Source organism: Vogesella aquatica (assembly GCF_028548455.1).
In the GTDB taxonomy this organism is placed as follows: domain Bacteria; phylum Pseudomonadota; class Gammaproteobacteria; order Burkholderiales; family Chromobacteriaceae; genus Vogesella; species Vogesella aquatica.
The window spans coordinates 57345-153967 of the sequence record NZ_JAQQLF010000011.1 but is presented as its reverse complement, the minus strand read 5'-3'; the positions used below and the strand labels follow the sequence as shown (position 1 = coordinate 153967).

Here is a 96623-nt window from a genome sequence, read left to right as displayed (position 1 = left end):
AGTGGACCATGCCGATTCGGGATTGGAAGGCGGCGCTGACTCGCTTTACCATTCAGTTCGAGGAACGCATTCCACAGGCGTAACCCAAACCCCGTTTACACAAAAATTCGGACAGGCCCTCAATACCATGCTGTTGGTTGGAGTCAAGTATTTGGCATGCTTTTTCCTTTGAAATCAACGAAGTGGTCACCTGTTGCAAGCGGATAAAAAAACAGGGCAGCTCAATGAGCCGCCCTGTTTTGGTGCAGTTTTCAGTTTTATGTGCTGAAGTTTCAGTAACTATGAGTTCCTACATATGTGCTGTCAGGCATCTTCGAAGCGCAGTGCTACCGAATTGATGCAATAGCGTTCGCCAGTGGGCGGCGGGCCGTCGTCAAATACATGGCCCAAATGGGCATCGCAGCGCTGGCAGCGCACTTCGGTGCGGACCATGCCGTGGCTGGTGTCACGAATACGCTGGATGCTGCCGGGGACGGCCTCTTCCCAGAAGCTGGGCCAGCCGCAGCCCGCATCGAACTTGGTGGCAGACTCAAACAGCAGACTGTCGCAGCACAGGCAGTAATAGCGGCCAACCCGGTTGTGGAAGTAGTGCTCGCCGCTAAACGGGCGCTCGGTGCCGGCTTCACGCGTGACGTAATACTGCTCCGGCGTGAGCTGGGCACGCCATTGTTGCGGGGTTTTCAGGATTTTATCGGTCATGGTGTGTACTCCTTGCGGCCAGGCTTGGCCGTGTCAGATTTCGTCCAGAGCGGTTTCACCCAGGTGGCGGGTGTCGGCCCACAAGTCCACTTGCCAGCCTTGGCCGTCATGGCTCAGCCAGTTCAGCGAAGCGTTAGGTACCACGATCATGCGCTGGCCTTGTAGTGGCTGGCCGCTGGCCAGGCGGTAGATCATGTCCAGTACGCCGCCATGCGCCACCAGCAGGATACGTTGGCCGCAGTGTTGGCGGGCCAGCTGGTTGACCGCTGCGTGAATGCGGTCGGCAAAAGCCTGGATGCTTTCGCCGCCGTACAGGTCGTGGTGCAAGCTGCGCTCGGCGTAGGCGGCCCAGGCTTGCGGGTGGGTCTGGGCGGCATCATCCAGCCGTGCGCCCTGCATGGCGCCAAAGTGGCGCTCCATCAGCGTGGGCAGGGTAGTGACGCCTAGTCCGACGGCGTGGGCCAGTGGCACGGCAGTATCGTAGGCACGGCTTAGCGGGCTACTGTACAGCGCATCAAAGCGGTGGCCGGCTGCCGCGACGGTGTCGGCCAGCTGCCGTGCCTGGTGCTGGCCTTGGGCATTAAGCGGGATGTCGAGCTGGCCTTGCAGCCGGCGCTCGGCGTTCCAGTCGGTTTCGCCGTGGCGAACCAGGCAAAAGCGGGTAAGGGCGCGATTGGGCATGGCGGGCTCCAGAATGCTATGCCGGCAGTGTAATGGATTTCCGGCCTCAGCCTAGCGCCAGCACCAGGCCCAGCGGCACAAACAGCAGGCTGGCCAGGTTGCCGATGAGTACGATGGAGGCCATGCTTTCTGGTTCCTGCTGGTAGAGCTCGGCCATCAGGAAGTTGAGCACCGCCGGCGGCAGGGCGCCAAACAAGATCAGCAGCGCGTGCTGGCTGCTATCCAGCTGCAGCAGCGGGCTGGCCAGCAGGGCGGCTGCCAGGCCGGTAAGCGGGCACAGCACGGCGCCCAGCAGGCCAATGCGCCAGCCAGACAGGCTGACGTCCACCATGCGTACGCCCAGGGCAAACAGCATCAGCGGGATGGTCATATCGCCCAGCATCTTCATGCCCAGCATCAGCCAGTCTGGCAGGTGCCAGCCGGCCAGGCCAAACAGCAGGCCTAGCAAGGTGGCGATGACGATGGGGTTGCGGCTCAGGCCGCGCAGGCTGGTATGGCGGCTGAAAATGAAGGCACCCAGGGTAAAATGCAGCAGGTTGGACACCACAAACAGCACCACAAAGGCGTTGAAGCCATCGCGGCCAAAAGCCAGCAAGGCCAGCGGTAGCCCCATATTGCCGCAGTTGTTGAACATCACCGGCGGTAGCAGGGTGCGCGGGCTGGCACCGGCCAGGCGGGCGATGGGCCAGGCGAGCAGGCCGGAGATCACTACCACGATTGCGGCGGCGGGCATCAGCTTCCATTGCGCTACCAGTTGAAAGTCTTTTGCGGACAGGGCGCTGAAAACCAGCAGCGGTACGCAGACATCCATATTGAGCTTGTTGGCCGCGCGCATATCGGGGCGCACCCGGCGGGCATACGCCCAGCCTATCAATACGATGATAAGCACGGGCAGGATAATGGTAACGATGCGTTCTATCATGATGGCCTGCCGGGTGGGGGAACTGGCATTGTCGCTGTGGGGTGGCGTGGTGCGCCCAGGGGTTTACCCTTGCTTGCTACGCATGGTGGAAAACAGGCTGTTCGGCAAACAGCCTGTTGTGGCTACAGAATGCCGACGCCGGAAATCTCGCGTGCCAGGTTGGCCGCATAGTTGTCGGTCATCGCGCCAATATAGTCCAGCACGCCCATATAGGCTTGATACAAAGTCTGGTTTTCTGGCAGCGGCTGCGGCAGCAAGCCCAAAGCCAAGGCCTGGCGTGCATTCAGCGCCTCGTCCCCTTGCGTGATGCGGGTGTGCACGGCGGGTGCCAGAATGTCCAGCACCGTGCCGATGCAGGGGTAGGAAGCCAGCTCGGTCACCAGCTTGGTGCGGTGGCGGTATACCTTCTGGCTGGCCAGTGCCTTGGCATTGAGCAGGGTATGCTTGATCTCGGGGGCGCATACGTCGATCAGGTCTTTACCGGGGAAGGTGCCGGCCAGCAGGGTGTCCTGATGCAGCATGAATTTCTCGGCCACCTCGGCCACGCAGCGGCCCACGGCAATGCCGCGCAGCATGGCGCATTTCTGGCTGATGTCGTGGGTTTGCCAGATGCGCTCGGTTTCGCCGAAGTGGCTGAACAGCATTTCGAATTCGCGTACGTCCAGAATGCCGATTTCTACCGCGTCTTCCAGGTCCAGAATGGCGTAGCAGATATCGTCTGCGGCTTCCATCAGGTAGGACAGCGGGTGTCGCGCCCATTCATTGTTACCTTTGCGCAGCAAGCCCAGCTCGGCAGCGACGTGCTCGAAATACGGCAGCTCGGTGCAGTAGATATTGAATTTCCCGCGCGCCTGGGCTCTGGGGGCATCCGATGTCCACGGGTACTTGATCAGCGCGCCCAGCGCGGCACTGGTAAGCCGCATGCCGCCTTCGCCGCGGTACATCTCCAGGCTGGCCACCATGCGCAGGCTGTGGGCGTTGCCTTCGTAAGTCTGGATGTCTTGCCGCTCGGCTGCGCTCAGGCCGGCTAGCAGGTGCTGGTGCTGCGGGTGGCGAAACCACTCGCGCAATGCATCCTCGCCGGTGTGGCCAAAAGGCGGGTTGCCGATATCGTGCGCCAGGCAGGCTACCTGTACAGCACCACCGATATCGAACGGCGTGTAGCCTTCCGGCAGCAGGCCCTGCGCCTGCATCATGGCGCCCACGCGGTTGCCCAGGCTGCGGCCAACGCTGGCCACTTCTACGCTGTGGGTCAGGCGGTTGTGGGTGTGGTCGTTGTGGGCCAGCGGGTGCACTTGTGTCTTGCGCCCCAGGCGCCGAAAGGCGCTGGAGAACACCACGCGGTCGTGGTCGATGTGAAAGTCGCTACGCAGGCCCGCAGCCCCTTCCAGGGTGGCTGGCGTGCGGGTCTGGCGTACTTCCTGGTCGATCAGCTTGAAGCGGCGTGTGGACAACAACTGCTGCCACTGCATGCGGGGTGGTTTCATGGCAATTACCGTAAGGGGGTTGCCGCTATCATGCCAGAAACCCGCTGTCTTGCTGCCGTCGGCTTTTATATAAACTAAAAAGTTTACAAAATTGCTCGCGTGTTCTAGCCTGTGTGTTTCGACAAGACTGGCAGCAGCGCTGCAGGAAGGCATGGCATGACGGTTGCCCATCCCAAACTGATTTTATTGGCGGTTTGCCTGGTGGCCTTGATGAGTACGGCCGGGGTGGCCATGCCTTACCCGATACTGGCGCCCATTTTTGTGGATGCACCGGCTGACGCTTTCAATCATTTTGCCGGCCTGCCGCCCAAACTGCTGCTGGGTATCTCACTTGCGGCCAACCCGCTGGGTATTTTGCTGGGCAGTACCTTCATCGGTGCCCTGTCCGACCGCCTGGGGCGCCGGCGTGTCTTGCTGTCTACGCTCACCTTGACCCTGCTGGGCTACCTGCTGACCGCCTGGTCGCTGGATATGCGCAGCTACCTGCTGTTTGTATTTGCCCGTTTCCTTACCGGTGTTACTGAAGGCAACGTGGCGGTGGCGCGGGCGATTGTGGCAGATCTCCACCCGCAGCTGGACCGTACGCGCAGCTTTGCCACGCTGAATGCCGTGCTTTATATGGGCTGGTTGGTGGGGCCAATGATTGGTGGTTTTACCTTGCCATTTGGGGAGCCGGTGCCGTTCCTGATTGGTGCGTTTACCTTGCTGCCATGTTTGGCCATTTTGCTGTGGGTGTTGCCGGAAACCGGTGAAGCCAAGGGCTTGCAGGGCATGAGCATGCTGGCGGCTGTGCGCGAGCAGCATGCATTCCGGCTGCTGCGGCAGGATCGTGTACTGGCCGCGCTGTTCTGGATGCAGCTGACTTTTGCCTTGGGGGTGAACGCGTTTTACGAGTTTTATCCGCTATGGCTGGTGGAATATGCCCGCCTGGGCAGTAGCGGCATTGCCTGGGTGACTGCTGGCTTGTGTCTGATCATGGCGCTGACCAGTACCCTGGTGGGCAAGCTGGGCCTGGGGGTGGATCCGCTACGCCGTGCCAGGCAGCAGGCGGTGCTGGTCGGCGCTGGTTTATTGTTGCTGGCCGTGCTGCCGGCGATGCCAGGCCTGCTGCTGCTGGTGGTGCTGGGTTTGCCGCTATCCATCTATAACGCGGTGCTGCCAAGCTGGTGTGCCGAGCGTTTTGCTGATTATGGACAGGGGAGCATCATGGGGTTGCTTAGTACCATTTTTTGTATCAGCAACGTACTGATTGCCATCTTCGGCAGCTTGCTGACGCTACTGGATACCCGCTTTACCATCGCGCTGGGTGGTTTGATGTGTTTGTTGGCGGTGGTCATGCTCAATCGCCTGCTGCGTGCCGGTGCTGCCGCGGCCAAGGGGGTGTGATGCGTAGCCAGGAACAGATATTGTATCTGCTGAAAACGCAGGGGGCGCTGACGGCGCAGGCAGTGGCAGAGGCTATGGCGTTGACCAGCATGGGTGCGCGCAAGCATCTGCAGCAGCTGCAGCAGCGTGGTTTGGTGGTGGTAGAAGACCGGCCGGCAGGCAAGGGGCGCCCGGCACGATTCTGGCTGCTGAGCGATGCGGGTCACGCGCGTTTTCCCGATCGCCATGGCGAGCTTACTGCGCAGCTTATTAGCCTGCTGCGCAGCAGCCTGGGGGATGCTGCGCTCGATACGCTGGTATCTGCGCGCGAGCAGCAGGCCTTGGTGGTGTATCAGCAAAAGCTGGCGACGGCGAAAGCACTTGACCAGCGTCTGGCACTGCTAGTGCAGGCGCGCACTGATGAAGGCTATATGGCTGAGCTGCTGTGCCAGGAGTCAGGCTGGCTTTTGGTAGAGAATCACTGCCCGATTTGTGCTGCGGCACAGGCCTGCCAAAGCTTTTGTCGATCAGAGTTGCAGCAGTTTCAACAGCTTTTTCCAGATGCAATAATCAGTCGAGCGGAGCATCTGCTGGGTGGCGAGCGTCGCTGTGCATACCGAATAATGCCGTTGATCGTGTCATGAAAACACCCCGCTTAAGCGGGGTGTTTAACCGGGAAGTGTCAGATGGTGACCGTTACGCGTGCTTGGCTTTTGCCCGGGCTGCTGGTGGGGATTTCATAGCCCAGCATGAACATGGCCGATTCGAACTTGCGTAGTGCATCAGGCTGCTGACACCAGCTGGCTGTGGACTGCGCCAGTGCAGCATTGACGACCCAGCCGGCGCGGATTTTCCACTCGGCGTGAAAGCGGCTACGATTGGCCAGTTGCTTGAAATGCAGCAGTTCGGTGCTGGGGTTGCGGTTCATGGTGGACGCGCCGGGTGCCCATGGAAAGCAAAGCTCTTCCGGTAGGAGTATGCGGCGGCTTTCGCAGAACTGTCGTACCAGGTAACCCATGGCTGCGCCAGTACGCCCGTCATAGATCATGATATTGTCGGCAGCCAGCGCGTAAACCTTGGTAAAGCCGGCATTCATGCGTAGCTCGCCGTCAAAGCATGTCACGTCAGGCTCGTCAGACTGCAGGATGGCCAATGCCTGTCTGATTTTGCTTACCAGTTGGTGCTGGTTGTGTCTGGCCCAGTCGCGGTTTAGCGTATAGAGCTTGATGACTTTGCCGCCTGATCCCCAGAGAAGAATGTCATCGATGACTGCAACGAGTGCTGCGGCATCGTCATTGGCCAGCGCATGGCGCAAACGGGTGCGCATGCTGCTTAGGTGAGCCTGATTTTCCTTGAAATAGTGGCCATTCCAGTAAAAACGGGAAAATGCTTGCTCCAGAGTGTTGGCAAAAAAATCCCGGTCGTAATTGGCCGGCAGTATCTTGTCACGCACCTTGAATGCATGTTCCCCGAAAGTTTCACCGTCTATCCAGCAAGTGAGCTGTCCGATGAAATCCCGGACAGGCTGACGCTGAAGATATTCTGTTTTGCTTGCTAAATTCATATATCTGAACAGGACCCTAGTAGCAGAGAGCGGTAAGTTGTGCTTAGGCATTACGTGTTTTGGCCCGCATTCTGTATTAAGGCGTCCGTGCGTGGCTCAATTTATATTCTCTCACATTGAATTCTTTTCACAACCCTACGATATGCCATAGAATTTTCATAATAAAATCAAAATGACATTTGCATTTAATATTAAACCAAATGGTTTAAAAACTTTTCGACATGCTTTTAAGTTTAACTTTTCTCGATAAAAATTTCGCTAAATTTTTTTTGTGCATTTTGTTGCTTTTTGGCAACCGGGCGTACAATTGCGCCCGGTATGGTGATGAAAGGCGGGAAGATGAAGTTTGAGCACCTGGTAAAAATGTTTGATGAGCGTGCGACGCAGCCGCTGATTTCGCGCCGCCAGCTGTGGCTGGGCTTGGTTCTGCGGGCGGAAGATCCCTGCCGCTTTGACGAGAACATCAGCGAGGCCCGCATCTTGTTCTACGATCAGCAGGAAATGCAGCGCGAGGTGGTGTTTGGCAGCTTGGTTGTGAAAGAGTTTGTGCGCTTTGTGGCAGATTCTCAGGTGGTTTACGAGACGCTGCCTAGCGAGCATTACACCGCCAGCAAACTGGCGATGTGCATTGAAGAGCCTCAGCCTGGCCATTTGTTCATCCGCTTTGTGTACGAGAACGAGTTACCCGATGGGCCGGTCACAAGCGATACCAATGATCCGGGTTACTATGTGCCCTATCTGAAATCGGCTTACCAGCAGGCGGATACCCTGACAGCACAAACCATTCTGACGCTAGCTCGGGAGGGTGTGCTCGGGTCGCCCTGACGGCATGGTGCAGGGTCGGGTGGCCAAGTTGGCCGTATTTTTGTCAAACGGGTTTGGGTAATGATGAAGAAATTAACGATGGCCGCACTACTGGCGGTTGTAGGGATGCACGCGATGGCCGGCGCTGGTGAAGACCGGCAGAAGAGTTTCAAAAAAATGCTGCTGAGTTACGAGCCTATAGGTGTCATGCTGCGTGATGGTCCTTTTCGCAAAGATCAATTTATCAAGCATGCTGATGCATTGAAATTGGCTGCACCTTTGCCTTTTGCCCAGTTTGCACCGGGCAGTATTGATGATGTTAGCCGCGCCAAGCCGGAAATCTGGCAGCAGCCAGCCCGCTGGAAGCAAGAGGAAGTCCGCTTCTTGCAGGCCGTATCGGCTTTGCAAGCTGGTGCTGCCAGTGACGATCTGGCCACGGTGCGCAACAAGTACAATGCCATCAGTCAGAGCTGTAAAAGCTGCCACGATGCTTTCCGTGGTCCAAAAAAGTAAGCGGCTGAAGATGAAACGGCCCGCCTGGGCGGATCTTTCATTGAAAAACCCTGCTGGCTTGCGCGAGCAGGGTTTGTTTTTCGGGCTGCTGACAGTGTCGCGACGCGGGCTTAGTCGGCGCGGAAACTATCGTGACAGGTTTTACAGGTTTTCATCACGGCACCAAATTGCGGCTTGATGTCATCCAGTGTCTTGGCGGCAGCGGCGGTCTGTTTCAGCTTGGCAACCTCAGTTTTGTGGCTATCCACGGCAGCTTTGAATTCTGCGGGTTTGGACCAGATTTCTGCCTTGGCATCGGTTTTGCCTTTGTCGCTGCCGGGTGTGAAGTACTGCCATGGTTGCTGGGCCAGTTCATCCAGATGGGCTGCCATTTTGGCAAACTCGTCCTTGTTGAACGGGTTCTCGCCTTTGACGACTTTGGACATCGGGCCGACAGTTTTTTTGTACTGCTCGAACACATCCTTACGCGCCTTGATCGGGTCGGCAGCCAGTGCTGGGGTCAGGATGGCGCAGGACAATAAAGCCAGAAGCAGTTTTTTCATCTTTCACCTCGCGGTTACGCGTTAACAAGTCAATTTTAGCGAAGCATAGCACAGCATGCCCATGTTCTGGCTTAAGCAGGTATTAAGTCTTGTTAAGTTGCTTGTTATAAAGTAACATTTGAGAACTCCTATTGTTTGGGTGTCTACGTCTTATGGAAATCGCCTGTTTTATCGAGGCGGCTGATCGCCACTGCCAGCAGCAGGGCGTCAAGCTGACCGCGCTGCGCCGTCAGGTGCTGGAGCTGGTGTTGGGTTACCCCGGTGTGGTCAAGGCTTACCAGGTGCTGGCTGATCTGCAAAAGCAGCGTGGCATTGCCGCGCCACCCACGGTGTATCGGGCGCTGGATTTTCTGGTGGCCGCTGGCTTGTTGCACAAGGTGGACGCCTTGAATGGCTATATTGTTTGCCACCATGTGGGTTGTAATCATGAAGGCCTGATACTGGTGTGCGGAGATTGTGGTCGAGTAGAGGAGCTGGATGCGACGCCCGTGCTGGATGTGTTGCGTCAGCAAGCAGGTGGCGCAGGTTTTGCCATCAGCCAGCAAAATCTGATGCTGACCGGGCGCTGCAAGGAGTGTGCAGTATGAAAAAGACATTGGTCAATGTGCTGACCGGCTTTCTGGGGGTGGGCAAGACAACGGCGTTGCGCCACATGATTGCCCACCGCCCGGCTCATGAAAAGTGGGCCATCATCGTTAATGAGTTTGGCGAGATCGGCATTGATGGTGCCGTGCTGGACAATGGTGAGTTGCCGGTGGCCGAGATTGCCGGCGGTTGCCTGTGCTGCGTGGCCGGCCCGCAAATGACGGTGACGGTGGCTAACCTGGTGCGCCGCGAACGGCCGGACCGGCTGATCATCGAGGCCAGTGGCCTGGCGCATGCTGCCGGTCTGATCGACGAGCTGCGTGCGGAGCCTTTGGGTAATGCGCTGGAGGTCGGTGCCGTGATGACGCTGGTCGACCCGCGCCAGTTCGCCAATAACGACTATTTCCGCCAGCCCTTGTACCGCGACCAGGTGATGATTGCCGATGTGTTGCTGGCTACCAAGGCCGACCTGTGCGATGCCGATACGCTGGAAGCGTACCGCCAGAAAGCCGCGGGCTTGTTTCCGCCCAAGTCACTGATAGCGGAAATACAGGAAGGTGCGGCCAACCCTGCCTGGCTGGATGCGGCAGTCCAGCCCAAATCACGCTATCGCCCGGCCGTAAAAGGCGATGAACAGGCTGGCTGGCAGTCACAGGGCTGGACTTTGCCGCCGGATACCGAGTTTTCCGGTGAGGCGCTGACAGCTTTCTTTGACGCCTTGCCCGATATGGTATCGGGTCTGGTGCGCGCCAAAGGTGTGTTCCGTGTGCTGGATACCTGGCTGTGGCTGAACTGGACAGAGGGGCGCTGGGCGGCCAATCAGGTGGCATGGCGTCGGGATAACCGCTTTGAGCTGATTGCCGGCCAGATCGATGTGGCCCGCGTCGAGGCGGCGCTGCAGGCTTGTGTTTTGCCAAAACAATAAAGATCGTATTGCATGCCCCATCAACATAATCACACCCACCATGCCCATTCGCACCCGCATCCGCACGGCGCTGGTGAGGAAAACCACCTGCCGCGCTGGCGTTTGCTGGCCATGTCTGCACAGCAGCGCCTGCTGCTGGCTGCCGTACCACTATGCCTGCTTTGGCTGCTGGTTATCTGGGCGCGGGGAGGGGAGGCATGATAGCGCTGGATAACCTGACCGTTTCCTATCAGCGCCACCCGGCGGTTCACCATGTCAGCGGCCATTTTGCCGCTGCTACCGCTACCGCCATTTTTGGTCCGAATGGTGCTGGTAAAAGCACACTGCTGAAAACCATCATGGGTGCGTTGAAGCCCGATAGCGGCCAGGTGACATTCAACGGCATTAGCCGGCGTGATCTGGCGTACCTGCCGCAGCAATCCGAGATCGACCGCTCGCTGCCTGTTTCGGTCATCGACCTGGTCAGTAGCGGCCACTGGCGTCAGAGTGGCTTGTTTGGCAAGGTTGGCCGCCATCATGACGAGGCGAGCTGGAATGCCCTGGTGTCGGTCGGTCTGGAAGATTTTGCGACGCGGCCGGTGTCTGCCTTGTCTAGCGGGCAATTCCAGCGTGTGCTGTTTGCCCGGATCCTGGTGCAGGATGCACGGCTGATCATGCTGGACGAGCCATTCAATGCGGTGGATGCCCGTACCACGCAAGACTTGTTGCAGCTGGTGGCGCGCTGGCAGAAGGAAGGGCGCACGGTCATTGCCGTGCTGCACGATATGGCCCAGGTGCACAGCCACTTTCCCCAGACATTGCTGATGGCGCGCGAGGTCATCGCCTGGGGCGATACCGCCAGTGTGCTTACGCAAGAGCGCTTGCGCCAGGCCAGTGAAACGGCAGCGCACTGGCTGGCCAGGGCACCACTTTGCCAGGTAGACGGGGAGGGGGCGTAATGAGCTGGATACAAGACATGCTGATTTCCCCCTTTGCCGATTTTGCCTTCATGCGCCGTGCGCTGGTGGGCTGCCTGGCGCTGGCGCTGGGCAGTGCGCCGGTAGGTCTTTTCCTGGTGATGCGCCGCATGAGTCTGATGGGTGATGCCATGAGTCATGCCGTGTTGCCCGGGGCTGCGGTGGCGTACTTGCTGGCCGGGCTCAGCCTGCCGGCCATGAGCCTGGGCGGTTTCGTGGCAGGTGTGCTGGTGGCGATACTGGCGGGTCTGGCCACGCGCTATACCGAGGTAAAAGAAGATGCCAGCTTTGCGGCATTCTATTTGCTGTCGTTGTCTCTGGGCGTGCTGCTGGTCTCGAAATCCGGCAGCAATGTCGACCTGATGCACCTGCTGTTCGGCTCTGTGCTGGCCGTGGACGATGCCGCGCTGCTATTGGTCGCTGGCGTGGCAACATTTACCTTGCTGGTGCTGGCCGTTATCTACCGGCCCTTGCTGCTGGAAAGCCTGGACCCGGTGTTCATGCGGGCGATTGGTGCCCGCGGCGGTGTGTGGCACCTGCTGTTCCTGCTATTGGTGGTACTGAATCTGGTTGCCGGTTTTCAGGCGCTGGGCACACTGATGTCGGTGGGGCTGATGATGCTGCCCGCCATTGCCTCGCGGCTATGGGCTGCCTCGGTTGGTGGCATGTTGCTGACCTCGTTTGCCATCGCCGCCTTGTCTGGCGTGGGCGGCCTGCTGCTGTCTTACCACTACGAGCTGCCATCGGGGCCGGCCATCATTCTGCTGGCGGGGCTGGTCTACCTGCTATCGCTTTTGTTTGCACCCCAGGGTGGTTTACTGCCACGACTGGTGCGTGCCCGTCATTTCACCAATTAGGAACAGTCATGCGTAAACTATTTGCCATCACCCTGGCGATGACCCCCTTGCTGGCGTGCGCCAAACTGCCCGTCGTTGCCAGTTTCAGTATCGTGGCCGATGTGGCGCGCGAGGTGGGCGGTGAGCGGGTGGATGTCGTGTCGCTGGTGGCGCCCGATCAGGATGCGCACGTATTTCAGCCATCGCCGGCCGATGTGCGCAAGTTGGCCGCAGCCAAGGTATTTGTGGTGAATGGTCTGGGTTTTGAGGGCTGGTTGGCACGCTTGAGCAAATCTGCTGCGTTCAAGGGGCTGACGGTAACCGCGGCAGCCAAGGTAAAGCCGCTGGCGATGGCCGAGCATGAGGAGCACGACGATCATCATGGCCACGATCACGATCACGGCAAGCAAGATCCGCATGCGTGGCATAACCCGCAGAACGTTGCGCTGTATGCCGAGGCAATGGCCGCCGGTTTTGCCAAGGCCGACCCGGAAGGTGCTGCTTACTATCGCCAGCGCGCGCAAGCTTACAAAGCACAGCTGCTGGAGCTGGATGGCTGGGCCGCAAAGAGCTTCGCTGCCATTCCGGCTGAGCGCCGCAAAGTGCTGACCTCGCACGACGCTTTTGCCTATCTGGCTGCGCGCTACAAGCTGCGCTTCATGGCGCCGCAAGGTGTCAGCACCGATGCCGAGGCCTCGGCCAAAGGTGTGGCTGCCCTGATTCGCCAGGTGCGCAAGGAAAAGGTAAGTGCCGTGTTCTTCGAGAACATGGCGGATCGCCGCCTGCTGGATCAGCTCAGCCGCGAGGCAGGTGTGAAAGTAGGGGGCAAGTTGTACTCCGATGCCCTGTCGGCTGCACCCGATGCGGCCACGTATGTGCAGCTGTTCAAGACCAATGTCGGTGCTTTGGTTGCTGCTATGAAATAATCAGGTTGGCTAGGTGCCATAACCCGATAGCGCAGACGGTCAGCCCGGCAAATAGCCGGACTGGCCGTTTTTGCTTTAGCTGCTGCAGCTTTGCGGCAAAAGCACCCATCAGTAGCAGGTTGGGTAGGGTGCCCAGGCCGAAACTCAGCATGGCCAGGGCGCCGCCGCTAGCCGATTGCGTGGCTAGCGCCGCCAGGCTGGCGGTGTACACGAGACCGCAGGGTACCCAGCCCCAGATGGCCCCTACCATGATGCTGTGCCAAGGGTGGCGTACCGGCAGAAAACGCCGCGCTAGCGGCTGCAAATGCTGCCACAGTGGCGACCCCAGCTTCTCTATGCGGCCAACCATGGCTGAAAAGCCTGCCAGGTACAGGCCGAGCAAGACCAGCAGAACGTTTGCCAGGGCAAACAGGCCGACTTGCAACGGGCGATAGCTGGCTTGTGCCATACCCCATTCACTCAGGCCGCCGAGCAGCGCGCCCATCAGCGTATAGCTGGCAAGCCGCCCCAGGTTGTAGCCCACTTGCAATAGCGGTTTCTGGCCAGTGCCGCTAACGGAGATGGCCGTGACAATGCCGCCGCACATGCCCAGGCAGTGCACGCCGCCCAGCAGGCCGGTAATGAAGAGGGAAAGCAGGCTGATTTCCAGCATTTCGTTGAAAACAGTTCTAAAACTAAAAAAAGATTGTAGCAGTGATATTCATGAAAACTGCTATTTTTTTGACTAAATACGACTATGGTTTATTTCAAGTGACTATTAATGACATTGGTGTTATCTAGTTGGAAATACTTGAAAAATCATGGTGATAGTCCATTTTTAGTACTAGAAAATATCGACATTTCGTCACAAAATGGTCGCCTTTCCGTGAATGGGGTGGTTTCAATGTCTAGACGTACAGGCACGGTGGAAAAGTCGAATAGCCGTGTAGCACAGGTGGGGAGGTAACGAATGAGCAAGTATATTGTGGTTGAACGATTGGGTCAGTCGGCCATTGTTACCATCAACAACCCACCAGCCAATGCCTGGACGCTGGAGTCGTTGAAGGCACTTACCTTGGCAATGGAGGCGTTGGACGCCGACCCCGGGGTGCGTAGTGTCGTGCTGACCGGTGCTGGCGAGCGCTTCTTCTCGGCAGGTGCCGATTTGGGGCTGTTTGCCGATGCGGACCGTGATTCGGCAGCCCGCCTGATTGACGCCTTTGCTGCAGCCTTCAATAGTGTGCGTCAGTTCCGGGGTGTTACTGTTGCTGCGGTGAATGGTTTTGCGCTGGGCGGTGGGCTGGAGTGTGCGCTGGCTTGTGATTGCATTGTGATCGAGCGTGGGGCCAAGCTGGGTTTGCCGGAAGCCTCGGTGGGCCTGATTCCCGGGGCGGGCGGGAGCAAGGCGTTGACCGAGCGTGTGGGGGTGCCCTGGGCCAAGCGCATCATTCTGGGGGGCGAGCTGGTGAATGCCGATACGGCACTCAGGATCGGCTTGGCCGAAGAGGTCGTGGATGCCGGGCTGGCAAAAATCGTGGCCGTTAGCCTGGCAGGAAAGGTAGCCAATCAGTCTCGCAGTGCCGTTCTGGCGGCGCGTCGCCTGATTGAAGTAAGTGCGCACAACACTCTGGAGCGGCAGCTGCTGCTGGAGAAGGCGGCACTCCTGGAGTTGGTCGGCGGTGATGAGCAGCGCGAGGGCGTGGCTGCGTTTCTGGAGAAGCGCCCGCCTTCATGGCAAGACGACGACTGACACCTGTCAGTCAATAAAAAAGCCAGCGTTCGCGCTGGCTTTTTTGTTTCGCATGGCCGCTAGTACGGCCCTGTGGCTTACTGTTGTACCTTGGCCTTGGCCTTCAGGTCCTTGATCAGCGCTTCGATGCGCTGGGACTGGATGCGTTGTTCCAGTTGCGGGCGTAGTGCATCCACCGGCGGTGCGGCTTCTACCTTCACGTCATCCAGCTTGATGATGTGAAAGCCAAACTGGGTTTTCACTGGTGTGGCGCTCACTTGGCCTTTGGCCAGTTTGATCATGGCTTCGGAGAATGGGGCCACGAAAGTGGCAGGCTCATTCCAGCCCAGATCGCCGCCGTTTACCTTGCTGCCCGGGTCGATCGATTTTTCTTTGGCCAGCTGGTCAAACGGTTTGCCTTTTTTCAGGGCAGACAATACTGCCTGGGCTTCGGCTTCGGTTTTTACCAGAATATGGCGGGCGCGGTAGCTTTTCTTCTCGGGGAACTCGGCTTTAACCTTGTCGTACTCGGCCTTGATCTGGGCGTCAGTAATCGGGTTGGTGCGTACGTGCTCCTTGATGAAGCGGTTTGCCAGTGCCATGGCTTGGGCATTTTCCATCTCGGCCTGGAAATCGGCAGATTTATCCATGCCTTTTTTCACGGCTTCCTGGCGCAGAATCTCGGCAGTGATCAGCTGGTCGGTGATCATCTCTTTCATCTGCGGGTTGGCAGGCTGGCCCTGGGCTTCCATCATGCGGGCGATAGCATCGATGCGTTGTTGGCTGATGGCTACGCCGTTGACAGATGGGGCTGCCATGGCGGCAGAGCCGGCGAGCAGCAGGGTGGCAGCAATCAGGGAGTGCTTGAAGCGAGTATTCATCGTTCTGTTCCGTTCGGGTTATTGGATGTTGGCCTTCTGGCGCAGCTCGAGTACAGCGTCGCGGACGGCTTTTTCCTGCAGGTCCTGGCCAATGCGTGCCTTGATGCTGTCAAATGGCAGCGGCTGGGCATTGCGGATGTCTTCTACTTTGAAAATGTGCCAGCCCATTTGCGATTGCAGTGGTTTGGCGCTGATCTGGCCCTTGCCAATGGCTTTCAGTGCTTCGGCCAGGGGTGGCTCCATGGCGGCCAGGTTGCCCCAGCCCAGGTCGCCGCCGCGTTCTTTGCTGGCGGTGTCCAGTGATTGAGCCTTGGCCATCTGGTCGAACTTGGCGCCTTTCTTCAGTGCGGCGATGGCTTTGTTGGCCGCAGTTTCGTCCGCCAGGATGATCTGGCGTACCTGAACCTCTTTGGCGTCTTTGAACTGGCTGGCGTAGCGGTCGTATTCAGCCTTGATGTCGGCATCGCTCACCGGGTGGTTCTTGCTGGCCGCGTCAAAGAACGCCTGCTGTAGCAGATCGTTGCGGGCCTCATCCAGGCGGGTAAGAAACTCCGGGTTTTTATCCAGGCCCGACTTGGTGGCGGCTTGCAGCACCAGCTCGCGGTTGATCAGGCGCTGGCGCACGTCTTCGCGCAGCGCAGGGCTGTCTTGTACCCGGCCGGCATTGGCGTTGATGATCTGGCCCACGGCCCGGTCCAGTACGGTCTGGTCGATGACGGTGCCGTTGACGGTGGCAATAGGGGCTGCCGTGGCAAGGTTGGCCGCGAAGCAGAGCAGGCTGATGCTCAGCGCTTTATTCAGTGTGGTCATGTCAGAGTTCTTCTGGGGTAAGGGTGCGCATGGCTAGGGCGTGGATGCCGTTTTGCATCAGGTCGCCCAGTGCCTGGTAAACCAGGCGTTGGCGCTGTACACGATTCTTGCCGTTGAAAGCGGCCGATACGATCAGCAGGTCGTAGTGCCCGCCCGAGCTGGCACCGGCGTGGCCGGCGTGCGCTGCGCTGTCGTCCTGGATATCCAGGTGGCTTGGTGCCAATACGGCAAGCCGGGTTTGCATGGTGTTGATGATGCTCATGCCGGCAGTACTTTGCGGAACGGCTTGACACTAACCGAGGCATAGACGCCCGCGGCAACGTACGGGTCGGCTTCTGCCCAGCTTTGTGCTGCCTGCAGGCTGGCAAACTCGGCTACGATGAGGCTGCCACTGAAGCCTGCGGCGCCAGGGTCGTTGCTGTCGACGGCCGGGAAAGGGCCGGCCAGTATCAGCCTGCCTTCAGCCTGTAGTGCTTGCAGGCGTTCCAGATGGGCCGGGCGCGCAGCCAGGCGTTGTGCCAGCGAGTCGGCAACGTCCTGGCCGGTAATGGCGTACAGCATCAAGGTGTCTCCTCAATATATTTCGACAGGTACAAGCTTTGGGCAATCACAAAGGCAATCATCAGGCCGAAGCCGCCAAACAGCTTGAAGCTCACCCAGGTTTCTTCGCTGAAGTTAAAGGCAACAAACAGGTTGACGCCGCCTAATGCCAGAAAGAAAGCAGCCCAGGCCAGATTCAGCTTTTTCCAGACTGCGTCAGGCAGCTGCAATTGGCCGCCCATCAGACTCTTCATGCCGAAGCGGCCGGTAAACTGGCCGACCAGCAAGCCACCACCCATCAGCCAGTACAGCACGGTGGGCTTCCACATGATGAAATGCTTGTCGTGCAGCAAGAGCGTGGCACCACCCATGACAACGATCAGCCCCAGGCTGATCCACTGCATGGTTTCCACTTTCTTGTGTTTAAGCCAGGTCAGCGCCACCATGATAGTGGTGGCAGCAATAGCGATGCCGGTAGCCAGGAACATGTCCTTGGTCAGCCAGTAGCAGCCAAAGAACAGAATGACTGGGAACAGGTCGGAGAGAAATTTCATGTGCAGGATTATGGGGGCAGGCCAAATGCAAAACAAGTGTGACAAAGGGGCAGGCTTTTCGTTCATTTGCTGCCAATCGTCGTCGCTGCATAGGCTGCAGCCCAAGTGTGCATCATTTAGGTTACAGCTATCGTATCTGTGCCGTACCGCGTGGTGCTGCGAAGTGAATGAATGACAAGGAGATTTTGTGCTGGTGGCTGTGGCAGTGCTATGGATAGGTCGATTTCCTGCGCGCAAAATGCAGCCGGCACGCTATCATGGGCTGTTCGCCTGATTAATACGGCTTCAAGCTGGAGATCCATTATGGCCTATGAAAAGTATCGTTTGGTAACCCGCAGTGACTTTGACGGTTTGGTCTGTGCAGTTCTGCTGAATGAGCTGGACCTGATAGACGAGATCAAGTTTGTCCACCCCAAAGATATGCAGGACGGCAAGGTGGAGATCACCGGCCGTGATATCACCACCAACCTGCCTTATGTGCCGGGCGCTTACTTGGCGTTCGACCACCATTTTTCCGAGACTTTGCGTAACACGGGTGAAATCACCAACCATGTGATCGACCCGGATGCGCCATCTGCGGCCCGCGTCGTGTATGACTACTATGGTGGCAAAGCGCGTTTTACCGGCATTAGCGACGATATGATGGAGGCGGTGGACAAGGCTGACGCCGCGCAATTCAGCCGTGACGAAATCCTGGCACCCAGGGACTGGGTGTTGCTGAACTATTTGATGGATGCGCGCACGGGTCTGGGGCGCTTTCGCGAGTTCCGTATCAGTAACTACGCGCTGATGATGGACCTGATCCAGTACTGCCGTAACCACACCATCGAAGAAATTCTGGCTTTGCCTGATGTAAAAGAGCGGGTTGAGCTGTATTTCGAGCACGAGGCCAAGGCACGGGAGCAGATTGAACGCTGCGCAACGGTGCACGGTAATCTGGTAGTGCTCGACCTGCGTGAGGAAGACCTGATCCACCCGATCAACCGCTTTGCCATCTACGCCATGTACCCGCAGTGCAATATTTCCATTCACGTATTGTGGGGGCTGAACAAGCAAAACACGGTATTTGCCACTGGAAAATCCATTCTGGATCGCAGTAGCAAAACCAATGTTGGTGCCTTGATGCTGGAGTACGGCGGCGGCGGCCACGAGGCAGCCGGCACCTGCCAGGTTGAAAACGAAGAAGCGGTTGCTGTGCTGAACGTGCTGATCAAGCGCATCAATGCCGATGGTTAAACCAGCCGGGCCAACACGGCTTGGGCGGCATGCAGGTCCTGGCATACGGCCAGGGCCTGTTTTGCTATATGGGCTGGTGGCGGCACCAGGTCTGGAATGACGATGACGCGCATATCGGCAGCCAGTGCAGCCTGGGCGCCGTGCGGTGAGTCTTCGAGCACAATGCAATCCGCTGGCGAGACGCCCAGCAGTCTGGCCGCTTGCAGGTAGACATCTGGCGCTGGCTTGCTGTGTGCTACTTCGTCACCGGCGACGGTGTGGGTGAAGTAGCGCTGCAAGCCAGTGCGCGTGAGCTTGAGATCCGCCAGGGTGCGCTGGGTGGCGGTGGCCACGGCGCGTGGCAGGTTTTCCTGCAGGCACCAGTCCAGCAGGGGGAGTATGCCGGGTTTAAGCGGTATGTCTGCCTGGTGTAGCATGCGGTGGTAGCGTTGCCGTGCAAGCTGGCCAAAGGTCTGCACATCATGTCCGTCAGGCAAGGTGTCCGCCAGGTACTGCAGGCAGCGTTCGGTGGATAGCCCCACCATCATCTGCAGTTGCTGCTGGCTAAGCGGAATGCCTTGTTCCTGTGCTGTTTGTCGCCAGACTTGGCCGGACAGGGCTTCGGTATCGATCATCAGGCCGTCCAGGTCAAATAGCAGGGCGGTGAAGGGGCGGTTGGGCGTAGGCATGGCAAACTCGGCGTCAGGCTGGGCATGGCAGAATAAACCAGCAGGTGGCACCTTGCACGCAGTGCGGGAGTGGGCAGCCTGCTTTGCAGAAAGTACTTATGGCGTATTCGATACTGGTGGCCAACCCCAAGGGGGGGAGTGGCAAATCGACCTTGTCTACCAACCTGGCCGGCTTTTATGCCGCGCAGGGCACGCACATCATGCTGGGCGATGTGGATCGCCAGCAGTCTTCCCTGGCCTGGCTGGCTTGCAGGGATAAGGCATTGCCGCCGATTGATGGCTGGAAGGTGACCGCAGGTGAGCCGGCGCGCCCGCCAAAGGGTACGCAAGTTATTGTGCTGGATAGCCCTGCAGGTTTGCATGGTAAAAAGTTGGCCGCACTGGTGGCCAAGGTGGATCGCGTAATTGTGCCCATTCAGCCATCGCCGTTTGATATGTGGGCCAGCCGTGATTTTTTTGAGGTGCTGCTGCAAGAGAAGGCAGTGCGCAAGCAGAAGGCCTTTGTCGGCGTGGTGGGGATGCGTATCGATTCACGCACCAAGTCTGCGCGCGATCTGCAGCAATTTCTGGATGGGCTGGGGGTGCCGGTGATCGGCTATTTGCGCAATACCCAGCTATACGTGCAAGCCGTTGCCATGGGCCAGACGTTATTCGACCTGCCTCCCGCTCGCGCCAGCAAGGAGCGTGAAGCCTGGCAAAGCATTATCGACTGGCTGGATAACTGAGCATGACGGCTGGCGGCAAGAAAATGTTTCTTGTGGTTGACACCAGTGGGCTTGGGCTGTAAATTTGAAATGTTTGTGCGCGCCCTCTGCGGAGGCAAGCGCAGGGATAAATGCAAGCGGAAGCCATTGGCTTCCGCTTTTATTTTTGGGGCCCCCATATTTATGTCGCTATCCGGAACGGCGGCATGTCACCCCAAATAGATGGAGCGCATCATGCACAAGACCGAATTGAACTATGGCGATGTTTACCTGGTACCACGGAAAACTGTCGTGGATAGCCGTAAAGAATGTGATACCTCGGTACAGTTTGGCCCGCGGCGTTTTGATATGCCGCTATATGCCTCGAATATGAAAAGTGTTGTCGATGCTGAAACGTGTGAATATTTCGCTCGGCACGGCTGGTTTTACACCATGCATCGATTTAATGTAGATACCGTTGCATTCGTGGCGGGTATGCAGCAAAAAGGTTTGTTTGCTTCGATCAGTGTCGGTGTGAATGACGATACTATCGAGCAGCTGCAGGCCCTGAAAGATGCAGGCCTTACCCCGGAATATATCACCCTGGATATTGCCAATGCGTGGTGCGTCAAGGCCGAGCGCATGATCAAGCTGGTCAAGCAGATGTTTCCTGCCAGCTTCCTGATCGGTGGCAATATCGCGACGGCAGAGGCGGCGCGAGACTTGCAGGCGTGGGGTTGCGATGCCATCAAGGCAGGTATTGCCGGCGGGCGGGTGTGCATTACCAAGAACAAGACCGGCTTCCATCGCCCGATGATTTCCACGGTGCAGGATTGTGCAGCAGCAGTGACCATACCGGTGATTGCCGATGGTGGCATTGTGGAGCACGGCGATGTGGCCAAGGCGCTGGCCTGCGGTGCCACCATGGTGATGGCGGGTTCGCTATTTGCTGGTTATGACGAATCGGCAGGCGAGATTGTGGAAATAAACGGCAAGCACTACAAAGAATATTTTGGTAGTGCCTCGCAATTCAACAAGGGTGAATACAAAAACGTAGAAGGTAAAAAAATCCTGGTTGAATATAAAGGCCGAATGGGGCGTGTGCTGGTAGAGTTAAAAGAAGATTTGCAATCGTCTATCAGCTATGCGGGCGGTAAAGATATTGCAGCACTCCGTCAGGTTGATATGATCGTCGTGGCACGATAAGCCATGCGGCCAACCTGCAAAGGTTGGCCGCCATATTTTCAGGCACGTGTGTTGATGAATTCGGGTCTGAATAAGTAACCCTGTACGTAATCCACTTTCAATTGCCTGGCAATGGCCAGGTCGTTTTCGGTTTCAATTCCTTCCAGAACGGTTTTCTTGTTTTCTTCTTTTGCATAGCGCAGCAGCATGGCCAGCATGCGCCGTTGTGCCGGCTGATGGATGGCTTGCAGCCAGTGGCGGTCGAACTTGAATATGTCCACGCTGCACAAGATAGGTAGCGATAGCATGGTGCCGATGCCGCCTATGTCGTCCAGTGCGGTCTGTATCCCGCGCGCCGCCAGGCACTCGGCTAGCCACATGCTGCGGTCTGCATCCTGGATGCTGGCGTTTTCGATGATTTCCACCACAATCCGGTCCGGCTCACCCAGTAGCTGCAGCATGGGGTGCTGGTCTGGCGCCGAGCTGCTGACGGTAAAGGCATCCGGGTCCAGGTTCAGGAATAGCAAGCCTTCTGCCGGGGCGCTTTCAGTTTGCCAGCGCTTGCTCATCAGCTCGGCTTGTACCAGGGTGACGGGTGAGTGGTGCAGGGTGGCAAACACGCTTTGCGGTGGTATCGGCTGGCCGTTGCGTCTATAGAAGCGTGCCAGTGCCTCGTGACCTATAGTGTCAAGGGTGCGGGTATGCTTGATGGGCTGGAACTCGGCGCCAATGCGCTGATGCTCAATGATGTCCAGCAGCGTTTCGGTGTCCAGGCCTTGGGTAACTGACAGGTGCGGCATGTTTTATGATATTAATTATCGTTACGATAATGTACTGTGTTCTATGCGCGCTGAGAAGTGTTTTGCATTGCAATAGATGTATATTTGATTAGTGTTCACTTATAAATGATAGAATTCTGCGACCACACACAGAAGAATCAGCCATGAAGATCAATGCCCCTGTAACGGCCAATGAGTTGTTCCTCGACCCGCAGCGCCCCATCGTTACCAAGACTGACCTGAAAGGGGCGATCACCTATGCCAACCGGGCCTTCATCGAAATCAGTGGTTTCGAGGAGCGCGAGCTGTTGGGGGTGAACCACAATATCGTCCGTCATCCGGATATGCCACCGGAGGCGTTTGCCGATTTGTGGGAGACGGTAAAGACGGGCAAGCCTTGGCGCGGCATTGTGAAAAACCGTGCCAAGAGTGGTGATTTCTACTGGGTGGAGGCCTATGTCACGCCCATTACCGTGAGTGGCCAAGTGCAGGGTTATATCTCGGTACGCAGTACGCCCAGCCGGCAAGATGTTGCCGCCGCCGAAGCGTTATACCAGCAGGTGCGCAACAAGCAAGCGGTGTTGGGTTCTACCCTGAAGGCTTACGCTGGCCGCAAAGATAGTGGCAAGATCGGCTTCGGGCTTACCGGGCTGTTCGTCAGCATGCTGTTTGCTGCCGGTGCGGTGCCCGGTCTGCAGGATATGCCGCGGTTGGGCCTGGCGCTGGTGGGGGTCGTGGGCTTGAGTGCTACCTCGCTATGGTGGCGTCGCAGCGAAGCCCAGGCGATGGCGGTGATTCATCGCGGCCTGCGGGCGCTGGGGGAGGGCCGCCTTGAACAGCCATTGCATGCCAACCTGGGCGGGCAGATCGGCCGCATGACCGACAGCCTGGAAACCCTGCGCCTCAGCCTGCGTGCCATGGTGGCGGATACGCTGGCGACCAGCAGCCTCACGCACAAGCAGGCTGCGCAGCTGGGTAGTGAAATGTCAGCCCTGGTAGACCGCGCCCGCGAGCAAGGGGGCGGGCTGAACCATATCAGTGATTCGATGATGGTTATCACCGAGTCGGTGGGGAGGATTGCCGGCATGACCGAAGAAAGCGTACGCGGTGCCGAAGCGACGCGTCGTGCCGCTACCGACGGCCAGGCTGTGATGAAGCTGGCCGAGGTCACGGCAGGCCAGGCGGTCGCGGTGGTTAACCAGTCCAAAGCCGAGCTGGGCGAGCTGGAGTCTGCTATTGCCAAGATCAAAGGCATGACTGACCTGATTCACGAGATCGCCGACCAGACCAACTTGCTGGCGCTCAATGCCGCCATTGAATCAGCCAGGGCGGGTGAGTCCGGACGCGGCTTTGCCGTGGTGGCTGACGAGGTGCGCAAGTTGGCCGAGCGCACGGCACAAACCACGGAAAGCATTACCCGGCTGGTGCAGCATATTGTCACCATTACTGATGGGGTGGCCGGCAAAATGGACTTGTCTGCTGCAGAGGTTGGACGCGTCAGCGACGAGATTCGCCAGTCTGCCGGCCATTTGCAAAGCCTGCTGCAGGTAGCGGATGAGGCGCGTGATTTCTCGCTGAGTCTGTCTGCCCAGATGGCTAGCCAGTCGGCGTCGGTACATCAGGTGGCTGCTTCGGTGGAGCAGTTGGCCGCACTGTGCGAGCAAAATGTGAATACGGCGCAGGTAGTGTGTGACAGCTCGCAGCGGCTGGAGCTGGCGGCCAGTGATATGGAAAAGCTCACGCGGGATTTCCGTCGCGAAGCCTGATGCCTGCGCACCTATCGCGCGCACGAGGCTGAAAGCCCCCGCAGATGTGGTCTGCCGGGGCTTTTTCTATGTTGTCAGCCAGGGCTGGCGCTGCCGCTAGACGCGCAATGCTTCGATCAGGTCGGCTTCCAGTGCCAGCAGGGCCTTGTCATCGGTCAGGCGGGGCGAGGAAAGCAGAAACGAGTCTTCCACCCGGCCGCCCAGCGTCATGATCTTGGCGGAATCTACGCTGACCTGGTAGCCGGACAGTACCTTGGCAATGCGCGCCAGCAGTCCCTGGTTGTCTCCGGCCACAATGGACAGTACAAAGTGCCGGCCTTTGTCGTCCGGGCGGATCAGCACCTGCGGTTTGACGGGGAAATTCTTCTGGTGCCGGTTCAGCCGCCCTTTGGCTGGCAGGCTGATGGGGTCTTGCCGCAGCAGGGTGGCGGCCAGTTCGAATTCCACGAAATTGATCAGGTCGCGATAGTTGCCTTCGTGGTGTTCCGGCAAGAATACGTGGAAAGTATCCAGTGCATAGCCATGGCGCGTGGTGTAAATCTTGGCGTCGGCAATGCTGTAGTTGTGGCGGCCCAGAAAAGCGCATAGCCGGGCAAACAGGTCGGGCTGGTCCGGGGTGTAAACCAGCAGTTGCAAGCCTTCTTTGTCTTCGGATAGCCGCGCCCGCACTACGGGCTCTTTGGTGTCCACCAGCCGCCCCAGCATGCGGGTGTGCCAGGCAATTTCCTTGGCTTCGTGCCGCAGGAAATACACGGTTTCCAGTTTTTGCCAGAAGCGGGTCTCGGCGCCTTCGGGCATGATATTCAGGCGCATCAGGCGCAGCGCGGCCTGTTTGCGTTCTTCCAGCTCAGAGTCGATGTCCACATGGCCGCCGCGTTGCAGTGCGCGCCGGGTGGCGTAGAACAGGTCTTCCAGCAGCTTGGCTTTCCAGGCGTTCCATACCTTGGGGCTGGTGCCGCGTATGTCGGCTACGGTCAGGATGTACAGTGCGGCCAACCTTCTGGGGGTGATCACCAGCTCGGCAAATTGCTGGATGGTGTCCGGGTCGTAGATGTCCTGCTTTTGCGCCACGCTGGACATGGTGAGGTGCTGTTGTACCAGCCACACCACCAGGTCTCGGTCTTCACCGTCGATGCCGTGGCTCTGGCAAAACTGTGCCGCGTCTACCATGCCCAGCTCGGAGTGGTCGCCGCCACGGCCTTTGGCAATGTCGTGCAGCAGGCCGGCTACGTACAGCAGCTCGGGGCGGTCGAACTCGTGGATCAGGCGCGACAGCAGCGGGTACTCGTGGTTGAAGGCTGGTATGGCAAAGCGGCGCAGGTTGCGTACTACCATCAGGATATGTTCGTCCACGGTGTAAACGTGGAACAGGTCGTGCTGCATCTGGCCCATGATGCGGCCGAAGGCCGGCAAATACTTGCCCAGTACGCCGTACAGGTTCATGCGGCGCAAGGTGCGGGTAAGCCCGCCGCCGGCGCGGAATAGCTGGATGAACAGCTGGCGGTTTTCCGGGTCGCGGCGGAAGCGGTCGTTGATCTGGCGCCGCGCGTGCCACAAGCCACGCAGGGTGCGCGGCGCCATGCCGCCCAGCTCGTGCTGCTGCAGGTGCAAGAAGGCGCGCAGGATGGTGGACGGCTCTCGCTCGAATACCTGGCTGTCGTAAATGCCCAGCAGGCCGTTCACGCTGTAGAAGTGCTGGTCCAGCTGCTGGGTGATGCGTGGCACGTCGCATAGCAGGCGGGCGCGCAGGTTGGGTAGCAGGATGCCGTTAAGCTGGCTGACGTTCTTGGCGGACTTATAAAAGCGCTGCATCAGCTGCTCGCTGGCGCGCTTGGCCTTGTCGTCCGCCAGGCCGCTCATGCTGGCTACTTGCTGCTGCAGGTCGAAAATCAGCCGGTCCTCGCGGCGGCGCGCGGCCAGGTGCAGGTCGATGCGGATCTGCTCCAGCTGCCGTTCGCTGTAATGAATCAGCCGTGCCTCGGAGGTGGTCAGTATCTCGTTGCGCGCCAGGCTATCCCAGTTCTGCCCCAGGCCGATGGCTTTGCTGATCCACAGGATGGTGTGCAGGTCGCGCAGGCCGCCCGGGCTTTCCTTGACGTTGGGCTCCAGGTTGCTGGTGACGCCGAAGTGCTTGTTGTGGCGCTGTTGTTGCTCCAGCAGCTTGCCCTCCAGGAAGCGCATCGGGTCACGGTGCTTTTCTACCGCCTGGTTCAGCTGGTGATACAGCGTGATATTGCCGGCCAGCAGGCGGTTTTCCAGCAGGGTGGTTTCTACCGTGATGTCGAGCTGCGACTCGCTCAGGCATTCGCTGATGGTGCGTACGCTGTGGCCTACCTCCAGGCCGATATCCCACATGGCACTGACAAAGGTTTCCACAAAGCCGGACAAATGGTGCGAGGTGGTTTCCGGGAGCAGTAATAGCAGATCGATGTCGGAGTGGGGGAAGAGTTGGCCGCGGCCATAGCCACCCACCGCCAGCAAGGCGGCACGCTGGCCCATGCCCAGCACCTCCCATGCCGAGCGGATGATGCCGTCTACCAGCAGCCCGTGCCGGACCAGATACTGCCGCGCATTACGTGTTTCGCGGTATTCCGCCGCCAGCGCTTCGCGGCCTTGCTGCAGTGCCTGGCGCCAGCGGCGGTATTGTTGTGTCTGGTCCGGTGTACTCATCGTCTCTCCTGTCGTGCCAGGGCTGTCAGGCCTGCCAGCAGGAAGAGCAGGGTGGGTAGCGTGGCAGAGGCTATAGGGTTCCAGTTATACAGCAGGCCTAGGTGGCCGAATAAGCGGTTGCTAAAGTGGAAGGCAATGCCCAGGCAGATGCCGGAAAACAGCTTGATGCCCAGGTCGTTGTGGCGGCCGGATACCGGCGTGAAAGCCAGGGCCACCATTACCATCGAGATACACGCCAGCGGGTAGAACAGCTTGCCCCACAGCGCAATTTCGTAGCGTTGTGTTTTCTGGTTGTTGGTACGCAGGTGTTCAATATAAGTCATCAGGTCCATGGCGGACATCTGCTCTGGCACCACCAGCAGCACAGACAGGATGTCCGGCTGGATGACCGAGCGCCAGGTCTGCTCGGCCATGCGGCCAACCTTGATCCGGTCGGGCAGGATTTCGGACTGGCGTACCTGGCTGAGCAGCCAGGTTTTGCTGGCCGGCTGGTACTGGGCGCGCTCGGCGTGGCGTGTCATCACCAAGCGGTAGTCCTGGTCGTAGGTGTAGATGCGTAGGCCCAGCAGGGTGTTGTCGGGCAGCATTTCCCCTACGTTGATGAAGTTGTTGTCGTCCTTCACCCACAGGCCGGAGCGAAACTCCTGCGCTACCAGGGAGTGGGTTGCCTGCAGCTTGATCTGTTCGGCATTTTTTTCCGCCAGTGGCGAGGCGAACTCGCCCAGCAGCAAGGCGGCGATCGCCATCGCTACGCCAAACAGCAGCTTGATGCGCGCAATCTGTCCCAGCGACACCCCGGCGGTGCGGATGGCGGTATATTCGGAGGTGCTGGAGAGTTGCGACATCGCCACCATGGCGCCGATCAGCACGGCCAGCGGCATCAGCTCGTAGGCGTGGCCTGGCATCTGTAGCAGGGTGTACATCAGCAAGGTGCCGGAATCGAAGCTGCCTTTGCCTACATTGGGTAGCTCGCGGATGGCGTCAAAAAAGCCGTATAGGCCCAGCAAACAGGCTAGCGTGAATAGCGTGGCGGCGGTAAAGCGTGTCAGCAGGTAATTGCGCAGCATGCTCATGCGGATTTCCTCCGCAGCAATCGTTTCATACGGGTAAGCCAGGGTTCGGCAGGGCGGTTATGGTAGTACAGCAGGGCGGCAGCCAGGGCCAGCATGGCGGCGTGGGCCGGCAGGATAGCCAGCGCGCTGGAGAGCTTGTCGCTGCTGATGGCATCGCGTAGTAGCCACATCAGGTTCTGGTACACCAGGTAGGCGCCCAGCGCAAATACCAGGTTGTAGGCGTGGCCGGCGCGCGGGTTGAAATAGCTCAGCGGGATGGCCAGCAAAGCCAGTATCAGCGCACAAAGCGGCAGGGATAGCCGCCACGCCAGCTCGGCGCGGTCGGCCGGGTTGTCGCTGCCCAGTAGCTGCAAGGTTGGCCGCGTTTCGCTATCCAGCTCCGGGCGTACAATTTTTTCGGTATCGCTGATTTTCAGTGTGTAGTGCTCGAACTCGGCTACTTCAAACGCCCCCGAGCCTGGCTCGCCGGTGTAGCGGCTGCCATGTTGCAGTATCAGTACCCGGTTGCCATCCTTGTCCGTGCCGAGCTGGCCCGCCTTGGCAAAGATGGATGACACCTCGCCCGCCTTGATGCTCTGCACAAACACATTGCGGGTGGCGCCACTCAGCGCCGAGTAGCTTTCGATGAAGTAAACGCGGTCGCTGCTGCGCGACTCCTTGAATACGCCGGGTGACAGTGCGGTCATTTCTTCGCGCTGCTTCAGGGTTTCGGCGTACTCCTTGCTACGCTGCACCGCCCAGGGCTCTATCACCGTGGTGCCGACGGCAATCAGCAAGGACAGCGGCAGCGCGAAACGCAATACCGGCCATACCCAATCGGTGAGCGATTTGCCACTGGCCATCCAGACAGCCATTTCATGCTCGCGCCACATGCGGGTAAGCGTGACAATGACGCTGACGAAGATGGTGAGAATCATCAGCACCGGGAAAAAGCCGATCGACCAGAAGCCGATCAGCGCAAAAATGGCATCGCTGGCAATACGCCCTTGTGCGGCGCGGCCCAGCATATTGATCGTTTGGGTGCTCAGCAGAATGGCGAGCAAGATGGAAAACACCCCGATACTGGTATAAGTCAGCTCTCGGGTAAGGCTTTTCTGAAAAAGCATAAAACAGGCCCGTTTTTGACAATTCGTCAAAAGGATAGTGATAATTGGAAAGGTTAACCTGAATGGTTGTCGGCCAGAAAATCAAGGCTTGTCGGCCGGTTCCGGCCAGGCCAAAAGCCTGCTGGAACGTATGTCTTGATGAACCAAACACACATGGTGGAGCGTTGCATGGAGTTTAACATTAAAAGCGGAAGCCCGGAAAAACAGCGCGTAGCCTGCGTTGTGGTCGGTGTTTACGAAACCCGCAAGCTGTCTTTTGCTGCCGACCTGCTTGACCGCATATCGAACGGCTTCATTACCGATGTGCTCAAACGTGGCGACATGGACGGCAAGCTGGGCACCACCCTGATCCTGCATTCCGTGCCGCATACCCTGTGTGACCGCGTCATGCTGGTTGGCCTGGGCAAAGAGCGGGACTTCCGTGCCAAAGAATACCGTGAAGCCATCCGCGCTTCGGTAAAAGCCCTGGCCGCCACCCAGTCCAACGAAGTGGTGAGCTACCTGTCCGAGCTGCACGTGAAGAAACACGATGTGGAGTGGATGGTAGAGCAGGCTACCGTAGTAACGCTGGACACCCTCTACCGTTTTGACAAGTTCAAATCGCGTCTGGACGAAGTGCGCGAGCCGCGCAAGATGACGCTGGCCGTACCGCGCCGCAGCGACCTGACCGATGGTGAACGCGGTCAGCAACGTGGCCAGGCCATCGCCGCCGGCATGAAGCTGGCCAAGGACCTGGCCAATGCCCCGGGTAATGTCTGCACCCCGGTATACCTGGCCGAAGTCGCGCGTGACATGGCGCTGGCCTTTGGTGCCGAGGCCGAGGTAATGGGCCCGGCCGAACTGGATGCGCTGAAAATGCACTCCTTCCTGTCTGTGGCCAAAGGCAGTGACGAAGAAGCCCGCTTTGTGGTGCTCAAGCATTTTGGTGCCAAAGACAAGAACGACCGTCCTATCGTGCTGGTAGGCAAGGGTCTGACCTTCGACTCCGGCGGTATTTCGCTGAAGCCGGGCGAAGGCATGGATGAAATGAAGTACGACATGGGCGGTGCTGCTGCCGTGATCGGTGCTTTCCGTGCCGCTGTCGACATGAAACTGCCACTCAACCTGATTTGCGTGGTGGCTACCTGCGAAAACATGCCGTCCGGCCGTGCGCTGAAACCGGGCGATATCGTGACCTCCATGTCCGGCCAGACCATCGAAGTGCTGAATACCGACGCCGAAGGTCGCCTGGTGCTGTGCGATGCACTCACTTACGTCGAACGCTTCAACCCGGCTACCGTAGTCGACGTGGCCACGCTGACCGGCGCCTGCGTGGTCGCGCTGGGCCACATTGCTACCGGCCTGTACAGCAACCAGGACAGCCTGGCCAAAGAGCTGTGGGCTGCCGGTGAAGAGGTAGGTGATCGCGCCTGGCACATGCCGCTGTGGGACGAATACCAGGAGCTGCTGAAGAGCCCGTTTGCCGATATGGCCAATATTGGCGGCCGTGCCGGTGGCAGCGTCAGCGCCGCCTGCTTCCTGTCGCGCTTTGCCAAGGCCTACGACTGGGCCCACCTGGATATCGCCGGTACCGCCTGGCGTGGTGGCAAGGACAAGGGTGCCACTGGCCGCCCGGTGCCAATGCTGGTGCAGTTCCTGCAAGACCGTGCCGACATTGCGCTGGGTAACGTGGTCCGCCGCGGCCGCCCCCGTCGTGAAGTGGTAGAAACGACAGAAGATGACGCGGATTGATTTTTATACAGGTGTCGCCAATGTGCAGGCTTTTGCCTGCCGTGCGGCACAAACTGTATACCGCAAGGAAGAACGGCTGCTGGTCGTTCTTCCTGACGACCAGGCGCTGCAGGCTTTTAGCCGGGCGCTTTGGTCTTTTGGCGATACCAGTTTCATTGCGCATTGCGAGTGGAACGCGGCGGAGGCGCCGTCGTCGCGTATCTGGCTCGCCACCCATTTCGATATACCTGCCGGCCCGACAGTTTTATTGAATCTGGGTGAAGAAATGCCTGTCAACCCTGCGGGGTTTTCCCGTATTCTGGAGGTGGTTAGCCAGGAGGAGGCTTCCCGGGCAGTAGCGCGTACACGCTACCGTGCCTACCTCGACCTGGGCTTTGATATTCACCATCACGACATGAGTGATGCCGCATGACAAACCCGACTCCCGACCAGGGCTGGAACCCGCAAGACCTGCCTGTACTGACCGATGTGGTAGAGGTAGAAGCGATTCCGGTGCTGGATATTCCTGCCTACGATTTTTCTGCCGAGCTGGACGCCCTGGCGCAGGTTTTACCTGGCGAGGCGCCACCAGGGCTGACCCTGCCGGACGAGCTGTCGCTCGATGATGTGCTGGGTGACGACCTGGGCGATGCCGAGCAGGCCAGCCTGAATGCCAGCCAGCTGATCGAGCGCCTGCCGTCGCTGGACCTGGAAGTGGACCTGCCTAGCGAACTGTCGCTGGATGATGTTTTGCCGGGTCTGGATCATCGCCATGACAACCCGCTTGCAGCCAGCCCCCTGGCCGGTAGTGGCCAGCCCGCGGATGACTTTGTTTTCGAGCTGGACGATGTGCCGCAGGCCAGTGCTCCTGAGGCTGCAGGCAGCAGCGACGGGCTAGGGGCGTTGTTTGCCCGCGCCACCTTCGAGCCGGTTGTACCCAGTACCAGCGTAGTGCCGCCGGATGCGCCCGCTGACGCCGGTCTGGATGCCTTGCAGCCAGACCAGGCATCGCTGGACCAGTTTGCCGCCCAGCTGGACGATTTCGATGAGCCGGCAGACCTGCCGGAGCTGCCGCTGGATGCTTTCCTCAACAAAGCCGACGACGCTATTTCGCCGCAAACCGAGATTTTTGCAGCAGCGTCTACCGACGACGAGTGGGCCAGCACCTGGGAGCCGCCAGCCACACAGGCTGCCGATCTGGCCGAGCTGAACGCCGTGCCGGTGCTGATGCCCGAGCCTGACACCGCACCCGTTTTGCAAAGTAGCCCGCCACTGCTGACCGATGCCGGGTGGGAAGTGACAGGCACCGATGCGCCATTGGCCAGCGATGCGGCCAACCTGCGGCCGGAAGCGGCCATGCCCGACCTGTCTGTTGCCCCCGCTTTCGAAGCCTTGCCTTGGGACGTGCCGGATGAGCCGGCCGCTAACCTGGCGATGTCGATTGACGACATCCTGGCCGATTTGCAACCAGTGCAAGCGCCGTTGGCTGTGGCGCAGGATAAGGTGCTGCCACTCGCGCCGCCAACCCCGGTAACGCTGGCCGAACCGGCGGAAGATCCACTGGTGCCTGTTGCAGAGCCCGTGGTGCAGCCTGCCTTCGACGCAGCGTTAGCTGGCACTGCTGCGCAGGATGAAATCGTGGTAGAAGCCGACTTTGTCGTGCAGCCCGCTGCACCGGAGCCGATGGCGGATGCGGTCGAGCGGGTGACGAGCCCGCCGGTCGAAGAGACAGCGTTTGCGGATATGCCTGCTGCGTCAGGTTTGTCAGCAGTCGCCGAGCCCGTTAGCAGGTTTGATCAGATTAATAGTGAGCTTGGCCGCGCGGTAGAGCCGGTCCCCGCCTGGTTGCAAGCAGCCCAGGCAGAGTTGGCCGCACGCGAGCCTGTGCTGCCCGAGCCGGCGGCGCACGATATCGTGCAGAGCATTTCTCTGGATAGCCTGCCCATGGGTGTATTGGGTGGCGGCCTGGGCCTGGCTGGCGCGGTGGTATCGCCGGCCGCTACGCTGGGCGAACCCGCCGGCAAGCTGCCAGGTGGCGATTGGCCGCTGTCAGTCGCTGGGTTTCATGCCGGCGATAAAGAAGTCGAGCTGGCCTGGGCGCGGGATCTGGGCGCCGAGCCGCCGCTAGATCTGGATCAGCTGCCGGATGCCAGCGAGCCTGAGGTGGCACCGGTGATCGCAGAGGTTATCCGCTTACGGCGTCAGCCGCTGGTGCCGGACGAGTTGGCCGCACCGGCCGTCGTGGCCAGCCCGGCGCAGGTGACGGCGCAGCCCGTACCGGTGTTGTCCGAAAACGATATCCATATCGAAGCCGTCGGTCAGGCCATGCCGGCAGAGGCAAACCAGCCACCGGGTGCGTCTGCGGTGGCGGCCGGGCTGGATGAAAACGCCCTGATCGAGGCGCTTTACGCCCGCGTGTTGCCCCGCATGAAAGTCGAGCTGGCGCTATGGATGCAGGACGCGCTGGAGCAGCAGGCCAAGCAGCTGATGGCTGGCGTGATGAAGCAGCTGAAAGAAGATTTTGACATGATGCTGGCTGAGTCCCTGCGCGCGTCGCTGCGCGAAGCGCTGGACGAGGCCGCTAGCCACAATAAGGAAGTTTGATGACTGACCGTCTGTCCAGCATTATCACCCGTGGTGGTGATGCTGGCACTACCGGCCTGGGCGATGGTAGCCGGGTGTCGAAGAATGCCGACCGTATTCATGCCCTGGGCGATGTAGACGAGTTGAATTGCATTATCGGTTTACTGCGTTGCGAAAGCCTGCCTGCCGGCGTGGATGCCTTCCTGGCAGAAGTGCAGCACGATCTGTTTGATCTGGGCTCCGAGTTGGCCGTGCCTGGCTACCAGGCCTTGCAGGCTGCCCAGTTGTCCATGCTGGAACACCACGCCGCCGAATGGAATGCACAACTGCCACCGCTGAAGGAGTTCATTCTGCCGGGCGGGTGTCGCGCTGCGGCCGTGGCGCACCAGGGGCGTGCGGTATGCCGGCGTGCCGAGCGCAGTGTGGTGGCCCTGGGCGAGTTTGATGCCATGCCAGCCCTGCCGCGCCAGTACCTGAACCGCCTGTCCGACGTGCTGTTCATCCTGTCGCGCCACCTGAATGTGGCTGCGCAGGTGCCAGACGTCTTGTGGCTGCCCAGACGTACTGCCGGCTAAGCGCTTGCAGAACACCAACGGCCTGCGGGCCGTTTTCTGTTTGCCGGTATAGCCGGGGGCTCAGGCGCTGGCGGGCCGGTTGCCGTAACCCAGGTGCGAGGACAGCTCGCTGGAGGCTACCGGCCGTCCCAGATAAAAGCCTTGCAGCTCCAGCTCGGGGTAGCGGCCCTGCAGGTAGGCCAGGTCGTGCGGGTTGTCTATGCCTTCGGCTACCATGCGTAGCTGCAGTTGTTGGCCAATGCGGATAATGCCGTCCAGAATGCTCTGCGTACGGTGCGCCTGGTGAATGTTCTTGATCAGCGTGCGATCCAGCTTCAGCTCGGTAATCGGCAGGTCTTTCAGCTGCTCCAGGTTGGTATGCCCGGCGCCAAAATCGTCCAGCGACAGCTCGAAGCCGCGCATGCGCAGCCGCAGCAGCGCCGCCAGCGTATTGCCCAGGTTGCTGAACGCCATGGTTTCGGTAATTTCCAGCACGATTTGCCGTGGTGGTATCTGCCGCTCTTCTACCTCTTTGATCAGCCAGTCAAAAAATTCGGCATCGTCCAGCAGCCCGCGTGACAGGTTGATCGACAGCCGCAGGTCTTGCGCCCAGGGGTTGCGGGTAAGCAGGTCCAGGCTGGTTTGCACAATGCGCCGGGTCAGCAGCACGATAAAGCCTTCGTGTTCCAGCCGGTCGATGAAGCTGGCCGGCCCCAGTAAGCCATAGGCCGGGTGCTGCCAGCGCGCCAACGCCTCCACCTGTACCGCGCGGTGCTCATGCTGGCTGTAAATGGGCTGGAAGTGCGCACAGAACTGGTTGTGGGCCAGGCCGGTAAAAATCTCGGACAGCGGGATGGCGTGCTCGGCCGTATCCGGGCCCTGGCGCTGTAGTAGCAGCTGCCGCACCTCGCGTAGCAGGGTATCCACTTCGACGGGCTTGGCCAGGTAGGCAATATTGGCAAACCCCAGCTCTTCGGCAGCGCGCATGCAGTTGGACAGCAGCTCGGGCACGTGCCCGCTCAATAGCAGTAGCGAGGGCAGCTGCACATGACGTGACAGTTCTTGCATCAGCTCGATGCCATCCATGCCTGGCATATTGATGTCGGTAATCACCAGGTCCAGTTGCGCTAGCTTGCGTGCCAGCTGCGCAGCCCAGCGGCCGTCCGATGCTTCGTGCACCTCAACGTCTGGCAGGGTGCGGCACAGTGCGGCCAGCGCTTCGCGCTGGCTAGTGCTGTCTTCTGCAATGAGGATATGGCAAGGCATGACGGTCTCCCCTGAGCGGTTGGTTAAGTATAAGCAGCAGTCATCGAAATTCACAGGCATTCTATATGCATAGCTTTGCTTTGACGGATAATTGAACAGTTATGGCACAATGCCGGCTGTTCAATAGAGGCAGAATCATGAAGAAGCAGGCAATGCAGCAAGCGATTGACCAGGCTTTGGCAGAGGGCCAAAGCAAGCAGGCCATTTACAGCGCGCTGCAAGCCAGTGCGGCCAACCCTGGCCAGCTGGCTTACTTGTTGGCCGCTACGGCTACCCCGGCGCGGCGGCGGCAGTATCAGGTAAAAAACCACACCCTTATCGCGGTGATGATGGGTTTTTCTTTATTGTCGCTGGGCGTGGGCTACCAGAATGGCCAGCTGCTGGGCGGGCAGGGTGTCTGGATGGCGCTGTTTTCGGCGCTGGTGCCGGCGGCGTTTGCCGCCGGGTTTTCGCGCTGGATCGCGGCCGCATTCAATGTCTATATCCTGTACGCGCTGATCCAGCTGCCGCAGCTGGTATCGCAGCTGCCCCAGGGCGGCTGGGCGGTGGTGCAGGGGGTGATGACCGTACTGACCCTGCTGTTGACCTGGCACGTGCGCAGCCTGGCTTTTCCCGACTTCAACCCCATGGCCATGCCACGGCGTGATGCGCAGGGGCAGTTCATCTTCCGCGATTAAGCGGCATTGCTACTGCCGGCTGCCCGGGGCAGCTGGCCAGGCTCCGAAACAAACCCCCTGCCAACGTGAGTGAGCAGGGGGTTTTGCTTGCGGCTGCCCGCGCAATTCAGGGCTGCTGCGGTATGTACAGCGTGCCTTGCATCAGCGGCCGCGCGTGGCGCGTCATCACGACTTCGCTCACCTGCCAGCTGCGGCCTTGGCGTTGCACGATGGCTTCCAGCGTCTGGCAGCCACCAGCGTGGGCAAAAGTGAAAGCTTGGCCGCGTACCGGGGCGCCGCATAGCTCGGCGGCTAGCGTGTTCTGGATGGCGGCAGCGGCGGCCAGTGCGATGGCGCCGGTGCCGGTGTAAGCGTGGTGCAGGCGGCCCATCGACACGATGCGGGCAGTCAGCGCGCAGCCGGGCTGGCTGGCCGGCGACAGAAAACTGATCTTGGGCGTGGCCGGGCGTTCGCGCTGGATGGTGTCGATGTCCGGCCCCAGCTTCATCATCACCGCGCCGGCACAGCGTGCCCATTCCAGTTTCTGTTGCTGATCGGCACTAAGGGCGTGGCCGGTTTCGTCGCCACGCAGGCCCAGGTCGGCCGCGCGCACGAACACGGTGGGGTTGCCGGCGTCAATCAGCGTGGCTTCCAGCGTGCTGCCGTCCGGCAGGGTTAAGGTGTCGCGCGGGCTGCCGGTGGGGAACAGCTTGCCGCTGGCGCCGCCGGCCGGGTCGAGAAAGCGTAGCCGGATGGGCCCGGCAGAAAAGGCAATGCCGTCCAGAAAATAGTCCCCCCACCATACCGGCCGGCCATTCTGCATCTGCAGTTCTGCGATGATCTTCTTGCCGATATTGGCCTGCCAGATGTGTACCGCTACCGGGCCGTTGGCAGGGGCGCCGGCTACCATTTTCTGCATCAGTGCAAATACTGGTACGGCGGCGCTGAGATTGCCGCAGTTGCCGGACCAGTCCACCAGCGCATCGGCGATGGCCACGTGGCCGAACAGGTAGTCCACGTGGCAGCCGGGCTGCTGCGACGGGCCGATGATGACGATCTTGCTGGTGCTGGAAATGCCGGTGCCCAGGCCGTCCAGCTGGCTGCCGTACGGGTCGGGGCTACCCAGTGCGCGCATCAGCAGTGCCTGCACGCGGGCTGGGTCGTCGGGTAGCTGGTCGGCGCGGAAGAACAGGCCTTTGCTGGTGCCGCCACGCATCAGTGTGGCGGGGAGTGTGGTAAACGTCATGCCGGGTGCGGGTAGGTTTTCTTGGCCTGGGCGATGGCGGCCACGCGGGCGGCGTCCACGGCCTGGGCGATGTTTTTCTTGTCGGTACAGGCTTTGGCTACCGCGCCGGCGTCCACCGCCTGGGCGGCGGCCAACATGGCGGCCAGGTAGTCGGCCTGCGGATAGTCACACTGCTCGAAGTGCAGGCGGCCACGGGCATCGGCCACGCAGGCGGCCAGCAGCTGGGCAAAGCGTTCCGGGCGCCGCAGCGCGTCGCAGTCGCGCAGCAGGCCCAGCACGGTGTCCGGGCGTAGCTGGAAGGCGGTGTGCACCTTGGTGTGGTACAGCGCGGTGATGCGTGCCAGGTCGCGGCACTCGGCGGGGACGCGCAGCCGTTCGCATAGCGCCAGCAGCGGTGCCTCGCCGCGTGGCTCGTGGCCGATGTGGCGCGGCAGGATGTCGGCCGGCGTGCGCGCCTTGCCCAGGTCGTGCATCAGCGCGGCAAAGCGCACCGGCAGCGGCTGGCCCTGGCTGGCGCTGTAGTCCAGCACGCGCATCACGTGGTCGCCGGTGTCGATTTCCGGGTGGTAGTCGGCGCGTTGCGGCACGCCGAACAGCGCGTCCAGCTCGGGCAGCAGCCGCGCCAGGGCGCCACAGTCACGCAAGGCCAGCAGCATGCGCGAAGGGGTGTCGGTCATCAGGCCCTTGGCCAGCTCTTGCCACACGCGTTCGGCCACCAGCGCGTCTACTTCGCCGTTGGCCACCATCTGCTGCATCAGCGTTTGCGTTTCCGGCGCCACGGCAAAACCGAAGCGGGCGGCAAAACGCGCCAGGCGCAGAATGCGTACCGGGTCTTCGGCAAAGGCCAGGCTGACGTGGCGCAGCACACCGGCCCGCACGTCGGCCACGCCGCCGTAGGGGTCGATCAGGGTGCCGTCGTCGTCCTGGGCGATGGCGTTGATGGTGAGGTCGCGGCGGATCAGGTCCTCTTCCAGCGTGACATCGGGTGCGGCGTGGAAAGTAAAGCCGTGGTAGCCGCGGCCAACCTTGCGCTCGGTGCGCGCCAGCGCGTACTCCTCGTGGGTGTGCGGGTGCAGGAACACCGGAAAATCCTTGCCTACCGGCTTGAAACCACGGGCCAGCATGGCTTCCGGCGTGGCACCCACCACCACCCAGTCACGGTCTTTTACCGGCAGGCCCAGCAGGCGGTCGCGCACGGCGCCGCCAACGATATAGCACTTCATCAGCGGGCAGCCCTGGCGCGGTAGCGGTCTAGCGTCAGGTTGCATTCCTGCTCGCCCAGATATAACGGTGCCACCGCTTCCAGCGCGGTGGGGGCAAAGCCCAGCAGCGCGGCGGGGAAGGGCTGCTCGCTGACGTTATCCACCCGCAGCGAGCGCACATTGTCGGCGCTGAGCAGGGCCGGGCCGGGCAGCAGGCCCAGCAGCGTGGCCTGTAGCATGGCGGCCCATTCCGGCAGGGCGATGATGGTGCGCGGGTGGCCGGACAGGTTGGCCGCATAGGCTACCAGCTGGCGCAGCGTGTAGACGCCGGGGCCGGCCAGGTCCAGCTTGCGGCCAACGGTGGCCGGGCGTGCCAGGCTGGCGGCCACGGCGCGGGCTACATCGTCTACCCATACCGGGGCAAAGCGGGTGCCGGCGCCGCCAATCGGCAGAAAAGGCGCGCTGGCAGCCAGCTTGGCAAACATATTGAGGAAGTTGTCGCTGGCGCCAAAGATCACCGACGGGCGCAGGATGGTGTAGTCCAGGCCGCTGGCTTCGATCAGCCGTTCCGCCTTGCCCTTGGTTTGCTGGTAGTCGCTCGGCGCCTGCTCGCTGGCGCCCAGCGCGCTGATGTGCACCAGGCGGCGGATGCCGCTGGCGTGGCTGGCGGCCACGATTTTTCCTGCTAGTTGCACGTGGGCGCGCTCGAAGGCGTCGCGGCTGCCGTGCAGGATGCCCACCATGCTGATCACGGCGTCGTGGCCGGCCAGCAGCGCGGCCAGCTGAGCCGGCTCGTGCACATTGCACTCGCGCAGCTCGGCGTGCGGCAGCGAAATCAGCGTGGCCTTGTGGCGCTCGCGGTTGCGGGTGGCCAGCGTCAGCGCGTGGCCGTCACGGGTGAGGTGTTCTGCAATGTGGCTGCCGACGAAGCCGGCGCCGCCGATAATGGCTATTTTCATGTTGCACTCCCTGATGATCTTTGCCGCGCGTACGGGTATCGCACGCGCGGCCTTGCCGGGTTCGGCGCTGTTAGCGCGGCGGAATGGTGCCAAGCCGTGCTTTGAGTGTGGCATTACCCTGGCGGAAAGCCCCCGCGTAATACACGGCGTTGGCCATCACCTTCTGTACGTAGTCGCGCGTTTCGTTAAAAGGGATGGTTTCGGTATAGATGGCCCCTTCCAGTGGCCGCGCGGCTTGCCAGCCGCGGGCGCGCCCCGGCCCCGCATTATAGGCGGCGGTGGCCAGCACCGGCTGGCTCTGTAAACTATCCAGCACATGGCGCAGGTACCAGGTACCCAGGCGGATATTGTCGTTGATATCGTTGATCTGGTAGCCCGGCAGGCCCATCTTGCCGGCAACCCATTTGGCGGTGGCCGGCATCAGCTGCATCAGGCCGCTGGCGCCCACGCCGGAACGCGCCACGTTCAGGAAGCGGCTTTCCTGGCGGATCAGGCCGTATACCCAGGCCTCGTCGATATCCAGCTGCTGGGCGTAGGTACGGGTGATGTCACGGTAAGGCGACAGGTAGCGCAGGCTGAAATCATGGTTGTCGCGGGTGCGTTCGGCGGCGTGGATGGCCATGTCGTACAGGTTGCGCTGGCGGGCGATGTCGGCCGCGGCCAGCAGCTGCAGGTCGCTGCGCTCGCGCATGGCCCAGCGCCATACGCGGCGGCCTTCCTCGCGCCATTCCGCGCGGTTGCTGCGTTCGGCCAGTTCAAACAGGGCCAGGGCCTGGGCGATGCCGGGGTCGGCGGCCACGGCGCGGCTGGTGGCGTCGTCTACCACGATTCTGGCCGGTGGTGCTTCCAGCGTGACACCCAGCTCTTCCTTGGCCAGCAGCCCGTAGTAGCTGTGTTCGAAGCTGGTCTTCACGAATACCGGCATGGCCTCAGGCAGGCGGCCTTGCGCTTTCATGGCACGGGCGCGCCAGTATTGCCAGGCCGGTTTGCTGGCGAGGGCATCCGGCATGGCGCTGGCGATTTGCTCCACCCGGGCCCAGTCTTCCTGGCGCAGGGCGGCGCGTAGCCACCATTCCCATTGCTCGTCGTTCAGTTGGGCCGGGTCGGCTTGGCCGTAGGCGGCCAGCGCCGTGGCCACGTCCAGGCGGCGTGCGGCCAACAAGCCCAGCTGGCCGTAGACGAAGCCACGCTGCGCTGCAGACAGCTGGCTGTTGCCAGCCAGTTGCGCCAGTGCGCCGCCCATATCGCTCTTGCCGCGCGTGACCAGTGCCTGCGCTTGCTGTTCGGCGCTGCCCGGGCGGAAGAAGCTGTCTTCCAGGTTGGCCGCAGCGGCCAGGCGGCGTGCGGTGGTAATGAAATTGCCGGTAATCAGCTGGCGCAGGCGCGCCTGTGTTTGCGCGCTGTCGAGCAGGCCGCGGGCGGCCTGGGCGTCGATCAGGCGGTTGCAGCCATCGGCCAGGTTGCCGGCCAGATAGCTGCGGTCGGGTTTGGGGCTTTGCTGTTTTTGCAGGGTGGCCAGGCTGACGAAGCAGCCGGTTTCGGCATCGCGGGCGTTGTCGGCCAGTACCGGGGCGGTTTTCAGCAGCTCGTCCCATTGGCCGCGCCGGCCCATGTCTTCCAGCAGCTCGTTCAGGATGCGTTCTACCAGGTAGCCGCTGCGGTAGCGGTTCACAAACTGGCGTGCCGGGTTGCTGTCGCCACTTTCCAGTGCTTTTAGCGCCAGCCAGTACGCCGGGTAGGCATCCAGCAGGTTTTTGTCGGCTTGGCTGGCCAGGCTGGCCAGGGTGGTGGTGTCGCCTTTGCGGTAGGCGTCGCGTGCATCAAATAGCTGGCTATCGCTCAAGGCGTGGCTTAGCAGCGGAATCAGGGCGAAACCCAGCAGGGAGAATCGTTTTTGCATGGTCATTTTCGCCAGAAAGCAGGGGTAAACAGAATCAGGATGGAAAAAATCTCCAGCCGGCCCAGCAGCATGGCAAAGCTGCAGACCCAGGTCTGAAAGTCGTTGAGCGCGGCGTAGTTGCCTGCAGGCCCTACCGTGCCCAGGCCCGGCCCTACATTGTTGATGCAGGCCAGAATGGCGGTGAAGGCGCTAAGGAAGTCCATGCCGCTACCGATCAGCACGAAACTCAGCATCACCACGCTCATGAAATACACAAAAATAAAGCCCAGCACCGACTGTGCGATGCGCTCGGGAATGGTGCGCCCCCCGATGATCAAGGGAAGGACTGCGCGCGGGTGCAGCAGGTTCCCCATTTCACGGTAGCTCTGGCGGGTCAGCACCAGGGTGCGGATCATCTTGATGCCGCCGCCACAGGAGCCGGAGCTGACGGTAATGCACGACAGGAACAGCATCCACAGCGGCACCAGCATGGGCCATTGGGCGTAATCCACGCTGGCGTAGCCGGTATCGGTGGCCACCGACACCAGGTTGAACGCCACATGGCGCAGCGCGGTGGCAAAGTCGTATACGCCCTGCCACCACAGGTACACGCTGGCCAGCAGTACGCTGGCGGCCAACAGGCCCAGTACGTAGCGCGCCTCGATATCTTGCCAGTAGCCCCGCAGCGACTTGCGCTGCCAGGCGGTAAAGTGGGTGGCAAAATTCAGCGCGCCCAGCAGCATGAACACGATCAGGATGGCCTCGATCAGCAGCGAGTCAAAATAACCGACGCTCTGGTCGTAGGTGGAAAACCCGCCCAGCGCCACGGCGGTAAAGGCGTGGCACAGCGCATCCAGTGGCGTCATGCCGGCCAGGTACAGGCAGACAAAGCAGATCACGGTGAGCGCGCTGTACACATACCACAGGTTCTTGGCGGTCTGGCCGATACGCGGTGCCAGCTTGGTTTCCTTCATCGGGCCGGGGATCTCGGCCTTGTACAGCTGCATGCCACCGATGCCCAGCATGGGTAGCACGGCCACCGCCAGCACGATGATGCCCATGCCGCCCAGCCAGCTGAGGAAATGCCGCCAGAAGTTCATGGCCGGTGCCAGCTGCTCTAGCCCTTGCAGCGTGGTAGCGCCGGTGGTGGTCAGCGCCGACATGGCTTCGAAGAAGGCGTCGGTCACGCTCAGACCCGGCAGGTATAGCCATAGTGGCACCGCCGACATGGCGGTAAAACCCAGCCACAGCAGCGTCACCAGGATAAAGCCGTCGCGCGGCTTCAGCTCGCGCTCGAAACGGCGGGTAGCCAGCCAGCTACCGCTGCCGATCAGCAGGCCGGCGGCCGCCGAGTGCAGGAAATGCCGCCAGGTGCCGTCCTGGAAATACCAGGACACGGCACAGGGCACCAGAAACATCACCGCCGACAGCAAGATAAGCTTGGACAGTACGTGGATGATGGGTAGCAGCTTGCTCATGCCGGCACTTCGTATAGCTCGATCGGCAGCCCGTCGGGGTCGGCCAGGAAGGTGAAACGGTGCTCGGTGTACTCATCCACGCGCATCGGCTCGCAGGGCACGCCCAGGCTGGCCAGGCGGGCGATATCGGCGCCCAGGTCGGTGCTGGCCAGTGCCAGGTGGCGCAGGCCGCAGGCTTCGGGCCGGGTAGGGCGGGGTGGCGGGCTGGGAAAGCTGAACAGCTCGATCTGGCAGCCGTCCGGCAGCGCCAGGTTCAGCTTCCAGGAATCGCGCTCGGCGCGGTAATGCTCGGACACCAGGGTAAAGCCCAGGGTGTTCAGATAAAAGTCGCGCGAGCGCGCATAGTTGGCCGCAATGATGGCCACGTGGTGGATGCCGCGTATGCTCATGCTCAGAAGAACCCCAGTTTCACTTGTGTCAGTTTTTCGATCTGTTTCACGCGGTGGCGGCCGTGCACGAAGATGATCAGGTGGTCTTCGGCTTGCAGCAGGGTGTCGTGGTGCGCCATCAGCACCTGGCCGTCGCGGATGATGGCACTGATGCTGCAGCCGCGCGGCAGGTCCAGCGCATCGATGCGGCGGCCAACCATGCGCGAGCTGTGGCTGTCGCCGTGGATGATCACCTCCAGCACCTCGGCGCGGCCACGGCGTACCGGGTGGGCCGCTACCACGTCGCCGCGGCGCAGGTGCGCCAGAATCGAGCCGATGGTAGACAGATAAGGCGAAATGACGATGTCGATGCGGTTGCCTTCCAGCAGGTCCACGTAGCTGGCGCGGTTCACCAGCGCAATGACACGGCGGGCACCCATGCGCTTGGCCAGCAGCGTGGACATCAGGTTGTCTTCGTCGTCGTTGGTCAGCGCGCAGAACGCGTCCATCTCGTCGATGTTTTCTTCTTCCAGCAGCGCCTCGTCGGTGGCCTCGCCGTGCAGTACCAGTACGCCGGGCAGGTTTTCCGCCAGCCAGCGCGCGCGCTCGGCGCGGTATTCGATGATCTTGACTTCGTAGTCGTCGGCCAGTTGCCGCGCCAGGCGGTAGCCGATATTGCCGCCACCGGCAATCATCACCCGTTTCACGGCCTTTTCGCTGGGGCGCAGCTCGGCCAGCATGGTGGGGATGTCGGCGCGGGCAGCCACAAAAAACACCTCGTCACCTTCCTGTATCACCGTGCTGCCGTCGGGCTGTACCAGTCTGTCATCGCGGTAGATGGCGCAGATACGGCAGTCGGTGTCCGGCATGTCTTCGCGCAGCTGGCGCAGCGGCTTGCCCAGCAGCTTGCCGCCTTGCTGCGCACGCGATACCACCAGCTGCGCGCTGCCTTCGGCAAAGTCGATTACCTGCAGCGCGCGCGGGTACTGCAGCAGGCGCTTCAGGTTCTGGGTAACGATCTGCTCTGGACAGATAGCGTGCTCCACGCCAAACTGTTCCAGTACCGGCAGGTCGCCATCCACGTAGTCGGTGGCGCGGATACGGGCGATACGGGTGGGGATGTTGAAATGGCGCTGCGCCAGCGCGCAGGCCAGCAGGTTGGTTTCGTCGCTGCGGGTCAGCGCCAGCAGCATTTCGGCCTCGTCGGCACCGGCCTGGCGCAGTATGCCGGGCAGGGCGGCGTTGCCGGCCACGGTACGGATATCCAGCTTGGCCTGCAGCAATTTCAGCAGGTTGGCGTCCTGGTCGACCACGGTGATGTCGTTGCCTTCATCTACCAGGTTTTCGGCGACGCTGGCGCCAACCTGGCCGCAGCCCAGAATCAGTATTTTCATGTGCAGTTTAATGGCTGGCGGGCCGTCAAGTCGGAATGGCTGCCATTTTACGCTGTATCAAGCGTGCATATCGAGCCCTGGCTTACCTCTGCCAATGGTGTCGGCAATGCGGCCCACCCTGCTTTTGCGGTAGGGTTTGCGTAAGCTATTGATTGTTAATGATTAATCCGGGTCTTGTGCCCGGCGGCAAAAGGCGTTGCCCAAAATGGTGTACGTCGGGCCGCCTTGGTATTTATATGTGATAGCCGCGTGGCATAATATCGAAATGTTTTGTATGGGCAGCGTCAGCCTGCCGGTTACGCTCTGAAAAGGCTCTGGCTATGTCTGTTCTTGCGCTTGTTGGCTTGTCACTCTGTTGCCTTGGCCTGCTCTTGGCCATGATGCGCTTACGGCAGCGCATGCGTGGCATGCAGTTGGCCGCAGCGCAGCAGCGGCAGGTGCTGCAGGATTTCTTGACCATTGCCAGCGACTGGTTCTGGGAGCTGGACGCCGCTGGCCGCATCGTGCGCTGTTCCGCGGCGCTGCAGCCCTTGCTGGGGTTTGCCCCGGCATCACTGCACGGCTTGCACTGGTCTGCGCTGCAGGCGGTGCAGGGCTCGCCGGATAGCCATAGCCGTTTGGCCACGCTGTTTGCGGCGGGGCAGCCTTTTCGCAACCAGGTGTTTTTGCTGGACTGCCCCGATGGCGTGCAGCGCCATATCTCGCTCAGTGCCTTGCCCTGGTACGACGCCGCCGGGCAGCTGGCCGGTTACCGCGGTACCGGGCGCGATGTATCGGATAGCCAGCTGCTCCAGGCCGCGCTGCGCCAGGGGCAGGCCGATATGGGGCAGTCGCTGGCCGAGCAGGCGCTGGCGCTGATCGACGCCAAGCTGGCAGCCGAGCATGCCTGCCAGGCCAAAAACCGCTTGCTGGCCAATGTCTCGCACGAGCTGCTTACCCCATTGCACGGCATACTGAATTTTGCCGAGATGGCCAGGCTGAAACTGGCGCGTGGCGATACCCAGCGCGTGGCCGCTCACCTGTCGGCCATCAGCGAGAACGGCCAGCGCCTGGCCTACCAGCTGAACGGCTTGATCGACCTGGCCGCGCTGGATGCCGGGCGGCGGCCGTTTCACTGGCAAAGCCTGAATATGCGCCAGCTGGTAGAAGACTGCGTCAGCCAGCAGGAGCCGGCATGGCAGCAGCGCGGCTTGCAGGTGCAAGTCAGCAGCCACCCCTTGGCTCGCCTGGTTGGCGATCATGGCAGCCTGATGCAGCTGCTGGGGCAGCTACTGGGCAATGCCATCCGTTTTTCACCGCAGGGCGGGGTGGTCGAGCTGCAGATAGACCGCTTGGCGACGTGCCTGCAACTGACGGTGTGTGACCAAGGCCCCGGGGTGCCTGCCACGGAAGCAGAGCGGATATTTGCAGCGTTCGAGCAGGGTAGCCTGGGGCAGGATAGCGGCCACGCGGGGCTGGGGCTGGCGATTTGCCGCCGCATCGCCCAGGCGCACGGTGGGCACATCCGGCTGCAGGCCAGCACGCACGGTGCCTGCTTTGTCGTACAGCTGCCCTTTGTCGCCGGCCAGCCCATGGCCGGTGTACCCGCCAATGCACCGTTCACCTGCCCGCAGGCGGGTTAGGGCCTGTTAACACTATTTCTTGCTGTGGCGCAGGCTCGAGAAGTTTTCCAATGCCAGGCGGAGGGCGATGCGCTGGGTGGTTCCCAGCGCAAGCCTGACAACGCCGCAGTGGGAAGCTTATCGGGCCTGCCCTTCGGGGCGCGCGCCATGCGGGGCACTGCTTTGTCAAACCGTGCTGGCAGGGATTGCCCTGCTGCACCCGGTTTTTCGCGCATTGCCGCCGCCTGACAAGCGCCGCCGCAGCAAAAATAGCGTCAACAGGCCCTAGTCAGGCTGCTTGGGGCTGTCGCGCTGGCTGTCGTCGTCGTCCATCAGGATGCGGTGGGCCGGGCCTTCCAGGTCGTCAAACTGGCCGGAGCGGGTAGACCACCAGAACAGCAGGCCGATAAAGAACACCAGCACGATGCTCATGGGTATCAACAGGTACAGGCTTTCCATTACTTACTCCGTTTGGTCAGGCGCAGGGCATTGCTTACTACCAGCAGCGAGCTGAGCGCCATGCCCAGGCTGGCGAGCCAGGGCGTGACCCAGCCGGCCATGGCCAGTGGCAGCGCCACCAGATTGTACAACGCGGCCCACGCCAGGTTCTGGCGGATGATGTGCATGCTGCGCGCCGCCAGGCCCAGTGCCTGCGGCAGGCGGCCCAGCTCGTCGCCCATCAGTACCATGTCGCCGCTGGCGCGTGCTACGTCGGTACCGCCACCCATGGCCAGCGATACGTCGGCGCGGGCCAGTACCGGTGCGTCGTTTACACCGTCGCCCACCATCAGGACGCGTGCACCGCCTTGCTGCAGCTGGCTCACGTAGGCCAGCTTGTCTTCCGGCGTGGCAGCGGCACGGTAATCGGCAATGTGCAGTTGTGACGCCAGGCTGGCCACCGCCTTGTCGGCGTCGCCGGACAGCAAATGCACTCGCAGGCCGCGTGCTTGCAGGGCGCGGATTAGCGCCGCGCTGTCGTCGCGCACCTGGTCACCAATGGCAAACACAGCGGCCACGCCACGCGCATCGCCCAGCGCGATGATGGTGGCGCTGGCCGGTAGCTCGTCCGGCAGGCTGAAGCTGCCGCTTAGCCCTGCCACAAAAGCCGGGCGGCCCAGACGCCAGCGCTGGCCGGTGATGTCGGCCTCCACACCCTGGCCGGGCTGGTTGCTACGTTGGCCGCACGCGGGCAGTGCGCTGTCTGCGGTCGCGTGCAGCAGGGCGCGGGCGATAGGGTGCTCGGAGCCTTGCTCCAGCGCGGCGGCGATGGCCAGCGCTTGCCCAGCGTTCGGGTGGCTAAAGCCATGGCTGGCCAGCAGCTGCATACGGCCGTGGGTGAGGGTGCCGGTCTTGTCGAATACCACGTCGCTGATGCGCGCCAGCGTTTCCAGCGCGTGGCCACGGGTGGTAAGAATGCCCAGCTGCGCCATGTGGCCGGTGGCGGCGGTGAGTGCCGCCGGCGTGGCCAGCGACAGTGCGCACGGGCAGGACACCACCAGTACCGCCACCGTTACCCATAGCGCGTGTTCCTGGCTACCGGCCAGGCTCCAGCCGATATAGGTGGCGGCGGCGGCCAGCAGCAGTACGGTGACAAACCACACGGCGTAGCGGTCCGCCAGCTCGGCCAGGCGCGGTTTTTCCGCCAGCGCCTGGTCCATCAGCCGCACAATGCCGGCCAGGCGGGTGTCGCTGCCGGTACGGCTAAGGCGCAGCAGCAGCGGGCTGGCCTGGTTCACGCTGCCGGCAATCACGCTGTCGCCCGCCTGTTTGGTAATCGGCGTGCTTTCGCCAGTGAGCAGTGCTTCGTCCACGCTGCTGTGGCCTTCCAGGATGTCGCCGTCGCAGGGGATGGTTTCGCCCGGCTTTACCAGCACCACGTCGCCTACCGCCAGCTGGCTGACGGCTACCTCCTGCTGGGCCTGGTCTTGCGGCCAACCCGGTACCGCGTGGGCAAAGGCGGGGATGAGCTTCACCAGTTTTTCGGTGGCCTCGCCGGTTTTGCGCCGCGCCATGCTTTCCAGGTAACGCCCGCCCAGCAGCAGGAAGATGAACATCGATACCGAGTCGAAGTACACGCCGTGCTCTATCTTGTTCAGCAGCGCCCACAGGCTGGCCAGAAAGGCAGTCAGAATGCCGATGGTCACCGGCGTATCCATGCCGACGCGGCCGCGCTTCAGGTCGCGCCAGGTGCCGCGGTAAAACGGTATGGCCGAGTACAGCACCACCGGCAGCGTGAGCACAAAGCTGGACCAGTGCAGCATCCACAGCCACTGGCTTTCGATTTCGCCGTCTGGTGCCATGTACACCGGGTAGGCGTACATCATTACCTGCATCATGGACAGGCCGGCCACCCACAGCCGGTTCAGCGCGGTTTTGCGCTCTTTCTGGTGCAGCGCTTCCTGGCGCGAGGCGTCGTAGGGGTGGGCACGGTAGCCGATGGCGCTGATGGCTTCCAGAATCTGGCTGAGCTTGAGCTGGCGCACGTCCCAGCGCACGCGGGCACGGTGGGTGGCGTAGTTGATGTCTACCGACAGCACGCCCGGCAGCTTGCGTACATGGTGTTCGTTCAACCACACGCAGGCAGCGCAGGTAATGCCTTCCAGCATCAGCGAGGCTTCGCGGATGTGTTCGTCTTCCACGTGCACAAAGCTGTGTTGCAGCGCTTCGTTATCGTATAGCTGCATCTGCTGCAGCAGCTCGGCCGGTACCGGCTCTGCCTGGCGCTGCTCGGCGGTGCGGTGTTCGTAGTAGTCGGCCAGGCCGCTGTCGATAATGGTCTGCGCTACCGCCTGGCAGCCGGCGCAGCAGGCTTGTTCGGTACGTTCGCGATAGCGGATGGGAAAAGCCTGCCCCGCGGGGATGGGCAGGCTGCAGTGAAAGCAGGTCGGGTTCATGGCGTGCTATTGTAGTGCAAGAGATGCTACTTGTTTTGCCGAGGGTCAATCATGTCCATGCAGCTGGTTACACAAAGCGCGCCGGGCGGCGCAGATACACTGGAAATCGCCTTTGCCGAAAAGCCGCAGCCGGCGCCCGGCCAGCTGCGCGTGCGCGTGCTGGCGGCGGGTATCAACCGCGCCGACATCGTGCAGCGCGAAGGCCATTACCCGCCGCCCAAGGGGGCGTCGCCGGTGCTGGGGCTGGAAATCGCCGGTATTGTCGATGCCGTTAACGGCCCATCGCGTTTTCAGGAAGGCGATGCGGTGTTTGGCCTGGTGTCCGGCGGCGGCTACGCCGAGTACGCGTTGATCGATAGCAGCGCCGCCTTGCCCAAGCCGGACCTGATGAGCTGGGCCGAGGCCGCCAGCCTGCCCGAAGCGTGGATGACGGCGTGGTTTAACCTGGTAGAGATTGCCGCGCTGCAGCCGGGCGAAACGGTACTGATCCACGCCGGTGCCAGCGGGGTGGGCGCGGCTGCCATCCAGCTGGCCAGCCTGCTGGGCGCCCGCGTGGTAGCCAGCGCCGGTAGCGAGGAAAAGCGCCAGTTTTGCCGCAGCCTGGGGGCAGACGAGGTCATCGATAGCCGCCAAGCCGGCTTTGCGGCCAACCTTAAAGCGCAAGGCGGGGTAGACGTGGTGCTGGACCCGGTAGGTGCCGCGCTGTTTGACGACAATATCGCGGTGCTGAAGCCGGACGGCCGTCTGGTGGTAATCGGCATCATGGGCGGCAGCAGCGCCACGCTGAACCTGGGCCTGCTGTTGGTCAAGCGGCTGCGCTTGCTGGGTTCCACGCTGCGCAGCCAGCCGGAGGCGGTGAAAGCCAGGTTGGCCGCGGCGCTGGGGGCCGAGGTGCTACCCGCGCTGGCCGACGGCCGTGCCCGCGTCACGCTGGATAGCGTCTACCCGCTGGCGGCGGTGGCCGATGCCCACCGCTACGTGGAAGACAACCGCAACCTGGGCAAGGTGGTGTTGAGCCTCTTGCCTGTCATCACGCCGTAACCGTGTTTCGATAATCTGGCCCCAACAGCAAATCGCTTCTGCTGGATGGACCTGGACCTGGATGGGATGCGGGGCTGCCTTTGGACGGGTAGCCCTCTTTTTTTGCCCGCCGTGGCCACCTGTCGCCTGTGCTAGACTGCGCGCTTGCCAGCGGGCACCCTCCGCCCCGCCCAACGAACACGAAAGCTACACCGCATGACTACCGGCAACGAGCCTTGGCGCCACGCCAAAAACCTGCAGCAAACCCTGGACACCCTGCTGGCCGAGGCCATCACCGCCAGCGGCCTGTGCCGCAAAATTGCCGAACAGCTGCATTCGCAGCAGCAACAGCAAGGCGAGCGCAGCGCACTGTCCAGCAGCTTTGGCCTGCTGGTGCGCAACAAGAAAAAGAAAGAGTTCATTGGCGGCTGGCTCAATTACCAGATCAGCCTGTCTGGCGACGGCCTGCCGCAGCGTGCCGACGGCCAGCCGTGCGCGCCGGTACTGCACGTGGCGCACTGGGCTTGCGAGTTTGCCTTTGAATACGATGCCTACGTCGGCTTCCCTGCCAGCCTGTGGCAGCCGTGGCAGCAGCAGGGCGATAGCCTGCTGTGGTGGGAAGAAAGCGATAGCAGCTTCGGCCCGGAATGGACCTACACCCTGGAGCTGGCGGCGCTCAATAGCGAAGACGCCTTGCGCGCTGCCGTGGTGGCGCCGGCGCTGGCGCTGCTGGCCGGCAAGCCGGTAGCCGAGGCGCTGCCTGCCACTACGCCTGGCCTGCTGCGCTACAGCAGCGTGCCGGACGCCAATGGCGACACCGACCTGCGCGTGTCCTGATACCCGCGGGCAGAACCATGCGGCCAACCTTGCCAGCCAGGGTTGGCCGCAGTGCTTTTGTGCCGCCCGACGACAGAACACCCGGCGCGCGGCCGAGTGTTTTGTTGTGCTGTCAGCGCAGTATGGTAGCGCTTAGATCCAGCTGATCAGCGTGTGGTTTTTCTTGCCGCGTTTCAGCAGGCTGTACTGGCCAAACAGGCGGTCGCTATCGGCGACCTGGTAATCCAGCGCCTCGATCTTGTTGCCGTTGATGCTCACCGCGCCGCTCTGGATAAAGGTGCGCGCTTCGGACTTGGACTTGGCCAGGCCACCGGCGACCAGGGCGTCGATCAGGCCGGCTTGTGCCCGCTCGATCTGCACGCTGGGCATGCCGTCCTGCGCCAGCTGTGCCAGGTCGGACGCGGTGAGGTCGGTGACGCTGCCGCTAAACAGGCTGGCGCTGATGCGCTGTGCTGCGTCTACCGCGGCCTGGCCGTGTACCAGCGCAGTGGCTTGCTCGGCCAGGATGCGCTGCGCCTGCGGCTTGGTGCCGCTGGCTTTGTCCTGCTCTTCGATGGCGTTGATCTCGTCGATGGACAGGAAGGTAAAGTAGCGCAGGAACTTGTACACGTCGGCGTCGGCAGTGTTCAGCCAGAACTGGTAGAACGCGTACGGGCTGGTCTTGCTGGCGTCCAGCCATACCGCGCCGCCTTCGGTCTTGCCGAACTTGGTGCCGTCGGCTTTGGTCACCAGCGGCAGCGTCAGGCCATACACCTGCTGCTGGTGGATGCGGCGGGTCAGGTCGGTACCGGCGGTGATATTGCCCCACTGGTCGGAGCCGCCAATCTGCAGCTGGCAGCCGTGGCGGCGGTACAGCTCGGCAAAGTCGTAGCCTTGCAGCAGGCTGTAGCTGAATTCGGTGTAGCTGATGCCCTGGTCTTCGCGGTTGATACGCTGCTGAACCGATTCCTTCTTGATCATCTGGTTCACGGAGAAATGCTTGCCGATGTCGCGCAGGAACTCCAGCGCGCCCATGCCGCCAAACCAGTCGTAGTTGTTGGCCATGATGGCGGCGTTGTCACCGTCAAAGCTCAGGAACGGCGATACCTGGCCGCGGATTTTTTCTACCCAGCTGGCAATCACGTCCGGGGTGTTCAGCTTGCGCTCGGTGGCCTTGAAGCTGGGGTCGCCGATCATGCCGGTGGCGCCGCCTACCAGTGCAATCGGCTTGTGGCCGGCTTGCTGGAAGCGCTTGAGCACCAGCACCGGTACCAGGTGGCCCAGGTGCAGGCTGTCGGCGGTAGGGTCGAAGCCGCAATACAGGGTCACGCTTTCCTTGGCCAGCAGTTCTTCGAGGGCAGCCGCATCGGTTTGTTGTGCAATCAGACCGCGTGCTTGCAGATCCTGGATAAGGGAGGCTTGGGACATCTGTATTGTTCTCCTGAAAGGGTCGGGGCGCAGGGCCCCACAGCAAAACGCCAAGTTTACCCGATTTTGCCGTTTTGCTGCGCTGGCACATGGCGGCCAATATTTGTTAAGGATTGCTTCAGCACTTGATACGGCAATAGGGTTAACATCCCTGTTGCATGAGGATGGCCGTCAACGGCCGCTAAGAAAGGGAGAGGGTAAATGAGTAACAAGGTAAAAGTATGGGACCTGCCGACACGCCTGTTTCACTGGGTGCTGCTGGCCATGTTTGCGGGTATGTGGGCATCGGCCGAAAACGGCCAGCTGCAAATCCACACCAAGCTGGGCGTGGCGATGCTGGTGCTGGTGGTGTTCCGCCTGTTGTGGGGTGTGGTGGGTAGCCAGAGCGCGCGCTTCAGCGACTTCTTCAAGCCCTGTCAGGTAAAAGCCTACCTGCGCGGCGAGGTGACCGAAAACCAGCAGCCGGGCCACAACCCGCTGGGCGGCCTGATGGTGGTGGCGCTGTTGGGCGCGCTGCTGGTGCAGCTGGGCCTGGGCCTGTTTGCCGCCGACGTGGACAGCTACACCTTCGACGGCCCGCTGGCCAAGCTTATCGATAGCGGCCTGGCCGAGCAGGTAACCGAGTGGCACGAAATCTGGTTCAACGTGCTGCTGGGCCTGGTGGGTGTACACGTGCTGGCGATTGTGGCTTACCGCAAGTTGAAAAACGTGAACCTGGTACCGCCTATGATTACCGGCAGCAAAACGCTGGCAGGCGAGGTCAAACCGCTGCGCTTTGCGCCGGGCTGGCTGGCGCTGGTGGTACTGGTACTGGCCGCGGTACTGGTAGTAGGCGGCTTGTCGCTGGTGTAAGGGGTTGGCTTTAAACAGCAAGGCACGCTGCGGCGTGCCTTTTGTTTGGTGCGCAGGTAGTGCGCGTATTACGCAGGGGTGGCCAGGGTTGGCCGCAAGGCGGGGGCAAGGGGCTGGCGGTGGCGGTTTTTGCGGCCAATGCAGCATGAATCCAGCGCAGGGCTGCTTTAACTGTAATCAATTTAGTACACGCGCGTTTCGTACCATAATGCAGGCAGAACCCAAGGAGACCACACCATGACCCGTCGTACCAAAATCGTCGCCACCCTCGGCCCGGCTTCCAGCGACCCCGACACACTGGAGCGCCTGTTACAGGCCGGTGTAAACGTGGTGCGCCTCAATTTCTCGCACGGCAGCGCGCAAGACCATATCGACCGCGCCACCCTGGTGCGCAGTACCGCCGACAAGCTGGGTGTGCCGGTGGCCATCATGGTAGACCTGCAGGGTCCCAAAATCCGCGTCGGCAAGTTTGCCAACGGCAAGACCACGCTCACCAACGGCCAGCCCTTTATCCTGGACGCCGAATGCACGCTGGGTGACGACGGCCGTGTAGGGCTGGACTACAAAGAGCTGCCGGGCGACGTGGAGCCGGGCGCCGTGTTGCTGCTGGACGATGGCCGCATCGTGCTGGTAGTGGAAAAAGTACTGGGCAGCCAGATCCACACCAAGGTAAAAGTGGGCGGCGTGCTATCCAATAACAAAGGCATCAACCGTCAGGGCGGCGGCCTGTCTGCCCCGGCGCTGACCGCCAAGGATATCGACGACATCAAGGTAGCCGCGCAGCTGGAAGCCGACTACGTGGCGGTGTCCTTCCCCAAGAGCAGCGCCGACCTGTACATGGCGCGCACGCTGATCAACGCCGCCGGCTGTCAGGCGCGCATCATTGCCAAGATCGAACGCTGCGAAGCCATCACCAACCTGGATGACCTGATCAACTCCGCCGACGGCATCATGGTGGCCCGTGGCGACCTGGCCGTAGAAGTGGGTGACGCCGCCGTGCCGGCGCTGCAAAAACGCATGATCCGCGCCGCCCGCGAGCGCAATAAGCTCACCATCACCGCCACCCAGATGATGGAATCGATGATCAGCAGCCCGGTGCCCACCCGCGCCGAGGTATCCGACGTGGCCAACGCCGTACTGGACGGCACCGACGCGGTGATGCTGTCGGCCGAAACCGCTGCCGGCCAGTTCCCGGTAGAAACGGTCGAGTCCATGTCGCGCGTGTGCATGGAGGCGGAAAACTCCAGCGACTACCAGCTGGAGCGCACCTTCCTCAATCGCGAATTCAGCCGCGTAGACCAATCCATCGCCATGGCCGCGCTGTTTACCGCCAACCACCTGCCGGTGCGCGCGCTGGTGTCGCTTACACAGACCGGCTCCACCGCGCTGTGGATCAGCCGCGTGAATTGCGGCGTGCCCATCTACGCGCTAACACCCGACATCCGCACCTACCGCCGCCTGGCCATGTACCGCGACGTGTTCCCCATGCTGCTGCCCGCCGCTACCGACCAGAAAAAACTGCTGGCCGCCGCCGAGCGCAAACTGCTGGAACGCGGCCGCGTAGAGCAGGGCGACGTGCTGGTAGTGACCATCGGCGACACCGTAGGCATGATGGGCCACACCAACACCATGAAGATCATCAAGGCGGGCGAAGCGCGCTAAGCGCCAGGCCACGCCGGCTTCATGCCGGCTTGCCACGTGCCCGTTGCGGCCAACCTGTAAGCCATGGGTTGGCCGCACTGTCTTTCTGGGGCGCGGTGCGAATGGGCAAAACGCGCTTTGCGGCGATCGTGCAAAATGCTGATTTCATTGTTCTGCAGAAACTCCGCCCTCATGTCATGGTCAATGACATTTGCTTGCTATGATGCTGGGTCATGAAAGACGGAGGGGCTATGAAGCCGGTACATTTGCTGTACTTTGTGGTAGCAGCATCGACCATACTGCTAGCCTGGGTGTTGCTGGGCAGCAAGCTGGACGACCCGCATGTCTGCCCGCCCGAGCGCCGCGTAGGCGATTTCTGCAAAACCACACTGCCGGGCGGCGTGATCTGGCTGCGGCAGATACCGGGTGTGGGGGTGGATCAGTAAACTGCGGCATGCCTTTCCTTATCCGTGGCATATAAAAACCGTCCATCGCGGGTTTGTTCAGCACAAGCGGATATAATTGCCCGTACTACGCCAGCGTCAGGTTTCGGTCATGGATAAGAAAAAGCTGTCTGAACGGGATATTTGCACCAAATTCATCACCCCCGCCGTGGAAGCCGCAGGTTGGGATACCCAGCGCCAGATGCGCGAAGAGGTAGGTCTTACCGCCGGGCGCGTGCTGGTGCGCGGCAACAAGGGGGTGCGAGACCGCAAGACGGTGCTGCGCGCCGACTACGTGCTGTACTTCAAGCCTGGCCTGCCGCTGGCGGTGATCGAAGCCAAGGACAACAAACACTCGGTGCGCGATGGCATCCAGCAGGCGCTGAAGTACGCCGACATGCTGGATGTGCCGTTTGCCTTTTCCAGTAATGGCGACGGCTTTGTCTTCCACGACAAGACTCTGGCTGATGGTGTACTGGAACGCGAAATCACCTTGGCCGAGTTTCCGTCGCCAGACGCGCTGTGGCAGCGTTACCTTGCCTGGAAAGGCATTGCCAGCACGCAGGCAGCGCTGTACGCGCAGGATTATCACTCCGGCCGCACCGCACGTTACTACCAGGTCAATGCCATCAACCGTTCGGTAGAGGCCGTGATCAAAGGCCAAAAGCGCGTGCTGCTGGTGATGGCCACCGGCACCGGCAAAACCTTTACCGCGTTCCAGATCATCTGGCGGCTGTGGAAGTCCGGCACGGCCAAACGCATCCTGTTTCTGGCCGACCGCAACATTCTGGTTGACCAAACCATGGTGGGCGATTTCAAGCCCTTCAAAGGCGCCATGGCCAAGCTCAGCGTCAATCAGAAAGGCGTGGAAAAAGTGGATGCCTCGGGGCAGGCCAGCACCGAGATGGTGGCGCTGGGCGTGAATGCCGCCACCAAGAAGGTAGATAAATCCTACGAGATTTACCTGTCGCTGTATCAGGCCGTTACCGGCAGCGAAGAAGAGCGCAATATCTACAAGCAGTTCAGCCCCGACTTTTTCGACCTGGTAGTCATCGACGAATGCCACCGTGGCAGCGCCGCCGAAGACTCGGCCTGGCGTGACATTCTCGACTACTTCGGCAGCGCCGTGCACCTGGGCCTTACCGCCACCCCGAAAGAAACGGCAGACGTTTCCAACATCACCTACTTTGGCGAGCCGGTCTACACCTACTCGCTCAAGCAAGGCATCGAAGACGGCTTCCTGGCCCCGTACAAGGTCATCCGTGTCGATCTGGACAAAGACCTGGGCTGGCGCCCGCCCGTGGGTAAGGTGGATGCCAAGGGTCAGATCGTTGAAGACCGCATCTACAACCAGAAAGACATGAACAAGGCGCTGGTGCTGACCCAGCGCGACGAGGCCGTCGCCCGGCGCATAACCGAGCTGCTGCACGCCACCGGCCGCATGAACAAGACCATCGTGTTCTGCGAGGACATCGACCACGCCAGCCGTATGCGGCAAGCACTGCTGAATGCCAATAGCGACCTGGCGGCGGCCAACCCCAAGTACGTGGTGCAGATAACCGGCGACAATACCGAAGGCAAACTGGAGCTGGACAACTTCATCGATCCCAAGCGCGCCTACCCGGTGATTGCCACCACCAGCCGGCTGATGACCACCGGCGTGGATGCGCAAACCTGCAAGCTGGTGGTGCTGGACCGCACCATCAACAGCATGACCGAGTTCAAGCAGATCATCGGCCGCGGCACCCGTATCAACGAAGACTACGGCAAGCTGTGGTTCACCATTCTGGACTTCAAAAAAGCCACCGAAAACTTTGCCGACCCGGCGTTTGACGGAGAGCCGACTGTTATCTACGAACCGAGTGGTGGGGAGTCTATTACCCCACCCGAAGACCCCGCACTGCCGCCGGAAGGCGACGCTGCGCCCATGCCGGGTGCCAGTGATGATGCCGGCGACGCGGGCGATGCCCACGGCGGGCAGGGCGGTGGCGGGCGCGTCAAGTACGTCATCAACGACGTGCCGGTGTACGTGGTGAACGAGCGCGTGCAGTACATGGGCAGCGACGGCAAGCTGATGACCGAATCGCTGAAGGACTACACCCGCATCCAGCTGAACCAGCGTTTTGCCTCGCTGGACGACTTCCTGCAAAGCTGGAGCGACGCCGACAAAAAGCAGGCCATCGTTGACGAGCTGGAATCGCTGGGCGTGTTTTTTGACGAGCTGGCCAAAGAAGTAGGCAAAGACCTGGACCCGTTCGACCTGATCTGCCATATCGCCTTCGGCCAGAAGCCGCTTACCCGCCGCGAGCGTGCCGAGCAGGTAAAGAAAAAAGACTACTTCGCCCGCCACAGCGGTACCGCCCGCCGCGTGCTGGAAAAGCTGCTGGACAAATACGCCGATGAAGGCATCGCTAATGTCGAAAATACCGAAGTGCTGTTTACCCCCGACTTTGCCGCGCTGGGCACCGTGGTAGAGCTGATCAACGCGTTTGGCGGCAAGCCGCAGTACCGTCACGCCGTGCGCGAGTTGGAACAAGCCCTGTACCAATAGCCCCCACGCCACCGGCGCTGCCGTGCTTGTAAAAGCCGGCACCACCGCCGTACTTGCCTTAAAATGCCAACTCACACGCGGGGCCAGCCGCCGCAGCTGCACCCGCGGCGCGGGCTGCGCCGCCTTGCGGCCAACCTGGCACCCCTAGTACCGACCAGCTTTCCGAGACGTTCATGACCATCAGCACCACCCTCATCAAATCCATTCAGGACATCATGCGCCAGGATGCCGGCATTGACGGCGATGCCCAGCGTATTTCGCAGCTTTCCTGGCTGCTGTTCCTCAAGATTTTCGACGACCAGGAAACACAGATTGAGATGATGCGCGATGACTACGTCTCGCCCATCCCGCAAGCCTACCGCTGGCGCAACTGGGCGGCCGACGCCGAAGGCATTACCGGCGACGCCTTGCTGAACTTCGTCAACAACCAGCTGTTTGCCGAGCTGAAAGACCTGTATACCGCCACCAACCCGCGTGCCGAGGTGGTACAGGCGGTGTTCGAAGATGCCTTCAACTACATGAAGTCCGGCCAGCTGCTGCGTCAGGTCATCAACAAGATCAACGAAATCGACTTCAACAGCCAGCAAGACCGCCACCAGTTCAACGACCTGTACGAAAAAATCCTCAAAGACCTGCAAAGCGCGGGCAACGCCGGTGAGTTCTACACCCCGCGCGCGGTGACACAGTTCATGGTGGATAGGGTCAACCCGCAGCTGGGCGAAGCGGTGCTGGACCCGGCCTGCGGCACCGGCGGCTTTCTGGCCTGCGCGCTGGAGCACCTGCGCCAGCAGGTAAAGACGGTGGGCGACCAGGCCCTGCTGCAGCGGGCCATCCACGGCGTGGAAAAAAAGCAGCTGCCGCACCTGCTGTGCATTACCAATATGCTGCTGCACGGCATCGAGGTACCCAACCAGATCCGCCACGACAACACGCTGGCGCGCCCGCTGGTGAGCTACGGCCCGCGCGACATGGTGGACGTCATCCTCAGCAACCCGCCGTTTGGCGGCACCGAAGAGCCGGGCATCGAGGCCAACTTCCCCGCCGATGTGCGCACCAAGGAAACCGCCGACCTGTTTCTGGTGCTGATGGTGGAGCTGCTCAAGCAAAACGGCCGCGCCGCCGTGGTGCTGCCCGACGGCACGCTGTTTGGCGAAGGCGTCAAAACGCGCATCAAGGAAAAGCTGCTCACCGAGTGCAACCTGCATACCATCGTGCGCTTGCCCAACGGCGTGTTTGCGCCGTACACCGGCATCAAAACCAATCTGCTGTTCTTTACCAAAGGTCAGCCCACTAAAGACATCTGGTACTACGAGCACCCGTACCCGGCCGGCTACAAGAGCTACAGCAAAACCAAGCCGATACGCATCGACGAATTCGACGCCGAAAAAGCCTGGTGGGGCAGCGATGCGGACGGCTATGCCAGCCGCGTGGAGAACGAATTCGCCTGGAAAGTGAGCATCGACGACATTCGCGCCAAGGGCTTCAATCTGGACCAGAAAAACCCGCACGTCGGCGAAACCGTCAGCCACGACCCGGACGAGCTACTGGCGCAGTACCAGGCGCTGCAGGCCGACGCACAAGCCTTGCGCGACCAGCTGAAAGCCATCCTCGCCGCCGCACTGGCCGGCCCGTCGGCAGACACGGAGGCCAAGGCATGAAGTTGACCGAAGGCTTCAACCTGCTGGCCACCGCGCCGGACGGCATCAAGCGCCTGCGCGAGCTGATTTTGAGCCTGGCCGTGCAGGGCAAGCTGGTGCCGCAAGACCCGAATGATGAGCCGGCTAGCGAGCTGCTGAAACAAATCCGTGCCGAGAAAGAGCGGCTGATTGCCGAAGGGAAAATCAAAAAGGACAAACCGCTGCCGGCGATTGGCGACGACGAAAAGCCGTTTGCGTTGCCGGTAGGGTGGGAGTGGGTGAAATTCGGTGATGTGGCTCATATTTCAAGCGGTGTCACATTGGGCAGGAAAACAGCCATGACAGACCCAGTATTGCTTCCGTATTTGCGTGTGGCAAACGTTCAGCGCTGGAAGTTGGTGCTTGATGAGGTCAAAGAAATAGTTGTCGACAAGTCTGAGCTTGACAGATTCTCCTTGAAAAAGGGTGATTTGCTAATTACTGAAGGTGGCGACTGGGATAAGGTTGGTAGGACTTGCGTCTGGGGAGGGGAATTGCCAATCTGCTTGCACCAGAATCATGTTTTTAAAGTGCGCGCCATATTTTCAGACTGGAATTTTCATTGGGCAGAGTTGTTTTTAAATTCGAATGATGCGAGAGCATATTTTGCTTCTTCGGCAAAGCAGACAACAAACTTGGCATCTATCAATATGACTCAGCTGAAGAATTGTTTATTCCCGATACCCCCCCTCGCCGAACAATCCCGCATCGTCACCAAGGTCGAGGAGTTGATGGCGCTGTGTGATGCGCTGGAAATGCGCGGCCAACTGCAAGCCGAGCAGCACGCCCGCCTTACCGCCACGCTGTTCGACGCGCTCGTCGCCAGCGAATCGGCGCACCAGCTGCAGGAAAACTGGGCCAGGTTGGCCGCAAGCTTTGATCTGGTGCTGGACCGACCGCAAGCGGTGGATGCGTTGGAACAAACCATTCTGCAACTGGCGGTGCGCGGCCTGCTGGTGCCGCAAGACCCGGCCGACGAACCGGCCAGCGAATTGCTGAAACAAATCCGCGCCGAAAAAGACCGCCTGATTGCCGAAGGTAAAATCAAGAAAGACAAACCGCTACCGGCCATTAGCGACGAGGAAAAACCATTTGATTTGCCGGAGGGGTGGGAGTGGGTGAGATGCGCAGATTACTTTGATGAGTTGTGCACTGGGCCATTTGGCTCAGTCCTGCATAAAGAAGACTATATAAATGATGGTGTTCCCTTGATTAATCCATCACACATGGTGGATGGGAAAATTATTCCGGATTATTCGATAACGCTAACGGTCGAATTTGCGGAAAAATTAAAAGTATATCGTTTGTCAGCAGGGGACGTTGTTCTCGCTAGACGTGGGGAGGTTGGTCGCTATGCACTTGTAACAAATACAGAAGATGGATGGCTGTGCGGCACAGGTAGCTTCTTTGTTAAATTGAACGGCAAAATTAGTCGAGAATATATTGGCCTTATATTTCAAGAGCAATCATTCAGGAGATATTTGCAAGGTGAGTCAGTTGGTACAACTATGACTAACTTGAATCAGAAAATTCTCCTTGAAGCCGTATTAGGAATTCCCCCCCTCGCCGAACAATCCCGCATCGTCGCCCGTGTCGAAGCGCTGCGCGCGCTGTGCGGCCAACTACGGCAGCGGCTGGCGGCCAGCCGCGATACGCAAGGCCAGCTGGCCAGCGCGCTGCTGGCGCAGGGCTAGCGCAGGCCGCACCGCCGGGCAGGGTGCCGGGCGACACCAGGCCACGGCTGCCTGCCATGGACAACACCCCCGACCGCTACCGGCTGTCTGGGGTGTTTTGTTTTAGCGGCCAACCACGGCGGCACGCCAGTGCGCTGGTGCGGCTAGTGGCTGCTGTTGCCGCCAGCGCTGCTGTTGCGGCCAACCTGGTCGTCGCTGCGTTGCGTGGCTGCTGCGTCGTTGCCCAGGTACAGCTGCTGCCCGTCGTTCAGCAGGCAGGCGCTGCCAGGGGCCAGCCGGCGTGTGCTGCGCAGGCCGTGCCCACGGCTGACAAAAGCGGCGCGGATGGCGGCGTTGCGTGACACCGTGGGGCGAAAGCGCGGGAAGCGGGGCGGGTTGCGTCCGTACTGGTAACAAATGCGATCTTCGAACGGTTCGTCGCCCGTTTCGTCGCCCGTTTCGTCGCAGGGCCGAATAAGCGGGTAGGGATTGTTCCAGGCGTCGCGGTGCTTGCGCCACAGGGCTTGCAGCGGCTGGAGGAGCAGGTCGAGCAGCAGGGGCATGATGGTCTGGTGGCGGGTGGTCGCGTTTACCCGCTTATCCTATATCGAAACCGGGCGCTGGCACACGGCCTGCTGCAGTGGTGGTGGTAGTCGGGCAGCAGGTAGTCACTGGCAGCCCTGCGTGTGGGCGGATGCAAGCGAGTAGGCGTAGGGGTTGGCCGCCGCAGCGCTCCGCCATGCTGGTTGGGTGCGGCGCCCGGCCAGCTACCGGCAACGCTCTGGCTCAGGCCAGCTGCTGCGCCATCTCCCTGATAACAGTGTGCAGCAGGGTGCGCAGGCAACGTGCCTCGCCTGCCAGCGTGGCGGCCAACTCGGGGCGCGCCTGGAGCAGGCGGGCGTTGTCGGCTTCTACCTCGGCGTACAGCGCTTCTGCCTGCTGCACGGCACGTCTGCGCAGGTTTTCCAGCAGCCGCTCGGCGGTGCCTTTGGCCAGGTTCAACACCGCGCCGGCCTCCAGTAGCAAGCTGTGGCTGATGGCCGAAAAATGTCGCTCGCCCAGCAGTGGCCACGCCAGTTGCGTGTGTGCCGGCCACCCGCTTTTGTCGAAGGCGGCGGTGTCGTAGCTGGCAACGCTCAGCAGGTCGTAGAACGGCGCCAGCTGCACGCCTTCGTGCGATACCAGAAAGCTCAGGTTTTTCAGGTGGGCGTCGCTATTGCCCACCAGCAGGTTGAACACCAGCCAGCCAAACAGCCGGGGCCGCGCTACCGCCGGGCTGCGGCAGGCGTTGGCCAGTGCGGCCAGGTTGTGCAGGCTGCCCTGGCTGTATTTGAAGCTGCGGTCCAGCCCCAGCAGCTGGCAGGCGTCTATCACGTGCCGGCGTTGCCAGCCGTGGCTGCCTGGCGTGCGGTCAAAGCGGTTTATCAGGTAAACCGGCGACGGCACGTAGCGCCGATGCACGTCGGGCACGTCCAGCCCCAGGCGTTTGGCCAGGCACATCACGAACCATTCGTTGATGACGGAATGAGGGTAGTCCTCGTCCGGGTGGTCGGGCTTCAGGATATGGGTAGAGGGCGTGGCGCCTGCCGGTTCAAACAAGGCGCCATCCTGCAGCACCACCGCCAGCTTGTGCTGCGCGCCGGCCAGCGACATGCGTTTGATGGCAGCCTGCGTTAGCGGCGCCCTGGGTAACTGGCGAATGCGGGCTTGCAGTGCCTCGTCCGGCAGCGGCCGCAATGGTTCTGCGCTTTGCGGCGCGGCATCGGGGGGCAGCAAGGTAACCGACCCGGCCGATTCTGCGCCGTACCAGGCCAGCAGGCCGAAGGCGTCGGCCGCATCCAGCCGGGCGTCGCCTGCCAGCAGCAAGCGTTGCCCTTCTTCCGGCAGCAGGTTATCGAAATACCACTGCACCGGGCGCTGGCTGGCGCCATCCAGCAAGGGTTCAGCCTGCAGTGGCAAGTGCGGGCTAAGCGCGAAGCACGTTGGCGTGCGCAGCCAGTCGGGCGCGTACTGAAAGCTCCACAGCCCGGCCACTTCTTGCAAGGTGCCCACCGTGGTGTGATTGATTGATGCGCACAAAGACCGCCCGTTCATGGCTTGTCCTTATGGTTGGCCGCGTCCTGCAGGTAGGCGGCTACGCTTTCGGGGACGTCCACCGTCACGCGAATGCCCAGCCCCTCCAGTACCTGAAACAGCTTGCCCCACTGCACCGTTTCGCCGCCGCGCTCGATCTTGCCAAGAAAATTCTCGCTGACGCCAATGCTGCCAGCGGCATCGTCCTGGCGGATCTTCTGTGCCTTGCGGCTGGCGCGCACTATCTTGCCAATGGCTGCTGCATTGTCGATAGGTATCTTCATGATAAATCCTCATGTTTGTGAGGATTTTGCGCTGGCTGGGCGCGTTTGGCAACTAATCCTCTTGATCGTGCGGATTTGGTGCGTTTGCCATCAATTTTGCTAAAAATCCTTTTTATCGTGAGGATTTCCGGTGGTAGCCAGGCACCACGTACCCATGCCAGTGCAAGCGCCGCTTTGGGGGCACGGGTGCGTAGCGAAACACGGACAGCAGGCCTTGTGCCGTGCATCTGACGGATAGAAGAGGGGGTGACTCTACGGTAGTGAAAGGGCCGTTGGTGTGCGGGTAGGCGCCAGAGGAAAGGTTGGCCTGGGTGAGAGTGTTCCTGTGGTGGGGTTTTATGGTGTTTGTGCTGCCAGTAAAAAAAACTGACCAAAATGCTGACCAAGCAGCCTCAAAAAGCCCAAAAAAAAGCCCCGCGAGTGCAGGGCTTTTTTGGCTAAGTGCTTGATATTGCTAGAATCCGGTGGTGGAGGCGGCGGGAATCAAAACTCCGGAACCACATCCAACAAAATCAACCACTTACCGCTGATTGGGTTCATCCGTTATGACATTACTGTCATAACTTCATGCTGTATTTTTGACACTAAAAAGTAAAATGCAACTTACAAAAATATTAAAGCATTTTTTTATCAAGTGCGCATAAAATATCAGCCATTCTAGCATAGCCATTTCCACCGTTAAGAACAAAAGACGAAGAATGTGGCATTTCTTTGTTGTCAATTGATTCTAACCAAACAGCTCCATAACCAACATTACAATCATCACGCGAAACCATTGCTTTTTTAAAAAATATATTCCCGTTATCTACTACTCTTAATAATATTGACAAATTAATCGCGCCCGAACTGATTGAACTTCTTACAAATGAATTGCTTTTCATGTCTATGTTAATTTTAGATTCTTTGTTTCTAAAAATAGTAATCCACTCAGATGATCCATATGTGGAAGAAGTAAAAATGGCCAAATAAATTGCCAAAAATGTATTAAATATTTTCAATTTGAGCCCCTAAAAATATCAATATCCACATTTAATATTTTCCTAGCATACACCAAATTTTCATATTTGTAAAATCTCATTGCTACCGCGCTCCGCTTGCTGGACACCCAAACAAAAAACGCCCAGGACAGCTCTTGGGCGTTTCTTTTTGGGTATCACTATTAAATCATATCTAATCGATGTAAATTTCTATCTCTTCTTTATGTTCATTTATATCACTCATTACTATTCCATGATAAAACTTTGCTGATGTGCGACGTGAGACGCTTAAGGCAAAATCATATTTATTTATTATTGAATCTTTTTTCTTACGTTCATTAGCTTTTTGTATTTTTGGTTCTCCAAGTAATATTGCCCATGTTCTGAACCTTACGTTTTTCTTACCATCAGACGCACAAAAATATTTATGTATTCCTGTGACGAAGTATAGCTTAACATTACTTTTTACGATAACAGTATTTGTGTCATGATCTTTATCATAACCTTTTTCAAAAAGCGGGTCCATTTCTAGATTTTCTGCCATTACTTTTAAGTCATCTCTTTTGTATTCAACATTATAATCCCCTAACATTGTATGTCCTGCTTTACATGTTAGGCTTTTAATGCAAGGCTTTGATGTTAGTGTTAAATACTTGTATTTATCCGTTGATATATATGGAATACATTTGCTAATGTCGAAGTTGTGTTCTTTATAGGATTCGTAAATACCCATTATTTTTTCTCTTATGCCAATTATTGATTTTTCGTTATTTGCAATATATACATTATAACCATCATCATTTTCTATTCGTTTTAATTCAGTGCATGATTCAATCGCGTAATGTATTTTTTTCATCATTTCAATTTTGGCCTTACCCCTATCATCTATATATTTTCCCATATTACACCCCATTGCTTTTAATATATATCTATTTGACTTGGGGTGGAAGTATTATACGGGGAAACTTTCTGCGCATATAAATTATTGGTTCATAACAAATAAAAAGCGGGGAAAAATTCACCGCAACACATTACTATGGACATTTTATTTGATGAAATAGTTTTTAATCGACATATAAATTTGCACATCAATTTCTTTTTTATGATAATAAATTCAGAGGTGTGATATGTGTAATTTTTATAAAAAATCATCATTATTGGTTTTGGTATTTATTTTATCGGGAAACATCTATGCAGATGATTCTGGCTGGAGCACTATTGGGCAAGCAGTTAGTGGTGAATTCTTTGAAATCAATAGAAAATCGTTCAAATCAGAGGGAGATGGAAATGATGATAATATTTCTATCGTCGCCAGAGAAATATCGAGAGAAAAAAATGAGAAAACCGCCAAATATTTTAAGCTATCAATGCCGAGAAGTAGTTGTGGTGAATTATTTGGAAGGATGGAAATAAAATCAATGAACAATCAGGAGGTGGTGGCGTATAAATATATCATAGGTGATAAGAATTTTTTCGATTTGGCACCGCCTTATATTTGTATTAGCGACTCAATAAATAAAACAATTAATACCATTAGGGAATCAGTTAAAAATCAAAAGCTAAACCAACAAAACACAATGAATAAGCATAAAGCACCATGACCACACGGTGCTTTATATTACCGTGGCCCGTTTGTTCCGTCCGCATCATCAAGGTCATCAGGGTTGTATGTATGGTTATAGTTATGGTCATTGGATGGCGTTACTGTATTGCCCTGATTGGTTTTCGGAACATACACAAAATCACTACCGTTTGAGTTGTTATCTAATCCGTCAATGTAGGCTTTCGTAAACTCGCGGATCATTTTTTCATTTGTTACAGAACGGATGTAATCAATGTTTTCTTCAACATACTTGATATGTTCACCTAAAATAGCAATACCACTTGCTCGCATGCGTCGCTCATAGGCATGTTTCTTTTCTTCAAACGCTCTCTTACCTTCGATGTATTCCTGTTTTAGTGCTTCAATGTCAGCGTTTTTGTATTTGGATACATAGATGGTAAAAATGCCAAAAATCTTTCTTTCTACTTTTGCGCCTTTGCCGTGTTTGATTTCTTCATGAAGTTTTTTGAGCCGATTTCGGTAATCATCAATCGCCCGTAAGTCATCATCAAGCTTCTGTTTCATCTTCAACAGTGCAACATCTTCCGCCGCCCTTTGTGCCAATTCTTGCCCGTTTAAACCTTCATAGCGAAGCTTTTGAGCTGGCGATAGGGTAGGCGCAGGCTGGAACTCTTCAAACGCTTCTACGGGCATAGAAACGGCTGTTGATTGATGTGTGCTGTCGTCGACAACATCATCAGATCCATTTTTTTTTACGTCATCATCTTGTGCCTGGTATTGGTCATCATTCGATGAACGCATACGCATTAACGCTGCATTACGTATGGTTTCGGGCAACTCGATACCTTTTCTTTCTGCACGTTTCAGCTTTTTATTATTGATGTGTTTGGTCGGTTCGTGCTCTATGCCTTGGTCTTTATATGATTTTTCACTAATGGTAATGTCAAAACCCGCATACATAAGATGTTTATTGGCGATTTCAGCCCATTTTTTACGAGCTTCTAACATCATATTGATATTATCAATTTCTCGTATTTTATCGCTTAATGTCCCGTTAGCTTCAATCTTTCTAACAGTAAACATCATGTGACAATGCGGATTTTTGTTTTCTAATTGATGGAATGCAATATTGCATGCAACGCCATATTTTTCACTAAATTGACGTGCAAAATCACGTGCCGCTGCTTTGTTTTGTATTGGCGTTAATTCTTGCATTAACGAAAATTCGAATTCACGCGCTGAACGTGACACCTTTTTAAAAGTGCCGTCTAACTTTAACTCTGCCGCATCTGCTGAACGCCATAATTCTTCTGCCGTTATTCTGTTCTTTACGTGACGTGGATAAATCAACTCATTACCGTTTGATTGTTTGCGCTTGTAATTAACAACTATATCATCAACACCCTTATATCTTTCCGCATTACGATAAGCAGCAGCAGCTACCGCAGTTTTACCTTCGGTTTCTTTTCTTGTTATTGCTTTCGAGTGAAAATGATAAATAGCCATATTCTAATATAATAGCATATTATACCATTTTATTTACTGTATGGGGGCGTCCAGAGGGGGAGAATCCCCCAATGGCTCACTTCCGCATTTTTTCTCAATGCTGCGCATCTCAAAAAAACGCACGCTCGCCCTGTGGGACTAAAATCAAAAGCAAAAACGGCGCTATCACTTCTTTTAATGGATATAATCTATGCGGGGGTATCCACCCCCACACCCCCATATGACCAGTGAAAAACCAGCAATTTTCTTGTTGTAAGAAGGCAGCCAGTTAATGTAATACGGGGAAAATTTCACCGCACAATATTAACCATTTGTATTTAATGAGGTTTCATTATCATGAATGATAAACATCACAATGCGGACAAATTGAAACACTATAATGATATGGCGAGAGAACAGCACGAGGAAGGTAATAGTATTGATGAATTGGAAGCGGTGGAACGTATGCGAATGATACGAGAGAAGAACAAAGAACGACATGATTGCGATGTAGATTTTGATAATTAACAGCCGTTGTCATTTTGGCGTTAATCAGTTATTGGTGTATGATATGAAAAATCATACACCATATCATACACCTTATTATTTCAGGCTGGTGCAAGATTATTTTTTCGGGTGTATGATACGAAAAAATATCATACACCTTGATAACCAAGGAAGAGTCAGCATTTTCTTCGACTGGTGTATGATATGACACTTTTTAAAACCATTTTCCTTTTTAATATTTTTCCAGCGAGTTTAAAAACATCAATATCATACACCTTTTCAAAATTCCTTTGGCTGTGCCTGAAATATCAAGGTGTATGATATTTTTTTTGCGGTGTATGATATGCCAAAAACCCTGGCTGGTGCAGGTGTAGGATATGGTGTATGATTTTCAATATCATACACCAATACCATGCTAAACCTATTGATGTAAATAAAAAAACGGCATAAATGCCGTTTATGCTTTGTTTTGTCAATGGTTAAATTGCGCGCGCGCAATTTCTGCTGTTTGTTTGTGTCTTTATTCCATTTAATACGGGGAAAATTTCACCGCACAAAATAGGTAAAGCAGAATGTTTTAGATGAAAAAAAGCGGCATGAATGCCGCTTTTTGTTTTCATTAAAATAATTATAACCCCATTTTTTCCAAATAGTGCATTACATCATAAATTGTAATGTCGTATACCTTGCCGTGTTTTGTTCGTTTTGCTTCCATTCCTGCTTCACTCATGGCTCGCCCAAACGCTTGAATGGATGTTGATGAGTTTTTAAACGATGGATTACGTGCTTTCCACTGCATAAATAAATTGAACAATTCCGACGCTGCAATGTTTTTAGTCATTAACTGCGCTGCAATATCATCTTCTTGTGAAGCGTCCACAATAAATGATTTATACATATCATTATGTGAAAAGCTTTCTAGCTTGATTTTTTGCCGTGTTTTTGTGTTTGGAAATGTCCTAATACTAAAATTAGTTAAATCGTAATTCATTAACGCGGTAAAAAAGCAACTGATAGCACGTTCGCTATCCAATAATTCTCCTAATTTATCAAAATATTTTTGTTCTGGTTTGTTAGTTGTTACGTCTGGCACAAAAAACCGACGGTCATCATGTTCAATGGGAACAGGATAATCATTATTACTTGTAATGAAAAATCTTGCATAATGATCCGTTTCAGTTGCACTCTTGAATTTTTCTTCAAGCATTAAAGACTCTTCTGTGATAAGTGCCTTTAATCGTCCATTTGCCTTTTTATCACCGCCCCATGTTGCTTCATCAAAGTTAATCAGGATTTTGTCTTTTAATTGCCCACTAAAACCACCGGCAACATGATTAGCTTCACTAATACGAGCTACATATGAACGGCCAATTATCTTGCTCAATAATGTGACAAAAATGCCTTTGCCAAAGCCTTGACCACTTTGCAATACAATAGCAACGCCCGGTTTTTTATGTGGCATTTGTATCATATGGGCTAACCACAGCACAAAATAATCAAACTGTTCTTTGTCTTGTGAGCAAAAAATATTATAGATATGTTCTAACCACGGCTGAACATAATCATTTATTTCTTGATTCGTCATATCATCGGCGTATGGAACAGCCCAGCCATGCCAGGTATTGAAATGGTTTTTTACGGCTTTGTCGGTTGTAGGGTATGGCTTAAAAATTACATCATCAAAATTGCGGCGTATGGTTCTGTCGTTAATCCATATCTGAGATGGATTAACAATTTTATTGTTGTGCAGTACTTGCTGATTCTGGAAGATTTTAACCGAGTCTAGCTCGCAAAAATTCTTTTCCTGATGGTCAAAAACTTTATGCTTACCGCCCATCATTACGAACGAGTATCGTGCATTAAGTTCATCGATTGCGTCACCCAATGGGCCGGGATATGGATGTGCAATTACGGTTAATTTTTCGTTTCCGGAGAATGGAATATTTTTAGGGTCTAACATATTTTATCCTTTATATTTTTATTTTGCATTTTTACTTGACAGGAGCGGGATAAAATATGTTATATTATTAACACAAACTCAGAGAGAAATATCCGCCAAGACATTTTATCTCACACCCATAAAGGCAGCGACGCAAACGCTGCCTTTAATCTTTTATATCAAACAGATATTATGCGCGTCAATGGTTTATCGACATTTTAATTATGGCACTTGTACTTTTTCTTATAACGTGAGAACATTCACACACGTTATCACCACAACAGGAGAAGGTCATGAACGAAATGCAAGAGCTTCAACAGTTGCAGCAACAAATTGCTGAGCTACAACAAAAAGCAAAAGAACTGGCACAAAAGAATAAAGCGCAAATCGTGGCCGATATGAAGCAGCAAATCACGTTATACGGCATTACTGCGACTGAGTTGGGCTTTACTTCATCTGATAGTGAAAAATCCAGCAAAACAGGCAAGGATGGCCAAAAATCGACTACTGTATCTGTCAAATACCGTGATGGTGATAACACATGGACTGGTCGCGGCAAGCAACCAAAGTGGCTGGTAGAAGCGATTGCTAATGGCAAATCGAAAGAAGATTTTTTGATTAATAACGATTAAACTGGTTAATGACAATGAGCAACTACACATATTTTATCGCCTTTGAAGACGATGTAACTCCAGAAGGATTTACTGCCCATAATATTATTTACAATCTTCCTGTTTGTGACCTTGCCGAAGCATTTGATGAGTTTGATATTAACTGGTATGACAAGTGCGGTATCATTACTGATGTGGAAGCTTACGCAAAAGTGTTGCTTGAGCCTTATTTGAGTGAAGCAACACATGAATATATTGATGATGAAGGTGATAGTGACGGCAAAACAACTTTGCAAGTATTGTATGATTTCTTGATGAAATGGCAAGCATACAAAATTATGGTTTTTTCAGAACCACACTATTTTAATAGTTAATAAAAAAACCCGCTTTCGCGGGTTTTTTTATTTTGGATTACTCAACTGCTTTTGGTTCCAGATTGGCTGGCGTTAATACTGTTGTTAAGTCAGTCTTGCCTGCATTGTCTTTAACATCAATAGTGGTTAAGTATGCAGTTACAGCAGTATTGTCTGCATTTGTTGTAATGTCCCATTGCACAACACCATTGGCTGCGATAGGGGTGAATGTAACTGTTTTACCATCTACATCACTGCCCACATTCTTATCTAGCGTGATAGTAATGGCTCCTGCCGTATCAATTTCTGTCTTACTTATTTCCTTGCTCGTAATGGCCTTCTGCCCGATTTCACCAAATTCACCATCTGCTGAAATTACCGTTGCTCCTGTTGCTCCCAAGCTAACGCCATCTGTCTGAGCCTTTTCAATTACCGCTGTCTTAATGGCACTTACGGCACTGACAGCAGCTCCCATTTTTGTTTTAACGGTGTAGTCTTTATAGTTTGGAATAGCTACCGCTGCCAAAATACCAATGATGGCAACCACAATCATCAATTCAATTAATGTAAAACCCTTTTGTAAATTTTTCATATTATGTTCCTTTGTTATGGCAATTAACATTGCACTTCTTTTAACGTAACATAAAAAAATTTATATAAAAAGTATTTATTAGGCAAAGAAAAGGCCGAGCAAGCTCGGCCGTAAGCTTTCACGGAACATGTGAAATGAAAAACACAATTACAATCTATCATGATTTTATTGACAATAAAACAATAAAGCCACCTATTGGTGGCTTTATATTCCCTTGCTTCACTACGTTAACATTCGAAAGTTTTGTTTTGATGCTTGGTTAATTTATAATCTCATTAAAATATTATTGCGTCAAGTATAAAATGACGCATTTATTGTTTTTAAAATTTTTGATAGTTAAGTAACGATATTAACTTTAATTTATTGTCTGCTGTGATGTGCTTCAAATATGTATTCGTTGATGTGGATTCGGTTGTATGGCCCACAATATGCTGTATTGTCAGCAGTGTCCGGTCGTTATTGTTAGGGATGTTCATTAACTCTGTGATGAATGTATGGCGGAATGAATGAAAGCCTAATTTACTACGATTTTCGAACGCCATTTTATCCATGAAAGTTCGATTAAACCACTTGTTCACTGTGTCGCCATAATCGCGTTTTTCATCAAAAAATAGTTTTTCTTTCTTGTGCATTACGCGATCTTTTTGGTATTCCAAAATTCCATGTTTAAGGATTTCTGGGTGAAATGGCACAAAGCGAATACTGGAACGATTTTTCACGCTCTTATCAGAACCTGCTGTTTCGCAAATCTTCATGCCATGAATGCCATTTTCTTGCACAATATCAGTAGTATCTAGTTGTGCAATTTCTGCTTGTCTTGCACCGCTATACATCGCAATCAAGGGAATAAAAAATTGCCACGGTTTGATTTTGTGTTTGGTTTCTAATAGCTCATTATTGATTTTAGTGACTTGTTCACGAGTAAATGCATCTCGTTTATCTTTGTCGCTTTCCGTGCATTTACGCATGCCTTTATTGATAAACGAACAACTGCAATACCCTTTGGAATTGGCCCACACAAAGAAGGTATTGAGTGTTGAAATATATTTATTAAAGGTTTCGTCACCAATAGTATTGATTTCTTCCCCGCTAGCTTGCATTTTTTTGACGGCAGCCACCATTTCGAGCGGGTTTAATCCACTAAATTCTTTACGGTTTTGACGCTCTGGAAGGTGTGATAATTCATTCAATGCTTTGATATAAACTTCTTCATTGAATTCTTCAAATGTGCATTTACCAATGAATGCACCCATGGCTGTCAAACGAAGCATGTAGTATCGTTTATTGTTTTGCGACCATGTTGTTGAATCAATGCTATTATACAGAAACTCATGAATTGCTTTGCCAATTGATAATTGATTATCTTGTTTGGTATGTTTTTCAGCTTTTGGCTGTCCTGATAACATATTAAGAGATTTTTGAAGTAATGCTTCTGCTGCTTGTTCTTCACCAGCTTTAATATTATTAAGTTCGATTTTGTGACCGTCTGCTGTTGTCACGACAAAATCCAGCTTACCAACCAAATCCCTTACTGATTTTTTCTTGAACAGGTCCATTTTTTCTGTGACTTGCGTAAATAATTCATCGCATTGAACCGCATACTGACGAGCCAGCGCAAGGGCTGTCTTGGGGTCGCGGGTGCGCAAAGAAACGCGGATATCCGGCCTTGTGGCGTGTTGTTGCCGGATGGCGGTAGGGATGGCCCTACGGAAGTAGAAAACGCCGTTAGAGTGCTGATAGACGTAAGAGGATAGGTTAGTCATCTTCTCGCTCCCATCGCTGTCACAGTCAATGTCACAGTCGATGTCATAGATTGACGAAAAGATGAACCCAAAGAAAAAACCCCTGAAAAATCAGGGGTTTGGTGTGGGGTGGTGGAGGCGGCGGGAATCGAACCCGCGTCCGGAAATCCTCTACGAAGAGATCTACATACTTAGTCGTGTCATTTGGTTTTAACCGCTACCACGCCGACGGACAGGCTGGGTATTGGCGAGTTACCTTAAGTTTAGCCCCTGATCAAGTAACCCGGTCAAAGGCGATCTGATGTGAAATGACTCTACCGGGGTTGCCCCCACAGCCCATCAGCAAGCTGCTGTAGAGTCTAGCGGCGATTAAGCAGCTAGAGCGTAAGTTTCGTCGTTTGCGACTAAATAAATTCAGTGTTTAACGGGATGACTGAAATCCCGGTATGCCCTCATCCGCTTCGCAACCCCCGTCGAAACCAGGTCGCCCCCAGATAAGAGCGCAGAGTATAGCGCCATTCCCGCGCCAGCGCTAGCGTGCGGGGCTTATTGTACGGGGGATAGCGCTTCGATCAGCGCTACTTCCTGGGTGTAGCTCAGGGCTTTCAGGCGTTCCAGCAGGGCGTCGCCGTCGGCCTGGTGTTTTTGGTCCAGCTCGTCGTGCAGGATGCGGCTTTCTACGGCCAGCCACAGGCCGCGGCACGATTCGGCGGTTTCAAAGCGGGTGCTGCGCAGGACTTCGGCCACCAGGCGCAGCTCGTTGTCGCTGAAGCGGCGCGACAGCATGGCTTGTTCGCGGCGGATGATTTCGGCGTAGCGGTCGCACATTTCCTGGATGCGGGCGTCCAGTGGCGGCTCGGCGGGGGCTTCTTCCAGCGCTTCGGCGTTGTACCAGGCGGCGGCGTCCAGGGTGATGCTTTCGGCGGCTTCCTGCCAGGCTTGTTGCAGGGCCTGGGTAAATTGCGGGTTGGCCGCAAAGCTCAGCTTGAATGCCATGGCAGGGGGGGCGTCGGGGTGGAGCAGGGCGCCGTTGGCGGCCAGCTCGCCGTCTTCGGTGCAGCCGACTTCGGCACGCCAGATGCCTTCTTCTTCGGTGGCCAGGTTGTCTACCAGCACTTCAAGGTAGGGCAGGGCCAGTGCCTGGCCTTCGTCGGCGGTTACCAGGCGGATGGCGATGTCGAACAGGTGCTGTTTGGCCAGTGTCATGATCTGCAGGCCTTTGTCGTGGCGCAGCAGGGTGTAGCTGCTGCCGGTGTCGTATACGGCCAGGTCGTGGGCGTCGCGCGCGCTCTTGCTGAGTATGCCGTTGAGCTGGCTGGCCAGCTGGTTTATGTCATTGTCTGGCGCATCGTAGCCGGTGCGATAGTCAAGGTGGGCGTGCCACAGTGCGTTCCAGTCGTACATTTGTGTTCTTTCTTGCTAGAAAACGGCGCCAGTGTACAGAAAAAATCACGGGAAAACTGTAGAGTTGGCCGCGGCATGGTAGAATCCGCGCGACTTTTTAAAATGACGTATCCCCATGACCCGACAAATTCGTAACATCGCCATTATTGCCCACGTTGACCACGGCAAAACGACCCTGGTTGACCAACTGCTGCGCCAATCCGGCACTTTCCGCGAAAACCAGCAGGTTGACGAGCGCGTAATGGATTCCAACGATCTGGAAAAAGAACGCGGCATTACCATTCTGGCCAAGAACACCGCCATTGATTACGAAGGTGTTCACATCAACATCGTTGATACCCCGGGCCACGCCGACTTCGGCGGTGAGGTTGAGCGCGTTCTGGGTATGGTGGATGGCGTACTGCTGCTGGTGGATGCCGTTGAAGGCCCGATGCCGCAAACCCGCTTTGTGACCAAGAAAGCCCTGGCCCTGGGCCTGCGCCCTATCGTGGTGATCAACAAGGTAGACCGCCCGGGCGCACGCCCTGACTGGGTGGTAGACCAGACTTTTGACCTGTTCGACAAGCTGGGTGCGACCGACGAGCAGCTGGACTTCCCGATCATCTACGCTTCCGGCCTGAACGGCTTTGCCAAGCTGGAGCTGGAAGAAGAGTCCGACAACATGCGCCCGCTGTTCGAAACCGTGCTCAAGCACGTGCCTACCCCGCCAGGTAGCCCGGACGCGCCGCTGCAGCTGCAGATTTCTGCACTGGACTACTCTACTTATACCGGCCGCCTGGGTGTTGGCCGCGTACTGAACGGCCGTATCAAGCCAGGCCAGGCTGTGGTGGTGATGAACCATGACGACCAGGTGGCTTCGGGCCGTATCAACCAGGTGCTGGGCTACCAGGGTCTGGACCGCGTGCCGGTGGATAGCGCCGAAGCAGGCGACATCATCATCATTTCCGGTATCGAGGATATTGGTATCGGCGTAACCATCTGCGACAAAGAGCAGCCGGTTGGCCTGCCTATGCTGTCGGTGGATGAGCCTACCCTGACCATGGACTTCATGGTGAACTCGTCGCCACTGGCCGGTACCGAAGGCAAGTTCGTGACCAGCCGCCAGATTCGCGACCGTCTGACCAAAGAGCTGCTGACCAACGTGGCCCTGCGTGTTGAAGACACCGAAGATTCCGACGTTTTCCGTGTATCGGGCCGCGGCGAGCTGCACCTGACCATTCTGCTGGAAAACATGCGTCGCGAAGGCTTCGAAATGGCTGTGGCCAAGCCGCGTGTGGTGTTCAAGGATATCGACGGCGAGAAGAGCGAGCCGTACGAAAACCTGACCATCGACCTGGAAGACTCCCACCAGGGTGGCGTGATGGAAGAAATCGGCCGTCGTCGTGGCGAGCTGACCAATATGGAATCGGATGGCCAAGGCCGTACCCGTCTGGAATACCATATTCCGGCACGTGGCCTGATCGGCTTCCAGTCCGATTTCATGACCATGACCCGCGGTACCGGCCTGATGAGCCACGTATTTGACGACTACGGTCCGGTAAAAGCCGACCTGCCAGGCCGTCATAATGGCGTGCTGATCTCGCAGGATAACGGCGAAGCTGTAGCCTACGCACTGTGGAACCTGGAAGACCGTGGCCGTATGTTCGTGTCCCCTGGCGACAAGCTGTACGAAGGCATGATCATCGGTATTCACAGCCGTGATAACGACCTGGTCGTTAACCCGCTGAAAGGCAAGAAGCTGACCAACGTTCGTGCCTCCGGTACCGACGAAGCCGTACGCCTGACCACCCCGATCAAGCTGACGCTGGAATCGGCCGTGGAGTTCATCGACGACGACGAACTGGTGGAAATCACCCCGAAATCCATCCGTATCCGCAAGCGCTTCCTGCAAGAGCACGAGCGTCGCCGTATGTCCAAGCAAGAAAACTAAGCAGCGCTCAGCCTGCTGACCATGCCGCCCCGGTGCAAGCCGCGGCGGCATTTTTCATGGGCGGCGTGGCTGAAGGGTTGGCCGCAGCGGGTAGGTGTTTGTTTGGGGCGAGTTGGCCTGGTGGCGGCCGGGCGGTGGCTGTTTTTCGGCAGGGTGCGCTGCCGGTGGGGCGCGGGCGGCTTAGATGCGGGTGGCCAGCAGGCCGTCGGCTACGCAGGCCTGGTCGCGGCCGTTGCGCTTGGCCTGGTACAGCGCCTGGTCGGCTTGCTCGAATATGCTGCGCACGGTGGCGTCCGGCTCGGGGGTGTCGGCATAGATGCCGATGCTACAGCTGACACGCCCCAGCGGGCTGCTGTGGTGGGGAATCTGGCGCGAGAGCAACCGGTAGCGCAGCTCGGTGGCGATGGCTTCGGCCTGCTTTTGCGATGCGTCGGGCAGCAGCAGGGCGAACTCTTCACCGCCAATGCGCGCTACGGTGTCTTGCGGGCTGCGCGCCATGCTGGCGATGACCTGCGCTATCTGGCGCAAGATGTCGTCGCCGGCGGCGTGGCCGTAGTGGTCGTTGTAACGTTTGAAGTGGTCTACATCCAGCACCAGCAAGGCTAGCGCCTGCCGTTCCAGCTGGCTGTGCTGCAGGGCCAGTACAATGCGCTCGTCAAAATGGTGGCGGTTGGCCAGGCCGGTAAGCTTGTCGGTAAACGCCAGCTTTTTGAAGTGGCTTTGCAGCAGGAAAAAATTGCTGGTGGCTGCCATCAGGATAAGCAGGCCCAGGGTGGCGGTGCCCAGCTCGATGTGCAGCAGCTGGTACAGCAGGGTGTCGCCCAGCAGCATGCCCCCCACAAACAGGGCGGCCTGGCGGATGGGGTGCAGGCTTTTGCGGCGGCGTGCCAGTAGCTGCCAGCCCAGTGCCAGCGCCAGCAGCAGGCCGGCGCGCCAGCCAGGCGATAGTGGGGTGGCGAGCGTGTTTTGCTGCAGGCCTTGCGCCAGGGCGGCATTGATGAATACGCCGTTGCTTTTGGCCTGGTTGCGCTGGATGGCGGTGAAGTGCTCGTCGCCGCTGCCGGCAGCGGTTACGCCGACAAATACGGTTTTGTCTTGCAGCCGTGGGTCGGCTTGGTTATTGGACAGCAGCTCCGCCATGGGTATGGTGGTAAAGCGGGTGTCGCTGTCCAGGTGGGGGAGCAGGCGTGGCTGGCTGCGCCCCCAGTCCCCGGGGTTGCTGCTGCTTGTCGTGCTTGTGCTCTGGCCTGCTACCAGGGCGGCAAACGAGGGCAGCCGCGTGTCACCGGGCCCGCTGGCCAGGTAGGTGCGGCGTATTTCGCCATTGCTTTCCGGGGGGAAGTCGCTCACGCCCACCCCGCGTGCCGCATGGGCCAGCATGGGTAGCGGCAAGGTTGGCCGAAGGGTGGTGCCATCCGGCTCGGGGAAGGCGGGCAGGTAGACTTTGCCATTCTGTGCAATGGCGCGCGCCAGGGCCTGGTCGGACTCGGGATGCTCGGAATGTTCGGCCAGCAGCAGGTTCAGCCCCACGGCCCTGGCGTGGCCCAGCTTGCCGATGGCCTCGGCCAGCAGCTCGCGTGGCCAGGGCCAGCGGCCTAGCTGGGCCAGGCTTTTTTCATCGATGGCCACAATCACGATCTGTTCGCTGGCATCGGCGGCCAGGGCCTGGTTGATCAGGTCCTGCACGCGGTAGTCCAGTGTCGAGGGGGCCATGCCCAGCCAGAGTGCGGCCAGTGGCAGCAAGATGCCGGGCAGGGTGCGTGATGTGGGGATGGGCATGGCTAGTCGATCAGCAGGATGTCTTCCAGCTCGGTAGCCTGGTAGCCATCGGGTGTGCTGACCTTGTAGCTCACCCGGTAGCGGCCGCTGTACAGGCGCTCGCTGTCCTGCCATACGGGCTGGTCATTGCTGTAGACAAAAGCCTGGCTGTCGCGCCCCAGTAGCTGCAGGGTGAGCTGGTAGCGAGCCTTGCTTAGCGGGTAGGGGCGGCCGCTTATCTGCATGCCGCGAGGGTAGCTGGCGCGCCACAGGCCGGTGTCGGCTTGCAGGCTGTAGGTCTGGCTGTAGGGGCCGGGCTTGCCTTGCTTGTCCAGGCGGGCTACCTGCCAGTACCACTGGCCGCCTTCTGCCAGCTGGCGGGTGGTGTCAGGCTGGCTGATATCCCAGCTGGCGGCGATGGGTTGCATGTCTGGCTGGCGGGATAGCTGCACGCGGTAGCGCGTACCGGTATCGCCGCTAAAACGGAAGGCCAGCTCGCGGCCAGCCAGGCGGCGGCCGTCTGCCGGGCTGAGCACCAGTGGCGGGGCGGGGTGGGCGTTCACCACAAAATCATGCTTTGCCGGATAGCCTTGCAGCCCGTTGGGTAGCTGGCTGCGCACGGTAAGCTGATAGTGGCCGTTGTCCAGTGCGGGGTACCACTGCGCTGTTTTCAGCAGCTTGTCGTCCATCATGCGGCGGCCCGGCTGGGTGCGCATCAGGTTGGCCTGGTAGGCAGCCATGCCTTCGGCAGGTGTCCATTGCAATATGGCGGGCGAAAAAGACTGCACGGCAGCAAGCGGGCTAAGGTCGGGCGCTGCCGGTAGCATGATGCTGCCGCCAGGTGCTTCGCCACGGCGGGTCACGCTGCCAAACCCGGCCGCCACTGCCTGGCTGCCGCTGTGGCCGCTGACTTCTACCTGGCCTTCTACTACCTCGGTGGCCGAGCTGTCGGCGTCGGCCACGTTTACGCGAAAGCCGGTGCCGCGCACGGCAGTAATGGCGCTAGGCGTCTGGATGGTGTGCCGGTTTTGCATGAGCGGGTTTTTCACCACGCTGTTGTCTATGCTGCCGCTTTCTATATTAAGCCAGGTGTTGCTGGCGCCAGTGCTGGGGAAGAAGGTGGCTTCTTTGATGGCAAAGCGGGCATTGGGGCCGATGCTTACCAGGCTGCCTTCTTCCATCAGCAGTTTCAGTGCGCTATTGGGGCCGGTGCGGATAATCTTGCCGACGGCGAGCGGGTAGCTTTGGCCGGCCTCCAGCGTCTGGCCGTCCAGTGTGGCCTCGCCTACCAGGTCGGTGACGGTGGCGCTGGCGCTGTGTTGGCGCATCAGCTGCAGGGGGATGCGTAGCGTGCTGTGCGGCTTCAGTGCATACGGGTTGCGTATGGCGTTCAGCTTTTGCAGGGCAGGGGCGTGCGCCAAGGTGCTCAGGTGCGTGCGGGCAATGCTCCACAGCGTATCACCGGGCTGTATTGTGTATTGCCAGTCGCCATTGTCGGCATGGCTGGCACTGGCAAGGCAAAAGGTCAGGAGTATCAGGCGTTTAGCGTGCATGGCGGGCCGGGCGAGTAGGGTGGGTGGATACCCTGCAATGACAAAATGGTCATTTTAAAACTTTTAGCTGCGTCGTGCAGAAAAAGCACCTGTGCTGTTCTGTGGCGTGGCGGTCCGGTTAAGTTTCCCTGTCACACGCCCGTATTATGACATATGGGCCAGCAGTTCGGCGGGCGCGTTGATGCGGATATCGGCCTGCCAGCTGGCGGTGTCATCGCTGTCGGCAATATATCCCCAGTTCACCAGCACGGTTTTCATGCCCACGGCGCGCCCTGCCTGTATGTCGCGTTCGGCATCGCCCACGTACAGGCAGTGTTGCGGGTCGGTGTCGATCAGGCGGCAGGCGTGCAGCATGGGCGCCGGGTCCGGCTTGGCCACGCCCACGGTATCGCCGCTTACCACCACGGCGGGTGGCACGGCAAAGGGCAGCGCCGGCACCAGGCGGTCGGTAAAGCGCATTGGCTTGTTGGTGATAATGCCCCACTGCAGTCCGCGCGCATGCAGCGCCAGGATCAGTTCATTGATGCCGTCAAATAGCGTGGTGTGGCTGGAAAAATCGTAGTCGTACTGCTCCAGAAAGCGCAGGCGGTACTCTTCAAAGCGCGGGTGGGTCTTGTCGATACCGAAGCCCAGGCTGACTAGCCCGCGCGCACCGTGGCTGGCGATCGGGCGTACCGCTTCGTACGGCTGCGGCGGCAGGTTTTCTTCGGCCAGCAGGCGGTTGAGGGCGGCGCCCAGGTCGCGGGCGGTATCGGCCAGGGTGCCGTCCAGGTCAAACAGTACTGCCTTGATCATGCAAGCGTTCTCCAAAAAAATGCGGCCAACCTTGGGGGCAAGGTTGGCCGCAAGTTTACGTCAGCCCTAGCGTACTGTCTTGCCGAGGAATAATTTGTAGGCCGGGTTATCGGTTTCTTCCACGTACGGGTAGCCCAGCTGCGCCAGGAAAGTCTGGAAGGCGGCGTCGTCTTCGCGCGGCACCTGGATGCCGATCAGCACGCGGCCGTAGTCGGCACCGTGGTTGCGGTAGTGGAACAGGCTGATATTCCAGCCGGTCTGCATGGCTTCCAGAAAGCGCATCAGCGCGCCCGGGCGTTCGGGGAACTCGAAGCGCAGCACGCGCTCGTCCTTCAGCTGCGGGGCGTGGCCGCCCACCAGGTGGCGGATGTGCAGTTTGGCCAGTTCGTTGTCGGTGAGGTCCAGGCCGTCCAGCCCGTTGGCCTGCAGGTCGGCCACGATGCGGCCAACGTCTTCGCGGCCGGTGATCTGCACGCCGACAAACACGTGCGCGGTGCCTGGGTCGGCAAAGCGGTAGTTGAACTCGGTGATGTTGCGGTTGCCGATCACGCTGCAGAACTGCTTGAAGCTGCCGGCTTTCTCCGGCAGGGTCACGGCAATCACCGCCTCGCGGCGCTCGCCCAGCTCGGAGCGTTCCGACACGTGGCGCAGGCGGTCAAAGTTCATGTTGGCGCCGCAGTTGATGGCCACCAGCGTTTTGCCGCTACAGCCTTCGCGTTCCACGTAGGCCTTGGCGGCGGCTACGGCCAGTGCGCCGGCCGGCTCGGTAATGGAGCGGGTGTCTTCAAAGATGTCCTTGATGGCGGCGCAGATGGCGTCGGTGTCCACCAGCATGATCTCGTCCAGCAGCTCGCGGCAGATGCGGAAGGTTTCTTCGCCCACCAGTTTTACCGCGACGCCATCGGCAAACAGGCCCACGTCTTTCAGCTCCACGCGGTAGCCGGCGTCGATGGACTGCTTCATCGCGCTGGAGTCTACCGGCTGTACGCCGATGATCTTGATCTGCGGTTTAAGGCGTTTGATGTAGCTGGCCACGCCAGCGGCCAGGCCGCCGCCGCCAATGGCCACGAACACGGCTTCGATGTCGCCCGGGTGCTGGCGCAGGATTTCCATGCCGATGGTGCCCTGGCCGGCAATCACGTCCGGGTCGTCAAATGGCGGGATATAGGTCTTGCCGCTTGCTTCCACCAGTGTCATGGCGTGCTGGAAGGCGTCGCTGAACGATTCGCCGGCCAGCACCACCTTGCCACCACGGCGGGTGACGCCGTCGATCTTGATGGCTGGCGTGGTGGCGGGCATCACGATGGTGGCTTCCAGGCCCAGCTTGCTGGCTGATAGTGCCACGCCCTGGGCGTGGTTGCCGGCGCTGGCGGTAATCACGCCGCGCGCACGCTGCTCGGCGCTGAGCTTGGACATCTTGTTGTAGGCGCCGCGCAGCTTGAACGAAAACACCGGCTGCAAGTCTTCGCGCTTGAGCAAAATGGTGTTGCCGGTGCGGCGGCTAAGGTTGGTGGCGACCTCCAGCGGGCTTTCGATAGCCACGTCGTACACGTTCGAGGTGAGGATGCGCTCCAGGTAGTCCTTGGGGTGTGGCATGGTTATATATTCCGAGTAATTTTTTTGTCCCTGAAAAGGCAGGTTAACAGGAACTAAGCTGGCTGCGAAGGGTATAAAAGCCTTTGTACTGCGGGCTCCCACCCTGTTGTGCCGGCCTGGTGCCAGGCAATATTTTGTATCCCGTGGCGCAACCTCACCCGGCCCGGCGTGTATAATGCCCGGCTGTTTTGCGACAAACCCACCGTCTATCGTTTCAATGAAAAAAACCACCTCGCTTTTGCTGACGGCAGCCTTGTCGCTGTCCACCCTCGCACACGCCACCACGCCGTTTGTGCCACCTGTGCCGGAAATCGCCGGCAAGGCTTACTTTATTACCGACTTCTACAGCGGGCAGGTTGTTGCTGCCCGTGACCCGGATACCCGTATCGAGCCTGCGTCGCTGACCAAGCTGATGACGGCGTATCTCACCTTCAAGGCACTGAAGGAAAAACGCCTGACGCTGGAGCAGATGCTGACCGTGTCGCAAGTGGGCTGGAAGCAGGAAGGCTCGCGCATGTTCCTCGACCCGAAAGTACCGGTGTCGGTGGATAATCTTATCAAAGGCATGATCGTGCAGTCCGGTAACGACGCCTGCGTCACGCTGGCCGAAGCCATTGCCGGCAGCGAAGAAGTCTTCGCGCAGATGATGACCACCGAGGCCAAGCGCCTGGGCATGAGCGCCACCAGCTTCAAGAACTCGACTGGCCTGCCGCACCCCGATCACTACACCACCACGCGCGACCTGGCCACGCTGTCTACCGCCATCATCCACGACTTCCCCGAGTTCTACCCCATCTACTCGATGAAGTCGTTCAGCTACAACAACATCACCCAGCCGAACCGCAACCTGCTGCTGTACCGCGACCCGAACGTAGACGGCATGAAGACCGGCCACACCGCCAGCGCCGGCTACAACCTGATTGCCTCCAGCAAGCGCGATGGCCGCCGCGTGGTGTCGGTGGTGGTCGGCACGGCCAGCGAAGAAGCCCGTGCGGTGGAAAGCTCCAAGCTGCTGAATTACGCGCTGCAGTTCTTTGAAACGCCCAAGCTGTACGACGCCAAAAAGCCGGTGTCGGAAGTGGCCGTCTACAAAGGTGCCAGCAGCAAGCTGCCGGTAGGCTTTGCCAGCGACGTGTACATCACCGTACCCAAAGGCCAGGCCAGCCAGCTGAAAGCCGACCTGACCACCACGCAGCCGATGATCGCCCCGGTGGCTGCCGGCCAGACCGTGGGCAAGCTCACCGTGAGCCTGGCAGGCAAGGTTGTGCTGGAGCGCCCGGTGGTGGCGCTGCAGGCGGTGGAAGAGGGCGGCTTCTTCAGCCGCCTGTGGGATAGCATCAAGCTGTGGCTGGGCTGGTAATTTGAATGGTTGGCCGCATCTATGCGGCCAACCCTTTTTGTATTCAGGATGTGCATATGAGCAACCCGACAAGCGATATCAAAGACCTGCTGGAATTTCCGGCACGCTTCCCCATCAAGGTAATGGGCGAGCGTACCGATGTCTTCCTGCCGACCATCTTCGAAGTCGTGCGCCTGCACGCACCAGACCTGGAGCTGGCGCACATCGTGGCGCGTGACAGTTCCAGTGGCAAATACGTGTCGCTGACCGTGACCGTGACGGCCACCTCGAAAGAGCAGCTGGACAATATCTATCGCGTACTGTCCGGCCACCCGCTGGTGAAGTGGGCCCTGTAAAGCATGAGCCGCATCGTCAAACACCTGGGGCTGGTTGACTACACGCCCACCTGGCACGCCATGCAGGCGTTTACCGAAGCCCGCACCGACACCACGCCGGATGAGCTGTGGTGCCTGGAGCACCCGCCGGTGTACACGCTGGGCCTGGCCGGCAAGCCCGAGCACCTGATCATGCCCAGCAGTATCGAGGTAGTGAAGTGCGACCGTGGCGGCCAGGTGACCTACCACGGCCCCGGCCAGCTGGTGGTGTACCTGATGATAGACTTCAAGCGCATGGGCATCGGCGTGCGCGAGCTGGTGCGTCGTATCGAGCAATCGGTGATCGACCTGCTGGCCGAACTGGGCATTACCGCCTACGGCGACGTGAACGCGCCGGGGGTGTATGTAGCGGGCGAAAAAATCGCTTCGCTGGGGCTAAGAATCAAAAACGGTGCGGTGTACCACGGCCTGAGCCTGAACGTGGACATGGACCTGACACCGTTCAGCTGGATTAACCCTTGCGGCTATGCCGGCCTCAAGGTGACGCAACTCAAAAACCACGGAGCCACCCTTACCGTGGCAGAAACCGCCGCGCAACTGCTGCCCCATCTGGAGCGCAACCTGGCGGTGACGAAGGAGACAGCATGAAACTGGACAACCAGGCAGGCGTAAAACACAAAGGCGCCGACAAGACCGCACGCATCCCTATCAAGATCGTGCCACTGGACGAAAAGCTCAAAAAGCCGGAGTGGATTCGCGCCAAGCTGCCCAATGGCCAGCGCTTCAACGAGATCAAGCAGATCCTGCGCGAGCAGAAGCTGCACACCGTCTGTGAAGAGGCCACCTGCCCGAACATCGGCGAATGCTTCAGCAAGGGCACGGCCACCTTCATGATCATGGGTGACATCTGCACCCGCCGCTGCCCGTTCTGCGACGTGGGCCATGGCCGCCCGAACCCGCTGGACGAGAACGAGCCGCGCCACCTGGCCGAAACCGTGGCCGCGCTCAAGCTGCGCTATGTGGTGATTACCTCGGTAGACCGTGACGACCTGCGCGACGGCGGTGCCCAGCACTTTGCCGACTGCATCAGCGAAATCCGCAAACTGTCGCCCGACACCCAGATCGAGGTGCTGGTGCCGGACTTCCGCGGCCGCCTGGACGTGGCACTGGATATCCTGAGCAAAAACCCGCCGGACGTGATGAACCACAACCTGGAAACCGCACCGCGCCTGTACAAGCAAGCGCGCCCTGGTGCCGACTACATCCACTCGCTGGAGCTGCTCAAGCAGTTCAAGGCGCTGTGCCCGGATGTGCCGACCAAGTCCGGTATCATGGTAGGCTTGGGTGAAACCGACGAGGAAGTGTACGAAGTGATGGCCGATATGCGCCGTTACAATATCGACATGATCACCATCGGCCAGTACCTGCAGCCTACCGACGGCCACCTGCCGGTGCTGCGCTACGTGCACCCGGACCTGTTCAAGGCCTTTGAAAACAAAGCTTATGAAATCGGCTTCAAGCACGCTGCTGTCGGTGCCATGGTGCGTTCCAGCTACCACGCTGACGTACAAGCCCACGAGGCTGGTGTTGTGGATGCCAGCGCGATTGTCGGTTAACGCCGGCTAGCCTGGGCACCGCATCACCGCGGCCCTGGTGCGCAACAGCCCCCGTCTGGCCAGGCCAGACGGGGGCTGTTTGTTTTCGGGCGGGTGTTGTTGGCCGCACGAGATGGCGGTGTCTGCCGAGCCATGATGTACGGCAGGCTGCGGCCAACGTTGGCCGCAGTGCCCGGTTTGCACGGTGGGGCAGCCTGCCTTAGCGCAGCTTTTCCAGCATCTGGTAGTACCACATGCCGGCGGCCAGCAGCGGGTTGCCCAGTTTGCTGCCCAGCGGTACGCGGATGTGTTTGCAGGCGGCAAAGGTATCGAACTGGCTTAGCGTGCCGGTGATGGCCTCGGCCATGATCTCGCCCATGATGTGGCTGCTGGCCACGCCGTGGCCGGAGTAGCCCTGGCAGTACCACACGTTGTCCGACAGTTTGCCCAGCTGCGGGATGCGGTTCACCACAATGCCCATGGCGCAGCTCCACTGGTAGTCGATCTGCACGCCTTTGAGCTGCGGGAAGGTGCGCTCGATGCACGGCAGTAGCTCGGCAGCGATATCGCGCGAGTCGCGGCCGCTGTAGTTGGCGCCGCCGCCGAACAGCAAGCGGCCGTCGGCAGTCATGCGGTAGTAATCCAGCACGAAGCGGCAGTCGTACACCGCCAGGTCGTGCGGGTTCAGCGTGTTGGCCAGCTCGCCCAGCGGGCGGGTGGTGACAATGCCGCCCATGGCCGGGAAGATCTTGCCGCCCAGTTGGTCTTGCGCCAGCTTGTGGTACACGTCGCCGGCCAGCAGGATGTGGCGGGCGTTGACGCGGCCGTGGGCAGTGACGATGGCCGGGCGCGGGCCGTGCACGATGTCCAGCACCTCGGTGTGTTCGTATAGCCGGGCACCCAGGCTGGCGGCGGCGCGCGCTTCGCCCAGGCACAGGTTGAGCGGGTGCAGGTGCAGGTTGCGGCGGTTTTTCAGCGCGCCGCAGTACTGTTCGGTAGCCAGGTGCTCGCGCACGCCGGCGGCATCCAGCAGGGTGACGTCGTCGCCCATGCCGCGGCGCTGCGCTTCGTCGTAGCTGGCTTGCAGCTCGGCCATGTGGGCGGTCTTCATCGCCGCGTGCAGGTGGCCGTGCTTGAGGTCGCAGGCAATGCCGTAGCGCGCCACGCGCTGCTGGATGATGTCGTGGCCGCGCCAGCGCAGCTGCCAGATGAAGTCGTCCACGTCGTCGCCCAGGGTTGGCCGCATCTGCTTGCGCATGGCTTCGTCACCGGACAGGCTGCCGGTGACCTGGCCGCCGTTGCGGCCGCTGGCGCCCCAGCCGATCTTGTTCTGTTCCAGCAGCACCACGCTCATGCCGCGTTCGGCCAACTCCACGGCGCTGGCCACGCCGGTGAAACCGCCGCCGATGATGGCGACGTCGGCGTCCACGCTGCCTTGCAGCATCGGGTAATCGCTTTCCTGCACGATGGTGGCGCTGTAGTAGGAAGGGCTGCGCGGCTGGCTGCCGTGCTGGGCGCGTGCGTTCATGGGTTCTCCTTGTGGCTGGCCGGTGCGGGGGGCGTGGCAGGATAAGCAGGCTGGCGCTGCCAGTATTTTTATAGCGACGCTGGGCTGGGTAGTTTCACCGTGCCAAGCGTGGCAGGCGCTAGCTTGCGCCAGAATTACACGTGAGTTAAATCATCACTTTCTTATGTAAACTTTTGCCTTTTCTCAACTGATGGGCGTTTTAGCGCGCGCAGGGCAGCTCGTCCCATTGCGTGGTCCAGCGCGGCGAGCGCAGCTCCTGGCGCATAGCCCAGCCGTCGTGCAGGCTTTCTGCGGCCAACCTCAGCGTGCCGCGGCCGAATTGCTGGTTGATGCGGTCCAGCGTTTGCATCAGCTGCTGCCGGCGCGGGTTGGCCGCACTGCCGAACAGGCTTTGCTGGCCGTGGTGGCTGCTTTCCAGCGCCATCAGTACCACGCCGGCTTTCTTGTAGCTGCAATCGTCGCGATAGATCTGGCGCAAGCCTGCCAGCGCCGCGCGGGTGAGATCGGCGCTGTCGCTGCTGGCGCCGGGCAGCGCCACGGCAATCCAGCCGCGGTATTGGCGGTCTTGCTCGCGAAAGCGGTTGGTGCGGATGCTGACGCCCACCAGGTTGGCCAGCCCGTGCTGGCGGCGCAGTTTTTCGGCGCAGCGGGCGGCGTGGTGGCTGATGGCGCTGGCCAGGGTGTCAAAATCGGTGACTTGCCGGGCAAAGCTGCGGCTGGAGATCAATTGCTGTTTGTCGGCGTGGATGTCGTCGGCGCCGACGCAGGCTTCGCCGTTGAGCTCGGCCACGGTGCGCGCCACCACGATGTTGAAGCGGCGCTGGATATCGGCCACGTTGGCTTGCTGCAGGTCCAGCGCACTGCGGATGCCGCACGCTGCCAGCCGTGCGGCCAACTGCCGGCCAATGCCCCACACCTCGCCCACCGCCAGCCGCCCCAGCAGCAGCTGCTGATAGTGCGGCGCCAGCCAGTCCCAGCCGAAGACGCCCTGGCATTGCGGCCGTGTTTTGGCCACGTGGTTGGCCAGTTTGGCCAGCGTCTTGCTGCGGCCAATGCCCACGCAGCAGGGGATGCCGACGCTTTGCAGCACGTCGGCGCGAAGGTTGGCCGCGTGCTGGCGCTGTTCGGCAATGCCGTCCAGGTGCAGGAAGCATTCATCGATGCTGTACACCTCTTGCTGCACGCCCCAGCGCGCGATTACCTGCATCATGCGCCGGCTCATGTCACCGTATAGCGCGTAGTTGGAGCTGAACACCGCCACGCCGTGGCGGCGGCACGGCTCGGCCACCTGGTGGTAAGGCGCAAAGCCGGGGATGCCCAGCGCTTTGGCCTCGGCGCTGCGTGCTACCACGCAGCCATCGTTATTGCTCAGCACGACGATGGGCTTGCCGGCCAGGTCGGGGCGGAACACGCGCTCGCAGCTGGTATAGAAGCTGTTGCCGTCCACCAGCGCAAACTGGCTCATGGCAGCAGCCGCCGCACGCAGGCGCTGACCACGCCCCAGATATGCAGCTCCTGGCCAGGGCCGATCTCGATAGGCGGGTAGGTGGGGTTGTCCGGCAGCAAGGCGGTGCGGCCGTCGCGCTGGTGCAGGCGTTTGACGGTGAACTCGCCGCAGAGCACCGCCAGCACGATATGGCCGTGGCGCGCCGGCAGGCTGCGGTTCACCACCAGCAGGTCGCCGTCGTGGATGCCGGCATCCTGCATGCTGTCACCGCTGACGCGCACCATGAAGCAGGCTGCGGCGTCGTCGATCAGGTAGCGGTTCAGGTCCAGGTGGCCTTCCAGATAGTCGTCTGCCGGGGAGGGGAAGCCGGCAGCCACGCGGCTGGCGTACAGGGGCAGTGCACAGGCGGGGGGCGAGGGGTGGGGCTGGATGGTGGCAGGCATGGCAATCTCCTTTTCTTGATTATGTACAAATTCAAATGCCTTGCCAAGCTGCCACCATCAGGCCGGCACTACGCTGCGTGATCGATAAGCGAAAGTGCGGGTTTGTTGCGGTTTGCCACTGAAAACTGGCCGATTAGTGCAAATGACGCTCTGCGGCCTGCGTGTTACATTACGCTCAACCTGTTGACGGGGTGGCACAGTGGCCGCCCCTTGTTCATGGCGCACAAGGCCGTGAGCTGCCCCCTGAATACCGCAAAGGAGCTTGTTGTCGTGGTAAACATTGCCGAACTCGAACCCCGTGCTGTCTGGGAACACTTCCAGACCCTGTGTGACATCCCGCGCCCGTCCAAGCACGAGCAGGCGCTGCGCGATTACCTGAAAGGCTGGGCCGAGCTGCGCGGGTTGGAAACCGCCGTGGACGAGGTGGGCAACCTGGTCGTACGCAAGCCGGCTACGCCGGGCATGGAAGACCGCGTTGGCGTGGTGCTGCAAGGCCATCTGGATATGGTGTGCCAGGCCAATACCGGCACCGAGCACGACTTCTTCAACGACCCGATCCGCCCGGTGCTGAAAGACGGCTGGCTGATCGCCGAAAACACCACGCTGGGCGCTGACAACGGCATCGGCGTGGCGCTGGGCCTGGCCGTGCTGTCGGCCGACGATATCGCCCACGGCCCGGTGGAAGTGCTGATGACGCTGGACGAAGAAGCCGGCATGGGCGGCGCACTGGGCTTGTCGCCGTCGCTGCTGCAAGGCCAGATGATGATCAACATCGATACCGAAGAGTGGGGCGAGTTCTATATGGGCTGCGCCGGCGGTATCGACGTGAACGTACGCCGCAGCTACACCACGGAAGCCCTGCCGGCCGGCTACACGGCACAGCAGCTGGTGGTGTCCGGCCTGGTAGGCGGCCACTCTGGCGCCGACATCCATCTGGGTCGTGGCAATGCCAACAAGGTGCTGGTGCGTCTGCTGGCCGAGTTGGCCGCAACACTGCCCCTGCGCCTGGTGTCATTCAACGGCGGTACTGCCCGCAACGCGTTGGCACGCGAAGCCTTTGCCGTGGTGGCTTACCCGGCTGCGCAGGCCGAGCAGGTAGCTGCCGCCATCGATGCCTATCAGGCGCTGATGCGCTTCGAGCTGGCGGGTGTGGATGAAGGCGTGACCATCGTGGCCAACCCTGCTGCTGCCTGCAGTGTCATGGCGCAGGCTGACCAGGCTGCCATCCTGGCCGCGCTGCACGCCGCCCCGCACGGCGTGAAGCGCATGAGCCAGCGCGTGGCCGGCGTGGTGGAAACCTCCAATAACCTGGGCGTGATTGCGATTGGCGAGGGCAAGGTGTTTGCCAACCTGATGGTGCGCTCGCTGCTGGATAGTGGCTTCCGCAACCTGGCCGCCGAAATCGTGGCGTTGTTCCAGCTGGCCGGTTTCGACACCGAAACCGAAGGCGGCTACCCGGGCTGGGCACCGAACCCGGCGTCGCCGCTGCTGGCGCTGTTCCAGCGCGTGTACCGCGAGCAGTTTGACGCCGAGTCGGGCGTACAGGTCATCCACGCGGGCCTGGAGTGCGGCATCATCGGCGCCAAGTACCCGCAGATGGACATGGTATCGTTTGGCCCCAATATCCGTGGTGCACACGCCCCTGGCGAGCGCGTAGAAGTGGCCTCGGTCGGCCACGCCTGGAGATTACTGCAGGCGGTGTTGGCGGCGGTACCGGCCAAGGCCTGAGTCGCCAGACTTTTTCCCTGACACGGGCATCGCGCCCGTTTGCACCCTGTCCCTAATCCGGCAGGGTGTTTCTTTTTCTGCAGCCGGTTTATTGCATGACGTGGTGATGCCAATAGGAGACAAGCCGGCTGTCGCATGACTTATAGATATGCTCGGCGTGGCGATGGGTTTTGTTATAGTGCTTATTTGATTTAAATAACATCAAGCGTTTTAACAAATTCTATCGAAATGGGTGGTGAGACTTGCCGCCCTGACCCACAGCGACCGACCATGCCTACTCACCTCCCTACGCGACCATCCGTTTACCGCTGGCTGCTTTGCCTGCCGGCCCTCATGGCGCAGGCACAAACAGCCCTGGCCGCCACCCCGGCCCAGCTTGACGCCCGCGAACAGCTGCTGCAGCAACAGCGTAGTGCCCAGCAGCCACAGCCCGACGCGCCCGATGTCCGCCTGCAGCCCGCTAGCGCAGTGGTGCAGCAACGCTACCAGCGCGGCGCGGCACCATGCTTTGTCATCAGCGACCTGCGCCTGCAGGGCGATAGCGCCGACCGTTTCCAGTGGGCACTGGCGGCTGCCGACCGCGACAGTCATGGCGGTGGCGACCCGCTGGCGGGCCATTGCCTGGACGTGGCCGGCATCAACCTGGTGATTAACCGGGTGCAGGCGGCCATCCTGGCGCGTGGTTACATCACCACCCGCGTGCTGGCCGGGCCGCAGCAGCTGGCTACCGGCGTGTTGACGCTCACACTGATACCCGGCCGCATCCGCGACATACGCTACGCGCAGCCGGCCGCCGAGCGCCTGCATGCGGCCAACGCTTTGCCGATGCAGGCCGGCGACCTGCTGAACCTGCGCGATATCGAACAGGGGCTGGAAAACCTCAAGCGGGTACCCACGGCCGAGGCCGACATTCGTATCGAACCGGCCGCCGCCAGCGATGCAGCCCCGGGCGACAGCGATCTGGTGATCCAGTGGCAACAGGCCAACCCTTACCGCCTTACCCTCAGCGCAGACGACGGCGGCAGCAAAAGCACGGGCTTGTACCAGGGCAGCGCTACGCTGTCGTACGACCACCTGTTCACCCTGAACGACCTGTTCTACTTCACCCACAGCCAGGACCTGGGCGGCGGTGCCGACGGTGAGCGCGGCAGCGAAGGCGACAGCTGGCATTACAGCATCCCGTTCGGTTACTGGCTGCTGGCTTACAACGGCAGCCAGCACCGCTACCACCAGGCGGTGGCCGGCGCCAGCCAGACCTACAACTACAGCGGCAAGAGCGAGACCAGCGAGCTCAAGCTCAGCCGGCTGGTGTACCGCAACGCCGTGCGCAAGCTTGGTCTGTCGCTGAAAGGCTGGCAGCGCGGTAGCAGCAACTTCATCGACGACACCGAAATCGAGGTGCAGCGCCGCCGCACCGCCGGCTGGGAGGCTGGTGCCAACTGGCGCGAGTTTCTGGGCAACGCCACGCTGGACGTGGGCCTCGCTTACCGCCGCGGTACCGGTGCCCGCAACGCCCTGCCAGCGCCGGAGGACACGTTTGGCGAAGGCCGCTCCCGCCCACGGCTATACCAGGCCGATGCCCAGCTGGACGCGCCGTTTGCCCTGGGCGGGCAAAAGCTGCGTTACGGCCTGGCCTGGCGCGCGCAGTGGAACCGCGGCCCGCTGGTGCCACAAGACCGCTTTGCCATCGGCAGCCGCTACACCGTGCGCGGTTACAACGGCGAAAACCAGCTCAGCGCCGAGCGTGGCTGGCTGCTGCGCAACGAGTTGGGCTGGCAGCTGGCTGGGCAGGAGCTCTACCTGGGCTACGACTACGGCCGCGTGGCCGGCCCCAGCGCCACGCTGTTGCTGGGCCAGCGCCTGGCCGGTGCCTCGCTGGGCGTACGCGGCCGCCTGGGCCGCCTGGCCTACGACGCCTTTGTCAGCCAGCCGCACGGCCACCCCGACTACCTGCGCGCCGCCCGCACCACCGGCGGTGTCAGCCTGAATCTGCAGTTTTAACCAGGAATCGCGCGATGAACCAGCACTGCTACCGTCTTGTTTTCAACGCCCACCGCTGCATGCTGATGGCGGTGGCCGAGATCACCCCGCAACAAGGCACTGATACCTCACCAGCCCGCACCCGGCCTGTTGTTGGCCGCCTGTCTGCAGCCCTACGGCCGCTGGTAGCCTGTCTGCTGCTGGCCCACGGCGCCATCTGGACCCTGCCTGCGGCAGCGCAGATCGTGGCCGACCCGGCGGCCCCGGGCAAGCAGCGCCCGACGGTGCTCAGCACCAGCAGCGGCGCGGTGCAAGTCAACATCCAGACCCCGTCCGCCGCCGGCGTATCGCTGAACCAGTACCGCCAGTTTGATACCGGCACAGCTGGCACCGTCCTCAACAACAGCCGCGTCAACGTGCAGACGCAAAGCGCCGGCTGGGTGGCGGCCAACCCGTGGCTGGCGACGGGCAGCGCCCGCGTCATCGTCAACCAGGTCAACAGCCAGAATCCATCGCTACTGCGTGGCACGCTGGAGGTGGCCGGCCAGCGCGCCGAGGTGATCATCGCCAATCCGGCCGGCCTGCAGGTCAACGGCGCTACCTTTCTGAATGCCAGCCGTACGGTATTGACCAGCGGAACGCCGGTGATAAACGGCGGCAGCCTGGACGGCTACCGCGTCAGCGGCGGGCAGGTCAGCATTGGTGGTGACGGCCTGGATACCAGCGCCAGCGACTACACCGCCATTCTGGCGCGCAGCGTGGCGGCCAACGCCGGCATCTGGGCGCAACAGCTGCAGGTGGGCACCGGCAGCCAGGCCTACGCGGCGGACGGCAGCGCCCAGGGCGCGCTCGCTGCCAGCGGGCCGGCGCCGGCGTTTGCGCTGGATGTTGCCGCGCTGGGTGGTATGTACGCCGGCAAGATCGTGCTGGTTGGTACCGAACACGGGCTGGGCGTGCGCAACGCCGGCAAGCTGGTAGCCGGTGCCGGCGGTTTGCGGCTGCAGACCGACGGGCAGCTGCTGAACAGCGGTACCCTCGCCGCCACCGATGCGGCTGCCGACGTGCAGCTGCAAACCGGCGCGGTGTACAACGGCGGTACGCTGTCGTCGGCGCGCAACCTGCAGCTGGACAGCAGCGGGCAGCTCAGCAACCAGGGCACCCTCAGCGCGGCACGGCAGCTGACGCTGAACGCCACGCAGATCGATAACGCCAGCAGCGGCGCCATCGACGCGCAACGGCTGGCCATCACCACTGCCACCCTGAGCAATAGCGGCCAACTACGGCAAAGCGGCAGCCAGGTACTGGCCCTGCAAGCCGGCCAGCTGCAAAACAGCGGCAGTATTGGCGCCTTGCCGGCCGCACCGGGCAGCGGGGCACCTGCAGGGGGTAGCAGCGGTAGTGCCGGCTCGACGGTGGCGCAGCCGCTACCGTTACCCTTGCCCGAGGTTGCCCCCGCCGCAGGCAGTAGCGTGCAAACCGCCGCGCCCGAGGTACTGCCGGCAGGCAGCATTCAGGTAAGCGGGCTGCTGGATAACCGTGGCCGCATCTTGGCCAACGGCGGTATCGATCTGGCCAGCCAGGGTGGGCTGGTCAACCACGGTACGCTGGCGCTAGGGCAGCTGCAGGTGAGCGGCGAGCGCTTTGACAACAGCCAGGGCAGCCTCGGCGCGCAAGCGGCCAACATCGACACCCTCAGCATCGGCAACCAGCAGGGTAAGCTGCAAATCCAGGGCGCCGCCGTGTTGCATAGCCAGGCCTTCGATAACCGGGATGGCCAGATCGGTGCCGGCGGCAGCCTGCAGTTACGCAGCGGCCAGCTGGATAACCAGCGCGGCAGCGTGGTGGCCGGGCAGGCGCTAACGGTGCAGGGCGAGGCGCTGGACAACCGCGATGGGGTGCTAGCCAGCCGCCAGGACAGTGCCAGCCTGAAATTGGCCACCGTTGATAACCAGCGCGGCCAACTATTGGCGGCCGCCTCATTGCAGCTAACCGCCGTCGGTGCACTGGACAACCGCCAGGGCAGCACCCAGGCCAGCACGCTACAGCTGCAGGCCGCCAGCGTAGATAACCGTGGGGGCACGCTGGCCGCCGACACCTTGTCCAGCCGCAGCGGCACGTTCGATAACAGTGGCGGGTTGATGCAGGCCAGCCAGCAACTCAGCCTGGACACCCAGGGCCAGGCGCTGACGAATGGTGACAGTGGTAACCAGCGCGGCATTCTGTCGGGTGGTGGGTTGCAACTGAACGTCGGCGAACTGGCCAATCTGGCCGGCGGGCGCATCCAGGCCACCGGCCGGCTGCAGCTCGATAGCGGTACGCTACATAACCAGCAAGCCAGCATCAGTGGCGGCGAGCTGGCACTACAGACTGGCCAGCTGCACAATCTGGGCGGGCAGATTCAGGCCAGCGGCGCCTTGAGCATCGATACCCACGGCCAGGCGCTGACGAATGACAGCGGCGCCAGCATGATCAGTGCCGGCCCGCTCCGCCTGCAAAGTGCCGAGCTGCTCAACGGTACCGGCAGCACCATTGCCAGCCAGCAAGGCTTGCAACTACAGGCCGACAGCGTGCGTAACGCCGGCCTGCTGGCCAGCCAGGGCGCATTGCAACTGCAGGCAGCCGGGCTGGATAACCGCAGCGGCCAGCTACAGGCCGCTACGCTGGGCATTCAGCTGGGCCATGGCACGCTGGATAACCGCCAGGGCCTGTTGCTGGGCAGCCAGGCACTGACGCTGCAGGCCGGCAATATCGATAACCGCCAGACTGGTAACGCAGAACAGGGTATCCAGGGTGGCCAGCTGCAGTTGGCCGCAGCCGGGATCGATAACAGCCAAGGCCAGGTACGCAGCGCTGGCGACAGCCTGCTGCAACTGGACAATCGGCTGGATAACGCCGGCGGTACGGTGGCCAGCGGGGGCCGCCTACAGCTGACGGCAGCAGGCATCGATAATGCTGGCGGCCAACTACAAGCCGGGCAAGACCTGAAGCTGGTGGCCGCCAGCCTGACTGGCAGTGGCACGCTGGGCGCCGGCCGGGATGTGGCCCTGCAGCTACAAACCAGCGTGATATTGGCCGGCAGTACCCAGGCAGGCCGCCATCTGCAGCTCAGTACACCCGGTAGCCTGAGCCACAGTGGCACGCTGCGCGCTGGCGGCCAGGCCAGCCTGCAGGTAGCCGCGCTGGATAACCAGGCCGGAGCCGAAATCAGCGCCCAGGCGCTGGGTATCACCGTAGCCAGCCGCGTAGACAATGCCGGCCTGATCGATGCCGGCCAGCTCACCATCAGCGCGCCCGAAGCCATTGCCAACCAGCCGGGCGGCCGCCTGTACGGCGACCGCGTGGCGCTGGCAACGGCCAGCCTGCTCAACCAATCCGATGCCAGCCATGCTGCCACCATTGCGGCGCGGCAAGACCTGCAGCTGGGCGTGGGGCAGCTGGTCAACGCAGAAAACAGCCTGATCTACAGCGATGGCCATCTGGCTATTGGCGGCCAGCTGGATAGCCAGCAGCAGGCCACCGGCAGCGCACAGCTGGTACACAACCAGTCGGCCACCATCGAAGCGCAGGGCGATGTGGCCATTGCCGCCGACACCCTGCGTAACGAGCGTCTACGCACCAGCATCACCCAGCAAAACAGCATCGACGAAACCGCCTATATGCAGGTGGCTAGCTGGCAGGGTAATGGCCCCAATGGCGGGGCGTTAAGGCCATCGGCCAACTATCGGGCTTATGAAACGCTTTATCTCAATCCGGCCGACATCCTGAGCAACGACAGTATCATCACGCCGGATGGCAAACAGCTGGGTAGGGCGGTTGTGAGAGTGACACCACAAACCAGCAGTTTCTTCCTGGCCAGCGGTGCATTCAGTATTGGAGAGCGCTGGCGCTTGACGACAGCTGCACCAGCAACGCGCACGATCTACTACCTGTGGCGGCAAGATGGCCAGGCTAACCCGGACCAGGTTGTTGGTGGCGATGACCCGTTTGCCGAGCTGGTCCCGCAGCAGGGCTATCAATATGGCGATGTGCAATATAGCCAAGCCTATGGCACCTGCCGCACTGACTGCGTCCAGCTCTTCGCGCCTTATCAGCTGGACGATCCTGTTCATACTATTGTCCACCGCCTTAATCACCTCAGCCAGGAGCCTGGCAACGAGGTAGCCCGCATTGCCCACCACACCGCCATCGACGACGTGCTGGCCGATGGTGCCGGCGCTGCCGCTGTCATTCGTGCCGGTGGCAATATGCAACTGAACCCCGGCCAACTGCTGGACAACCGTTACAGCCAGATCGCTGCCGGCGGCAGCCTGCTGGTGGATGGCCGCAGCGAAGGGCAGGGTAGCAGCAAGGTGGTCAATACCGCCGCCACGCTGTACCGCCTGCACCAGTTCAGTAATACCCACATCACCTACGGTATGGGCAGCTACCAGGGTTCGGCGCCCGATATCCGCGAAACCCTGGGCAGCGTGGCGGCCAGCATCACCGCTAACCAGTCTTTAGCCATTAACGGGGGCGAGGTCAGCAACCTGGACCAAGGCCGCAACGCGCCGCATATACAAACCCCGGCCGCACCGGGCGCCGAGGTGGCCAACGTGCGTGGCGGTAGCGATGGCATCATTCGCGTGACCCCGCCAGCGGGCGCCATGTCGGGGCAGGTGAGCACCAGCAGTGTCAATGTCACGCTGCCGCGCAGCAGCCTGTACCACACTAC

At 59.3% G+C, this 96623-nt stretch carries 86 protein-coding genes and 1 other RNA gene (1 of these 87 only partly in view); 41 read left to right on the top strand and 46 right to left on the bottom strand.

Annotation, left to right across the window (positions count from 1 at the left end):
• Nucleotides 1-303: 303 nt before the first annotated feature.
• The 4 genes from msrB to PQU95_RS10565 form a co-directional block, all read right to left on the bottom strand.
• Complete coding sequence (gene msrB / locus PQU95_RS10580) at nucleotides 304-699, bottom strand: peptide-methionine (R)-S-oxide reductase MsrB (RefSeq protein ID WP_272751970.1); 396 nt, start codon at nucleotides 697-699, stop codon at nucleotides 304-306.
• Between the two features lie 33 nt (nucleotides 700-732).
• Nucleotides 733-1380, bottom strand: coding sequence for a histidine phosphatase family protein (locus tag PQU95_RS10575; protein ID WP_272751969.1), 648 nt, complete (start codon nucleotides 1378-1380; stop codon nucleotides 733-735).
• A 46-nt stretch (nucleotides 1381-1426) separates the two neighbouring features.
• On the bottom strand, nucleotides 1427-2302 hold the full coding sequence (locus tag PQU95_RS10570; protein ID WP_272751968.1) for an AEC family transporter: 876 nt from the start codon (nucleotides 2300-2302) through the stop codon (nucleotides 1427-1429).
• 122 nt (nucleotides 2303-2424) lie between these two features.
• On the bottom strand, nucleotides 2425-3789 hold the full coding sequence (locus tag PQU95_RS10565; RefSeq protein WP_272751967.1) for a deoxyguanosinetriphosphate triphosphohydrolase: 1365 nt from the start codon (nucleotides 3787-3789) through the stop codon (nucleotides 2425-2427).
• A gap of 156 nt (nucleotides 3790-3945) precedes the next feature.
• Between PQU95_RS10565 and PQU95_RS10560 the strand changes: the two genes are divergently transcribed.
• Nucleotides 3946-5175 carry an MFS transporter gene (locus PQU95_RS10560; protein ID WP_272751966.1) on the top strand — a complete coding sequence of 410 codons (1230 nt, stop codon included), beginning with the start codon at nucleotides 3946-3948 and terminating at the stop codon, nucleotides 5173-5175.
• Complete coding sequence (locus tag PQU95_RS10555; RefSeq protein ID WP_272751965.1) at nucleotides 5175-5798, top strand: helix-turn-helix transcriptional regulator; 624 nt, start codon at nucleotides 5175-5177, stop codon at nucleotides 5796-5798. The genes PQU95_RS10560 and PQU95_RS10555 overlap by 1 nt, the downstream gene beginning before the upstream one ends.
• 38 nt (nucleotides 5799-5836) lie before the next feature.
• On the opposite strand, the gene PQU95_RS10550 is transcribed toward PQU95_RS10555, so the two are convergent.
• Nucleotides 5837-6769, bottom strand: coding sequence for a hypothetical protein (locus PQU95_RS10550; RefSeq protein ID WP_272751964.1), 933 nt, complete (start codon nucleotides 6767-6769; stop codon nucleotides 5837-5839).
• 267 nt (nucleotides 6770-7036) lie between these two features.
• Between PQU95_RS10550 and PQU95_RS10545 the strand changes: the two genes are divergently transcribed.
• Nucleotides 7037-7543: an AtaL-like protein gene (locus tag PQU95_RS10545; protein ID WP_272751963.1), complete on the top strand. Its 507-nt coding sequence runs from the start codon at nucleotides 7037-7039 to the stop codon at nucleotides 7541-7543.
• Between the two features lie 60 nt (nucleotides 7544-7603).
• Nucleotides 7604-8035, top strand: coding sequence for a c-type cytochrome (locus PQU95_RS10540; RefSeq protein WP_272751962.1), 432 nt, complete (start codon nucleotides 7604-7606; stop codon nucleotides 8033-8035).
• Nucleotides 8036-8145: 110 nt separating this feature from the next.
• Here the strand turns inward: PQU95_RS10540 and PQU95_RS10535 are convergent, their stop codons facing one another.
• Nucleotides 8146-8577: a c-type cytochrome gene (locus PQU95_RS10535; protein ID WP_272751961.1), complete on the bottom strand. Its 432-nt coding sequence runs from the start codon at nucleotides 8575-8577 to the stop codon at nucleotides 8146-8148.
• Nucleotides 8578-8729: 152 nt separating this feature from the next.
• Here PQU95_RS10535 and PQU95_RS10530 point away from each other — a divergent pair, with 152 nt between their 5' ends.
• The 6 genes from PQU95_RS10530 to PQU95_RS10505 are packed head-to-tail and all read left to right on the top strand — an operon-like array spanning nucleotide 8730 to nucleotide 12805.
• Nucleotides 8730-9164, top strand: a complete 435-nt coding sequence (locus PQU95_RS10530) for a Fur family transcriptional regulator (protein WP_272751960.1) — start codon at nucleotides 8730-8732, stop codon at nucleotides 9162-9164.
• Nucleotides 9161-10087, top strand: a complete 927-nt coding sequence (locus tag PQU95_RS10525; RefSeq protein ID WP_373321395.1) for a CobW family GTP-binding protein — start codon at nucleotides 9161-9163, stop codon at nucleotides 10085-10087. Before PQU95_RS10530 ends, PQU95_RS10525 begins: the two co-directional genes overlap by 4 nt.
• Before the next feature lie 12 nt (nucleotides 10088-10099).
• Nucleotides 10100-10288: a hypothetical protein gene (locus PQU95_RS10520; protein WP_272751958.1), complete on the top strand. Its 189-nt coding sequence runs from the start codon at nucleotides 10100-10102 to the stop codon at nucleotides 10286-10288.
• Nucleotides 10285-11025, top strand: a complete 741-nt coding sequence (locus tag PQU95_RS10515; protein ID WP_272751957.1) for a metal ABC transporter ATP-binding protein — start codon at nucleotides 10285-10287, stop codon at nucleotides 11023-11025. The genes PQU95_RS10520 and PQU95_RS10515 overlap by 4 nt, the downstream gene beginning before the upstream one ends.
• On the top strand, nucleotides 11025-11900 hold the full coding sequence (locus PQU95_RS10510; protein WP_272751956.1) for a metal ABC transporter permease: 876 nt from the start codon (nucleotides 11025-11027) through the stop codon (nucleotides 11898-11900). The genes PQU95_RS10515 and PQU95_RS10510 overlap by 1 nt, the downstream gene beginning before the upstream one ends.
• Before the next feature lie 8 nt (nucleotides 11901-11908).
• Nucleotides 11909-12805 carry a metal ABC transporter solute-binding protein, Zn/Mn family gene (locus PQU95_RS10505; protein ID WP_272751955.1) on the top strand — a complete coding sequence of 299 codons (897 nt, stop codon included), beginning with the start codon at nucleotides 11909-11911 and terminating at the stop codon, nucleotides 12803-12805.
• On the opposite strand, the gene PQU95_RS10500 is transcribed toward PQU95_RS10505, so the two are convergent.
• Nucleotides 12795-13457 carry a sulfite exporter TauE/SafE family protein gene (locus PQU95_RS10500; RefSeq protein WP_272751954.1) on the bottom strand — a complete coding sequence of 221 codons (663 nt, stop codon included), beginning with the start codon at nucleotides 13455-13457 and terminating at the stop codon, nucleotides 12795-12797. The genes PQU95_RS10505 and PQU95_RS10500 overlap by 11 nt on opposite strands.
• A 297-nt stretch (nucleotides 13458-13754) precedes the next feature.
• Here PQU95_RS10500 and PQU95_RS10495 point away from each other — a divergent pair, with 297 nt between their 5' ends.
• On the top strand, nucleotides 13755-14534 hold the full coding sequence (locus PQU95_RS10495) for an enoyl-CoA hydratase (RefSeq protein ID WP_272751953.1): 780 nt from the start codon (nucleotides 13755-13757) through the stop codon (nucleotides 14532-14534).
• A 77-nt stretch (nucleotides 14535-14611) separates the two neighbouring features.
• Here the strand turns inward: PQU95_RS10495 and PQU95_RS10490 are convergent, their stop codons facing one another.
• The 5 genes from PQU95_RS10490 to PQU95_RS10470 are packed head-to-tail and all read right to left on the bottom strand — an operon-like array spanning nucleotide 14612 to nucleotide 17298.
• On the bottom strand, nucleotides 14612-15394 hold the full coding sequence (locus PQU95_RS10490; RefSeq protein ID WP_017508394.1) for a peptidylprolyl isomerase: 783 nt from the start codon (nucleotides 15392-15394) through the stop codon (nucleotides 14612-14614).
• Nucleotides 15395-15412: 18 nt separating this feature from the next.
• On the bottom strand, nucleotides 15413-16204 hold the full coding sequence (locus tag PQU95_RS10485; protein WP_272751952.1) for a peptidylprolyl isomerase: 792 nt from the start codon (nucleotides 16202-16204) through the stop codon (nucleotides 15413-15415).
• A 1-nt stretch (nucleotide 16205) separates the two neighbouring features.
• Nucleotides 16206-16466: a BolA family protein gene (locus PQU95_RS10480; RefSeq protein WP_272751951.1), complete on the bottom strand. Its 261-nt coding sequence runs from the start codon at nucleotides 16464-16466 to the stop codon at nucleotides 16206-16208.
• The gene (locus PQU95_RS10475; RefSeq protein WP_272751972.1) at nucleotides 16463-16765 is read right to left on the bottom strand and encodes a YciI family protein; all 303 of its coding nucleotides are present in this window, start codon (nucleotides 16763-16765) and stop codon (nucleotides 16463-16465) included. The genes PQU95_RS10480 and PQU95_RS10475 overlap by 4 nt, the downstream gene beginning before the upstream one ends.
• Nucleotides 16765-17298 carry a septation protein A gene (locus PQU95_RS10470; protein ID WP_272751950.1) on the bottom strand — a complete coding sequence of 178 codons (534 nt, stop codon included), beginning with the start codon at nucleotides 17296-17298 and terminating at the stop codon, nucleotides 16765-16767. The genes PQU95_RS10475 and PQU95_RS10470 overlap by 1 nt, the downstream gene beginning before the upstream one ends.
• A gap of 303 nt (nucleotides 17299-17601) precedes the next feature.
• Between PQU95_RS10470 and PQU95_RS10465 the strand changes: the two genes are divergently transcribed.
• Nucleotides 17602-18534 carry an exopolyphosphatase gene (locus PQU95_RS10465; protein ID WP_272751949.1) on the top strand — a complete coding sequence of 311 codons (933 nt, stop codon included), beginning with the start codon at nucleotides 17602-17604 and terminating at the stop codon, nucleotides 18532-18534.
• On the opposite strand, the gene PQU95_RS10460 is transcribed toward PQU95_RS10465, so the two are convergent.
• The gene (locus PQU95_RS10460; RefSeq protein ID WP_272751948.1) at nucleotides 18531-19202 is read right to left on the bottom strand and encodes an HAD family hydrolase; all 672 of its coding nucleotides are present in this window, start codon (nucleotides 19200-19202) and stop codon (nucleotides 18531-18533) included. The genes PQU95_RS10465 and PQU95_RS10460 overlap by 4 nt on opposite strands.
• Nucleotides 19203-19300: 98 nt before the next feature.
• On the opposite strand from PQU95_RS10460, the gene PQU95_RS10455 reads away from it, so the two are divergent.
• Together PQU95_RS10455 and PQU95_RS10450 are read left to right on the top strand one after the other, a co-directional pair.
• Nucleotides 19301-19927, top strand: coding sequence for a nucleotide-binding protein (locus PQU95_RS10455; protein ID WP_272751947.1), 627 nt, complete (start codon nucleotides 19301-19303; stop codon nucleotides 19925-19927).
• A gap of 213 nt (nucleotides 19928-20140) precedes the next feature.
• Nucleotides 20141-21091, top strand: a complete 951-nt coding sequence (locus PQU95_RS10450; RefSeq protein ID WP_272751946.1) for a GMP reductase — start codon at nucleotides 20141-20143, stop codon at nucleotides 21089-21091.
• A gap of 38 nt (nucleotides 21092-21129) precedes the next feature.
• On the opposite strand, the gene PQU95_RS10445 is transcribed toward PQU95_RS10450, so the two are convergent.
• The gene (locus PQU95_RS10445) at nucleotides 21130-21870 is read right to left on the bottom strand and encodes an EAL domain-containing protein (protein ID WP_272751945.1); all 741 of its coding nucleotides are present in this window, start codon (nucleotides 21868-21870) and stop codon (nucleotides 21130-21132) included.
• A gap of 143 nt (nucleotides 21871-22013) precedes the next feature.
• Here PQU95_RS10445 and PQU95_RS10440 point away from each other — a divergent pair, with 143 nt between their 5' ends.
• Nucleotides 22014-23615: a methyl-accepting chemotaxis protein gene (locus tag PQU95_RS10440; RefSeq protein WP_272751944.1), complete on the top strand. Its 1602-nt coding sequence runs from the start codon at nucleotides 22014-22016 to the stop codon at nucleotides 23613-23615.
• A 96-nt stretch (nucleotides 23616-23711) separates the two neighbouring features.
• Here PQU95_RS10440 and PQU95_RS10435 read toward each other — a convergent pair whose 3' ends face one another.
• The 3 genes from PQU95_RS10435 to lptF are packed head-to-tail and all read right to left on the bottom strand — an operon-like array spanning nucleotide 23712 to nucleotide 28464.
• Nucleotides 23712-26285 carry a [protein-PII] uridylyltransferase gene (locus PQU95_RS10435; protein ID WP_272751943.1) on the bottom strand — a complete coding sequence of 858 codons (2574 nt, stop codon included), beginning with the start codon at nucleotides 26283-26285 and terminating at the stop codon, nucleotides 23712-23714.
• The gene (gene lptG / locus PQU95_RS10430) at nucleotides 26282-27358 is read right to left on the bottom strand and encodes an LPS export ABC transporter permease LptG (protein WP_272751942.1); all 1077 of its coding nucleotides are present in this window, start codon (nucleotides 27356-27358) and stop codon (nucleotides 26282-26284) included. Before lptG ends, PQU95_RS10435 begins: the two co-directional genes overlap by 4 nt.
• Nucleotides 27355-28464, bottom strand: coding sequence for an LPS export ABC transporter permease LptF (gene lptF, locus PQU95_RS10425; RefSeq protein ID WP_272751941.1), 1110 nt, complete (start codon nucleotides 28462-28464; stop codon nucleotides 27355-27357). The genes lptG and lptF overlap by 4 nt, the downstream gene beginning before the upstream one ends.
• A 168-nt stretch (nucleotides 28465-28632) precedes the next feature.
• On the opposite strand from lptF, the gene PQU95_RS10420 reads away from it, so the two are divergent.
• The 4 genes from PQU95_RS10420 to PQU95_RS10405 are packed head-to-tail and all read left to right on the top strand — an operon-like array spanning nucleotide 28633 to nucleotide 33332.
• The gene (locus tag PQU95_RS10420) at nucleotides 28633-30195 is read left to right on the top strand and encodes a leucyl aminopeptidase (protein ID WP_272751940.1); all 1563 of its coding nucleotides are present in this window, start codon (nucleotides 28633-28635) and stop codon (nucleotides 30193-30195) included.
• On the top strand, nucleotides 30182-30607 hold the full coding sequence (locus PQU95_RS10415; protein ID WP_272751939.1) for a DNA polymerase III subunit chi: 426 nt from the start codon (nucleotides 30182-30184) through the stop codon (nucleotides 30605-30607). Before PQU95_RS10420 ends, PQU95_RS10415 begins: the two co-directional genes overlap by 14 nt.
• Nucleotides 30604-32778, top strand: a complete 2175-nt coding sequence (locus tag PQU95_RS10410; RefSeq protein ID WP_272751938.1) for a hypothetical protein — start codon at nucleotides 30604-30606, stop codon at nucleotides 32776-32778. Before PQU95_RS10415 ends, PQU95_RS10410 begins: the two co-directional genes overlap by 4 nt.
• Entirely contained in the window at nucleotides 32778-33332 is a 555-nt protein-coding gene (locus tag PQU95_RS10405; RefSeq protein ID WP_272751937.1) for a cob(I)yrinic acid a,c-diamide adenosyltransferase, read from the top strand. Before PQU95_RS10410 ends, PQU95_RS10405 begins: the two co-directional genes overlap by 1 nt.
• A 60-nt stretch (nucleotides 33333-33392) precedes the next feature.
• Here the strand turns inward: PQU95_RS10405 and PQU95_RS10400 are convergent, their stop codons facing one another.
• Nucleotides 33393-34577 (bottom strand): EAL domain-containing response regulator, encoded by a 1185-nt coding sequence (locus tag PQU95_RS10400; protein WP_272751936.1) that lies wholly within the window; start codon nucleotides 34575-34577, stop codon nucleotides 33393-33395.
• 137 nt (nucleotides 34578-34714) lie between these two features.
• Here PQU95_RS10400 and PQU95_RS10395 point away from each other — a divergent pair, with 137 nt between their 5' ends.
• A complete protein-coding gene (locus PQU95_RS10395) occupies nucleotides 34715-35254 on the top strand; it encodes a hypothetical protein (protein WP_272751935.1) in 540 nt (179 codons plus the stop codon).
• Nucleotides 35255-35360: 106 nt separating this feature from the next.
• Here the strand turns inward: PQU95_RS10395 and PQU95_RS10390 are convergent, their stop codons facing one another.
• The 7 genes from PQU95_RS10390 to trkA form a co-directional block, all read right to left on the bottom strand.
• Nucleotides 35361-36479, bottom strand: coding sequence for a PrpF domain-containing protein (locus PQU95_RS10390; protein ID WP_272751934.1), 1119 nt, complete (start codon nucleotides 36477-36479; stop codon nucleotides 35361-35363).
• Complete coding sequence (locus tag PQU95_RS10385; protein ID WP_272751971.1) at nucleotides 36476-37702, bottom strand: multifunctional CCA addition/repair protein; 1227 nt, start codon at nucleotides 37700-37702, stop codon at nucleotides 36476-36478. Before PQU95_RS10385 ends, PQU95_RS10390 begins: the two co-directional genes overlap by 4 nt.
• Complete coding sequence (locus tag PQU95_RS10380; RefSeq protein WP_272751933.1) at nucleotides 37702-38640, bottom strand: complex I NDUFA9 subunit family protein; 939 nt, start codon at nucleotides 38638-38640, stop codon at nucleotides 37702-37704. The genes PQU95_RS10385 and PQU95_RS10380 overlap by 1 nt, the downstream gene beginning before the upstream one ends.
• Before the next feature lie 70 nt (nucleotides 38641-38710).
• A complete protein-coding gene (locus PQU95_RS10375) occupies nucleotides 38711-40540 on the bottom strand; it encodes a lytic transglycosylase domain-containing protein (protein WP_272751932.1) in 1830 nt (609 codons plus the stop codon).
• Nucleotides 40541-40542: 2 nt separating this feature from the next.
• On the bottom strand, nucleotides 40543-41997 hold the full coding sequence (locus PQU95_RS10370) for a TrkH family potassium uptake protein (protein ID WP_272751931.1): 1455 nt from the start codon (nucleotides 41995-41997) through the stop codon (nucleotides 40543-40545).
• A complete protein-coding gene (gene gloA2, locus PQU95_RS10365; protein WP_272751930.1) occupies nucleotides 41994-42386 on the bottom strand; it encodes an SMU1112c/YaeR family gloxylase I-like metalloprotein in 393 nt (130 codons plus the stop codon). The genes PQU95_RS10370 and gloA2 overlap by 4 nt, the downstream gene beginning before the upstream one ends.
• 2 nt (nucleotides 42387-42388) lie before the next feature.
• A complete protein-coding gene (gene trkA / locus PQU95_RS10360) occupies nucleotides 42389-43759 on the bottom strand; it encodes a Trk system potassium transporter TrkA (RefSeq protein ID WP_272751929.1) in 1371 nt (456 codons plus the stop codon).
• A 377-nt stretch (nucleotides 43760-44136) separates the two neighbouring features.
• Between trkA and PQU95_RS10355 the strand changes: the two genes are divergently transcribed.
• Nucleotides 44137-45381 (top strand): PAS domain-containing sensor histidine kinase, encoded by a 1245-nt coding sequence (locus PQU95_RS10355; protein ID WP_272751928.1) that lies wholly within the window; start codon nucleotides 44137-44139, stop codon nucleotides 45379-45381.
• 264 nt (nucleotides 45382-45645) lie between these two features.
• On the opposite strand, the gene ccoS is transcribed toward PQU95_RS10355, so the two are convergent.
• Together ccoS and PQU95_RS10345 are read right to left on the bottom strand one after the other, a co-directional pair.
• A complete protein-coding gene (ccoS, locus tag PQU95_RS10350) occupies nucleotides 45646-45819 on the bottom strand; it encodes a cbb3-type cytochrome oxidase assembly protein CcoS (protein ID WP_272751927.1) in 174 nt (57 codons plus the stop codon).
• Nucleotides 45819-48254 carry a heavy metal translocating P-type ATPase gene (locus PQU95_RS10345; protein ID WP_272751926.1) on the bottom strand — a complete coding sequence of 812 codons (2436 nt, stop codon included), beginning with the start codon at nucleotides 48252-48254 and terminating at the stop codon, nucleotides 45819-45821. Before PQU95_RS10345 ends, ccoS begins: the two co-directional genes overlap by 1 nt.
• Before the next feature lie 51 nt (nucleotides 48255-48305).
• Here PQU95_RS10345 and PQU95_RS10340 point away from each other — a divergent pair, with 51 nt between their 5' ends.
• Together PQU95_RS10340 and PQU95_RS10335 are read left to right on the top strand one after the other, a co-directional pair.
• A complete protein-coding gene (locus PQU95_RS10340; protein WP_272751925.1) occupies nucleotides 48306-49295 on the top strand; it encodes an NAD(P)H-quinone oxidoreductase in 990 nt (329 codons plus the stop codon).
• A 195-nt stretch (nucleotides 49296-49490) separates the two neighbouring features.
• Nucleotides 49491-50111 carry a hypothetical protein gene (locus tag PQU95_RS10335; protein WP_272751924.1) on the top strand — a complete coding sequence of 207 codons (621 nt, stop codon included), beginning with the start codon at nucleotides 49491-49493 and terminating at the stop codon, nucleotides 50109-50111.
• A gap of 132 nt (nucleotides 50112-50243) precedes the next feature.
• Here PQU95_RS10335 and tyrS read toward each other — a convergent pair whose 3' ends face one another.
• A complete protein-coding gene (gene tyrS, locus PQU95_RS10330; RefSeq protein ID WP_272751923.1) occupies nucleotides 50244-51518 on the bottom strand; it encodes a tyrosine--tRNA ligase in 1275 nt (424 codons plus the stop codon).
• Nucleotides 51519-51719: 201 nt separating this feature from the next.
• Between tyrS and PQU95_RS10325 the strand changes: the two genes are divergently transcribed.
• From PQU95_RS10325 to PQU95_RS10300, 6 genes are all read left to right on the top strand, one after another.
• Nucleotides 51720-52370, top strand: coding sequence for a cytochrome b/b6 domain-containing protein (locus PQU95_RS10325; RefSeq protein ID WP_272751922.1), 651 nt, complete (start codon nucleotides 51720-51722; stop codon nucleotides 52368-52370).
• Between the two features lie 237 nt (nucleotides 52371-52607).
• A complete protein-coding gene (gene pyk / locus PQU95_RS10320; RefSeq protein WP_272751921.1) occupies nucleotides 52608-54032 on the top strand; it encodes a pyruvate kinase in 1425 nt (474 codons plus the stop codon).
• A gap of 230 nt (nucleotides 54033-54262) precedes the next feature.
• Nucleotides 54263-54457 (top strand): hypothetical protein, encoded by a 195-nt coding sequence (locus PQU95_RS10315; RefSeq protein ID WP_272751920.1) that lies wholly within the window; start codon nucleotides 54263-54265, stop codon nucleotides 54455-54457.
• A gap of 109 nt (nucleotides 54458-54566) precedes the next feature.
• Complete coding sequence (gene hsdR / locus PQU95_RS10310; RefSeq protein WP_272751919.1) at nucleotides 54567-57005, top strand: EcoAI/FtnUII family type I restriction enzme subunit R; 2439 nt, start codon at nucleotides 54567-54569, stop codon at nucleotides 57003-57005.
• A 173-nt stretch (nucleotides 57006-57178) separates the two neighbouring features.
• Nucleotides 57179-58663: a type I restriction-modification system subunit M gene (locus tag PQU95_RS10305; RefSeq protein WP_272751918.1), complete on the top strand. Its 1485-nt coding sequence runs from the start codon at nucleotides 57179-57181 to the stop codon at nucleotides 58661-58663.
• Nucleotides 58660-60375, top strand: coding sequence for a restriction endonuclease subunit S (locus PQU95_RS10300; RefSeq protein WP_272751916.1), 1716 nt, complete (start codon nucleotides 58660-58662; stop codon nucleotides 60373-60375). Before PQU95_RS10305 ends, PQU95_RS10300 begins: the two co-directional genes overlap by 4 nt.
• A gap of 143 nt (nucleotides 60376-60518) precedes the next feature.
• Here PQU95_RS10300 and PQU95_RS10295 read toward each other — a convergent pair whose 3' ends face one another.
• The 5 genes from PQU95_RS10295 to PQU95_RS10275 form a co-directional block, all read right to left on the bottom strand.
• The gene (locus PQU95_RS10295) at nucleotides 60519-60917 is read right to left on the bottom strand and encodes a hypothetical protein (protein WP_272751915.1); all 399 of its coding nucleotides are present in this window, start codon (nucleotides 60915-60917) and stop codon (nucleotides 60519-60521) included.
• Nucleotides 60918-61140: 223 nt separating this feature from the next.
• Nucleotides 61141-62448, bottom strand: coding sequence for a HipA domain-containing protein (locus PQU95_RS10290; protein ID WP_272751914.1), 1308 nt, complete (start codon nucleotides 62446-62448; stop codon nucleotides 61141-61143).
• The gene (locus PQU95_RS10285) at nucleotides 62445-62711 is read right to left on the bottom strand and encodes a helix-turn-helix domain-containing protein (protein WP_272751913.1); all 267 of its coding nucleotides are present in this window, start codon (nucleotides 62709-62711) and stop codon (nucleotides 62445-62447) included. Before PQU95_RS10285 ends, PQU95_RS10290 begins: the two co-directional genes overlap by 4 nt.
• 614 nt (nucleotides 62712-63325) lie before the next feature.
• The gene (locus tag PQU95_RS10280; protein WP_272751912.1) at nucleotides 63326-63709 is read right to left on the bottom strand and encodes a hypothetical protein; all 384 of its coding nucleotides are present in this window, start codon (nucleotides 63707-63709) and stop codon (nucleotides 63326-63328) included.
• A gap of 172 nt (nucleotides 63710-63881) precedes the next feature.
• Nucleotides 63882-64589, bottom strand: coding sequence for a hypothetical protein (locus PQU95_RS10275; RefSeq protein WP_272751911.1), 708 nt, complete (start codon nucleotides 64587-64589; stop codon nucleotides 63882-63884).
• A gap of 226 nt (nucleotides 64590-64815) precedes the next feature.
• Between PQU95_RS10275 and PQU95_RS10270 the strand changes: the two genes are divergently transcribed.
• A complete protein-coding gene (locus PQU95_RS10270; RefSeq protein ID WP_272751910.1) occupies nucleotides 64816-65289 on the top strand; it encodes a hypothetical protein in 474 nt (157 codons plus the stop codon).
• Nucleotides 65290-65306: 17 nt separating this feature from the next.
• On the opposite strand, the gene PQU95_RS10265 is transcribed toward PQU95_RS10270, so the two are convergent.
• Entirely contained in the window at nucleotides 65307-66758 is a 1452-nt protein-coding gene (locus PQU95_RS10265) for a MobA/MobL family protein (protein ID WP_272751909.1), read from the bottom strand.
• Between the two features lie 336 nt (nucleotides 66759-67094).
• Between PQU95_RS10265 and PQU95_RS10260 the strand changes: the two genes are divergently transcribed.
• Nucleotides 67095-67265 (top strand): hypothetical protein, encoded by a 171-nt coding sequence (locus PQU95_RS10260; RefSeq protein ID WP_272751908.1) that lies wholly within the window; start codon nucleotides 67095-67097, stop codon nucleotides 67263-67265.
• Nucleotides 67266-67872: 607 nt separating this feature from the next.
• Here the strand turns inward: PQU95_RS10260 and PQU95_RS10255 are convergent.
• On the bottom strand, nucleotides 67873-69204 hold the full coding sequence (locus tag PQU95_RS10255) for a DUF5906 domain-containing protein (RefSeq protein ID WP_272751907.1): 1332 nt from the start codon (nucleotides 69202-69204) through the stop codon (nucleotides 67873-67875).
• Nucleotides 69205-69476: 272 nt separating this feature from the next.
• Between PQU95_RS10255 and PQU95_RS10250 the strand changes: the two genes are divergently transcribed.
• Together PQU95_RS10250 and PQU95_RS10245 are read left to right on the top strand one after the other, a co-directional pair.
• On the top strand, nucleotides 69477-69815 hold the full coding sequence (locus tag PQU95_RS10250) for an H-NS histone family protein (RefSeq protein ID WP_272751906.1): 339 nt from the start codon (nucleotides 69477-69479) through the stop codon (nucleotides 69813-69815).
• A 14-nt stretch (nucleotides 69816-69829) separates the two neighbouring features.
• Nucleotides 69830-70168, top strand: coding sequence for a hypothetical protein (locus tag PQU95_RS10245; protein WP_272751905.1), 339 nt, complete (start codon nucleotides 69830-69832; stop codon nucleotides 70166-70168).
• Nucleotides 70169-70205: 37 nt separating this feature from the next.
• On the opposite strand, the gene PQU95_RS10240 is transcribed toward PQU95_RS10245, so the two are convergent.
• The 4 genes from PQU95_RS10240 to PQU95_RS10225 all read right to left on the bottom strand — a co-directional run bounded on the left by PQU95_RS10240 (nucleotide 70206) and on the right by PQU95_RS10225 (nucleotide 73885).
• Nucleotides 70206-70739, bottom strand: a complete 534-nt coding sequence (locus PQU95_RS10240; protein ID WP_272751904.1) for a pilin — start codon at nucleotides 70737-70739, stop codon at nucleotides 70206-70208.
• 320 nt (nucleotides 70740-71059) lie between these two features.
• Nucleotides 71060-72502, bottom strand: a complete 1443-nt coding sequence (locus PQU95_RS10235) for a site-specific integrase (RefSeq protein ID WP_272751903.1) — start codon at nucleotides 72500-72502, stop codon at nucleotides 71060-71062.
• Nucleotides 72503-72611: 109 nt separating this feature from the next.
• Nucleotides 72612-72973: a transfer-messenger RNA gene (ssrA, locus tag PQU95_RS10230) on the bottom strand.
• 54 nt (nucleotides 72974-73027) lie between these two features.
• Nucleotides 73028-73885, bottom strand: coding sequence for a hypothetical protein (locus PQU95_RS10225; protein ID WP_272751902.1), 858 nt, complete (start codon nucleotides 73883-73885; stop codon nucleotides 73028-73030).
• Between the two features lie 115 nt (nucleotides 73886-74000).
• Between PQU95_RS10225 and typA the strand changes: the two genes are divergently transcribed.
• Nucleotides 74001-75815, top strand: a complete 1815-nt coding sequence (gene typA, locus PQU95_RS10220; RefSeq protein ID WP_272751901.1) for a translational GTPase TypA — start codon at nucleotides 74001-74003, stop codon at nucleotides 75813-75815.
• A gap of 180 nt (nucleotides 75816-75995) precedes the next feature.
• On the opposite strand, the gene PQU95_RS10215 is transcribed toward typA, so the two are convergent.
• From PQU95_RS10215 to ilvA, 4 genes are all read right to left on the bottom strand, one after another.
• Nucleotides 75996-77594: a diguanylate cyclase domain-containing protein gene (locus tag PQU95_RS10215; protein WP_272751900.1), complete on the bottom strand. Its 1599-nt coding sequence runs from the start codon at nucleotides 77592-77594 to the stop codon at nucleotides 75996-75998.
• A 2-nt stretch (nucleotides 77595-77596) separates the two neighbouring features.
• Nucleotides 77597-79126 (bottom strand): FecR family protein, encoded by a 1530-nt coding sequence (locus tag PQU95_RS10210; RefSeq protein WP_272751899.1) that lies wholly within the window; start codon nucleotides 79124-79126, stop codon nucleotides 77597-77599.
• Nucleotides 79127-79270: 144 nt separating this feature from the next.
• The gene (locus PQU95_RS10205; RefSeq protein ID WP_272751898.1) at nucleotides 79271-79921 is read right to left on the bottom strand and encodes an HAD family hydrolase; all 651 of its coding nucleotides are present in this window, start codon (nucleotides 79919-79921) and stop codon (nucleotides 79271-79273) included.
• Nucleotides 79922-79987: 66 nt separating this feature from the next.
• Nucleotides 79988-81517 carry a threonine ammonia-lyase, biosynthetic gene (gene ilvA / locus PQU95_RS10200; RefSeq protein ID WP_272751897.1) on the bottom strand — a complete coding sequence of 510 codons (1530 nt, stop codon included), beginning with the start codon at nucleotides 81515-81517 and terminating at the stop codon, nucleotides 79988-79990.
• Nucleotides 81518-81734: 217 nt separating this feature from the next.
• Between ilvA and PQU95_RS10195 the strand changes: the two genes are divergently transcribed.
• From PQU95_RS10195 to lipA, 4 genes are read left to right on the top strand one after another with little or no spacing between them, the layout of a single operon-like run.
• Nucleotides 81735-82877: a D-alanyl-D-alanine carboxypeptidase family protein gene (locus PQU95_RS10195; RefSeq protein WP_272751896.1), complete on the top strand. Its 1143-nt coding sequence runs from the start codon at nucleotides 81735-81737 to the stop codon at nucleotides 82875-82877.
• A gap of 56 nt (nucleotides 82878-82933) precedes the next feature.
• Complete coding sequence (locus PQU95_RS10190; protein WP_272751895.1) at nucleotides 82934-83212, top strand: YbeD family protein; 279 nt, start codon at nucleotides 82934-82936, stop codon at nucleotides 83210-83212.
• A gap of 3 nt (nucleotides 83213-83215) precedes the next feature.
• Nucleotides 83216-83839, top strand: a complete 624-nt coding sequence (gene lipB / locus PQU95_RS10185; protein WP_272751894.1) for a lipoyl(octanoyl) transferase LipB — start codon at nucleotides 83216-83218, stop codon at nucleotides 83837-83839.
• On the top strand, nucleotides 83836-84807 hold the full coding sequence (gene lipA, locus PQU95_RS10180; RefSeq protein ID WP_272751893.1) for a lipoyl synthase: 972 nt from the start codon (nucleotides 83836-83838) through the stop codon (nucleotides 84805-84807). Before lipB ends, lipA begins: the two co-directional genes overlap by 4 nt.
• A 199-nt stretch (nucleotides 84808-85006) precedes the next feature.
• On the opposite strand, the gene PQU95_RS10175 is transcribed toward lipA, so the two are convergent.
• The 3 genes from PQU95_RS10175 to PQU95_RS10165 form a co-directional block, all read right to left on the bottom strand.
• On the bottom strand, nucleotides 85007-86314 hold the full coding sequence (locus PQU95_RS10175) for an NAD(P)/FAD-dependent oxidoreductase (protein WP_272751892.1): 1308 nt from the start codon (nucleotides 86312-86314) through the stop codon (nucleotides 85007-85009).
• 199 nt (nucleotides 86315-86513) lie between these two features.
• A complete protein-coding gene (locus PQU95_RS10170) occupies nucleotides 86514-87779 on the bottom strand; it encodes a Y-family DNA polymerase (protein ID WP_272751891.1) in 1266 nt (421 codons plus the stop codon).
• Nucleotides 87776-88204 (bottom strand): LexA family protein, encoded by a 429-nt coding sequence (locus PQU95_RS10165; RefSeq protein WP_272751890.1) that lies wholly within the window; start codon nucleotides 88202-88204, stop codon nucleotides 87776-87778. Before PQU95_RS10165 ends, PQU95_RS10170 begins: the two co-directional genes overlap by 4 nt.
• A gap of 270 nt (nucleotides 88205-88474) precedes the next feature.
• Here PQU95_RS10165 and PQU95_RS10160 point away from each other — a divergent pair, with 270 nt between their 5' ends.
• The 3 genes from PQU95_RS10160 to PQU95_RS10150 form a co-directional block, all read left to right on the top strand.
• Nucleotides 88475-89932, top strand: coding sequence for an aminoacyl-histidine dipeptidase (locus tag PQU95_RS10160; RefSeq protein ID WP_272751889.1), 1458 nt, complete (start codon nucleotides 88475-88477; stop codon nucleotides 89930-89932).
• A gap of 270 nt (nucleotides 89933-90202) precedes the next feature.
• Nucleotides 90203-91933 (top strand): ShlB/FhaC/HecB family hemolysin secretion/activation protein, encoded by a 1731-nt coding sequence (locus PQU95_RS10155; protein ID WP_272751888.1) that lies wholly within the window; start codon nucleotides 90203-90205, stop codon nucleotides 91931-91933.
• A 14-nt stretch (nucleotides 91934-91947) separates the two neighbouring features.
• A protein-coding gene (locus PQU95_RS10150) for a hemagglutinin repeat-containing protein (RefSeq protein WP_272751887.1) crosses the window boundary here: on the top strand, nucleotides 91948-96623 show its 5' portion. Its footprint extends 4570 nt past the window's final position; the window shows 4676 of its 9246 coding nt (coding positions 1-4676); the start codon lies at nucleotides 91948-91950; its stop codon lies off the right edge, out of view.

Excerpts from the sequence above, each read along its gene's own strand:
- msrB (WP_272751970.1), bottom strand. The coding sequence starts at position 699 with ATGACCGATAAAATCCTGAAAACCCCGCAACAATGGCGTGCCCAGCTC.
- PQU95_RS10575 (WP_272751969.1), bottom strand. The coding sequence starts at position 1,380 with ATGCCCAATCGCGCCCTTACCCGCTTTTGCCTGGTTCGCCACGGCGAA.
- PQU95_RS10570 (WP_272751968.1), bottom strand. The coding sequence starts at position 2,302 with ATGATAGAACGCATCGTTACCATTATCCTGCCCGTGCTTATCATCGTA.
- PQU95_RS10565 (WP_272751967.1), bottom strand. The coding sequence starts at position 3,789 with ATGAAACCACCCCGCATGCAGTGGCAGCAGTTGTTGTCCACACGCCGC.
- PQU95_RS10560 (WP_272751966.1), top strand. The coding sequence starts at position 3,946 with ATGACGGTTGCCCATCCCAAACTGATTTTATTGGCGGTTTGCCTGGTG.
- PQU95_RS10555 (WP_272751965.1), top strand. The coding sequence starts at position 5,175 with ATGCGTAGCCAGGAACAGATATTGTATCTGCTGAAAACGCAGGGGGCG.
- PQU95_RS10550 (WP_272751964.1), bottom strand. The coding sequence starts at position 6,769 with ATGCCTAAGCACAACTTACCGCTCTCTGCTACTAGGGTCCTGTTCAGA.
- PQU95_RS10545 (WP_272751963.1), top strand. The coding sequence starts at position 7,037 with ATGGTGATGAAAGGCGGGAAGATGAAGTTTGAGCACCTGGTAAAAATG.
- PQU95_RS10540 (WP_272751962.1), top strand. The coding sequence starts at position 7,604 with ATGATGAAGAAATTAACGATGGCCGCACTACTGGCGGTTGTAGGGATG.
- PQU95_RS10535 (WP_272751961.1), bottom strand. The coding sequence starts at position 8,577 with ATGAAAAAACTGCTTCTGGCTTTATTGTCCTGCGCCATCCTGACCCCA.
- PQU95_RS10530 (WP_272751960.1), top strand. The coding sequence starts at position 8,730 with ATGGAAATCGCCTGTTTTATCGAGGCGGCTGATCGCCACTGCCAGCAG.
- PQU95_RS10525 (WP_373321395.1), top strand. The coding sequence starts at position 9,161 with ATGAAAAAGACATTGGTCAATGTGCTGACCGGCTTTCTGGGGGTGGGC.
- PQU95_RS10520 (WP_272751958.1), top strand. The coding sequence starts at position 10,100 with ATGCCCCATCAACATAATCACACCCACCATGCCCATTCGCACCCGCAT.
- PQU95_RS10515 (WP_272751957.1), top strand. The coding sequence starts at position 10,285 with ATGATAGCGCTGGATAACCTGACCGTTTCCTATCAGCGCCACCCGGCG.
- PQU95_RS10510 (WP_272751956.1), top strand. The coding sequence starts at position 11,025 with ATGAGCTGGATACAAGACATGCTGATTTCCCCCTTTGCCGATTTTGCC.
- PQU95_RS10505 (WP_272751955.1), top strand. The coding sequence starts at position 11,909 with ATGCGTAAACTATTTGCCATCACCCTGGCGATGACCCCCTTGCTGGCG.
- PQU95_RS10500 (WP_272751954.1), bottom strand. The coding sequence starts at position 13,457 with ATGCTGGAAATCAGCCTGCTTTCCCTCTTCATTACCGGCCTGCTGGGC.
- PQU95_RS10495 (WP_272751953.1), top strand. The coding sequence starts at position 13,755 with ATGAGCAAGTATATTGTGGTTGAACGATTGGGTCAGTCGGCCATTGTT.
- PQU95_RS10490 (WP_017508394.1), bottom strand. The coding sequence starts at position 15,394 with ATGAATACTCGCTTCAAGCACTCCCTGATTGCTGCCACCCTGCTGCTC.
- PQU95_RS10485 (WP_272751952.1), bottom strand. The coding sequence starts at position 16,204 with ATGACCACACTGAATAAAGCGCTGAGCATCAGCCTGCTCTGCTTCGCG.
- PQU95_RS10480 (WP_272751951.1), bottom strand. The coding sequence starts at position 16,466 with ATGAGCATCATCAACACCATGCAAACCCGGCTTGCCGTATTGGCACCA.
- PQU95_RS10475 (WP_272751972.1), bottom strand. The coding sequence starts at position 16,765 with ATGCTGTACGCCATTACCGGCCAGGACGTTGCCGACTCGCTGGCACAA.
- PQU95_RS10470 (WP_272751950.1), bottom strand. The coding sequence starts at position 17,298 with ATGAAATTTCTCTCCGACCTGTTCCCAGTCATTCTGTTCTTTGGCTGC.
- PQU95_RS10465 (WP_272751949.1), top strand. The coding sequence starts at position 17,602 with ATGGCCTATGAAAAGTATCGTTTGGTAACCCGCAGTGACTTTGACGGT.
- PQU95_RS10460 (WP_272751948.1), bottom strand. The coding sequence starts at position 19,202 with ATGCCTACGCCCAACCGCCCCTTCACCGCCCTGCTATTTGACCTGGAC.
- PQU95_RS10455 (WP_272751947.1), top strand. The coding sequence starts at position 19,301 with ATGGCGTATTCGATACTGGTGGCCAACCCCAAGGGGGGGAGTGGCAAA.
- PQU95_RS10450 (WP_272751946.1), top strand. The coding sequence starts at position 20,141 with ATGCACAAGACCGAATTGAACTATGGCGATGTTTACCTGGTACCACGG.
- PQU95_RS10445 (WP_272751945.1), bottom strand. The coding sequence starts at position 21,870 with ATGCCGCACCTGTCAGTTACCCAAGGCCTGGACACCGAAACGCTGCTG.
- PQU95_RS10440 (WP_272751944.1), top strand. The coding sequence starts at position 22,014 with ATGAAGATCAATGCCCCTGTAACGGCCAATGAGTTGTTCCTCGACCCG.
- PQU95_RS10435 (WP_272751943.1), bottom strand. The coding sequence starts at position 26,285 with ATGAGTACACCGGACCAGACACAACAATACCGCCGCTGGCGCCAGGCA.
- lptG (WP_272751942.1), bottom strand. The coding sequence starts at position 27,358 with ATGAGCATGCTGCGCAATTACCTGCTGACACGCTTTACCGCCGCCACG.
- lptF (WP_272751941.1), bottom strand. The coding sequence starts at position 28,464 with ATGCTTTTTCAGAAAAGCCTTACCCGAGAGCTGACTTATACCAGTATC.
- PQU95_RS10420 (WP_272751940.1), top strand. The coding sequence starts at position 28,633 with ATGGAGTTTAACATTAAAAGCGGAAGCCCGGAAAAACAGCGCGTAGCC.
- PQU95_RS10415 (WP_272751939.1), top strand. The coding sequence starts at position 30,182 with ATGACGCGGATTGATTTTTATACAGGTGTCGCCAATGTGCAGGCTTTT.
- PQU95_RS10410 (WP_272751938.1), top strand. The coding sequence starts at position 30,604 with ATGACAAACCCGACTCCCGACCAGGGCTGGAACCCGCAAGACCTGCCT.
- PQU95_RS10405 (WP_272751937.1), top strand. The coding sequence starts at position 32,778 with ATGACTGACCGTCTGTCCAGCATTATCACCCGTGGTGGTGATGCTGGC.
- PQU95_RS10400 (WP_272751936.1), bottom strand. The coding sequence starts at position 34,577 with ATGCCTTGCCATATCCTCATTGCAGAAGACAGCACTAGCCAGCGCGAA.
- PQU95_RS10395 (WP_272751935.1), top strand. The coding sequence starts at position 34,715 with ATGAAGAAGCAGGCAATGCAGCAAGCGATTGACCAGGCTTTGGCAGAG.
- PQU95_RS10390 (WP_272751934.1), bottom strand. The coding sequence starts at position 36,479 with ATGACGTTTACCACACTCCCCGCCACACTGATGCGTGGCGGCACCAGC.
- PQU95_RS10385 (WP_272751971.1), bottom strand. The coding sequence starts at position 37,702 with ATGAAGTGCTATATCGTTGGCGGCGCCGTGCGCGACCGCCTGCTGGGC.
- PQU95_RS10380 (WP_272751933.1), bottom strand. The coding sequence starts at position 38,640 with ATGAAAATAGCCATTATCGGCGGCGCCGGCTTCGTCGGCAGCCACATT.
- PQU95_RS10375 (WP_272751932.1), bottom strand. The coding sequence starts at position 40,540 with ATGCAAAAACGATTCTCCCTGCTGGGTTTCGCCCTGATTCCGCTGCTA.
- PQU95_RS10370 (WP_272751931.1), bottom strand. The coding sequence starts at position 41,997 with ATGAGCAAGCTGCTACCCATCATCCACGTACTGTCCAAGCTTATCTTG.
- gloA2 (WP_272751930.1), bottom strand. The coding sequence starts at position 42,386 with ATGAGCATACGCGGCATCCACCACGTGGCCATCATTGCGGCCAACTAT.
- trkA (WP_272751929.1), bottom strand. The coding sequence starts at position 43,759 with ATGAAAATACTGATTCTGGGCTGCGGCCAGGTTGGCGCCAGCGTCGCC.
- PQU95_RS10355 (WP_272751928.1), top strand. The coding sequence starts at position 44,137 with ATGATGCGCTTACGGCAGCGCATGCGTGGCATGCAGTTGGCCGCAGCG.
- ccoS (WP_272751927.1), bottom strand. The coding sequence starts at position 45,819 with ATGGAAAGCCTGTACCTGTTGATACCCATGAGCATCGTGCTGGTGTTC.
- PQU95_RS10345 (WP_272751926.1), bottom strand. The coding sequence starts at position 48,254 with ATGAACCCGACCTGCTTTCACTGCAGCCTGCCCATCCCCGCGGGGCAG.
- PQU95_RS10340 (WP_272751925.1), top strand. The coding sequence starts at position 48,306 with ATGTCCATGCAGCTGGTTACACAAAGCGCGCCGGGCGGCGCAGATACA.
- PQU95_RS10335 (WP_272751924.1), top strand. The coding sequence starts at position 49,491 with ATGACTACCGGCAACGAGCCTTGGCGCCACGCCAAAAACCTGCAGCAA.
- tyrS (WP_272751923.1), bottom strand. The coding sequence starts at position 51,518 with ATGTCCCAAGCCTCCCTTATCCAGGATCTGCAAGCACGCGGTCTGATT.
- PQU95_RS10325 (WP_272751922.1), top strand. The coding sequence starts at position 51,720 with ATGAGTAACAAGGTAAAAGTATGGGACCTGCCGACACGCCTGTTTCAC.
- pyk (WP_272751921.1), top strand. The coding sequence starts at position 52,608 with ATGACCCGTCGTACCAAAATCGTCGCCACCCTCGGCCCGGCTTCCAGC.
- PQU95_RS10315 (WP_272751920.1), top strand. The coding sequence starts at position 54,263 with ATGAAGCCGGTACATTTGCTGTACTTTGTGGTAGCAGCATCGACCATA.
- hsdR (WP_272751919.1), top strand. The coding sequence starts at position 54,567 with ATGGATAAGAAAAAGCTGTCTGAACGGGATATTTGCACCAAATTCATC.
- PQU95_RS10305 (WP_272751918.1), top strand. The coding sequence starts at position 57,179 with ATGACCATCAGCACCACCCTCATCAAATCCATTCAGGACATCATGCGC.
- PQU95_RS10300 (WP_272751916.1), top strand. The coding sequence starts at position 58,660 with ATGAAGTTGACCGAAGGCTTCAACCTGCTGGCCACCGCGCCGGACGGC.
- PQU95_RS10295 (WP_272751915.1), bottom strand. The coding sequence starts at position 60,917 with ATGCCCCTGCTGCTCGACCTGCTCCTCCAGCCGCTGCAAGCCCTGTGG.
- PQU95_RS10290 (WP_272751914.1), bottom strand. The coding sequence starts at position 62,448 with ATGAACGGGCGGTCTTTGTGCGCATCAATCAATCACACCACGGTGGGC.
- PQU95_RS10285 (WP_272751913.1), bottom strand. The coding sequence starts at position 62,711 with ATGAAGATACCTATCGACAATGCAGCAGCCATTGGCAAGATAGTGCGC.
- PQU95_RS10275 (WP_272751911.1), bottom strand. The coding sequence starts at position 64,589 with ATGGGAAAATATATAGATGATAGGGGTAAGGCCAAAATTGAAATGATG.
- PQU95_RS10270 (WP_272751910.1), top strand. The coding sequence starts at position 64,816 with ATGTGTAATTTTTATAAAAAATCATCATTATTGGTTTTGGTATTTATT.
- PQU95_RS10265 (WP_272751909.1), bottom strand. The coding sequence starts at position 66,758 with ATGGCTATTTATCATTTTCACTCGAAAGCAATAACAAGAAAAGAAACC.
- PQU95_RS10260 (WP_272751908.1), top strand. The coding sequence starts at position 67,095 with ATGAATGATAAACATCACAATGCGGACAAATTGAAACACTATAATGAT.
- PQU95_RS10255 (WP_272751907.1), bottom strand. The coding sequence starts at position 69,204 with ATGTTAGACCCTAAAAATATTCCATTCTCCGGAAACGAAAAATTAACC.
- PQU95_RS10250 (WP_272751906.1), top strand. The coding sequence starts at position 69,477 with ATGAACGAAATGCAAGAGCTTCAACAGTTGCAGCAACAAATTGCTGAG.
- PQU95_RS10245 (WP_272751905.1), top strand. The coding sequence starts at position 69,830 with ATGAGCAACTACACATATTTTATCGCCTTTGAAGACGATGTAACTCCA.
- PQU95_RS10240 (WP_272751904.1), bottom strand. The coding sequence starts at position 70,739 with ATGAAAAATTTACAAAAGGGTTTTACATTAATTGAATTGATGATTGTG.
- PQU95_RS10235 (WP_272751903.1), bottom strand. The coding sequence starts at position 72,502 with ATGACTAACCTATCCTCTTACGTCTATCAGCACTCTAACGGCGTTTTC.
- PQU95_RS10225 (WP_272751902.1), bottom strand. The coding sequence starts at position 73,885 with ATGTACGACTGGAACGCACTGTGGCACGCCCACCTTGACTATCGCACC.
- typA (WP_272751901.1), top strand. The coding sequence starts at position 74,001 with ATGACCCGACAAATTCGTAACATCGCCATTATTGCCCACGTTGACCAC.
- PQU95_RS10215 (WP_272751900.1), bottom strand. The coding sequence starts at position 77,594 with ATGCCCATCCCCACATCACGCACCCTGCCCGGCATCTTGCTGCCACTG.
- PQU95_RS10210 (WP_272751899.1), bottom strand. The coding sequence starts at position 79,126 with ATGCACGCTAAACGCCTGATACTCCTGACCTTTTGCCTTGCCAGTGCC.
- PQU95_RS10205 (WP_272751898.1), bottom strand. The coding sequence starts at position 79,921 with ATGATCAAGGCAGTACTGTTTGACCTGGACGGCACCCTGGCCGATACC.
- ilvA (WP_272751897.1), bottom strand. The coding sequence starts at position 81,517 with ATGCCACACCCCAAGGACTACCTGGAGCGCATCCTCACCTCGAACGTG.
- PQU95_RS10195 (WP_272751896.1), top strand. The coding sequence starts at position 81,735 with ATGAAAAAAACCACCTCGCTTTTGCTGACGGCAGCCTTGTCGCTGTCC.
- PQU95_RS10190 (WP_272751895.1), top strand. The coding sequence starts at position 82,934 with ATGAGCAACCCGACAAGCGATATCAAAGACCTGCTGGAATTTCCGGCA.
- lipB (WP_272751894.1), top strand. The coding sequence starts at position 83,216 with ATGAGCCGCATCGTCAAACACCTGGGGCTGGTTGACTACACGCCCACC.
- lipA (WP_272751893.1), top strand. The coding sequence starts at position 83,836 with ATGAAACTGGACAACCAGGCAGGCGTAAAACACAAAGGCGCCGACAAG.
- PQU95_RS10175 (WP_272751892.1), bottom strand. The coding sequence starts at position 86,314 with ATGAACGCACGCGCCCAGCACGGCAGCCAGCCGCGCAGCCCTTCCTAC.
- PQU95_RS10170 (WP_272751891.1), bottom strand. The coding sequence starts at position 87,779 with ATGAGCCAGTTTGCGCTGGTGGACGGCAACAGCTTCTATACCAGCTGC.
- PQU95_RS10165 (WP_272751890.1), bottom strand. The coding sequence starts at position 88,204 with ATGCCTGCCACCATCCAGCCCCACCCCTCGCCCCCCGCCTGTGCACTG.
- PQU95_RS10155 (WP_272751888.1), top strand. The coding sequence starts at position 90,203 with ATGCCTACTCACCTCCCTACGCGACCATCCGTTTACCGCTGGCTGCTT.